At 65.8% G+C, this 98,854-nt stretch carries 87 protein-coding genes, 5 tRNA genes and 2 pseudogenes; 59 read left to right on the plus strand and 35 right to left on the minus strand.

All coding sequences use genetic code 11. The features are described from left to right. Positions 1 to 315, plus strand: a pseudogene (locus BFE01S_RS44020) (hypothetical protein); the annotation flags it as partial. Continuing rightward, positions 312 to 794, plus strand: a complete 483-nt coding sequence (locus tag BFE01S_RS44025; protein WP_156966920.1) for a hypothetical protein — start codon at positions 312 to 314, stop codon at positions 792 to 794. The pseudogene BFE01S_RS44020 and the gene BFE01S_RS44025, both read left to right, overlap by 4 nt. Positions 795 to 1,538: 744 nt before the next feature. Here BFE01S_RS44025 and BFE01S_RS45680 read toward each other — a convergent pair. Next, a complete protein-coding gene (locus BFE01S_RS45680; protein ID WP_245621038.1) occupies positions 1,539 to 2,054 on the minus strand; it encodes a hypothetical protein in 516 nt (171 codons plus the stop codon). Positions 2,055 to 2,434: 380 nt separating this feature from the next. Between BFE01S_RS45680 and BFE01S_RS05640 the strand changes: the two genes are divergently transcribed. Both BFE01S_RS05640 and BFE01S_RS42755 read left to right on the plus strand, forming a co-directional pair. Beyond that, positions 2,435 to 3,334 (plus strand): LysR family transcriptional regulator, encoded by a 900-nt coding sequence (locus tag BFE01S_RS05640; protein ID WP_028224633.1) that lies wholly within the window; start codon positions 2,435 to 2,437, stop codon positions 3,332 to 3,334. Positions 3,335 to 3,707: 373 nt separating this feature from the next. Then, complete coding sequence (locus BFE01S_RS42755) at positions 3,708 to 3,950, plus strand: helix-turn-helix domain-containing protein (RefSeq protein WP_084169562.1); 243 nt, start codon at positions 3,708 to 3,710, stop codon at positions 3,948 to 3,950. A 65-nt stretch (positions 3,951 to 4,015) separates the two neighbouring features. Here BFE01S_RS42755 and BFE01S_RS05645 read toward each other — a convergent pair whose 3' ends face one another. Then, complete coding sequence (locus BFE01S_RS05645; RefSeq protein WP_028224634.1) at positions 4,016 to 4,429, minus strand: acyl-CoA thioesterase; 414 nt, start codon at positions 4,427 to 4,429, stop codon at positions 4,016 to 4,018. After that, complete coding sequence (locus BFE01S_RS44035; RefSeq protein ID WP_156966921.1) at positions 4,410 to 4,592, minus strand: hypothetical protein; 183 nt, start codon at positions 4,590 to 4,592, stop codon at positions 4,410 to 4,412. Before BFE01S_RS44035 ends, BFE01S_RS05645 begins: the two co-directional genes overlap by 20 nt. A 79-nt stretch (positions 4,593 to 4,671) precedes the next feature. On the opposite strand from BFE01S_RS44035, the gene BFE01S_RS37585 reads away from it, so the two are divergent. The 7 genes from BFE01S_RS37585 to BFE01S_RS37595 all read left to right on the plus strand — a co-directional run bounded on the left by BFE01S_RS37585 (position 4,672) and on the right by BFE01S_RS37595 (position 10,104). Further along, the gene (locus BFE01S_RS37585) at positions 4,672 to 5,847 is read left to right on the plus strand and encodes a 3-deoxy-7-phosphoheptulonate synthase (protein ID WP_063834400.1); all 1,176 of its coding nucleotides are present in this window, start codon (positions 4,672 to 4,674) and stop codon (positions 5,845 to 5,847) included. Positions 5,848 to 5,952: 105 nt separating this feature from the next. Next, on the plus strand, positions 5,953 to 7,212 hold the full coding sequence (locus BFE01S_RS05655) for an SRPBCC family protein (RefSeq protein ID WP_028224635.1): 1,260 nt from the start codon (positions 5,953 to 5,955) through the stop codon (positions 7,210 to 7,212). 1 nt (position 7,213) lies between these two features. Then, positions 7,214 to 7,780 carry an aromatic-ring-hydroxylating dioxygenase subunit beta gene (locus BFE01S_RS05660; protein ID WP_084169564.1) on the plus strand — a complete coding sequence of 189 codons (567 nt, stop codon included), beginning with the start codon at positions 7,214 to 7,216 and terminating at the stop codon, positions 7,778 to 7,780. A gap of 13 nt (positions 7,781 to 7,793) precedes the next feature. After that, a complete protein-coding gene (locus tag BFE01S_RS37590; protein WP_042337260.1) occupies positions 7,794 to 8,162 on the plus strand; it encodes a non-heme iron oxygenase ferredoxin subunit in 369 nt (122 codons plus the stop codon). 2 nt (positions 8,163 to 8,164) lie between these two features. Beyond that, positions 8,165 to 8,458: a DUF1330 domain-containing protein gene (locus BFE01S_RS05670; RefSeq protein ID WP_028224637.1), complete on the plus strand. Its 294-nt coding sequence runs from the start codon at positions 8,165 to 8,167 to the stop codon at positions 8,456 to 8,458. 112 nt (positions 8,459 to 8,570) lie between these two features. Continuing rightward, positions 8,571 to 8,858 (plus strand): DUF1330 domain-containing protein, encoded by a 288-nt coding sequence (locus BFE01S_RS05675; RefSeq protein ID WP_028224638.1) that lies wholly within the window; start codon positions 8,571 to 8,573, stop codon positions 8,856 to 8,858. A gap of 25 nt (positions 8,859 to 8,883) precedes the next feature. Continuing rightward, entirely contained in the window at positions 8,884 to 10,104 is a 1,221-nt protein-coding gene (locus BFE01S_RS37595) for an FAD-dependent monooxygenase (protein ID WP_084169566.1), read from the plus strand. Positions 10,105 to 10,185: 81 nt separating this feature from the next. Here BFE01S_RS37595 and BFE01S_RS05685 read toward each other — a convergent pair whose 3' ends face one another. From BFE01S_RS05685 to BFE01S_RS37615, 10 genes are all read right to left on the minus strand, one after another. Beyond that, the gene (locus tag BFE01S_RS05685; protein ID WP_028224639.1) at positions 10,186 to 11,397 is read right to left on the minus strand and encodes an arabinose transporter; all 1,212 of its coding nucleotides are present in this window, start codon (positions 11,395 to 11,397) and stop codon (positions 10,186 to 10,188) included. Positions 11,398 to 11,437: 40 nt separating this feature from the next. Beyond that, positions 11,438 to 13,012 (minus strand): DHA2 family efflux MFS transporter permease subunit, encoded by a 1,575-nt coding sequence (locus BFE01S_RS37600; protein WP_042337261.1) that lies wholly within the window; start codon positions 13,010 to 13,012, stop codon positions 11,438 to 11,440. Between the two features lie 2 nt (positions 13,013 to 13,014). Beyond that, positions 13,015 to 14,289, minus strand: a complete 1,275-nt coding sequence (locus BFE01S_RS05695; protein WP_028224640.1) for an HlyD family secretion protein — start codon at positions 14,287 to 14,289, stop codon at positions 13,015 to 13,017. Continuing rightward, a complete protein-coding gene (locus tag BFE01S_RS37605) occupies positions 14,276 to 15,685 on the minus strand; it encodes an efflux transporter outer membrane subunit (protein WP_169742600.1) in 1,410 nt (469 codons plus the stop codon). Before BFE01S_RS37605 ends, BFE01S_RS05695 begins: the two co-directional genes overlap by 14 nt. 341 nt (positions 15,686 to 16,026) lie before the next feature. Further along, positions 16,027 to 16,635: a shikimate kinase gene (locus tag BFE01S_RS05705; protein WP_245621039.1), complete on the minus strand. Its 609-nt coding sequence runs from the start codon at positions 16,633 to 16,635 to the stop codon at positions 16,027 to 16,029. A 7-nt stretch (positions 16,636 to 16,642) separates the two neighbouring features. Further along, positions 16,643 to 17,476 carry a hypothetical protein gene (locus BFE01S_RS05710; RefSeq protein WP_042337264.1) on the minus strand — a complete coding sequence of 278 codons (834 nt, stop codon included), beginning with the start codon at positions 17,474 to 17,476 and terminating at the stop codon, positions 16,643 to 16,645. Between the two features lie 5 nt (positions 17,477 to 17,481). Beyond that, positions 17,482 to 18,762, minus strand: coding sequence for a prephenate dehydratase (pheA, locus tag BFE01S_RS37610; protein WP_084169572.1), 1,281 nt, complete (start codon positions 18,760 to 18,762; stop codon positions 17,482 to 17,484). Between the two features lie 8 nt (positions 18,763 to 18,770). Next, positions 18,771 to 19,727: an NAD(P)H-dependent flavin oxidoreductase gene (locus BFE01S_RS05720; protein ID WP_028224643.1), complete on the minus strand. Its 957-nt coding sequence runs from the start codon at positions 19,725 to 19,727 to the stop codon at positions 18,771 to 18,773. 30 nt (positions 19,728 to 19,757) lie between these two features. Next, entirely contained in the window at positions 19,758 to 20,162 is a 405-nt protein-coding gene (locus BFE01S_RS05725) for a thioesterase family protein (protein WP_028224644.1), read from the minus strand. A 66-nt stretch (positions 20,163 to 20,228) separates the two neighbouring features. After that, complete coding sequence (locus BFE01S_RS37615) at positions 20,229 to 21,431, minus strand: acyl-CoA dehydrogenase family protein (RefSeq protein ID WP_052420794.1); 1,203 nt, start codon at positions 21,429 to 21,431, stop codon at positions 20,229 to 20,231. An 81-nt stretch (positions 21,432 to 21,512) separates the two neighbouring features. Between BFE01S_RS37615 and BFE01S_RS37620 the strand changes: the two genes are divergently transcribed. Next, positions 21,513 to 21,767, plus strand: a complete 255-nt coding sequence (locus BFE01S_RS37620; protein ID WP_156966922.1) for a hypothetical protein — start codon at positions 21,513 to 21,515, stop codon at positions 21,765 to 21,767. 13 nt (positions 21,768 to 21,780) lie between these two features. Here BFE01S_RS37620 and BFE01S_RS37625 read toward each other — a convergent pair whose 3' ends face one another. Then, positions 21,781 to 22,692 (minus strand): amidohydrolase family protein, encoded by a 912-nt coding sequence (locus BFE01S_RS37625; protein WP_042337266.1) that lies wholly within the window; start codon positions 22,690 to 22,692, stop codon positions 21,781 to 21,783. Positions 22,693 to 22,755: 63 nt separating this feature from the next. After that, positions 22,756 to 24,039 (minus strand): MFS transporter, encoded by a 1,284-nt coding sequence (locus BFE01S_RS05745; RefSeq protein ID WP_028224645.1) that lies wholly within the window; start codon positions 24,037 to 24,039, stop codon positions 22,756 to 22,758. Between the two features lie 145 nt (positions 24,040 to 24,184). On the opposite strand from BFE01S_RS05745, the gene BFE01S_RS05750 reads away from it, so the two are divergent. Next, the gene (locus BFE01S_RS05750; protein ID WP_028224646.1) at positions 24,185 to 25,072 is read left to right on the plus strand and encodes a LysR family transcriptional regulator; all 888 of its coding nucleotides are present in this window, start codon (positions 24,185 to 24,187) and stop codon (positions 25,070 to 25,072) included. A 233-nt stretch (positions 25,073 to 25,305) separates the two neighbouring features. Here BFE01S_RS05750 and BFE01S_RS05755 read toward each other — a convergent pair whose 3' ends face one another. Then, positions 25,306 to 26,256 (minus strand): LysR substrate-binding domain-containing protein, encoded by a 951-nt coding sequence (locus BFE01S_RS05755; RefSeq protein WP_028224647.1) that lies wholly within the window; start codon positions 26,254 to 26,256, stop codon positions 25,306 to 25,308. Positions 26,257 to 26,377: 121 nt separating this feature from the next. On the opposite strand from BFE01S_RS05755, the gene BFE01S_RS05760 reads away from it, so the two are divergent. The 16 genes and pseudogenes from BFE01S_RS05760 to BFE01S_RS05835 all read left to right on the plus strand — a co-directional run bounded on the left by BFE01S_RS05760 (position 26,378) and on the right by BFE01S_RS05835 (position 45,451). After that, on the plus strand, positions 26,378 to 28,129 hold the full coding sequence (locus BFE01S_RS05760) for an IlvD/Edd family dehydratase (protein ID WP_028224648.1): 1,752 nt from the start codon (positions 26,378 to 26,380) through the stop codon (positions 28,127 to 28,129). Positions 28,130 to 28,151: 22 nt separating this feature from the next. Further along, the gene (locus BFE01S_RS05765; RefSeq protein ID WP_042337267.1) at positions 28,152 to 29,732 is read left to right on the plus strand and encodes an aldehyde dehydrogenase (NADP(+)); all 1,581 of its coding nucleotides are present in this window, start codon (positions 28,152 to 28,154) and stop codon (positions 29,730 to 29,732) included. A 117-nt stretch (positions 29,733 to 29,849) separates the two neighbouring features. Continuing rightward, positions 29,850 to 30,169 (plus strand): annotated as a pseudogene (locus BFE01S_RS05770) (hypothetical protein); the annotation flags it as partial. Then, positions 30,166 to 31,095 (plus strand): dihydrodipicolinate synthase family protein, encoded by a 930-nt coding sequence (locus tag BFE01S_RS05775; protein ID WP_028224651.1) that lies wholly within the window; start codon positions 30,166 to 30,168, stop codon positions 31,093 to 31,095. The pseudogene BFE01S_RS05770 and the gene BFE01S_RS05775, both read left to right, overlap by 4 nt. A gap of 44 nt (positions 31,096 to 31,139) precedes the next feature. Continuing rightward, a complete protein-coding gene (locus tag BFE01S_RS05780) occupies positions 31,140 to 32,069 on the plus strand; it encodes a Gfo/Idh/MocA family protein (protein WP_028224652.1) in 930 nt (309 codons plus the stop codon). Between the two features lie 63 nt (positions 32,070 to 32,132). Beyond that, positions 32,133 to 33,137: an arabinose ABC transporter substrate-binding protein gene (locus tag BFE01S_RS05785; RefSeq protein WP_028224653.1), complete on the plus strand. Its 1,005-nt coding sequence runs from the start codon at positions 32,133 to 32,135 to the stop codon at positions 33,135 to 33,137. 44 nt (positions 33,138 to 33,181) lie between these two features. Beyond that, positions 33,182 to 34,741, plus strand: a complete 1,560-nt coding sequence (araG, locus tag BFE01S_RS05790) for an L-arabinose ABC transporter ATP-binding protein AraG (RefSeq protein ID WP_028224654.1) — start codon at positions 33,182 to 33,184, stop codon at positions 34,739 to 34,741. Positions 34,742 to 34,818: 77 nt separating this feature from the next. Next, positions 34,819 to 35,829 (plus strand): L-arabinose ABC transporter permease AraH, encoded by a 1,011-nt coding sequence (araH, locus tag BFE01S_RS05795; RefSeq protein WP_028224655.1) that lies wholly within the window; start codon positions 34,819 to 34,821, stop codon positions 35,827 to 35,829. Between the two features lie 257 nt (positions 35,830 to 36,086). Then, positions 36,087 to 37,055: an ABC transporter substrate-binding protein gene (locus BFE01S_RS05800; protein ID WP_028224656.1), complete on the plus strand. Its 969-nt coding sequence runs from the start codon at positions 36,087 to 36,089 to the stop codon at positions 37,053 to 37,055. A gap of 111 nt (positions 37,056 to 37,166) precedes the next feature. Further along, positions 37,167 to 38,681, plus strand: a complete 1,515-nt coding sequence (locus tag BFE01S_RS05805) for a sugar ABC transporter ATP-binding protein (protein ID WP_028224657.1) — start codon at positions 37,167 to 37,169, stop codon at positions 38,679 to 38,681. Next, on the plus strand, positions 38,678 to 39,718 hold the full coding sequence (locus BFE01S_RS05810) for an ABC transporter permease (protein ID WP_028224658.1): 1,041 nt from the start codon (positions 38,678 to 38,680) through the stop codon (positions 39,716 to 39,718). Before BFE01S_RS05805 ends, BFE01S_RS05810 begins: the two co-directional genes overlap by 4 nt. Next, the gene (gene yjfF / locus BFE01S_RS37630) at positions 39,715 to 40,794 is read left to right on the plus strand and encodes a galactofuranose ABC transporter, permease protein YjfF (RefSeq protein WP_042337269.1); all 1,080 of its coding nucleotides are present in this window, start codon (positions 39,715 to 39,717) and stop codon (positions 40,792 to 40,794) included. Before BFE01S_RS05810 ends, yjfF begins: the two co-directional genes overlap by 4 nt. A 30-nt stretch (positions 40,795 to 40,824) precedes the next feature. Beyond that, positions 40,825 to 41,835, plus strand: coding sequence for an aldose epimerase family protein (locus BFE01S_RS05820; protein ID WP_028224659.1), 1,011 nt, complete (start codon positions 40,825 to 40,827; stop codon positions 41,833 to 41,835). A gap of 155 nt (positions 41,836 to 41,990) precedes the next feature. Continuing rightward, positions 41,991 to 43,076 (plus strand): aldose epimerase family protein, encoded by a 1,086-nt coding sequence (locus BFE01S_RS05825; RefSeq protein WP_028224660.1) that lies wholly within the window; start codon positions 41,991 to 41,993, stop codon positions 43,074 to 43,076. Between the two features lie 103 nt (positions 43,077 to 43,179). Further along, complete coding sequence (locus BFE01S_RS05830) at positions 43,180 to 44,739, plus strand: methyl-accepting chemotaxis protein (protein ID WP_028224661.1); 1,560 nt, start codon at positions 43,180 to 43,182, stop codon at positions 44,737 to 44,739. Positions 44,740 to 45,109: 370 nt separating this feature from the next. Continuing rightward, the gene (locus BFE01S_RS05835; protein WP_028224662.1) at positions 45,110 to 45,451 is read left to right on the plus strand and encodes a hypothetical protein; all 342 of its coding nucleotides are present in this window, start codon (positions 45,110 to 45,112) and stop codon (positions 45,449 to 45,451) included. A 170-nt stretch (positions 45,452 to 45,621) separates the two neighbouring features. Here BFE01S_RS05835 and fabI read toward each other — a convergent pair whose 3' ends face one another. Continuing rightward, positions 45,622 to 46,413, minus strand: a complete 792-nt coding sequence (gene fabI / locus BFE01S_RS05840) for an enoyl-ACP reductase FabI (protein ID WP_028224663.1) — start codon at positions 46,411 to 46,413, stop codon at positions 45,622 to 45,624. 111 nt (positions 46,414 to 46,524) lie between these two features. Between fabI and BFE01S_RS05845 the strand changes: the two genes are divergently transcribed. The 5 genes from BFE01S_RS05845 to BFE01S_RS05865 all read left to right on the plus strand — a co-directional run bounded on the left by BFE01S_RS05845 (position 46,525) and on the right by BFE01S_RS05865 (position 53,163). Beyond that, positions 46,525 to 48,459 carry an extracellular solute-binding protein gene (locus BFE01S_RS05845; protein ID WP_084169568.1) on the plus strand — a complete coding sequence of 645 codons (1,935 nt, stop codon included), beginning with the start codon at positions 46,525 to 46,527 and terminating at the stop codon, positions 48,457 to 48,459. Between the two features lie 58 nt (positions 48,460 to 48,517). Next, a complete protein-coding gene (locus tag BFE01S_RS05850; RefSeq protein WP_028224665.1) occupies positions 48,518 to 49,555 on the plus strand; it encodes a microcin C ABC transporter permease YejB in 1,038 nt (345 codons plus the stop codon). Position 49,556: 1 nt separating this feature from the next. After that, positions 49,557 to 50,666 (plus strand): ABC transporter permease, encoded by a 1,110-nt coding sequence (locus BFE01S_RS05855; protein WP_042337271.1) that lies wholly within the window; start codon positions 49,557 to 49,559, stop codon positions 50,664 to 50,666. Next, positions 50,663 to 52,288: an ABC transporter ATP-binding protein gene (locus BFE01S_RS05860; RefSeq protein ID WP_028224667.1), complete on the plus strand. Its 1,626-nt coding sequence runs from the start codon at positions 50,663 to 50,665 to the stop codon at positions 52,286 to 52,288. Before BFE01S_RS05855 ends, BFE01S_RS05860 begins: the two co-directional genes overlap by 4 nt. Positions 52,289 to 52,425: 137 nt before the next feature. Beyond that, entirely contained in the window at positions 52,426 to 53,163 is a 738-nt protein-coding gene (locus tag BFE01S_RS05865; RefSeq protein WP_028224668.1) for a C40 family peptidase, read from the plus strand. Positions 53,164 to 53,295: 132 nt separating this feature from the next. Here BFE01S_RS05865 and BFE01S_RS05870 read toward each other — a convergent pair whose 3' ends face one another. After that, on the minus strand, positions 53,296 to 54,270 hold the full coding sequence (locus BFE01S_RS05870) for a patatin-like phospholipase family protein (RefSeq protein ID WP_028224669.1): 975 nt from the start codon (positions 54,268 to 54,270) through the stop codon (positions 53,296 to 53,298). Between the two features lie 528 nt (positions 54,271 to 54,798). Between BFE01S_RS05870 and gltX the strand changes: the two genes are divergently transcribed. From gltX to BFE01S_RS05905, 7 genes are all read left to right on the plus strand, one after another. Further along, the gene (gene gltX, locus BFE01S_RS05875) at positions 54,799 to 56,220 is read left to right on the plus strand and encodes a glutamate--tRNA ligase (protein ID WP_028224670.1); all 1,422 of its coding nucleotides are present in this window, start codon (positions 54,799 to 54,801) and stop codon (positions 56,218 to 56,220) included. Positions 56,221 to 56,434: 214 nt separating this feature from the next. After that, a tRNA-Ala gene (locus tag BFE01S_RS05880) sits at positions 56,435 to 56,510 on the plus strand. Positions 56,511 to 56,689: 179 nt separating this feature from the next. Then, positions 56,690 to 56,765 (plus strand) — tRNA-Glu (locus BFE01S_RS05885). An 86-nt stretch (positions 56,766 to 56,851) separates the two neighbouring features. Beyond that, positions 56,852 to 56,928 (plus strand) — tRNA-Asp (locus BFE01S_RS05890). A gap of 70 nt (positions 56,929 to 56,998) precedes the next feature. Next, positions 56,999 to 57,074: transfer RNA gene (locus tag BFE01S_RS05895), tRNA-Glu, on the plus strand. Between the two features lie 79 nt (positions 57,075 to 57,153). Beyond that, positions 57,154 to 57,230, plus strand: a tRNA-Asp gene (locus BFE01S_RS05900). 153 nt (positions 57,231 to 57,383) lie between these two features. Beyond that, entirely contained in the window at positions 57,384 to 57,848 is a 465-nt protein-coding gene (locus BFE01S_RS05905) for a GNAT family N-acetyltransferase (protein WP_028224671.1), read from the plus strand. 73 nt (positions 57,849 to 57,921) lie between these two features. On the opposite strand, the gene BFE01S_RS37635 is transcribed toward BFE01S_RS05905, so the two are convergent. After that, positions 57,922 to 58,797, minus strand: a complete 876-nt coding sequence (locus BFE01S_RS37635) for an AraC family transcriptional regulator (RefSeq protein WP_042337272.1) — start codon at positions 58,795 to 58,797, stop codon at positions 57,922 to 57,924. A 194-nt stretch (positions 58,798 to 58,991) separates the two neighbouring features. Here BFE01S_RS37635 and rraA point away from each other — a divergent pair, with 194 nt between their 5' ends. Then, a complete protein-coding gene (gene rraA, locus BFE01S_RS05915) occupies positions 58,992 to 59,489 on the plus strand; it encodes a ribonuclease E activity regulator RraA (RefSeq protein ID WP_028224672.1) in 498 nt (165 codons plus the stop codon). Between the two features lie 29 nt (positions 59,490 to 59,518). Beyond that, positions 59,519 to 59,920, plus strand: a complete 402-nt coding sequence (locus BFE01S_RS05920; RefSeq protein ID WP_028224673.1) for a gamma-glutamylcyclotransferase family protein — start codon at positions 59,519 to 59,521, stop codon at positions 59,918 to 59,920. A gap of 89 nt (positions 59,921 to 60,009) precedes the next feature. Here the strand turns inward: BFE01S_RS05920 and aceB are convergent, their stop codons facing one another. After that, the gene (gene aceB / locus BFE01S_RS05925; RefSeq protein ID WP_028224674.1) at positions 60,010 to 61,602 is read right to left on the minus strand and encodes a malate synthase A; all 1,593 of its coding nucleotides are present in this window, start codon (positions 61,600 to 61,602) and stop codon (positions 60,010 to 60,012) included. A 59-nt stretch (positions 61,603 to 61,661) separates the two neighbouring features. Beyond that, positions 61,662 to 62,474 carry a haloacid dehalogenase type II gene (locus tag BFE01S_RS05930; protein WP_028224675.1) on the minus strand — a complete coding sequence of 271 codons (813 nt, stop codon included), beginning with the start codon at positions 62,472 to 62,474 and terminating at the stop codon, positions 61,662 to 61,664. A gap of 42 nt (positions 62,475 to 62,516) precedes the next feature. On the opposite strand from BFE01S_RS05930, the gene BFE01S_RS46220 reads away from it, so the two are divergent. From BFE01S_RS46220 to BFE01S_RS05940, 3 genes are all read left to right on the plus strand, one after another. Then, positions 62,517 to 62,639 (plus strand): hypothetical protein, encoded by a 123-nt coding sequence (locus BFE01S_RS46220; RefSeq protein WP_281177390.1) that lies wholly within the window; start codon positions 62,517 to 62,519, stop codon positions 62,637 to 62,639. Further along, a complete protein-coding gene (locus tag BFE01S_RS05935) occupies positions 62,640 to 63,551 on the plus strand; it encodes a LysR family transcriptional regulator (protein ID WP_028224676.1) in 912 nt (303 codons plus the stop codon). It abuts the gene before it with no gap. Positions 63,552 to 63,687: 136 nt separating this feature from the next. Continuing rightward, a complete protein-coding gene (locus BFE01S_RS05940; protein ID WP_028224677.1) occupies positions 63,688 to 64,122 on the plus strand; it encodes a universal stress protein in 435 nt (144 codons plus the stop codon). Between the two features lie 360 nt (positions 64,123 to 64,482). Here the strand turns inward: BFE01S_RS05940 and aceA are convergent, their stop codons facing one another. The 3 genes from aceA to BFE01S_RS05955 all read right to left on the minus strand — a co-directional run bounded on the left by aceA (position 64,483) and on the right by BFE01S_RS05955 (position 68,642). Continuing rightward, positions 64,483 to 65,790 carry an isocitrate lyase gene (gene aceA / locus BFE01S_RS05945; RefSeq protein ID WP_028224678.1) on the minus strand — a complete coding sequence of 436 codons (1,308 nt, stop codon included), beginning with the start codon at positions 65,788 to 65,790 and terminating at the stop codon, positions 64,483 to 64,485. Positions 65,791 to 66,229: 439 nt separating this feature from the next. Then, positions 66,230 to 67,921: a DEAD/DEAH box helicase gene (locus tag BFE01S_RS05950; protein WP_028224679.1), complete on the minus strand. Its 1,692-nt coding sequence runs from the start codon at positions 67,919 to 67,921 to the stop codon at positions 66,230 to 66,232. A 451-nt stretch (positions 67,922 to 68,372) separates the two neighbouring features. Beyond that, positions 68,373 to 68,642, minus strand: a complete 270-nt coding sequence (locus tag BFE01S_RS05955) for an acyl-CoA-binding protein (RefSeq protein WP_028224680.1) — start codon at positions 68,640 to 68,642, stop codon at positions 68,373 to 68,375. 234 nt (positions 68,643 to 68,876) lie between these two features. On the opposite strand from BFE01S_RS05955, the gene tsaB reads away from it, so the two are divergent. Genes tsaB through BFE01S_RS05975 form a run of 4 tightly spaced genes read left to right on the plus strand, consistent with a single transcriptional unit; the run spans position 68,877 to position 72,250 of the window. After that, positions 68,877 to 69,677, plus strand: a complete 801-nt coding sequence (gene tsaB, locus BFE01S_RS37640; protein ID WP_042337273.1) for a tRNA (adenosine(37)-N6)-threonylcarbamoyltransferase complex dimerization subunit type 1 TsaB — start codon at positions 68,877 to 68,879, stop codon at positions 69,675 to 69,677. Then, on the plus strand, positions 69,674 to 70,168 hold the full coding sequence (gene rimI / locus BFE01S_RS05965) for a ribosomal protein S18-alanine N-acetyltransferase (RefSeq protein WP_028224681.1): 495 nt from the start codon (positions 69,674 to 69,676) through the stop codon (positions 70,166 to 70,168). Before tsaB ends, rimI begins: the two co-directional genes overlap by 4 nt. Beyond that, positions 70,155 to 71,186 (plus strand): uracil-DNA glycosylase, encoded by a 1,032-nt coding sequence (locus BFE01S_RS05970; protein WP_028224682.1) that lies wholly within the window; start codon positions 70,155 to 70,157, stop codon positions 71,184 to 71,186. The genes rimI and BFE01S_RS05970 overlap by 14 nt, the downstream gene beginning before the upstream one ends. Beyond that, positions 71,183 to 72,250: a DUF1853 family protein gene (locus BFE01S_RS05975; protein ID WP_028224683.1), complete on the plus strand. Its 1,068-nt coding sequence runs from the start codon at positions 71,183 to 71,185 to the stop codon at positions 72,248 to 72,250. The genes BFE01S_RS05970 and BFE01S_RS05975 overlap by 4 nt, the downstream gene beginning before the upstream one ends. Before the next feature lie 34 nt (positions 72,251 to 72,284). On the opposite strand, the gene thiD is transcribed toward BFE01S_RS05975, so the two are convergent. Both thiD and lplT read right to left on the minus strand, forming a co-directional pair. Continuing rightward, positions 72,285 to 73,091: a bifunctional hydroxymethylpyrimidine kinase/phosphomethylpyrimidine kinase gene (thiD, locus tag BFE01S_RS05980; protein WP_028224684.1), complete on the minus strand. Its 807-nt coding sequence runs from the start codon at positions 73,089 to 73,091 to the stop codon at positions 72,285 to 72,287. An 88-nt stretch (positions 73,092 to 73,179) separates the two neighbouring features. Next, entirely contained in the window at positions 73,180 to 74,487 is a 1,308-nt protein-coding gene (gene lplT / locus BFE01S_RS05985) for a lysophospholipid transporter LplT (RefSeq protein ID WP_028224685.1), read from the minus strand. Positions 74,488 to 74,705: 218 nt separating this feature from the next. On the opposite strand from lplT, the gene alr reads away from it, so the two are divergent. From alr to BFE01S_RS06000, 3 genes are all read left to right on the plus strand, one after another. Next, positions 74,706 to 75,776: an alanine racemase gene (gene alr, locus BFE01S_RS05990; protein ID WP_028224686.1), complete on the plus strand. Its 1,071-nt coding sequence runs from the start codon at positions 74,706 to 74,708 to the stop codon at positions 75,774 to 75,776. 18 nt (positions 75,777 to 75,794) lie between these two features. Continuing rightward, entirely contained in the window at positions 75,795 to 77,171 is a 1,377-nt protein-coding gene (radA, locus tag BFE01S_RS05995) for a DNA repair protein RadA (protein WP_028224687.1), read from the plus strand. A 148-nt stretch (positions 77,172 to 77,319) separates the two neighbouring features. After that, positions 77,320 to 77,568, plus strand: a complete 249-nt coding sequence (locus tag BFE01S_RS06000) for a DUF2866 domain-containing protein (RefSeq protein WP_042337274.1) — start codon at positions 77,320 to 77,322, stop codon at positions 77,566 to 77,568. A gap of 63 nt (positions 77,569 to 77,631) precedes the next feature. On the opposite strand, the gene BFE01S_RS37645 is transcribed toward BFE01S_RS06000, so the two are convergent. Further along, positions 77,632 to 78,882, minus strand: coding sequence for a CaiB/BaiF CoA transferase family protein (locus BFE01S_RS37645; RefSeq protein ID WP_245621040.1), 1,251 nt, complete (start codon positions 78,880 to 78,882; stop codon positions 77,632 to 77,634). A gap of 37 nt (positions 78,883 to 78,919) precedes the next feature. Further along, positions 78,920 to 80,851: an ATP-binding cassette domain-containing protein gene (locus BFE01S_RS06010; protein ID WP_028224689.1), complete on the minus strand. Its 1,932-nt coding sequence runs from the start codon at positions 80,849 to 80,851 to the stop codon at positions 78,920 to 78,922. A gap of 130 nt (positions 80,852 to 80,981) precedes the next feature. Between BFE01S_RS06010 and BFE01S_RS06015 the strand changes: the two genes are divergently transcribed. Further along, on the plus strand, positions 80,982 to 81,464 hold the full coding sequence (locus BFE01S_RS06015) for a glutathione peroxidase (RefSeq protein ID WP_028224690.1): 483 nt from the start codon (positions 80,982 to 80,984) through the stop codon (positions 81,462 to 81,464). Between the two features lie 55 nt (positions 81,465 to 81,519). Here BFE01S_RS06015 and cls read toward each other — a convergent pair whose 3' ends face one another. The 6 genes from cls to dapC all read right to left on the minus strand — a co-directional run bounded on the left by cls (position 81,520) and on the right by dapC (position 87,942). Beyond that, complete coding sequence (gene cls, locus BFE01S_RS06020; RefSeq protein ID WP_028224691.1) at positions 81,520 to 82,959, minus strand: cardiolipin synthase; 1,440 nt, start codon at positions 82,957 to 82,959, stop codon at positions 81,520 to 81,522. Positions 82,960 to 83,231: 272 nt separating this feature from the next. Next, positions 83,232 to 84,128, minus strand: coding sequence for a 50S ribosomal protein L3 N(5)-glutamine methyltransferase (gene prmB, locus BFE01S_RS06025; protein WP_028224692.1), 897 nt, complete (start codon positions 84,126 to 84,128; stop codon positions 83,232 to 83,234). Positions 84,129 to 84,152: 24 nt separating this feature from the next. Further along, on the minus strand, positions 84,153 to 85,292 hold the full coding sequence (gene dapE, locus BFE01S_RS06030; RefSeq protein ID WP_028224693.1) for a succinyl-diaminopimelate desuccinylase: 1,140 nt from the start codon (positions 85,290 to 85,292) through the stop codon (positions 84,153 to 84,155). Between the two features lie 158 nt (positions 85,293 to 85,450). Then, positions 85,451 to 85,816: an ArsC family reductase gene (locus tag BFE01S_RS06035; protein WP_028224694.1), complete on the minus strand. Its 366-nt coding sequence runs from the start codon at positions 85,814 to 85,816 to the stop codon at positions 85,451 to 85,453. Then, positions 85,816 to 86,643, minus strand: coding sequence for a 2,3,4,5-tetrahydropyridine-2,6-dicarboxylate N-succinyltransferase (gene dapD / locus BFE01S_RS06040; protein ID WP_028224695.1), 828 nt, complete (start codon positions 86,641 to 86,643; stop codon positions 85,816 to 85,818). Before dapD ends, BFE01S_RS06035 begins: the two co-directional genes overlap by 1 nt. Before the next feature lie 75 nt (positions 86,644 to 86,718). After that, positions 86,719 to 87,942: a succinyldiaminopimelate transaminase gene (gene dapC / locus BFE01S_RS06045; RefSeq protein WP_028224696.1), complete on the minus strand. Its 1,224-nt coding sequence runs from the start codon at positions 87,940 to 87,942 to the stop codon at positions 86,719 to 86,721. Positions 87,943 to 88,299: 357 nt separating this feature from the next. On the opposite strand from dapC, the gene BFE01S_RS06050 reads away from it, so the two are divergent. From BFE01S_RS06050 to def, 5 genes are all read left to right on the plus strand, one after another. Then, positions 88,300 to 89,292, plus strand: a complete 993-nt coding sequence (locus BFE01S_RS06050) for a DMT family transporter (RefSeq protein WP_028224697.1) — start codon at positions 88,300 to 88,302, stop codon at positions 89,290 to 89,292. A gap of 168 nt (positions 89,293 to 89,460) precedes the next feature. Then, positions 89,461 to 92,979 carry a chromosome segregation protein SMC gene (gene smc, locus BFE01S_RS06055; protein WP_028224698.1) on the plus strand — a complete coding sequence of 1,173 codons (3,519 nt, stop codon included), beginning with the start codon at positions 89,461 to 89,463 and terminating at the stop codon, positions 92,977 to 92,979. A gap of 126 nt (positions 92,980 to 93,105) precedes the next feature. After that, positions 93,106 to 94,365, plus strand: a complete 1,260-nt coding sequence (locus tag BFE01S_RS06065) for a cell division protein ZipA C-terminal FtsZ-binding domain-containing protein (protein ID WP_028224699.1) — start codon at positions 93,106 to 93,108, stop codon at positions 94,363 to 94,365. A 312-nt stretch (positions 94,366 to 94,677) separates the two neighbouring features. After that, entirely contained in the window at positions 94,678 to 96,729 is a 2,052-nt protein-coding gene (gene ligA / locus BFE01S_RS06070; RefSeq protein WP_028224700.1) for an NAD-dependent DNA ligase LigA, read from the plus strand. Then, complete coding sequence (gene def, locus BFE01S_RS06075; RefSeq protein ID WP_028224701.1) at positions 96,726 to 97,259, plus strand: peptide deformylase; 534 nt, start codon at positions 96,726 to 96,728, stop codon at positions 97,257 to 97,259. The genes ligA and def overlap by 4 nt, the downstream gene beginning before the upstream one ends. An 85-nt stretch (positions 97,260 to 97,344) precedes the next feature. Here def and BFE01S_RS42760 read toward each other — a convergent pair. Further along, on the minus strand, positions 97,345 to 98,854 hold a 1,510-nt coding region (locus tag BFE01S_RS42760; protein WP_084169570.1), incomplete at its 5' end, for a pseudouridine synthase.

Raw genomic sequence — 98,854 nt, forward strand, 5'->3', positions numbered from 1 at the left:
AGGAGCCGACCGGCGGACGTGGCAAAGGTGCTCCATGACAACAGTCCGCGCGCGCCGCAGCCCCTCAGCAATGCCCAGCCGTTCGAATACACGCCGGACGCGCCCAATGATGACGTTGAGCACATGGCGGGTGGCGATGGCCGCCCTGGAAATAACCAGGCACAAAACAAACAATTTAAGGCGGTAGTGAGGGCAGTCGGTTTAAGTCAGGACCAGGCAAGGCAGCTTCACGATTTCATACAAGATGATGAGCCGTTGAATTATCACGGTTTGCTAGATCGAGCACAGAGTCTATTTGGAGGTCAAGACGAATGAATGAGCGGAACTACATCGGGCAGCGACTCTCAGCTTTGGTAGGGCTTGATTTGAGTGGGGTAAGTTATGCGGCGGACATGCTTACTCTTCAATTTGGTCCAATCAGAGAAGCGCCGTCGCGACGCGGAACTATCAGGCACATTGGCCTTTGGGCGTTGCACGTTCAATGTCATTGGAGGTTTGAGAAGGACGGTCGCGTACTGGCGTCCTATGCCAATTTCGCCATATCAGAGGACAGCATTCGCGAAACGACGCAACGGATGAGCGAATGGATTATATCGAGCGGACCAACGAGGGTTGAAAGTGTTGCTGTCGATGAGCGCGCGGATATGGCGCTTTCGCTGTCTCGAGGCTTTCGCCTTATCGTTGTGCCCGATTGCGTGGAGGGTGATGAAGATTGGCGATTTTTTGCACCTGGCACGAATGGCCCGCATCTTGTGATTGAGGGTGGAAAAATTGAACCTTCATCCCTGTCGTGACCGTGAATCGAAAGCGCGTGCGCCTGGCTGGCGAGCTTGGGTGCTTCGTACAGAAGTACGCACGCAAGGCGCACGCGGGCCACAACTCGAACGACCGCAAATATGACCGGAAGATCGAGAAGACGACAACGAGGTAAAGGACGGCAACCTGCTCTTTGTGCCCGAGCTGGGCCACATTCGCAAGTGTGTGGAGGCCATACCGAAGCAGCGGGAAAAAGGTACCCGACAGGCTCCTGCGGACGCGCAAGAGCCGACCGGCGCGGACGTGGCAAAGGTGCTCCATGACAACAGTCCGCGCGCGCCGCAGAACCTCAGCAATGCCCAACCGTTCGAATACATGCCGGACGCGCCCAATGGTGACGTTGAGCACATGGCTGGCTATGTTTGGAGGCGGTGATGATTGACACCAAGGCAGAAATTACGAAGCGGCTCACCGTACTTATTGGACTGGAGGTCAGTTGGGTTAGCCACGGGGGGGACATGCTCACTATGCAGTTCGGTCCACAACGTCGGTACATGCTCAGGGGCAAAGAGCGCGAGGATGGGGCCTGGGCGCTCCATGTGCAATGTAACTGGCGGATTGAGTGCGCGGGGGATATCGTCGCAACACGTGAGAATCTGCGCAGTTCCGATGAAGAAGCGCACGTTATAACCGCTCGTTTGTACACAATGTTGGTCAAGCATGGCCCTGTCAGGTGCGAAAGTTTATCGGTGTCCAATGCAGGCGAGATGGTCATCTTTTTTTCACGCGGATACAGGCTGGCGGTGGTCCCTGATGGAATTGAGGATGATGAGGACTGGCGTTTTTTCGCCCCTGACATGAATGGCCGAGACCTTGTGATTGAGGGCGGAAAAATTGATCCCTGGTCCCTGTCTTGACGAGCTTCTAAAGCCGTGCGCGGTCGCTACGCGGCCCGGCGTCTTGCTTTTCGCCTTCACCCGGCGCAGTAGCGCCGTCAATGTCATATCACTCAGGACCTTGCTGCGCAGCGACGGAAACACCAACGTCTCGTGTCGTTTCTGTTCCTTCAGCGTCTTGACGATATCAAGCGCCGCCGCCGACTCGGCAGCACGTGCGCTCGAATTGCTTGTGCGGACCGTCGCAGCCAGGAACACCCAACTCTGTATCGGTGGCGCAACTGCATGAGGAGCCGTTCGTCCCGTTTCCGCGCTGTGGGCGTGGCGGCTCTGGCTAACGCATAGCTGAACTGTGTATGCGTAATGGTTTTTTTGGTCGCGCTGGCGGCCGATCGTCTGCAACGAGGGCCTCTATAGGCATCTGACTGTAAGATACCTCGGTGATCGACCACGCGACATCCAGAAGCGCAACTGGCCGCGCGGTTCTTCCCCAGCGGACCGTCGGCCAGCTACTGGTTGCCGGTGAGCCGGCACTCGCGCGAGTTTGATCGTCTTGCCACTGGATGCTTCGAGGGCCGCCATCGTTGGTCACGAGGTACCGTTCGAGCCTGTCCTGGGTAATCGGGGCAGTCAGCCGGTCGTTGTCGCGATCGGGGCACGCTTCGTCGTAATCTGCAGGAATCACGTGGTCGCCTTGATGCGATGAATGTCCCGGCAACGCGAGCACTTGCGGCTCGATCGTGCGTTGCTCACTCCGCATGCCCGGAACGTCATAAGAAGATATGAATACTATCGACCTCAATCTGCTTCTCGTGCTGGACGTGTTGCTCACCGAAAACAGTGTGGCGCGCGCGGCGCGCCGCCTCGGTCTCACGCCGTCGGCGCTGAGCCGGTCGCTGGCGCGGTTGCGCGCCAGTACCGGCGACCCGCTGCTGGTACGCGCGGGTCGCGATCTCGTACCGACACCGCTCGCGCTCGAATTGCGTCCGAAGGTGAGGGCGCTCGTCGAGGAAGCGCATTGCGTGCTGGTGCCGTCCACCACGCTCGATCTGCTGTCGCTGGAACGGACCTTCACCATTCGCGCCAACGACGGTTTTCTCGATACCTTTGGCGCCCGCGTGATTCAGCGCATCGGAGAGGCCGCGCCGAACGTGAAGCTGCGTTTCGCGCCGAAGTCGGACAAAAACGTGGCGTGGCTGCGCGACGGCCTGATCGATCTGGATATCGGCGTGGTTGGCAATACCGCGCCGGAGCTGCGAATCCAGGCACTGTTCCAGGATCATTTCATCGGTGTCGTGCGAAAGGATCATCCGCTGGTGCAATGCCCGATCACGCCGGAAAGCTATGCCGCATACCGTCACATCAGCGTCTCGCGGCGCGGCGAACGCGCCGGTCCTATCGACGAAGCGCTGGCGCGTCACGAGATCCAGCGCAATGTGAGTGTCACCGTACCGGGGTTCCTTGCGGCACTCAGTCTTGCCGCCCATTCGGATCTGATCGCGAACGTACCGGCGTTTCAGACCAGACGGTTGCGCGAGGGCATGCACAGCTTCAAGCTGCCCGTCGCGACGCCAAAACTGACGGTATCGCAGATCTGGCATCCTCGTCTGGAGAACGATCTATCGCATCGCTGGCTGCGTTCGTGCCTGCGTTCGGTGTGCTCGAAAGACGAGGTCCTCTGACAAAGGGGGCGCCTCGCAATGCGCGCTGCGAGGGCTGTCAGGCGGTGCATCAGAGTCACGCATATATTGATTCCAGTGCATCTTCCGCTCTGCAACAGGACTGAGTATTCTTGCCTCATGTCGCCGCCGCTATGCGACATCCGGGTCAGTACAACTATGCCCGATCCTATCCGGACCATCGGTCTTCACGGCTTTGCTGAAAGGTAAGCTGTCAGGTCCCCCAACGCCCGCCATCCCGTCTGCGGAGGCGGGCGTGGCCTGTCGCCGCCAGCCCAGCGCGGTCGATACGCATACAGATTCCATGGTCCGGCACGCCGCCTCGTCATCAGCAAATCGGTCAGGAACATTACCTTTGCGTTAAGGAGCCTTTAAAATGACTCAATTAACCTTGCCTTCCCCCTCGCCGGATAATATTTGCCCACTGAGTCCACGTGAACGGGAAGTCATGCGCTGGGCCGCTGAAGGAAAGACCTCATATGAAATTGGAATTATTCTGGGTCTCGCAGAGCGAACCATTAATTTCCATGTCGCGAAAGCCATTGAAAAATTGAATGCGTCGAACAAAACGCACGCTGCGGTAAAGGCCGTTTTGTTGGGCCTGGTGGCTTTTGCCTGAAAATGCATACGGCACGGCTGCCAGGCCGTGCCGTGCCCGCCACCTTGACTATTCGCGGATCTTCATCAGGCGCCCTGAAACTTTGCCACTTGCCGTTTGAACGAATCGGGCACCGGCATCGTGGCGTTCTCCGCGTAATCGAACATGACGTGGGTTGAAAACGCCTTTGCGACCACGCTTTGCGCGTCGTCCGCCTTCACCATCAGGTGTTCCAGGTCAAAACTCTTTGATCCGAAGCGCGTCACGCTACTGCGCACCGTGATGCGGTCGCCGTACTGCGCCGGCTGCACGTATTCGCATGCCGTCTTCACCATGATGTGCGGCAGCTTCTCCGACAGCGGCAGATCCAGTAGCCGGTGCATGAACGTCAGGTAGGCATGCTGCAGATAATCATAATAAACCGCACTGCTCACGTGTCCGGCTGAATCGGTATCCCGATATTTCACTTCGATCGGCGTTTCAAAATATCCTTTCTGCATAATATTCCTCCGGAAATATTGACGGCTGGCACCTGATCTCAGGGCAATCCCAGTTAACCGCAACGATAAGGCCGTGAATAGCGGCAAAAATATCAGCCGCGCCGCCCCGGTCAAAATAGCCGGTATTTTTATCAGTTTCTGCTGTGAATTCGTTCTGTTTCAATGCTTCAAACCCGATTTTGAATCCGGATTTAAAAATCCATTTACAACGGGTTTGCAACGGCAATCAACTGGAGCGATCAATGGAAGTGAGCGTGCAATGGCGAACCCCGGCTCGCCGCAAAAGCGTGATGCCCATCGTGACCGCCGCGCAATTGCGCGCCGCGCTGCCTTGCACTACCCACGTCTCGCAACTGGTGCACCAGACCCAGGCTTCGTTGTCGCGGATTCTGCGCGGCCAGCAGGACCGGCTGGCGGTGATCGTCGGTCCCTGCTCGATTCATGAGCGCGAGTCCGCGCTCGACTTCGCGCGGCGGCTCGCCGCGCTGCGCATCCGCTATGCCGATACGCTGGAAATCGTCATGCGGGTCTATTTCGAAAAGCCGCGTACGACGCTTGGCTGGAAAGGCTGGATCAACGACCCCGACCTCGACGGCACGTTTCGCGTCGAAGAAGGCTTGCGCGGCGCGCGGCGTCTGCTGCTCGACATCGGTGAAGCGGGGCTGCCGGCGGCGACCGAGTTTCTCGATCTGATGACCGTGGCTTACCTGGAGGATCTGGTCGCGTGGGGCGCGATTGGAGCGCGCACAACGGAGTCGCAGATACATCGACAGATCGCTTCGGGGCTCGCTGCGCCGATAGGCTTCAAGAACGGCACGGACGGCAACGTGCGGGTCGCCATCGACGCGGTGCGCACCGCCCGCGCGCCGCACCATTTTCTGGCGCCGTCCGATACCGGTCCGCTGGAAGTTCACGAAACATTTGGCAATCCTGATGGACACGTGGTGCTGCGCGGCGGCAAGGCGACCAACTACGACTCGCACAGCGTCGACGACGCCTGCCGCCAGTTGCGCGAGGCGGGCTTGCCGCCGTGTGTCGTCGTCGATGCGAGTCACGGTAACAGCGGCAAACAGGCCAGAGGGCAGATACTTGCGTGCGAGGACATCGGGCGGCAGATTCGCAACGGGCGGCGGGAGATTGCCGGCGTGATGCTCGAATCGCATCTCGTGGAGGGGCGTCAGGATGTACAGACGGGCCGCTCGCTGATCTATGGACAAAGCATTACCGACGCATGCCTCGGCTGGACCGACACCGTCGATCTGATTGATTACCTCGCGGCCTGCGTCACCACGCGCCGGCAGCGGGACAACGCAACCGTTCACACGACCGTTTCCGCGCTCGACGCCGCGTTGCGCGGGGTACCCGCCTCGAGCATGCCGCATGCGCAGGCCGCCGCGCGGCAATCCGCGCTCTCCTGATCCTTGCGGGATCAGCCGCGATCTTTTCATGTCACCGGACGTCGCTGCCGCGACGTCGCATTTTTCAGCCGCCGCCGCAACACCGTCAACTCACAGGAGTCTGTCTTGAATGCACCTCACGATATCGCCCGCACGCTCGACTGGAAAGGCGAGGGGGCCAGCAGGACGCCGTTCGAGGCGTACACCAGCGAAGCGCTCTACCAGCGCGAACTGGAACGGCTCTTCTACGCCGGCCACTGGTGCTACATCGGCCTCGAGGCCGAAATTCCGGCACCCGGAGATTTTCAACGCACGGAGGTGGGCGAGCGTTCGGTCGTGATGACTCGCACCCACGAAGGCGAAGTCGCCGTGTTCGAAAACGCCTGCGCCCATCGCGGCATGCAGTTCTGCCGCGAGCGTTCGGGTAACGCGCAGGATTTTCACTGCCCCTATCATCAATGGAACTACGACCTCAAGGGCAACCTGATCGGCGTGCCGTTCCGGCGGGGCGTGCGCCAGGACGGCCGCATCAACGGCGGCATGCCGGCCGATTTCGATCCGAAGGATCACGGCTTGCGCCGCTTGCGCGTATCGACGCGCGGCGGCGTGGTGTTCGCTTCGTTCGATCACGGCGTGGAATCGTTCGAGGACTTCCTCGGGCCCGACATCCTGGCCTATTACGACCGCCTCTTCCACGGACCGAAGCTCACGGTGCTCGGCTATACGCGGCAACGTGTGCCGAGCAACTGGAAGCTGATGGTGGAGAACATCAAGGACCCGTACCACGCCGGATTGCTGCACACCTGGTTCGTCAACTTCGGCTTGTGGCGCGCGGACAATCCGGCGCAACTGGTGACCGACGCACATCACCGGCATGGCGCGATGATCTCGATCCGTAGCGGTGGAGGGGGCGGCGAAGTCACGCAGAACGTGACGAGCTTCAAGGAGCGCATGACGCTCAACGACGATCGCTTCCTCGATGTCGTGCACGAACCCTGGTGGGGCGATCCGACCGTGGTGATGCTTACCTTGATGCCGAGCGTGATCATCCAGCAGCAGGTCAATGCATTGTCGACGCGGCGTATCCGCCCGGTCAGCCCCGGCGTGTTCGACTACGTGTGGACCCATTTCGGCTTCGAAACCGATACGCAGGAGATGACCCGCCGCCGCCTGCGCCAGGCCAATCTGTTCGGCCCCGCCGGCTTCGTATCGGCCGACGACGGCGAAGTGATCGAGTGCGTGCAGCAGAGCTTCGAACAGGTCCAGCGCGGGAACGTATACAACGAACTCGGCGGCCGCGAGGTAGACGACCGCACCGATCATATGGTCAGCGAAACACTGGTGCGCGGTATGTATCAGTACTGGCGCCAGGTAATGGAGGCATGACATGTCGACCGTACTGAATACCGTATCCGCTTCTTCTGCCGAGGCTTCGCGCCGTTCGAACCGAGCCGCTGCGCATGGCCCGCGCGCGTTCGCCGACGTGAGCTTTGCCGACTTCCATGCGCTGGTCGACCTGAATGCGCGCTACGCATCGGTGCTCGATTCCGGAGACTGGGACGCGTGGCCCGAGTTTTTCGTCGACGAGTGCGTGTATCAGATCCTGCCGCGCGAGAATCACGAACGCGGACTGCCGCTCGCCGCCTTGTGGTTCGAAAGCAAGGGCATGCTGAAGGACCGCGTATACGGCATCAAGGAAACGCTGTTCTTCGACCCGTATTATCAGCGTCATCTGATCGGCATGCCGCTGATCCTGTCGCTCGACGACGAGATCATCGAAGCCGAGACGAACTACGCGGTGTTGCGGACCAAGACCGAGCAGATCGGCGACATCTACAATACCGGCCGCTATCTGGACCGCATCAGACGCACGCCGCAGGGCTTGCGCTTCGAGTCGCGCATCTGCGTATACGACAGCGAGATGATCCCGAATTCGATCATCTATCCGATCTAAGCAGGGGGATGCGATGACAACGGAATGGCAATTCGCACTCGATGCCGCAACGCTGCGCGAGCAGACCCTGGCAGGCGTGGTGATCGACGGTCGCGACGTGGCGCTTTACGCGGTCGACGACGAGATCTTCGCGACCCACAATCAGTGCACCCATGGCAATGCGCGTCTGAGTGACGGCTTTCTGCTCGGCGACGAGATCGAATGTCCGCTGCACCAGGGACGCTTCAGCGTGCGCGACGGCGCGGCCTTGTGCGCGCCGCTGCAGCACTGCGTGCAGACCTATCCCGTGAAGATCGAAGCGGGGCGTGTCTATGTTTCGTTCGACGAGGCGCCGGTCGCGGCAGGCGTCGCGGCCGGACCTGCAACGCTGACGAGGGAGTGACGATGGCTGCTTATGTACTGGTGGATGTGGAAGTATTCGACGCCGAAGCCTTTGCGAAATACCGCAAGCTTGGTGTGCCGACCATCGCCGCGCATGGCGGTCGCGTGCTGGCCCGCAGCGACGAGGTCGTCGTGCTGGAAGGCGAGTGGTCGCCCAGCCGGATGGTGGTGCTCGAGTTCGACGATCTGGAGGCGGCGCGGCGCTGGCATGGGTCCGCCGAATACCAGGCCGCGCGGCGTCTGCGCATCGACGCGGCGGACACCCGCAGCATCGCGCTTGCCAGCTTGGCCACATAGCTCGAAAGGCGGCCGGCGGCTGTGGAGCCGGCGCCGCCTGCTCTCTGACGTGCGGGCCGCGTCCGGTTTCGGGTTTTGCCCGACGCGTGCCCGCCATTCGAAGGAAACCCTCATGGCCTGTTTCATTGTTTTCGATATCGACGTTCACGATCCCGCCGGCTACGAGGAATATCGCCGGCTCGGTGCGCCTACGGTCGCCGACTACGGCGGGCGCTTCGTCGTGCGCGGCGGCGTGGCGGAAAACCTCGAAGGCAACTGGTCGCCCAGCCGCGTCGTCGTGCTCGAGTTCGACTCGGCAGAGCGGGCGCGCGCATGGTACGCCTCGACCGAATATCAGACTGCAAAGGCCGTGCGCGATCGGACCGCGCATAGCATCGGCATCATCGTTCAGGGTATCTAACCATGAACGTACCGGAGAAATATCGATGACCCCGAACACAATCGGTGCGCGCGTGGCGATCGTCGGCGCGGGAATCGGCGGGTGCGCACTCGGTGCGATGTTGCAGCGCGCCGGCGCCGACGTGACGCTGTACGAACAGGCCCCGGCGTTCGCACGGATAGGCGCAGGAATCCATCTGAGTCCCAATCTGATGCGCGTACTGCGGCTGCTCGACGTGCACCGGCATGTGCTGGTCGCGGGCCAGGAACCGGCGGCCTTCGTCAACCGGGACGGGATCGACGGCGCCCTGCTGTATCGCCTGGAACTCGGCGATGCGGCGAACCGCCGGTTCGGCGCTACCTTCGTCACGCTCAAGCGCGCCGATTTGCATGCGGCGCTGTTGTCGGCGCTGGCGCCCGGTTCGATCAGCTGGAACCGCCGGCTCGCCGGCCTGGACTGGCGCGGCGAGCGGGTCGCGCTGCGTTTCGAAGACGGCAGCGAGGCGCAGGCCGACGTGGTGATCGGCGCGGACGGACTGCGCTCGCGCACCCGCGAAGCATTGCGCGGTTTCGAAAAGCCGGTGTATTCCGGGCAAGTGGCGTTTCGCGGCTCGTATCCCCGCGCGTTGCTCGGATCGCTGGCGCCTGACGATCTCACGAAATGGTGGACCGACCGGCGGTTCGTGCTTTCCTATTGGCTGGACCGCGCGCGCCGGGATTTTTACTTCGCCGCCATGACGCCGCAAGCCGAATGGCCGACCGACGCGTCGTCGATGCCGGCCGACGTGGACGAAATGCGCCAGCTGTTCAGGACGTTTCATCCGGACGTGCGTCATATGCTGGCCTGCGCACCGGCTCGGGCCGTCACGAAATGGGCGCTGTACGAGCGCTCGCCGCAATTCGAGTTCGGCAACGAGCGGCTCGCGCTGATCGGCGATGCGTGTCATCCGATGCGGCCGTTCATGTCGCAAGGTGCGGCGATGGCGCTGGAGGATGCGACCGTTCTGATGCGCGCGCTCGCTGGCGCAGGCGATTTCGCAAGCGCCTTTGCGGTCTACGCGAAGCAGCGCACCGAACGCTTGACCGAGGTGCACCGGGTCTCGTCGGCGAACACGTTCATGCGCGGGCCGACCGAACCCGACTGGGTGTTCGGTTACGATCCACTCAGCGCCGCTGCGTCGGCTGAACTGCCGGCGCTCTCGCCGGACGCATGGCGCCGCCGGGCCCGCGTGTCCGGACTGCACCCGATGAGCGCCGTGGCGGCCTGAAAGCGGAGCCCGGCCGTGAGGTTCTGTAGCCGGATCAGCGCCATCGGCAGGGCAGGGCCGCCGCTTCGCGTTCATGCGCGATTAGCCGCGTGCCCGATGCAGCGTCCCCGCCGCGCGGACCTTCAGCACAATCGTGACGACGATACCGAGCGCGGCGGCGGCGGCTCCGGCTGCGAACGCCGCGTGATAGCCGAAGCTCGGCACCAGCAGGCCGGCAAGCGGCCCCGTCGCACCGTAAGCCACGTCCTGAAACGCGGTGAAGCCGCCGAGCGCCGTCCCACGGCTTTGCGGCGGCACATGCTTGAGGGTCGCCGCGCCGAGTGCCGGATACACGAGCGAGCACCCGAGCCCGCTGATTGCAGCGCCGGCCAGCGCCGCAGCCGGCCCGGCCGCGTGCCACAGCAATAGCTGGCCGGCCAGCTCGACGCCGAGCGCACCCAGCGCGATCGTGTAGCCATCCATGTGGTCCGGCAGTCCGGCGAACAGCACGCGCATCAATACGAACGCCGCGCCGAAACCGCTCAACGCAAAGCCCGCATCGGGCCAGCCGTGGGCGGCGAAATGCAGGGTCACGAAGGTGCCGATCGCGGCAAAGCCGACCCCTTGCAAGGCCAGCGCACAACCGGGCCACGCGATGATGCGCAGCACCTGCGTCAGCGTTGCGCGCCGGCCGCCGTGCGGCGCGACAGGCCCAAGTCGCAGCGCGAGCGCCACCGCCGGGATCGGCAGCGCGATCGTGACGCCGGCCACGAGACCGAAGCCGCCCACCCTCGCGAGCAGCATGCCGCATGGCGCGCCGATCGCCAGCGCGCCATACAGGGCCATGCCGGTCCATGCGAGCACCCGGCCAGCGTTCGGCGCGCCTACCGTGCCGATCCCCCAGGCAAGCGCGCCGGTCACGAGTTGGCTTTCACCCAAACCTGACAGAATGCGCCCGCCCAACAGCAAGCCGAGCTGCGCGCCCGCAGACAGCGGCAGCAGCACGCTGGCCGCGTACAGGCCGCCGGCCAGCGTGCAGGACAGCAATCCCTGCAAGACCGTGCGGCGCGCGCCGCGCTGATCCGCGCGCCGCCCTGCCATGCCGCGCGTCAGCACCGTGGCGACGAACTGCATGCCGATCACCACACCGACGATCACCGGCCCGAAATGCAGACGTTGATGGACGTGCAGCGCGAGCACCGGCAGCAGCATGCCGAAGGTCAGCGCGCCGGTGAAGACGCACAGGGCGATTAGCCGCGCGGTGCGCAATGCCGTGTCCGGGCCGGCCAGCGAGGTCGATGAAGGTGCGTTCATGTGCGTCCCGTGTAGAGGAGTAGCGAGGGCATGGTGTGGTTCAACTGCGCCGATAGCGAATCATCCAGACGGTGGCGAGCGTGGCGCCGAACAGCAGCAGACAGGCGAACGAAAAGTCGTTGAGCGCCAGCATATGGGCCTGGATATCGACGCTGCGGTTCACCGATTCGAGCGCCGCCTGCGCCGACATGCCACGGCGTTCGAGGGTGTTCAGCCAATCGGCGGTGGCCGGGTTGAACGGGGTGATGCGATCCACCAGCCAGGTGTTGTGCGCACGGGCGCGGCGCTCGAAATAAGTCGGCGCAACCGAGGTCGCGATACTCGTGCCGAGTCGCCGCAAGGCATTCTGCAGACCGGAGGCGGCCGGCAGGCGCTCGCGCGGCAGCCCCGCGATCGATAGCGATACCAGCGGCGTGATGAAGAACGCCGTCGCCGCGCCCATCAGCAACGAGTTCGCGGCGATGTCGCCGAGCGTGACGTCGGTATTGAAGCCCGCCCGCCAGAACGACGCCGTGCCCCAGCCGAGCAGCGCGACGGTCGCGAGCTTGCGCGGGTCCACCTTCCCCTGGATGCGTCCGATCAGCGGCGCGATGACGATGCCCGCGAGGCCGAGCGGGGCGGTGGCCACCCCCGCCCAGGTGGCGGTGTAACCCTGCTGGGTTTGCAGCCACAGCGGCACCAGCACAAGCGCGCCGTAGTACACGGCGAAACCCACGGTGACCGCGATCGTTCCCGCCGTGAAATCGCGCCGGGCGAAAAGCCGCAGATCGACGATCGGATGAGCGTCCGTCAGCTCCCACAGGATCAGCGCCACGAACGCAACGGCCGCGATCACGGCCAGCACGCGGATCGGCGTGGCGCTGAACCAGTCGAGGTTCTGGCCGCGGTCGAGCAGCAATTGCAGGGAGCCGAACGTGGCGGCAAGCAGTACCAGCCCGACCACGTCGACGGGGAGCCGCCGGGTGGGGTTGTCGCGGCCGCGCAGAAACCGGCCGAGGATCAGCATTACGATCACGCCGGTCGGCGCGTTCACGTAGAAGATGCATGGCCAGCTCAGGTTGTCGGTGATCCAGCCGCCCGCGATCGGCCCCAGTACCGGGGCGACGAAGGTGGTCGTCTGCCAGACCGAGAGCGCGACGTTGCGCCGGGCAGCCGGAAACACCGCAACCAGCAGCGCCTGCGAAAGCGCGGTGATCGGTCCCGAGACGGCGCCCTGCACGGCGCGGAAAATCAGCAGCGACTCGAAGTTGGGCGCGAGGCCGCACAGTATCGACGTGAGCACGAAGAGGGCGACCGAAACGCGAAACAGGCGCACCTGGCCGAAGCGCTGGGCGAGCCAGCCGGTCAGCGGCAGCGTGATGGCGAGCGGCGTGGCGAACGAGGTCAGCATCCACGTGCCCATGTCGGGCGCCACGCCGAGATCGCCGGCGATCGTCGGCACGGCCACATTGGCGATGGTCAAATCGAGCGTCTGCATGAAATTCGCCACGCTGATGGCGATCGCCACGAAGATCAGCGGCACGCCGCTCATCGGTTCGAGCGGGCGCTTCGGCTCGTCGGGGGCGGCCGGTCCTGCGGGCGCGCGCCGGTGGGTCCAGCGGGACAGGAGCGTCATCGTCAGGCTCCCGGCGCAGGCACGGCGACCGGCGAGCCGGCGCTGTTGGCCTGAATGGTCTGCTCCACCAGGGCGTCGCCGACCCCGTCCTCGTCGTGGAAGATCGTGGTGGTCTCCACCGGATGCGCGTCCGGAGCGGGGGCCGGACGCGGCATTGCAACGGCCGCGCCGCGATGAGCCGCGCTGTCGTCGACGGTGACGCTGGCGTTCATCGACAGTCCCACACGCAACGGATGGGCGCGCAGTTCGTCGGGGTCCAGCGCGATCCGCACGGGCACGCGCTGCACCACCTTGATCCAGTTGCCCGTGGCGTTCTGCGCCGGCACGGCGGCGAAGGCCGCGCCCGTTCCCGCCTCGAAGCCGACGACGCGGCCGTGATAGACCACGTCGTCGCCGTACAGGTCGGCGCGCAGTTCGACCGGCTGCCCGGCGCGCATGTGCCGTAGTTGGGACTCCTTGAAGTTGGCTTCCACCCAGACCCGGTCGAGCGGCACCATCGACATCACAGGCGTGCCGGGATTGACGTGCTGGCCGACCTGCACGATGCGGCGCGTCACGAGGCCGTCGAGCGGGGCGCGGATTTCCGTGCGATGCAATGCGAGCGCCGCGCTGCGCACCTGCGCGGCGGCGGCCAGCACGAGCGGGTTGGCCGCCAGGGTCGTGCCGTCGATGCGCGATACGCTCGCGGTATACGCGGCGCGCTGCGCGTCGAGCTGGGCCAGTGCGCCGCGCGCCGCGTCGCGTGCGTGGCGGACATCCTCGAGCGCCACGCCGCCGTCTCCCGCGAGACTCAGGCGTCGTTGCAGGTCGTCGGCTGCGCGTGCGGCGTCGCTCTCGCGCAGCTGGATCTGCGCGCGCTCGCGTTCGGCGTCCGCATGCGCGGCGCGGTACTCCCGGACCGCGTGCGCAAGCTGTTCGGTGGCGGCGTCGAGCGCGAGGCGCGCGTCGGTGCGGTCCAGTTGCAGCAGTGGCGTGCCCGCGCGTACCCAGTCCGTGTCGCGCACCATCACCGTGACGGCGGTGCCGGCGATCTGCGGCGAGATCTGCACGACGTCGCCGTCGACGTAGGCATCGTCGGTGGTCTCGACACCCCGGCCATCGAGCCACCAAAGCGCGGTGCCGGCGATCACGCCCAGCATCAGCACGCCGCCGAACCAGCGGAAGTAGATCCGTCTGCGGCCAGGCGCGCCGGACTCCGGGGCGCCTCCCGCCGCTGCCGGAGGGGGCGGAGAAGCCGGATGGGATGAGGTGGCGGCCGGCGTATCAGTTTTGTTCATGTGAAGCTCCATCGGTGGCGGGACCGCCCAGCGCCGCAATCAGCTGCACGTGCTCCATGAGCACTGCCGCGGCCGCCTCGGCATGGGCGGCGCGATCATCGTAAAGACGGCCCTGCGCCAGCAGGACATCCAGATAGCCGGAGATGCCGTTGCCGTAGCGTCGCGTTTCGAGTTGATAGCTTTGTTGCGCCCGCTCGAGCGCGGTCCCGGTGAGATCGCGCTGCTGCGCGAGTGAGTCGATTTGCACCAGCGCGTCGCTGACCTGTTGCAGCGCCTCGACCAGCGTGTTGTCGTAATCGTCTACGGCTGCGTTGTAGGCGGCGGTCTGCGCACGCAGCCCGGCGCGCAGCCGGCCGCCCTCGAAGATCGGCAGTGTCAGTGCCGGACCCGCGCCGAGCGAACTGCTGTTGCCGCTCAGCAGCGCGTGGAAGCCGAGACTTTGCAGGCCGGCGAAGGCAAGCAGGTTGATGTCCGGATAGAACGCCGCGCGGGCCGCGTCGATGCCGGCCGACTCGGCTTCGACGCGATAGCGCGCCGCGCGGATGTCGGGACGGCGGCCGACCAGCGCGGCCGGCAGCGTCGCGGGGACGGCGGTGCGCACATCGAGCACGCCGGGGGCGGGCGTCAGCGCGTCGGCATAACCCGGCCCGCGGCCCGCCAGTGCGGCGAGGCGGTGGCGCAGCAATTCGACTTCGCCTTTGCGCCGCGCGACGTCGGCCTGTGCCAGCGGCAGCGGCTCGCTGGCGCGCAGCGCGGCCATGCGCATGTCGAGCCCCGCGCTCACGCGCCGCTCGGTGAGGTGCAGCAAGTCCTCTCGCTGTTCGAGCGTGTCCTGCGAGATTTGCAGCAGGCGGCACGCCAGGGCGAGCTGAAGGTAAGTCGTGACGACGCTGCGCTGAAGCTCGAGCCGAGCCGCTGCCTCCAGGGCCTGCTGCTGATCCGCGCGCAACGTGGCCGAACGGGTCAGGGCTTTGGCCCGACCGGCGAGATCGAGGTCGAACGACGCATAGAGCAGCGCCTGAGCGTCGACCTGCCAGTGCCCCGCAGCCGGCGGCGGCACGGTGTAGCTGGCCGGGAAGCGGGTGGGCGTCGCACTGACGGCGCCGCTCAGTTGTGGCAGCGTATCGGCACGGCGCACATCGGCGAGCGCAAGCGCTTCGGCAACGCGCGCCTGGGCGGTTTTGAGCGACGGCGCGCCGTCGAGCGCGTCCGCCACCAGCCAGTCGAGGGCCGGGTCGCCAAATGCTTGCCACCATTGGGCGCCGATCTCGGGGCCGGCGTGCGCGGCGCGCAGGCGCTGGCCGGCGTCCAGTTCAGCGGTGGTGGTGAGGGTGGCGCGCGGGGCGGACGGCCCGAAGTCCGCGCACCCGGCGATTATCGTCACGCTTTGCAGCAAGGTCGCGGTCGCAACGATGCAGCGGGTTCGCAAGGCCGCCTGGCGTCGTATCTTGCACATGGACTCTCCAGTGGAGCGGTGGTTAAGATTCGGTAACGCTTGTGTCTTACGATATATTTTTAGATATTAATGGGGCTGCTTCAACCGTCAGAAATGGCAGTTGCGCGTATCCGCCGGCCCGCGTAGCGACGCGCGAGCGGCGGCTCGATGCAGAAAGGAGGAGCGGCAGGACCTCGGGGGCCGGGCGGCGGCGTGGCGGGCTGTGATGCGGGCTGTGATCCGCGCTGTGATGGGGGCTCTGATGCAGGCTGTGATGCGCGCCGCGCAGCGATCGACCGCGCTTACGCCGGCGCGATGCGGGCGTGAGCGGCGCTCGCGGGCTGCGACGCAATGGGCCGCGCGAGCGCATCGCACACCGCATCGAGCACGGCTTCGGGGGCGAGGCCGCCGGCCTGAACCACAACGTGAGCGCACGCCTGATACAGCGGAGCGCGCTCGTGATGAAGTTGCCGGAGCGCGCCTAGGGGATCGGCGACTTGCAGCAGCGGACGCGACCGGTCCGAGTGAAGGCGCCGCCAGAGTTCTTCTGGAGCGGCCGACAGATAGACGACGCGGCAGCGGCTGCGCAGCCGCGCGCGCGATTCGGCGCACAGCACCGCGCCGCCGCCGGTCGCGAGCACGAGCGAAGGGCCGCGCGTCAGTTCGTCGATGACAGCCGCTTCGTCGGCGCGGAAGTGCGGCGAGCCGAATAACTCGCTGACCGGTTGTCCCGCACGCCGCTCCATTTCGCGGTCCGAATCGGCGAACGGGCAGCCGAGGCGGCGCGCGAGCGCAGCGCCGAGCGTCGTCTTGCCGGCGCCGGGCATGCCGATAAGCGCAAGCCGGGGCGGGTCGGCGGATGGCCGGGCCGTCGGCTTCGAATGGGGCGCAGCCGCCCGTCCCTGGCTCACAATCGGCTCACAACCGGCTCCACAACGAATGGGGGCGACGCGTCGCCCGCGCAAGGCGGCGGTGTTCCACCGCATTGGCGAGCAGGTCGAGCGTGGGCGCGACATCCGCGCGGCTCGTTTGCGGCGTCGCATTGAATTGATCCAGGCCGCCGATGATCACACCGGCAATGCGGCCGTCGCCGCTTTCCGCGAGCGCGTCGGCTAACGACGCGATTCGGCGAAGCCGGTCCGCCAATCCTCCTTCGGCGGCTGGGCCGAAGTCGACGAGGCATGGGGTGTTCAGCAGCCGGTTCGGTCTGTCGGGCCGATAAAAGTCGCTTCGCACGACAATGCCGCTCACCGGTGCGTCGGCGGGGCGACGCCCGGAGGCGAGGGCGGTGGCCTGCAACAGGGTCCATCGGCTGAAGCTGCGGTATCCGGCAAAAGCGGCGTCGGCCACAGGTCCGTGGCGAGACTCGAGCAATACGCCGGCCGGTAGCCGCAGGCGTCGCAAGCGGCGCAACAGCGCGTCGTGGCGCGGCGCATTGGGCAGCGCCGGAATGGGGGCGCCCGCGAAGCGTGCCGTGCCGTAGCGCTCCATGAGCGGCGTCCCGGCGGCCAGGCCCGCAGTCGAATCGAAGGTAAGAGCAATGGCCGCACCGGTTGTAACGAGAGGCTGAGCGCGCACAAAAATGCGCAATGCCAACTGGTCTTCATAAACCGTACTCAGCCGACGCAGCCAGCGCCCCGCATCGAGTGACAGCCTCCACGGCGGGCTCAGACCGAACAACACGGACAAGCGGTCGTCTTGCGGTGGGCCGGACGTCACGCCTCCGAAGTCGGGAAAGGAGCGGGCGGGCATGGCGTTCAGCGGCTGCCGTGCACATCGGGGCGCACGTCGGGGCCATCTGGCGTCGCGGGCGCGGTGCGCGTCTCCGTCTCCTGAGGCGGTGCGTCCGAGGAAACTTCCTGCGAATCCGCCGACGAGACCTGTGCGGCGTTCGTCGCGCACGGGTAGGAGCCGAGCAGAGCGACCCGCGCGGCGGATTGCCCGATCTGGACGAGCGCCGCTGCGAGGTTCGTGTCGCGGCTGTGGCCGAGGACGTCGATCAGGAAGAGGTAGGTCCACGGACCGTTGTGTTGCGGCCGGGGTTCGAGCCAGAGGATCGACACCCGATGACGCGCGAACGCCTCGAATACGCTGGCCAGCGCGCCGACGGCATTCGGCAGTTCGACCACGATGCTGGTGCGGTCATGTCCGGTCGCCTGCGGTTCAGGGCCGCCGAGCACCACGAAACGGGTGCGGTTGTCCGCCCGGTCCTGAATCGCCCGCGCGGCGACAGCGATGCCGTAGTGCCGCGCCGCTGCCTCGCCGGCGATTGCCGCACAATCCGTCGACCCTGCCACGCGTTGCGCGGCCTGTGCATTGCTTGCCACCGCCTCGCGGCGCACGCCCGGCATGTGCGCGTCGAGCCAAAGGCGGCACTGCGCCAGCGCCTGCGGATGCGCGGCGACACATTCGATGCCGTCCAGCGCGCCGTCTCGCGTCAGCAGGCAGTGCGTGACCGGCAGTACGATCTCGCCCGTGATTCGCGCGTGGGCGTGGACCAGGCAGTCGACAGTCTGGGTGACGGCACCTTCGGTCGAATTCTCGATCGGCACGACCGCGCGCCCGGCGTCGCCGCAAGCCAGCGCGGCGAACACGGAGTCGATCGATTCGCGGGCTACGGCTTGCAGCCCCGTGCCGAAGTAGCGGTGCATGGCTTCTTCGGTATACGTGCCCTGCGGGCCCAGAAAGGCGACGCGATGCGTTTGCTGGAGCGAGCGGCTCACGCGAAAGAGGGTGTGCCAGATTTCGGCGATCTGCTGGTCGCGTACCGGTTCGTGCGGCTGTGCGCAGAGCACGCGGATAATCGCCTCTTCGCGAAACGGCTGATAGACCTGCTGGCCCACACTGCGTTTGAATTGGCCGATTTCGAGCGCGTACTGCGAACGCAGCGCAATGAGTTCGAGCAGACGGCGGTCGATCGCATCGATCTGCGTGCGGCGTTGCTCGATCGCCTCCGGCGCAGCGGGCACGAGCGCCGCTGCGCCGTGCCCGTCGCGCGAATCGTGGGCGTGCGACAGTAAAGGTGCTGCTGCGGACATGGCGGGCGTCATAGCTGGGCGATTGCGGCGCGGTATTCGCGCTCGAGACGGGAGACGATCTGCGCGGCGTCCAGCACTTCGTCGATCGCGCCCACACCTTGCCCGGCGCCCCAGATGTCGCGCCATTCCTTCAAGCCGGCCCCGTCGGGCGAGACGGCGAAATCGATCGACGCGCCCGACTGCCGCACGAGGGCGCGCGGGTCCATACCGGCTGCCTCGATGCTTTGACGCAGGTAGTTGGCGTGAACGCCGCTGAATGCATCGGTGTACACGATATCGGCGGCGTGCGCATCGACGATCGCTTCCTTGTAGCGCTGCGTGACGTTGGCTTCCTTCGATGCCAGAAAACGCGTGCCCACATAGACGCAGTCGGCGCCGAGCGCGCGGGCCGCGGCGATCGACGCGCCGCTCGCAATGGCGCCCGACAACGCAATGAAACCGTTGTAGAACGCACGGACCTCGGAGACGAACGCGAACGGCGACAGCGTTCCGGCATAGCCGCCGGCGCCGGCCGCGACAAGAATCAGTCCGTCGACGCCGGCTTCGAGCGCCTTTTGCGCATGACGTACGGTGGTGACGTCGTGCAAAATCAGGCCGCCGTAAGCGTGGACTTCTTCCACTACTTCGCGCGGCGGAGCCCGCAGGCTCGTGATGAAAACCGGCACTTTGTGATCGAGGCAGATGCGCAGGTCGTGGTCGAGCCGCGCGTTCGACGGGTGACCGATATGGTTGACCGCGTAGGGGCCGACAATCGCATCGGGATGCCGCTCGCGATGCGCGGCGAGCTCCGCCTCGATGGCGACGATCCATGCCTCGAGTTGCGTGTCGGGGCGCGCATTCAATGCCGGAAACGACCCGACGATGCCGGCCTTGCATTGCGCAAGCACCAGCTCGGGATAACTGGCGATCAACATTGGCGAGGCGATCACCGGCAGGCGCAGCGAGCTTAGCGCGGCAGGTAGCATGGTCTGGTTCCTCTTGCCTGGTCGCGCCGCTTATTGCGTTGCGCCGACACTGTCGCGCCGTAGCGCGAGGCGTTCGTGGAAGGCGTCGCGGCTCACCGCGCAGCGCGTATGCCGACCTTCGCCGACCACGCCCGCCGCATCGCGCACCGTGACCGCGTAGGTCATCATGCGGCCCTGAACCTCGGTCAGTTCTGCATGCACGACGACCTCCCATTCGGGAGGCGTCGGTGCGAGATGCTTGATGGCGAAGTCGTAACCCACGGTCATCTGATCGGCCGGCAGAAGATGATCGGTAGCCTGCATGCAGGTCTGCTCGATGAAGATGATCATGATCGGGCTGGCGAGCGCGTGAGCTTCGCCGCCCCATTGATCGGCGAGAGAAATCGTATCGATACGATGCGTCGCGGTGGCGCTCAGTCCGGCTTGAATGTTCAATTTCAACTCCTTTGGATAACGAATGAATTGACGGATCGATTTCCGCGTCGAACGGCAACGCCGATGTCAGGCGGGTTCGGGCGATCTGCTGATGAGGGGGTGTGCGGACGGGGCCGCTGGAACAGCGGGTTTCTCAAGGGTTGCTGCAGCCTGCCGTTGCATCTGGGCAAAGATGTTGCGGCGGTGCATTTCCTCGGTGCCGCCGGCCGAGGTCATCGCGAGGGCGTCCGCCACGAACGAGGCGAGCGGCCCGCGACGGTAGCCGTCGCTGCCGTGCAGCGCGAGCAGGTCCAGCGCGCTTCTCGCGAGTTCGCGCGCGCCGACCAGCTTGGCAACCGAGCAGTTCGCAAGGGCTGCGGGATCGCCGGCGACGAGTTGATCGAGTGCGGCGCGCGCGGTCCAGCGCGTCGATTCCGCGCCGATACGGATGTCGACGAGACGCCGCTGGACGTGCTGATGAGTGTCGATCGCGGCGTCGAGGGCTTTGCGTTCGCTGGCGTAACGCATGGCGTCGTCGAGAAAAGGCATCACCACGTTGGCGCACAGCAGGCCGAAATACGCGCGATTCATCGACGCGATATCCATCAGGCGATGCAATCCCTGCGCGGGCGGTCCCAGCAACTGGTTTGCTGCGATGGGTACGCCCTCGAACGCGAGATCGCCGATCGGCAGGTCGCGCACGCCGAGCGTGTCGCGCGGTGCGCTGCGGGTCACGCCGGGACGGCCGCCGTCGAGCAGCACGAGTGCGGTGGTCGCGCGCTCGCCGTCGATCAGCTGGGCGGCCACGAGGATGATCCCGGCGGTGGGCGCCTGGCTGATGTTGTATTTGTGGCCGTCGAGCAGGAAGCCCTCTTCGTGAACGCTCAAGGCGGTCTGCAGCGCGCGGATTTCGGTGCCGGTGTGCTTCTCCGAAATCGCCGTGGCGGCCGGTGTGCCGGCCAGCAGGCGTGGCAGGAACGAAGCGCGTTGCGCCGCGCTGCCGTGCTTGAGCAGTGCTCGAATCAGCGTAGCCTGATTGGCGACAACCATCGCAAAACCGATCGAACGCAGTGTCGCGACGATCGCCTCGAACGCCTCGGTGAATGCCGTCCATGTCAACCCGGCGCCCCCTTCTTCGCGCGGCACCGGCAACCGCCATAAGCCCGCTTCGGATAATGCGTGCCATGCCTCCCAGTGAAATGCGTCCGTCGGGACGGATCTGGCGTACTCCGCCGCGACTTCTCTCAACCGGTACACGGCAGCGTGATTCGAGCTGGGGGTGGCTGTCATTGGAGTACCTCGGTCAGGAGCGCAGTTGTCTGACGCCTAATCTACTGGGCCGGAATGCGGGGTGAAACTGACAGAAGTGACATGAGCGTGCAGCGGCCAGACGATCTACAACGGGCTGCGGCCGAGGTCAGGCGCCTGAAACAGTTGGAGCAGGAAAAGAAGCAGGAAAATGCCCGAGTCGAGAAGATGCTGGCCGAACGCGATCCCGAACTGGACGTGATGAAGGAGAGGGATGAGGTCGTCGCCTTCGGAGGAAGCGCGTCAAGAACTGGCCGTTCGCTGCAGCCTGTGCGCTGGGTGGCGCGCCGAGACGGTGAGTGCTTGCGCTTAACGTAGAGCGCTCTGGTGGTTACTTCTGCGACGGAACATCGAAGCGGAAGAGTTCCACCGCGGAGGTCGTCATGATTTTTTCTCTCGTTGCCCGCTCGGGAATCCAGTCTTTCAACGCTTCCATGGTCCCGTCGTAGTCGATGAGATGACGATGCTGCGTGTGCGGCCAGTCGCTACCCCATACGAGACGTTCCGGGCCAAACGATTCGAGTAAAGCGGCCGTGAGGGAGCGCCCGTGCCCAGTCCCGTTCGAGCGGTCGGCGCTGCGATAGGCCGCAGAGAGCTTGACCCAAACACGGCCGCCGGATGCCGTGGATTGCAGATAACGAAAGCCGGCATCGGCAGTGCCGAGATGCGCATCGGGCCGTCCGAAATGATCGACGACCACCGTGCAACCGCGGCTGAGCAGGGCATTGAGCACGACCGGCAAATCGACCGCATTCGCCTGAACTTCGACGTGCCAGCGCAGGGCGTTGAAGCGTGCGAGGAGCGCGGACCATCGGCGATCGTGAAAATCCGGTAGGGCAAGTCCAATCAGATTCAGTCGCGCACCTACAATGTGCGCGGCGTCCAGCGCTTCAAGTTCGGCATCCGAAATATCGGGCGCAACAACGGCCACACCGCGAAAGCGTCGCGGATAGCGCTCGCATACCGCACGCAGAAACGTATTGTCGGTGCCAAGAAAGCTCGGCTGCACCAGAACGCCTTGCGACTGGCCGTGCGCCGATAGTTGCGAGACGTACTGATCGAGCGTCGCGTCGTAGTCGGGCGCATGACGGCGTTCCGCGGCGAGCGGAAGGCCCTGCACAAAGATGTGCGCGTGCGTGTCGATGCCCGTGATGGGCGTCGTGGGCTCGTCTAGCCATGTCAGAGACGCCGGCGAAAGACCATCGAAGGGAGTGGCCGGGATTGCGGGCGGGAAGCGGTCCATCGTTTGAAGTGCCTGAAATTCGGTTGACGTTGGGCGATGCGTCGATGCGCGCGCGCCGCGGGCTCAGTTGCGCGACACCGCTGGCGCGTCGTTGCGCGCACCACCCTGATGCTGTGGCGGGACGAGCCGGCTCCGCGTGTCGGGCAGCATCAACGCGGCGACGACGACGAGGCCATAGGCGACGCCCGCATCGATGCCGAGCGCCGCACCCAGCGACATCGAGCCGCTCATATGGCCGACAAGCACCGGAAAGGCAGCCGATACGATGCGCCCGAAGTTGTAGCAAAAGCCGACGCCGGTGCCGCGCACGCCTTGCGGATACAACTCGTTGAACAGCGCGCCGAGCGTCGCGGGAATGCCCGCTGAAAAGAGGCCGAGCGGAAAGCTCAGGATCAGCATGGTCGTGTCGCTGATTGGCAGGAACGTGTAGATGTTGACCATCGCCGCGCAGCAGACGGCGAAGAGGATCACGTTCCAGCGGCGTCCGATGCGGTCCTGCAACCAGGCGCTCACGAAACAACCGACGATGAATGCCACGATGACGACCGCGAGATAACCGCCGGTGCCCAGCACCGAGAGATGGCGCTCGGTCTTGAGATACGTCGGCAGCCAGGTGGTGATCGCATGGTAGCCGCCATGCGCGCCCAGTCCGATCAGGCCTCCGACGATGGTGGTGCGGATCACGGCGGGATCGAAGATGCCGGCGGCGATGCTGAATACGCCGCGCTGCGCGGAATCGTCGCGCGCAATCTGCGGCTCTCGCGGCGGCTCGACCACATTGCGGCGCATGTAGAGAACGAGGAGGGCCGGGACGAGGCCGATTGCGAACAGAACGCGCCAGGCCCATTGTGGCGAAACGAAGGAGAAGACCGCCATATAGAGCAGCACGGCGGCGCCCCAGCCGAATCCCCACGCGCTCTGCACGATGCCCATGGCCTTGCCGCGATGCTTGGGGTTCATCGTTTCGCTGAGCAGGACGGCCCCGGCCGTCCATTCGCCGCCGAAGCCGATGCCTTGCAGCGCCTTCAGCACAAGCAGTTGCTCGAAGCTTTGGGCGAACGCACTCAGGAACGTGAAGAGCGAGAACCAGATCACGGTGATCTGCAACGCGCGCACCCGGCCGACGCGGTCGGACAGGATGCCCGCGAGCAATCCGCCGAGCGCGCCGGCCACGAGCGTGGCGCCGCCGATCAATCCCGCCTGGCCTTTGCTGATGCTCCATGTGGCGAGAAGCGACGGAATGACAAGGGAAAAGACTTGCGTATCGACGGCGTCGAGCGCCCACCCGCCGAAGCAGCTCCACAATGTCCGTTTCTCGATGGGCGTGATGTCGTGATACCAGCGCATGGTCGTCGTCTCCTGAGGTCTGCCGCGCGCGAAGTTCGACGGGCAGCCGCTGTTAATCGGTTTGACGCCATTCTAGGAAAGCCATGAGCGCGTGCATACTATGGAAATGTTGTTCATTCATAACACATTGATATGGAAGGCGATCATGGAGTCGATCCGCACGCTGAAGTATTTTCTCGCCATCGTCGATGCGGGAAGCGTCACCGGCGCGGCCGCCCAGCTCGGGATGGCCCAGCCGGCGCTCAGCCAGGCGATTACCCGGCTGGAGAAGGATCTGGGCGTGAAGCTGCTGGCGCGCACCCGCCGCGGCGCCGCCCTCACGCCTGCGGGCGAAGCGATCGCCGAGGATATTCGCCTGAGCGTTTCGCAGATCGAAGCGGCGGAAAAGCGGGCGCGCGATATCGGCGCGCAACGGGGCGGGAGGCTGGCCATCGGTTTCGCATCGGCGGCGCTGTTCGAGGTCATGCCCCGAGCGATCGCGGCGTTGCGCGCGGCGGTCCCCAATGTCGAGCTGACATTGCGCGAAATGAGCAACGCGGAACAGGCCAGCGCGCTCGAATCCGGCGAAATCGACATTGGGCTGCTGCATACGCCGGTTGCGGTACGCGGCCGGATGCGCGAGAAGCTGATCGTGCGCGAGCGCCTGCAGGCGGTCGTGCCGGCGTCGCATCCGCTGGCGGAGGACGGCAAGCTCGGCCTCGCGGAACTGGCGCGCATGGGTCTGGTGTGGTTTCCGCACGGACAACTGCCGGTCGTGCGGGCCGGCATCCTCAGCGCGTTTCGCAAGTTCGGTTGCGAAGCCAATATTGTTCAGGATGCCAATCGATCGCTGACGGTCCTCGCTTGCGTTGCCGCCGGTTGCGGCGCTTCGCTGTTGCCGCAATCCGTCAAGGCGATCCAGTTCGAAGGCGTACGCGTGTGCGAGGTGAGGGAAGGCGACGCGCTGCCGCTATTCGAACTCAGCGCGATCTGGCCGCATCGTTCGCGCCCGACATTGGCCGACAAGTTTGCAGCGCTGTTGAGCACGTGTTGACTCGTGCGTCGGGTGGCGAGCCGGATTGGGCGTACGGCCGGGGGGTTTTTGCTGACTCTTCGATTCGATGGATGTGAACGCCCCCACTGAGCCGCAGGCTTCGCGCAATCGGCTCGATGCTGCAGCAAAAAGCCGTCGATCCGGGATTGCCGTGGCTGCATGATCGTTCTTCATCCACTCCCGAAGCCGCCGCTCAATCCGACCGGGCGGCTTGTCGATTGTTGCGACCGCATTCAGGCCGCCAGACTATAGGTCTCGCGGCTCGCTGTCCGCAGCGCATCGATCATCAGGTCTGCCGCGGGCGAGAGCAGTTTTTCGGTAGGGGTAATGAGCCCGAAATCGTCCATCCTGCATTCCATTTGAAGGGGAAGGATCTCGACGAGCCCGTGCTCGGCGTAGTAGCTTGCAACGTCTTCGGCAAGCACGGCAATCATTTCGCTTTTCTCGATGGCGCGCGTGATGAAGAGAAGTGCCGCCGTCTCCACCACGTTGGAGGGCGGCGCAAGGCTTGCGCGCTGGAACATGAGTTCGAACCGGTGACGCAGTACGCTGCCCGCCGGCGGTACGATCCATGCGCTGCGCTGGACGTCGGGCAGCGCGACCTCGCCTTTTCCCAGCAGAGGGTGTCCTCGCCGCACAACCGCCCTGACCGGCTCACCGGCCAGGGGTTCGTAGCGCAACTGCAGCTTGTCGTGCTCTGCCGACAGCCGTCCGACCACCACGTCGAGCTTGTCCTGCGCCAGCCGTTCGATGAGTGCATTGCTCGTGTCGATTTCGACCGTGATACGCACGTTCGCATGCATGCGCTTGACGGCGGCGATGGCAGCGGGAAGCAGCCGGACGCCCGGGGAGGTGATCGCCCCCACGGCCACGTGGCCGAGCCGGCCGGCCTTCAGTGCAATCAGTTCTTCCTGCGCCTGATCCAGGCTGCCGAGCACGGTGCGCGCGTGGCGCACCAGGGCGTCACCGTAGAACGTAGGCCGCACGCCGCGCGGCAGACGTTCGAAAAGGATCACCTCCAGCATGTCCTCCAGCTCGCGCAGCATCTTGGATGCCGCGGGTTGCGTCATGTTGAGCGCTGCCGCGGCGCGGTGAATGTTGCCTTCCTCTGCGAGGGCGACGGCGAGCAAAAGCTGCCGGGTTCGCAGGCGTGTGCGGAGGTACCCGGGGGTCGTGTCCAGCATGGCGGGGATAAGTATTTATACCAATGCGAAAATATGTATGGAATACGGCCAATATTTCATTGGAAGGTTATCAGGTTTGTCCATAGACTGCACGGAAACTTGACTCACCTGAAGACAGGCAATGTCGGATACCCAACCTAAATTGCGTTCCCAACAGTGGTTCGGCACCACGGACAAAAACGGCTTCATGTACCGAAGCTGGATGAAAAACCAGGGCATTCCCGATCACGAATTCGATGGCCGTCCGATCATCGGCATCTGCAATACGTGGTCCGAGCTCACGCCCTGCAATGCGCACTTCCGCAAGCTCGCCGAGCACGTGAAGCGCGGCATTTACGAGGCGGGCGGTTTTCCCGTCGAGTTTCCGGTGTTCTCGAACGGCGAATCGAACCTGCGCCCGTCCGCGATGCTCACGCGCAATCTCGCGTCGATGGATGTCGAGGAAGCGATTCGCGGCAATCCCATCGATGCGGTCGTGCTGCTATGCGGCTGCGACAAGACCACGCCCGCGCTGCTGATGGGCGCGGCAAGCGTGGACGTGCCCGCCATCGTCGTGACCGGCGGCCCGATGCTCAACGGCAAGCTCGAAGGCAAGGACATCGGCTCGGGCACGGCCGTGTGGCGTCTGCACGAATCGCTCAAGGCGGGCGAGATCGACCTGCATCATTTCCTCTCGGCCGAAGCCGGCATGTCGCGCTCGGCGGGCACCTGCAACACCATGGGCACGGCTTCGACGATGGCCTGCATGGCCGAGTCGCTGGGCGTCTCGCTGCCGCACAACGCCGCGATTCCCGCCGTGGACGCGCGCCGCTACGTGCTCGCGCACATGTCCGGCATCCGCATCGTGCAGATGGCGCTCGAAGACCTGAAGCTCTCGAAGGTGCTCACGCGCGAAGCGTTCGAGAACGCGATCCGCATCAACGCGGCCATCGGCGGGTCGACCAACGCGGTGATCCACCTGAAGGCGATCGCGGGCCGCATCGGCGTGCCGCTCGAACTCGAAGACTGGCAGCGCATCGGCCGCGACACGCCGACCATTGTCGACCTGCAGCCCTCGGGCCGCTTCCTGATGGAGGAGTTCTATTACGCGGGCGGTTTGCCGGCGGTGCTGCGCCGTCTGGGCGAAGCGAACTTGCTGCCGCATCCGGACGCGCTCACCGTGAACGGCAAGTCGATGTGGGACAACGTGCGCGACGCGCCGAACTACAACGACGAAGTGATCCGCCGGATCGACAATCCGCTGATCGCGGACGGCGGCATCTGTATCCTGCGCGGCAATCTTGCGCCGCGCGGCGCGGTGCTCAAGCCTTCGGCGGCCACGCCCGAGCTGCTCAAGCATCGCGGCCGCGCTGTGGTGTTCGAGAATTTCGATCACTACAAGGCGACCATCGCCGACGAATCGCTCGACGTCGACAAGGACTCCGTCCTCGTCATGAAGAACTGCGGCCCGCGCGGCTATCCCGGCATGGCCGAGGTCGGCAACATGGGTCTGCCGCCGAGGCTCCTGCGCCAGGGCGTGAAGGACATGGTGCGCATCTCGGACGCGCGCATGAGCGGCACGGCCTACGGCACGGTGGTGCTGCACGTCGCGCCGGAAGCGGCGGCGGGCGGCCCGCTCGCGGCGGTGCGCAACGGCGACTGGATCGAGCTCGACTGCGAGAACGGCCGCCTGCATCTGGATATCAGCGACGAGGAACTGCAACGCCGCCTGAGCGACGTCGATCCGGCCGCCGCGCCGGGCGTCGCCGAGCAGCTGGGCAAGGGCGGCTATGCGCGCCTCTATGTCGATCACGTTCTGCAGGCCGACGAAGGCTGCGACCTCGACTTCCTCGTGGGCAAGCGCGGCTCGGCCGTGCCGCGCCACTCGCACTGACGCACACGCAAGGACTGCCATCATGACGACGACTCTCACCGGCGAACTGCTGATCGGCACGCTCGCGAAACGCGGCGAAGGCGCGGCGTTCCAGGCGATCGACGCCGCGAGCGGCACGCCCATCGCGCAGCCGGTTTTCCACGGCGCGCTGCAAGCCGACGTCGAACAAGCCTGCGAACTCGCGGACGAAGCGTTCGATGCCTATCGCACGCTGTCCGCCGAAAAACGCGCGCAATTCCTCGACGATTGCGCGGCGCGCATCGAAGCGCTCGGCGAGCAACTGATCGAACGCGCGATGGCCGAAAGCGGCCTGCCGCGCGCGCGCCTCGAAGGCGAACGCGCGCGCACCGCGAATCAGTTGCGCATGTTCGCCACGCTCGTGCGCAGCGGCGACGCGCTCGACGTGCGTATCGAACCGGCGCTGCCCGAACGTCAGCCGCCGCGCACCGACCTGCGCTTCTGGCGCATCGGCGTGGGCCCGGTCGCGGTGTTCGGCGCGAGCAACTTCCCGCTGGCGTTTTCGGTGGCGGGCGGCGACACGGCGTCGGCGCTGGCTGCCGGCTGCCCCGTGGTCGTGAAGGCGCATCCGGCGCATCCGGGCACCTCGGAGCTCGTCGGCCGCGCGATCCAGCAGGCGGTCGCGGCGGCGGGGCTGCCCGAAGGCGTGTTCTCGCTGCTGTTCGACGCGGGCCACGAAGTCGGCAGCGCGCTCGTGCAGCATCCGGCGATTCGTGCGGTCGGTTTCACCGGCTCGCGCGCGGGCGGCCTCGCGCTCGTGAAGCTCGCGGCCGGGCGTACCGAGCCGATTCCCGTCTACGCCGAAATGAGCAGCGTGAATCCGAATCTGCTGCTGCCGGGCGCGCTCGCTGCGCGCGGCGAGACGCTGGCGCGCGACTACGCGGCGTCGACGACGCTCGGCTGCGGCCAGTTCTGCACCAACCCGGGCCTGATGCTCGGCCTCGCGGGCGCGGACCTGGAGGTCTTCGCCACGAACGCCGCGCGCGAGTTCAGCGCGGCAGCGGCGGGCGTGATGCTCACGCCCGGCATCCTGCGCGCCTACGAACGCGGCATCGGCCGTCTGATCGCGCATCCGAAGGTTACGACGCTGGCACGCGGCGCGGCGGCACCCGGCCGTGCGCAGGCGGCACTGCTGCGCGTGAGCGCGAGCGATCTGCTGGCGGACGCGTCGCTCGGCGAGGAAGTGTTCGGCCCGAGCAGCGTGCTGGTCGAATGCGCGGACGAAGCCGAATTGCGCCGCGTACTGCGCCATCTCGAAGGCCAGTTGACGATCACGCTGCACGCGGACGCCGCCGACGCCGATCTCGTGCGCGCGCTGTTGCCGCTCATCGAGCGCAAGGCGGGCCGCCTGCTGGCCAACGGCTTCCCGACCGGCGTCGAGGTTTGCGACGCGATGGTGCACGGCGGCCCGTTCCCGTCGACCTCGGATGGCCGCAGCACCTCGGTGGGCACGGCCGCGATCGAGCGTTTCCTGCGCCCGGTCTGCTACCAGAATCTCGCCGACGGCTGGTTGCCCGACGCGTTGCGCGACGCGAATCCGCTGCACGTGAAGCGGCGTTTCGCGGGCAGGCCCGAAGCCGTGTGATGCGCACCCGAACCGCACCGCCGCCAAAAAGAATCGAGGAGACAGGATGACGAATGCGCAGGCGCTGAATGCCAGCTACACCGGGGCGCACGCGAGTGGCCCGAGCGAGGAAGAAAAGCGTTCTCGATCTACTCGATCCAGGCCGTGGCGTGGGCGCTGCCCGGCGAGTTTCTGACCGGCGCGAGCGCCGCCGTGTCGCGAATTTCGGCGGCTGTCTCGGCCCCAATGGCATCGGCATCGTCAAAGACGCGACCGCCGCCGGTCTGTATTTTCTCGCGGCGCCGCTGCTGTTCGCGGTGCTCATGACCTTCGCGGCGTGCGCCGCGCTGCGTCCGCCGCCGCCGGCCGCAGGCGCGCTCGCGCGCGAATCGCAAACGTATGGAGCAAGCGTGTCCGCGCGGCACGCCGCAATTTTCGAGGCAGGACAGACACCATGACTACGAGCCGTACATCCCGTTACACGGGCATTTTCCCCGTCGTGCCGACCACCTTCACCGCAACCGGCGAGCTGGATCTGGTGAGCCAGAAGCGCGCCGTCGATTTCATGATCGACGCGGGCTCGGACGGCCTGTGCATTCTGGCGAACTTCTCCGAGCAGTTCTCGGTCACCGACGAAGAGCGCGAGCTGGTCACGCGTACCGTGCTCGAACACGTGGCGGCCCGCGTGCCCGTGATCGTGACGACCACGCACTACGGCACCGTCGCCTGCGCGGCGCGCAGCAGGCGCGCGCAGGAGCTGGGCGCGGCGATGGTGATGGTGATGCCGCCGTATCACGGCGCGACGTTCCGCGTGCCCGAACAGCAGATCTACGAGTTCTACGCGCGCGTCTCGGACGCCATCGACATCCCGATCATGATTCAGGACGCGCCCGCGAGCGGCACGCTGCTGTCCGCGCCGTTCCTCGCGCGTATGGCGTGCGAAATCGAGCAGGTCTCGTACTTCAAGATCGAAACGCCGGGCGCGGCCAACAAGCTGCGCGAAGTGATCCGCCTCGGCGGCGACGCGGTCGAAGGTCCGTGGGACGGCGAGGAAGGCATCACGCTGCTGGCCGACCTGCATGCGGGCGCGACCGGGGCGATGACGGGCGGCGGTTTCCCGGACGGCATTCGCCCGATCATCGTGGCGCACCGCGAAGGCCGTCTCGACGACGCCTTCTCGCTCTACCAGAAGTGGCTGCCGCTCATCAATCACGAAAACCGCCAGGCGGGCCTGCTCGCCTGCAAGGCGCTGATGAAGGAGGGCGGCGTGATCGACTGCGAACTGCCGCGCCATCCGCTGCCCGCGATGCATCCCGAGACACGCAAGGAGCTGGTCGCCCTCGCGCGGCGTCTCGATCCGCTGGTGCTGCGCTGGGGCAAGTGATCCATCGATTCGTGATGCGAAATAAACAGGGTTTGGAGATGGGTATGAATGCTTCGTACAAGCTGGGTATCGTGGGCGTGGGCAAGATCGCGCGCGACCAGCATCTGCCTGCCATCGCCGGTAACGCGGGCTTCGAGCTCGTGGCTGCCGCGAGTCGCAACGCACAGGTGGACGGCGTGCGCAATTACGCCGATATCGGCGCGCTGCTGGCCGCCGAGCGCGACCTCGACGCCGTGTCGCTGTGCGCGCCGCCGCAGGTGCGCTACGAACAGGCGCGCGCCGCGCTGGAAGCGGGCAAGCACGTGATGCTCGAAAAGCCGCCAGGCGCGAGCGTGAGCGAAGTGGAAGCGCTGCGCGAACTCGCGAAGCGGCATCGGCGCACGCTGTTCGCCACGTGGCATTCGCGCTGCGCGAGCGCTGTCGAACCGGCGCGCGCATGGCTCGCCGGGCGCGCAATCCGCGCCGTGCAGGTGCGCTGGAAGGAAGACGTGCGCCGCTGGCATCCGGGCCAGCAATGGATCTGGGAACCGGGCGGCCTCGGCGTGTTCGATCCGGGCATCAACGCGCTTTCGATCGTCACGCGCATTCTGCCGCGCGAGGTGCTGCTGCGCAGCGCGGCGCTGCATGTGCCGTCCGACTGTTCGACGCCCATCGCCGCCGAACTCGATTGCATCGACACCGACGGTGTGCCGGTGCGTGCCGAATTCGACTGGCGCCACGGCCCGGTCGAGCAATGGGAAATCGACGTGGAGACCAGCGAGGGCCTGCTCTCGATCTCCGAAGGCGGCAAGCGCCTCGTCATCGCGGGCGAGCCGGTCGAATCCGGCGCCGAACGGGAATATCCGGCGCTCTACGAGCGCTTTCACTGGCTGATCGCGCATGGCGCCGACGACGTGGACGTGCGTCCGCTGCGCCTCGTGGCCGACGCGTTCCTGCTCGGGCGCCCTATCGAAGTCGAGGCGTTCGGCCGTTGAGCATTCCGCCACGGAGAGTCACTGTTTCACCCCACGCAAAAGCGTCATCAGAGGAGACCTAGCATGACCAGCAACATCCGCCGGTTCACCCTTCGCGCCGTGTTCGCGGCCCTGTGCGTTGCACCGCTCGGCATGAGTATGGCGGCACACGCCGACTCGCCCACCAAGATCGGATTTCTCGTGAAGATGCCCGAGCAGGCGTGGTTCATCAACGAGCAGAAGGCTGCCACGGCGCTCGGCCAGAAGGAGAACTTCTCGGTGGTGAACATCGGCACGCCGGACGGCGAGAAGGTGCTGGCCGCGATCGACAATCTCGGTGCGCAAGGCGCGCAGGGCTTCGTGATCTGCGCACCCGACGTGCGTCTTGGACCGGCCATTCAGGCGCGCGCCAAACGTTACAACATGAAGTTCGTGACGGTGGACGACCAACTGGTCGACTCGTCGGGCAAGCCGCTCGCGGGTGTGCCGCATCTGGGCATGTCGGCTTTCAAGATCGGCAACCAGGTGGGGCAGGCCATCAGCGACGAGATGAAGAAGCGGGGCTGGAATCCGGAGGAAGTGGGCGCGCTGCGTATCACCGACTATGAACTGCCCACGGCGAAGTTGCGCACGGACGGCGCAACCCAGACGCTGCTGGCCGGTGGCTTCAAGAAGGAAAACATCTTCGATGCCCCGCAAAAAACCACGGACGACGAAGGCGGTTTCAACGCGGCCTCCCCGGTGCTCGCACAACATCCGAACATCAAGAAGTGGGTGATATTCGCACTCAACGAGGAAAGCGTGCTGGGTGCGGTGCGCGCAACGGAACAACTGCACATTCCGGCCGCCGATGTAATCGGCGTGGGCATTAATGGCGCGGGCGAAGCGTTCGCCGAATTCCAGAAGAAGGAGCCCACCGGCTTTTACGGCACGATCGCCGTGAGCTCGACGAACCACGGCAAGGACAGCGCGCAGAATCTTGTCGACTGGATCCGCACCGGCAAAGCACCGCCCGCCGACACGCAGACTACCGGCAAGCTGATGACGCGCGACAACTGGACGGCTGTGCGCAGCGAACTGGGTATCTAAGGAATCCGTAGCAATACGGAGGTGACGGCAAGGGCAGGGATGCAATGACTGAAACCATGACACATGCAGATGCAGCGAACGCCGCAGATATGCGCCACGCGGGAACTCAACAGGGGCCGTGCGCGTATCTGGAGCTCGACGGCATCACCGTGAGCTTCCCGGGCGTGAAGGCGCTCGACCGCGTCGCGCTCGACGTGCGCGCTGGCGAGGTGCACGGCCTGATGGGCGAGAACGGCGCGGGCAAGTCCACGCTGCTCAAGGTGCTCTCGGGCGTGAACCAGCCGCAGGCCGGCACGTTGAGCCTGAACGGCGTGGAGCAGCGCTTCACGACCACGCGGGCGGCGCTCGACGCAGGCATCGCGATCATCTATCAGGAGTTGCATCTCGTGCCCGAGCTGACCGTGGCGGACAACCTGATGCTCGGGCAGTTGCCGAACCGCCTCGGCGTGCTCGACGAGCAGACGCTCGTCAAACGCGCGACGGACGAATTGCAGCGGCTGGGCGAGCGTATCGATCCGCGCACGCCGGTGAAGAATCTCTCCATTGGCCAGCGTCAGATGATCGAGATCGGCAAGGCGCTGATGCGTGACGCGCGCGTGATCGCCTTCGACGAACCGACGAGTTCGCTTTCGGCACGCGAGACCGAGAACCTCTTTCGCATCATCGACGCACTGCGCGCCGACGGTCGCGCAATCATCTACGTCACGCATCGCATGGCCGAAGTCTATGAGCTTTGCGACCGCGTGACGGTGTTCCGCGACGGCAAGCGTATCGAAACGTTCGATTCGGTGGCCGACCTCGACCGCAACCGCCTGATTGCAGCGATGGTGGGTCGATCGATCGAGGACGTGTATGGCTATCGCGCGCGCGAAGCCGGTCCCGTGCTGCTCGAAGCGAAAGGGCTGCTCGGGCCGGGCCTTGCCGAACCCGTGTCGTTCCAGGCGCGGCGCGGCGAGATCGTCGGCTTTTTCGGGCTGGTAGGCGCGGGTCGGTCGGAACTCATGAAGCTGATTTACGGCGCGACGCGCCCGAGTGCAGGTTATGTCGAACTGGACGGCAAGCGCGTGAATTTCGCGAGCCCACGCGACGCCGTGCGCGCGGGTCTCGCGCTATGCCCCGAGGACCGCAAGCAGGAAGGCATCGTGGCAATCGCGTCGGTGGCCGACAACCTCAATATCAGCGCGCGCCGCCATTTCAGTCCCGCGCGTTTCCTGCTGAATGCGAAGCGCGAACGCGCGCTTACGCAGGATTACATCAGGAAGCTCGCGATCAAGACGCGCAACGGCGACACGGCCATCGGCACGCTGTCGGGCGGCAACCAGCAGAAGGTGATTCTTTCGCGCTGGCTCGCCGAACGCATCGAGGTGTTCCTGATGGACGAGCCCACGCGCGGCATCGACGTGGGCGCGCGCGCCGAGATCTACAACCTGCTGTACGAGCTCGCGGAAGCGGGCAAGACCGTGATCATGGTGTCGAGCGATCTCGCGGAAGTGATCGGCGTGGCGGACCGCATCATCGTCATGCGCGAAGGACGCATTGCCGGCAGCGTACCGAAAGCCGAAGCTTCGCCGGACGAACTGATCAAGATGGCGCTGCCGCGCTAGATGTTTTTGCCTTACCGGTCGAGCGCACAGCGAGCTCGAGCCCAAGGGCGCCGCCGATTCGTAACGATGAACCAGAGATGAGTGAAGCCATGCAACCACAAGGCACCCCTACCGTCAATGAGGCCGCCGCGCCCATTACGCCCCAGCGCGCGCGCGCGTGGGACATGATCAACAAGTCGGGCATCGTCGTGGTGTTCGTGGTGCTGTTCGCATTGCTCTCTGCGACGGTGCCCGACTTTCTCACGACCCGCAACATTCAGGGGCTGCTGCTCTCCGTCACGCTGATCGGCTCGATTGCCGTCACGATGATGTTCGTGCTCGCCCTCGGCGAGGTCGATTTGTCCGTGGCGTCCATCGTGGCGTTTTCGGGCGTGGTGGCTTCTACCGTCATCACGCAGTCGCATAGCGTGCTGCTCGGCATTATCGCGGGCGTGCTCGCGGGCGGCGCGGTGGGACTCGTGAATGGCGTGCTCATCGCGCGCTTCAAGATCAATTCGCTGATCGCCACGCTCGCGATGATGGAAGCGGTGCGCGGCCTCGCGTTCCTCGCTTCGAACGGCGACGCCGTGATGATCTCGGAGGAGCGCTTCTTCGACCTGGGGGGCGGCTCGTTCCTCGGCATCTCGTTCCCGATCTGGAGCAACATCATCGGCTTCGTGGTGTTCGGCTTCCTGCTCAAGAAAACCGTGTTCGGCAAGAACGTGCTTGCGGTGGGCGGCAATAGCGAAGCCGCGCGGCTTGCCGGCCTGCCGGTCACGCGCATCAAGATCACGGTGTTCGTGCTGCAAGGGCTCATTACGGGCTTTGCGGGCGTGATGCTGGCCTCGCGTATGAGCCTCGGCGACCCGAAGACCTCGGTGGGTCTCGAACTCGGCGTGATTTCGGCCTGCGTGCTGGGCGGCGTGTCGCTCACGGGCGGCGTGGCGACGATTTCGGGCGTGCTGGTTGGCGTGCTCATCATGGGCTCGGTGCAGGACGCCATGAGCCTCATGAACGTGCCGACGTTCTATCAGTACCTGATTCGCGGCGGCATCCTGCTGCTCGCGGTGCTGTTCGACCAGTTCCGCCGCAGCAGGCGAGCGGTCTGATTCTTTTGACGGCGCCCGGGCACACCTGGTTATTCAGGGTAATCAAAATATAACGACAAAAGGAGAATGCGAAGAACGTGTACTTTGGCTGAAAGATGCATTCAGGCGGGGATTCGAACGGAGTCAGATTTGACGGACGGGAGAGGAACCGGAAGCTGCCTGGGCCTGGTGACTGCTGAGGAAAGCATAACAATCACCGTCAGTCCGGGTTGTCGCGAGCAATAGCAACGAGAAATTCAGCACATCGGAGACAGAAAATGAAGCTGGTCAGAAAGATCGCACTCGGTACGGTGGTTGGCGCAACGCTTGCGCTGGCCGCAGGGGCAAGCGCCTATGCACAGGATAAGCAGATCACGCTCGGGTTCTCGCAGGTCGGTGCCGAGAGCGCCTGGCGGACGGCCAACACCGTATCGGTGAAGACTGCGGCAAAGGATGCCGGTATCAACCTGAAGTTCTCGGACGCGCAACAGAAGCAGGAGAACCAGATTCGGGCGATTCGCTCGTTTATCGCGCAGAAGGTTGACGTCATCGCGTTTTCGCCGGTCGTCGAATCGGGTTGGGAACCGGTGCTTGAAGAGGCAAAGCGCGCAAAGATTCCGGTCGTTCTCACGGACCGCGCAATCGACGTGAAGGACCCGTCGCTGTACGTGACGATGATCGGCTCTGACTTTATGGAAGAGGGGCGGCGTGCCGGACACTGGCTCGAGGAGCGCTACAAGAACGATCCGGGTCCCATCAACATCGCCGAACTGCAGGGGACCGTGGGTTCCGCGCCCGCCAACGACCGCCATGCCGGTCTGATGGAAGTGATCAAGAGCGATCCCAAGTTCAGGATCATCGCGTCGCAGAGCGGCGACTTCACGCTTGCAGGCGGAAAGCAGGTGATGGAGGCGTTCGCGAAAACGTATGGCAAGAAGATCAATGTGGTCTATGCCCACAACGACGACATGGCGCTCGGCGCAATCCAGGCCATGGAAGAAGCGGGCATCAAGCCGGGCAAGGACGTCACGGTGATCTCCTTCGATGCGACCCGGGGTGGCTTTCAGGCCATGGTGGACGGAAAGATCAACGTGGATGTCGAATGCAGCCCGCTCCTCGGTCCCCAGTTGATGGCGGCGGTCAAGGATATCGTGGCAGGCAAGCAGGTGCCGCGGCGCATTGTGACCGACGAGGGCATCTTCCCCATGAATGTCGCAGCGCAGGTCATGCCTAGCCGCAAGTACTGACCCGCGCGTCTTACCCGCCTCTGACGGGCATACGGTCCGGCGTGTCGTGCCGGACCGTGTGCACCGTTCCTGACAATTCTGGCGAGGCCGCCTGCGGGTCTCGTGAAGACCATGAACGATCTACCCATTCTCGAAATGACCGGCATCGACAAGACGTTCCCGGGCGTCAAGGCGTTGCAGCAGGTCGATTTCCGGCTGTTCCCCGGCGAGATTCACACCTTGATGGGCCAGAACGGCGCGGGCAAATCAACGCTCATCAACGTTCTCACCGGCGTTCTTGCGCACGATCGCGGCGAAATCCGCCTGGGCGGCCAACAGGTTCGCTTCGCCGCGCCGCTGGAGGCTGAAGCCGCCGGAATCCAGACGCTCTACCAGGAAGTGAATCTTTGTCCGAATCTCTCGGTAGCCGAGAACATTTTTGCCGGCAGGCACCCAAAGAAACGCGGAGCCATCGACTGGAAGGCGATCAATGCGCGGGCTCGGGCCGCGCTGGCCGCTCTCGATCTTTCCATTGACGTGACGCGGTCGCTGGATGCCTGTCCGATTGCTGTCCAGCAGATGGTGGCGATCGCGCGCGCCGTCTCGGTTGACGCGACGGTGCTCATTCTCGATGAGCCGACCTCGAGTCTCGATGACGGCGAAGTCGCGCGGCTTTTCGCCGTGCTGCGGCGATTGAAGGCGTCCGGTATGGCGATCCTTTTCGTGACGCACTTTCTCGAGCAGACCTACGCCGTATCGGATCGTATTACCGTCATGCGCAACGGGACGCGGGAAGGCGAATACCTTGCAAAGGATTTGCCGGTTGACGTCCTGGTAGCAAAGATGACCGGCCGTGAAGGCATGAATGAGGCGATGAAGGAAGACTCATCCGGCGCAAAACTCGCGGGCGCAGCGGGTGCCCCTTTTCTTTCCATGCAGGGCGTGGGCCGACGCGGACTGATGAGTCCCGTCGATCTGGACGTGTGTCCCGGCCAGATAGTCGGGCTTGCCGGACTGCTCGGCTCCGGCCGAACGGAGACGGCACGGCTGGTATTCGGCGCCGAGCGGGCCGATACGGGGTCCATGCTGATCGACGGAAGCAGCGTGAAGCTCGCTTCGCCGCGTGACGCGGTTCGGCACGGTATCGCCTATTGCCCGGAAGACCGGAAAAAGGAAGGAATCGTGGCGGCACTGTCGATTCGCGAGAACATCGTTCTTGCATTGCAGGCACGGCGGGGATGGTGGCGCATGCTCAGCTATGCGCGCCAGAGGGAAATGGCGGATCGATACATCGCGCAGCTCGGCATCAAGGCGCGTGATGCCGAGCAGCCCATCGGGCTGCTGTCGGGCGGCAACCAGCAGAAGGTACTGCTTGCCCGCTGGCTCGCCACCGAGCCAAAACTGCTGATCATGGACGAGCCGACACGCGGTATCGACGTTGCCGCGAAGTTCGAGATCATGGACCGCGTGCGCGCCCTATGTGCGAAAGGCCTGGCCATTCTCTTCATCTCTTCCGAGATGAGCGAGGTGATCCGCGTCAGTCACAAGGTTGCGGTCCTGCGCGACCGGCGCAAGGTTGCCGAGATTTCGGGTGAAGGTCTCTCGGAAGACGACGTGTATCAACTCATTGCAGGAGGTCAGTCATGAAGCGGTTTCACGCACTGGTGCGGCACCCGCTGATCTGGCCCGCCCTTACGCTCCTGTTGCTGATCCTTCTGGACGTTGTGCATCGCGCCAGCTTCCTTTCGATCACGGTTCTCGAAGGTCATCTTTTCGGGGCTCCAATTGACATCCTGAATCGCGCTGCGCCGCTCGTGATCGTTTCCCTCGGGATGACGCTGGTCATCGCGACGCGAGGCATCGACATCTCGGTCGGCGCGACGGTGGCCATAGCCGGCGCGGCAGCGGCAATCATCCTCGCGGCGGACCCGTCGCGCGTCGGCATGGCGCTGGGCGCGGCCGTTGCCGTGGGGCTGCTGGCCGGGATGTGGAATGGTCTGCTTGTCGCATTCGTTGGAATGCAACCGATCATTGCGACGCTCATCCTGATGGTCGCGGGGCGAGGCGTCGCACAACTGTTGACCGGCGGCCAGATCATTCCCATCGGCGCACCGGGCTACCTGAGACTGGGTGACGGATACCTGGCGATGATCCCATGCTCCGTATGGATCGCAGTCGTCGTCACGCTGGTGCTCGCGCTGCTCGTGAACCGCACGGCACTTGGACTTTTCGTCCGCTCCATCGGCGTCAATCCTGTCGCGACGCGACTGGTCGGGCTGCGCTCCAGTGCGATCGTATTCGGCGTATACGTCATTTGCGGGTTGATGGCGGCGTTCGCGGGGATCATCGCGAGTTCAAACGTACGGAGTGCTGATGGAAACAACGCAGGGTTGCTGCTTGAACTCGATGCCATTCTGGCCGTGACGCTCGGTGGCACGTCGCTGCTGGGTGGCCGCTTCAGTCTCGGCGGCACGGTGCTGGGTGCCTTGATCATTCAGACCTTGACCTATACGACCTATTCGATCGGCGTTCCACCGGAGGCAACACTCGTCGTCAAGGCGGTCGTGGTGATCATCGTCAGTGTGATCCAGTCGGAAGTGGCGCGTGCGCTGTTTTTCAGGCAGGTGAAGCATCTCCTTTCCCGGTCGGGCCAACGCGCGTCCACCGGAGCGAGCACATCATGAAAAAGTTGACTGGCCGGCTGGCCGATCCAAGAACGCTGCCCATCGTTGCAACCATTGTGCTGTTCGCAGCGCTGTTCGGTTTCGGCTCATTCATGTATACGGGCTTTTGTTCGATGCAGGTACTCACGGGCCTGTTCGTCGATAACGCGTTCCTGCTGGTCGTGTCTATCGGCATGACATTCGTGATCCTTTCGGGAGGCATCGACCTGTCGGTGGGAGCCGTGGTTGCGTTGACCACGATCCTGTGTGCCGTGGGCGCGCAATGGCTGCACTGGCCCATCTGGATCGTCGTGCCGATCGTGCTGGTGTTCGGCACCCTGTATGGGGCGGCGATGGGCGCACTGATTCACTTCTTCCGCCTGCAGCCGTTCATTATCACGCTCGCAGGAATGTTCCTGGCGCGCGGCGCGTGTTTCCTCATCACGACGGAGTCCATCGCGATCGACGAACCGTCGTTCCATGCGGTTGCGTCATTGAACATTCCTGTGGGCAGCGGATCCCTGAATGCGGGAGCGCTGATTGGCATTGCGGCACTCATCGTCGCGATTTTCGTCGCGCACTTCACGCGCTTCGGCCGCAACGTCTATGCCATCGGCGGCAATGAACGCTCTGCACTGCTGATGGGCTTGCCGGTCGCGCGCACGAAGATCGCTGTCTACGCGTTGAGCGGGTTCTGCTCGTCGCTGGGCGGAGTGATTTTTACGTTGTACGTGCTCTCCGGGTACGGCCTGCAGGCGCAGGGAATGGAACTCGACGCCATCGCTGCAACGGTGATTGGCGGGACGCTGTTGACGGGCGGGGTGGGCTACGTGCTGGGTTCGCTGTTCGGCGTGGGTATTCTCGGCACGATCCAGACCTTGATCACTTTCGACGGAACGCTGAGTTCGTGGTGGACGCGCATCGTAATTGGAGCGCTGCTGTGCATATTCTGTCTGCTTCAGCGGGTCATCGAGCGGCATGCCGGACGCCGCCGTACCGGCGACGCGGGATTGGGACCGAAAACCGGGAAGCCGTCGCATGACGGCCAGCGCGGGCACGACGGGCGCGGCGGCGGCGAGTTCGTCACGACGACCTGAACCATCCCGGGTTGCCATCCAGACTGTCTGATGGGGGAGAAGGACGTGCTCGATACACGGGAAGCGGATTCACGAAAGCCGGTCTTCGCGAAGGCGCGTCGATCCGGCGAGCCTGAATGCGGCGAAGCGGAGAGAGCGCTTCGCCAAACGACGTTGACGCTGTCCAATGCGTATCTGAGGCTCGATGTCAGGGCTGGAACGCATGGCGGGATTGTACGGATGGACTGGAATGACCGCGGTATGTGGACGCCCGTCTTTCGCCGGCCGGATAGACAGAGCCATCTTCCGGTTTCCCGTGAACTCTCGTGCGAGCCCGTGATCCGGATTCCCGATGTGGCGCAGGTCGTCCAGATTCGGGCAATGTCGTCCGGGGTGTGGGCAACTGGTGCAGGTAGACCGCTTCCGGTGTCCGGTGCGGCACTCGTGGACGACTGGGAAATCGACTTTGCCACAGAGACATCGCTTCGCCTGCGCGCCGGCGTTGCGGAATGCTGTCGGGCGGTCCAGACCTACGAACTTGACGGTCCCACGCTCGCAATGACTGTCGAGCTCGAGAATTGCGGCTGTACGCCGTTACGGTGCGGAATCGATATTGAGGCTGTCCTGGTGCGGGACCCGCATGCACGCATCAGCGCACCCGCTGGCGGCATCTGGATTGCAGGAAGGGCAGGCAGCGCTCCGCGACTCGTTCCCACGCCATTCGCCTGGCAGTTCGGGGTGGCCCACCGTCTGCCGGCGACGAAAATCGACCATGTCTTCACTCGCTGGGGCAGAAAGGCGCTGATCGAATGGCCGGCGCGGCAGTTTTCCCTCGCGATTGTGGGGAATACCGACTGCTACAGACTCCGCGCTCATCCCGAAGACGACTCGTTTTCGTTTCAGGTCGTGACCGGGCAATCCGGGCACGGCTGTATCGGGCAGGGGGAGGAGGTGCGTGGGCTGACGGTTCTCGCCGCAGGAAAGACACTCAGTCGCGGCGTCAGTTTCACAGTCGAACGGCTTGCGTCTTTGACCAAAACCACACGCCAGCCGTCGGAGTAGGCGCCAGGTTCCATGGCGCGGGGCGGACGCCGCAAAGCGGCCGGTCGATGCCGGTTCATGTGACGGAGCTTGCCGGCAGGGCAAGCGCTTACCGGGTCGGCAGGACGGGTCATAAAGTATGAGCAGTACTTATTGTTTGGGGAGGCCGGAGAAAAATGAACAAGGTTGCTTTCTGGGGAATGCTGCCTGACGGGAGAGGCGTGCGAACGCACGTCCTCACGAACTCACACGGTGGCTGCGTGAGAATCAGTGAACTGGGTGCGGCACTCGTATCGTGGACCACGCCGGATCAAGCCGGAACATGCGCGGATATCCTGCTCGGGCACGATACGCCGGAGGAATATCTTGCATCAGGCGCCTACATGGGGGCTCTTGTTGGACGTTGGGCGAACAGGATCGCGGGCGCCCGATTCGTACTCGACGGTACTGACTACACCCTTGTACCCAATGAAGGGCGAAATCTGCTCCATGGCGGAGCGGCCGGGTTTCATCGTCGGTTGTGGAAAGCCGAACCCGATGGGAATGCTTTGGTCATGCGACTGGAGTCCCGCGAGGGGGAGGGGGGATTCCCGGGAAATGTGCAGGTCGAAGTGCGCTACGCGTTGAGTGAAGATCATGCGCTCACGATTGAGTATCTGGCGAGCGCCGATCGCACAACGCCCATCAACCTGACCAGCCATCCCTACTTCAACTTGTCGGGGCAGCGCGATTGCGACATTCGCAACCATCACCTGACAATCGATTCCGGCGCATATTTCGAGATTGACGAGGAACTCATCCCGCAACGCCAGGTGCCGGTCGCCGGAGAACCGTTCGACTTCCGCGAAGGAGCGACGATCGGTTCGAGGCTCAGTGCGTTTCATCGGCAACTTGAACTGGGCTATGGCTTTGACCACTGTTACGTGATCGACCGCGTAGCGAACGAAGACCCAGCCGCAGCGGATATGGGCAGGCCCTGGCGGACGCGTACGGTTGCGACGGTGACGGAACCCGGGAGCGGGCGCGTACTCTCGGTCGAAACCGACCAACCGGGACTTCAGTTCTACAGCGGAAACCGGCTTGAAGGCGTGCGGGGGCGAGGGGGCTCGGCATACAGACGGCATGCCGGACTTTGCCTCGAAGCGGGCGGGTTCCCGAATCAGATCAATATGCCAGACCATGAGCCATCCATTGCGAGCGCCGGGAAACCGTACAGGCAAGTGACGGTCTACCGTGCCGGCATCGCGGAGCAGGACGCATGAACCGGACGCATGAACCGGGAAGCACGCCATCCGGAACACAGCATGACGATGGATACAACGACTCCTGTGCTGCCGGTCTAACAGATCATAATTCGGGGACTCTATGCTCAAGGCGTTCAGTATAAAAAGCGGGCTGACCTGTGTGATTGCGGTATTTGTCGTCATCCTCGGCATCTTGAGCGCCGTGGGGGGTGTCGCATTGAAGCAGAATAACGACGATCTGCGCTCGATGTACGAAGTCGATACCCGTTCGCTGGTCGCGCTGAAGACCAGCGATGCCCTGCTTCAGCGCGCGCGTGTTTCGCTTGACAGCTATCTTTCATTGTATGGTTTGGGCGACCCGGAACCGACGTTGTTATCAGGCGCCCGGCAGGATTTGAAGGATTCTGAAACGGAGTTCTCGCAGTATCTGTCGCTACAAAAAAGCACGGACTCGGAGGCGATACGACAGTTGGCCGCCAGTCGGCGGCTGGTGCTGGACAAATCGGTCCTGCCGGCAGCCGACGCGCTGGGCCACATGGATTTCGGCGGCTTCAAGGAGCTGCAGGGCAAGGCTACGCAGGATGCGGTGGCGTCTTATCAGCGTGCGATGAAGGACCGGGAAAATGCCGTCGTCGACTCCCAGCGCGAGCGCTATGCGCAGGCACAGTCGCGCTTCCATTTGACGATTGCCGCGCTCGTCGGGACGGCGATAATCGCGCTCGCCGTGGGCGTGATCGCGAGGCTTGCCCTGGTGGGAATCGTGGTGCGTCCGGTAGCCGAAATCAAATCTCATCTTGCGCGCATAGCGTCGGGCAATCTTCAGGGCGACGTGCTCGTCGAGTACCGCAACGAAATGGGAACGCTCCTTGCCGACGTCCGGACAATGCAGGACGCACTTGTCCGGACGGTGCGCAGCGTTCGGAGCGGTACGGAAACGATCAATCTCGGTGCGCAGGAGATCGCATCCGGCAACACCGATCTTTCCCGCCGGACCGAGCAGCAGGCTGCGTCACTTGAGCTTGCAGCGGCGAACATGGCGCAACTGACGCGGGCGGTGAAAAGCAACGCGGAGACAGCCGATGCAGTGAGCCGACAGGCATTGACTGCTTCGCAAACGGCTTCGGCCGGCGGCGAGGTGGTTCACGAGGTGGTCAGGACGATGCAGGGCATATCGGAGCATTCCGGCAAGATTGTCGAGATCGTCGTCCTTATCGAGAGCATCGCGTTCCAGACAAACATACTGGCTCTGAATGCGGCCGTCGAGGCGGCGCGAGCGGGAGAGCTCGGGCGAGGCTTTGCGGTGGTTGCCGGCGAAGTTCGAAGTCTCGCGCAGCGAAGCGCCCAGGCAGCCAAGGAGATCAAGCATCTGATTGACGCCACTGTCGGCAAGATCGCGGAAGGATCGCAGCTCGCGGAGAGCGCCGGAGCGATCATGACCGACGTCGTATCGTCGGTGACCACGGTGAGCGGCCTGATGTGCGACGTGCAACGAGCCACGCAGGAGCAAAGCCGGGACATCGGGCAGGTGAGCGATGCGGTCCTGCTAATGGACAAAGCAACGCAACAGAATGCGGCGCTCGTGGAAGAGGCCGCTGCGGCCGCAGAATCACTGAAGCAGCAGGCAGCCTTGCTGGACGAGGTCGTTTCGGAATTCAAGATTGCGGCGCCTGTGGAGCGATAGCGTTGGCGACGGCCGGTGCCCGAGGGGACGGTTCCGGAGCGAGAGCACCGACTGCTTGCCGCGGATGGCAGGGACTTTCAGATCTTGTTGTCATGCAAAACGCTGTAAGATCGGGCACCTGTGCGGCGTCTGCGGTGCTATGCTGCCTCGCGTTGTCATCGGGTGCGGCTCGTGTCTCGTCGCTTGATCGTGTGCGGCACGTTGCGATTCCGGTGCGAACAGGCTGTCTACGCGGGTCTCAGTGTAACGAGACGTAACGAGGGTACGCGCGAAGGCGGTTTGTGCATCAGTTATTACAAACGTGAAATATGCGGTGCGCGAGGCTGCGCTATATTGCATCCAACAAAATCAATCGCAAAAAGGTGAGTCCATGAAGTTCGCTCGTGTTCTTGCAATGCTCGTCGGGGGCCTGGCCATTGGTGCATCGAGCGCCGCGATGGCGGGCGTGAGCGTTGGCGTCAACATCGGCATTCCGGCCCCGGTTTATGTCGCGCCGGCCCCGGTCTATGCCCCGCCGCCGCCTCCGGTGGTCTATCAGCCCGCACCGGTCTATGCCGCGCCGGCGATCTACATCGGCTGGCATGGCGACCGCTACTGGGACGGCCGTCGCTACTGGAACCGTGGCGACTGGAACCGCTATCACGGTGGCCCCGGCTGGCACGGCGGCGGCCCGGGCTGGCACGGTGGCCCGCCCCCGGGACACTGGCACTAAGCTGCCGCGAAGCCGGTATCGCGCACGCGCTGCGTGCGTAGCCGCAAAAGAAAAGCCGCTCCATGGAGCGGCTTTTTCGTGTCTGCCGTTGCACGCACAATGAGGCGCGTGCTGCGCAGGCGGTGCGCGCGAGTCGTCGCGTCGTTAATCGCGCGCGCCGGTAATCGTCCTTATTCGCCGATGCCGGCCATGCCGCCCACCACGGCGTTGAAGCCCGAATCCACGTGCACGATTTCGGCGGTCACGCCGCCCGCGAGGTCGGAGAGCAGGAACGCGGCCGTGTTGCCGACCTGCTCGATCGTGACGTTGCGATGCAGCGGCGCGTTCTGCTCGACGAAGTCGAGAATCTTGCCGAAGCTCTTGATGCCGCTTGCCGCAAGCGTCTTGATCGGGCCGGCCGAAATGCCGTTCACGCGCACGCCCTTGCCGCCGAGCGAGACCGCGAGATAGCGCACGCTCGCTTCGAGCGAGGCTTTCGCGAGGCCCATCGTGTTGTAGTTCGGAATCGCGCGCTCGGCACCGAGGTAGGTGAGGGTGAGGAGCGAGGCGTTATCGGATAGCATCGGCTGGGCCGCCTTTGCGAGCGCCGGAAAGCTGTAGGCCGAAATGTCGTGCGCGATGCGGAAGTTCTCGCGCGTCATGCCGTCGAGGAAGTCGCCGGCAATCGCCTCGCGCGGCGCGAAGCCGATCGAGTGGACGAGGCCGTCGAGCGTGCCCCAGTGCTGCTTGAGGTCGGCGAAGAGGGCTTCGATCTGCGCGTCGTCGGCCACGTCGCAGGGGAACACGAGGTTGCTGCCGAATTCGGTCGCGAACTCGGTGATGCGGTCCTTGAAGCGGTCGCCGACGTACGTGAACGCCAGCTCCGCGCCTTCGCGTTTGCAGGCCTGCGCAATGCCGTATGCGATCGAACGGTTCGACAGCAGGCCGGTCAGCAGGATGCGTTTGCCAGCGAGGAAGCCCATGGATTCTCCTAATCAGGTCAATGCGTCGCGCACCGCCAAATGCGGCGCGGCGTGGTTTGTTGGGTAGAATTCTCTCACAATTGATACGGCTCACCGGACAAATCCCTCTACATGACGACAGGAACGCCTGGCAGGGCAGCACGCGCGGGGCGCACGCAGACGGTTGCGGCGCGGCTTTTTGCGTGGATGCGCCAGCGGGCGCGGCATGGCGCGATCCAGGGCGCGGCGTGCGCGCTGATGCTGGCGGCCATGCCCTCGGCGCATGCGGTGTACGCGATCGCGCAGTACGGCGAGCCGAAGTACCCCGCCGACTTCCGGCATTTCGACTACGTGAATCCGGATGCGCCCAGGGGCGGCACGCTGGTGCTGGCCAATCCCAACCGGCTCACGAGCTTCGACAAGTTCAATCCGTTCACGCTGCGCGGCAATGCGGCGCCCGGGCTCGGCATGATCTTCGAGAGCCTGACGACGGGCAGCATGGACGAAGTGGCCTCGGCCTACGGGCTGCTCGCCGACGATATCCGCATCGCGCCCGACGGCAAGTCGGTGACGTTCCATCTGAATCCGCGCGCGCGTTTCTCGAACGGCGACACCGTGACCGCCGCCGACGTCAAGTTCTCGCTCGACACATTGAAGAGCCCGCAGTCCGCGCCTTCGATGCAGGCCTACTTCAGCGACATCGTGCGCGCGGTGGTGGTCGATGCCGCGACGATCCGCTTCGAGTTCCGCACGAACAACCGCGAGCTGCCGTTCATCGCGGGCGGCATGCCGGTGTTCTCGCACAAGTGGGGGCTGCGCGCGGACGGCAGCCGCATTCCCTTCGATCAGCTCGCCTTCGAGCAGCCCATCGGCAGCGGTCCCTACCTGATCGAAAGCTATTCGAACGGCCGCACGATCTCCTACCGGCTCGACCCGAACTACTGGGGCAAAGACTTGCCGGTGCGCGTGGGTACCAACAATTTCGCGCGCATCACCTACAAGCTTTATTCCGACGATGTTGCGCGCCTCGAAGCGTTCAAGGCCGGCGAGTACGACGCGCTCGTCGAAAACGTCGCGCGTAACTGGGTGCGGCGCGACGTGGGCAAGCGCTTCGACAGCGGCGAGCTCGTCAAGCGCGAGTTCCCCCAGCACAACGGCACGGGCATGCAGGGCTTCGTGCTGAACGTGCGCAAGCCGATGTTCCAGGACGTGCGCGTGCGCGAGGCGCTCGACCTCGCGCTCGACTTCCAGTGGCTCAACCGCATGCTGTTCTATAGCCAGTACACGCGGCTCGACAGCTGGTTCGCGAACACCGTGTTTCAGGCGAAGGGCCTGCCCTCGCCGGGCGAACTCGCGCTGCTCGATCCGTGGCGCAAAGAGCTCGACCCCGCCGTGTTCGGGCCGCCGCCGGTGCAGCCCGATACCGACCCGCCCGATTCGCTGCGCGCGAACCTGCTCAAGGCGCGCGCGCTGCTTGCCGAGGCGGGCTGGACCTACCGCGACGGCGCGCTGCGCAACGCTCAAGGGCAGCCCTTCGCGTTCGAGGTGCTCGACGACTCGGGCGGCGCTTCGCAATGGGCGCCGATCATGGCGCAGTACACGCGCGCGCTCGCGCGCCTCGGGATCCGCGTGGACTATCGCACGGTCGATTTCGCGCTCTATCAGAAGCGCCTCGACGCCTTCGACTTCGACGTGACGACGATCCGCTTTCCCGACGTGCAGGTGCCGGGCACGGAAGAGCTCGACCGCTTCAGCAGCAAGGCCGCCGACGAGTCCGGCTCGGGCAACCTGATCGGCCTGAAGTCGCCGGCCGTCGATGCGATCCTCAAGGCCCTCGTGCAGGCGCAGACGCTCCAGCAGCTGCTCGACGCCTCGCATGCGCTCGACCGGGTGCTGATGCATGGCTACTATGTGGTGCCCCAGTGGTACAGCTCGACGCACCGCGTGGCCTACCGCAACACCCTGGCTTATCCGGCGAAGCTGCCGCTGTACTATGACGCGACGGACTGGATCCTTTCGGCGTGGTGGTTCAAGCCGCAGCCGGCCACCCCGAACCCGCAGCATTGACGGGATGCGCGCCGGCGCCGCCTGGGCCGCGCGCTCCCCACTCACGGACGCATAGATCATGTGGAGCTACATCGCCAAACGCCTGCTGCTGATGATCCCGACGCTGCTCGGCGTGCTCACGCTCACCTTCGCCGTGATCCAGTTCGTGCCGGGCGGCCCCGTGGAGCAGGCCGTGCGCGAGATGCGCCGCGGCTCGGAGCAGGGCATGCCGTTCGGCATGCGCGCGCATACGGGCGTGGACGCGCAGCAGATCGCGCAACTGAAGGCGCTCTACGGCTTCGACAAGCCGCCGCTGCAGCGCTACTTCCTCATGCTCGACCGCTTCGCGCACTTCGACCTCGGGCAGAGCTACTTCCACCACCAGAGCGTATGGTCGCTGATCGTCTCGAAGCTGCCGGTGTCGATCAGCATCGGTCTCTGGACCTTCTTTCTCACCTATCTGATATCGGTGCCGCTGGGCATTGCGAAAGCGGTGCGCAACGGCTCGAACTTCGACCTCGTGAGCAGCCTGATCGTGCTGTTCGGCTATGCGATTCCCGGCTTCGTGCTGGGCGTGCTGCTGCTCGTGCTGTTCGGCGGCGGCACCTTTCTGCAGATCTTCCCGCTGCGCAACCTCACGTCCGACGACTGGGACACGCTCTCGTGGGGCCGCAAGATTCTCGACTACCTGTGGCACATCACGCTGCCTGTGACGGCTTCGGTGGTGGGCAGCTTCGCGGTGACGACGATGCTCACGAAGAACGCGTTCCTCGACGAGATCCGCAAGCAGTATGTGATGACCGCGCGCGCGAAAGGGCTCTCCGAGCGCACCGTGCTCTGGAAGCACGTGTTCCGCAATGCCATGCTGCCGCTCGTGGTGGGCTTTCCGGCCGCCTTCATCGGCGCGTTCTTCACGGGCAGCCTGCTGATCGAGACGCTCTTTTCGCTCGACGGCCTGGGGCTGCTTTCCTACGAGTCGGTCGTACGGCGCGACTATCCCGTCGTGCTCGGCACGCTCTATCTCTTCACATTGATCGGACTGCTGACGAAACTGATTTCCGATCTGTGCTACGTGTGGGTCGATCCCCGCATTCAATTCGAACAACTGGAGCGCTGAGTTGAACCGAGCCCGTGCCGGCCTCGAGCCCGAACTGCGCACCGAGTCCGTTGCCGCCTTCAAGTCGCCCACGCCCGCGCGGCGCGTGTGGGCGCGTTTCAGGCAGCAGCGGCTCGGCTACTGGAGCCTGATCGTGTTTGTCGTCGCCTTCGCGGCGAGCCTCGCGGGGCCGCTCTGGTGCAACGACAAGCCGCTCGTCGTACGCTACGACGGGCATCTGTATTTCCCGCTCTTCAAGGCGTATCCGGAGACGACCTTCGGCGGCGACTTCCCGACGCCCGCCGACTATCTCGACCCGTATATCCGCCATCGCTTCGATGCTCCCGGCAACTTCGCGATCTATCCGCCGAACCCGTACTACTACGACACGCTCAACTACTTCTCGAAGGTGCCGAACCCGGCGCCGCCTTCGCGCCAGAACTGGCTCGGCACCGACGCGAGCGGGCGCGACCTGTTCGCGCGGCTGCTCTACGGCTTTCGCGTGTCGGTGGAGTTCGCGCTGGTGCTGACCGCGATCGGCACGCTGCTCGGGGTGCTGGCGGGCGCGGTGCAGGGTTACTTCGGCGGCAAGACCGATATCGTGGGGCAGCGGCTCATCGAGATCTGGAGCGCGATGCCGGAACTCTATCTGCTCATCATTTTCGCTTCGATCTTCGAGCCGGGCTTCATCCTGCTGATCGTGCTGCTCTCGCTGTTCGGCTGGATCGGCCTGTCCGACTACGTGCGCGCGGAGTGCCTGCGCAACCGCAACCAGGACTACGTGCTCGCCGCGCGCGCGATGGGCCTCTCGAACTGGCAGATCATCTGGCGCCACGTGCTGCCCAACAGCCTCACGCCCGTCATCACTTTCCTGCCGTTTCGCATGAGCGGGTCGATTCTCGCGCTCACGAGCCTCGATTTTCTCGGCCTGGGCGTGCCGCCGCCCACGCCGAGCCTCGGCGAGCTGCTCGCGCAGGGCAAGGCGAATCTCGACGCATGGTGGATCGCCATGTCCACGTTCAGCGTGCTGGTGCTCACGCTGCTCCTGCTCACGTTCATGGGCGATGCGCTGCGCAACGCGCTCGACACGCGCATTGCCGATGCCATGAAGGCAGGAGGCAACCAGCAATGAGCGCACTGCCGGAAACCTTCGAAACGCCGCTGCTCGCCATCGAGCGCTTGTCGGTGCGTTTTGGCGAGACGCTCGCGGTGGACGACGTATCGCTCGCGATCGGGCGCGGCGAGCGCGTGGCGCTCGTGGGCGAGTCGGGCTCGGGCAAGACCGTGACGGCGCTCGCGGTGCTGCGCCTGTTGCGCGACGCCGAACTGTCGGGCGCGATCCGCTTCAATGGCGACGATCTGCTCGCGAAGAGCGAGCGTGCGATGCGCGGCCTGCGCGGCAGCGACATCGGCATGATCTTCCAGGAGCCGATGACGGCGCTCAATCCGCTCTATACGATTGGCGAGCAGATTGCCGAGACCATCATGGTCCACGACCGGGTGACGAAGAAGGAGGCCTACGCGCGCGCCGTCGGGCTGCTCGAGCGCACGGGCATACCGGAGCCGCAGCGGCGCATCGCCAGCTATCCGCACCAGCTTTCGGGCGGGCAGCGGCAGCGCGTGATGATCGCCATGGCGCTCGCGTGCCGGCCGCGCCTCTTGCTCGCCGACGAGCCCACCACGGCGCTCGACGTGACGATCCGCGGCCAGATCGTCGATCTGCTGCTCGAACTGCAGCGCGACGAAGCGCGCAAGCCCGGCGGCGGCATGGCGGTGCTGCTCATCACGCACGACCTGAATCTCGTGCGCCGCTTCGCGCAGCGGGTCGCGGTGATGGAGAAGGGCAAGCTCGTCGAAGCCGGCACCGTCGAGCAGATTTTCGAGGCGCCGCAGCACCCCTACACGCAGCGGCTCATCGCGAGCCGGCCGGAGCGCCACGTGCTGCCGGTGCTGCCGCTGGCCCCCGTGCTGCTGGAGGCGAAGGCGGTCATGGTCGATTTCGCCACGAAGCTGCCGGGCTTCACCGGCTGGTGGCGCAAGGGGCGCTTTCGGGCCGTGAACGATGCGAACGTTTCGGTGCGGCAGGGCGAGACGCTCGGGATCGTCGGCGAATCCGGATCGGGAAAGACGACGCTCGCGATGGCCATGCTGGGCCTGCAACGGATCGCGGGCGGCCAGATCGAGTTCCAGGGGCGGCCGCTCGGGAGCTATCAGGGGCACGGCAAGCTCGAATTGCGCTCGCATCTGCAGGTGGTCTTTCAGGACCCCTTCAGCTCGCTTTCGCCGCGGCAGACCATCGAGCGCATTGTCGGGGAAGGGCTCGCGCTGCACCGGCCGGACCTGAGCGCCGAGGAGCGCAGAAAGCGCATCGTTGCCACCCTGCGCGAAGTCGGGCTCGACCGCACGGTGCTGCAGCGCTATCCGCACGAGTTCTCGGGTGGCCAGCGCCAGCGCATTGCGATTGCCCGCACGCTCGTACTGGAGCCGCGCGTCCTTGTCCTCGATGAACCCACCAGCGCGCTCGACGTCTCGATCCAGCAACAAGTGTTGCGCCTGCTCACGGAACTGCAACGCAAATACAACCTGGCCTACGTCTTCATCAGCCACGACCTCGAAGTGATCGGCGCGATGGCGCACCGGGTCGCGGTGATGCAGAACGGGGCGATCGTCGAAGCCGGCGACGTCGCGAAAATATTCGATGATCCCACGCACCCTTACACACGTAAGCTATTGAAAGCGGCGTTGACTTCATGACATTCACCAAACATTCACCAATGATGTGCGTATCGCGATTGTATTTTTCTATTTGTTTTGACACACAAATACTTACTGGCTAGTATCGTCCAAACTTTTCACTAACCCCCTGATTCGCGGGCAATTTCTACCGACCAATGCAGCACCGATACTTGACCCAGGCTTGCACGCGCGTCGTTGCCGGGATGTTCATCGGCGTACTGATGGCCGCGGCTCCCGGCGCGTTCGCCGACGAAGTAAGCAGCTTTAACCAGAATGCCTCATTTTCGCCGAATAGCACGACTAATTCGGCGAACTCGCAACTTCCCCAGGCTTCCCAGATTCCGCAGGCAACTTCCGCCACGGCTCAGGCCGCGACCACCCAGGCGACCCCGGCTGCGGCCGACGGCGGCGCCCGGTCGTTCCTCTCGGGCATGGCCGGCAAGGCCGGCGACGTGGTGGTGGGCGCCCTCAACATGATCGGCGTGCGTTACCGCTGGGGCGGCAACACGCCCGATTCCGGCCTCGACTGCAGCGGCTTCGTGCGCTACGTGTTCCAGGACACGCTGGGCCTCTCGCTGCCGCGCCGCGCCGAGGAAATGAGCCGTGTGGGCGAGAAGGTCAGCATGAGCAACCTGAAGCCGGGCGACCTCGTGTTCTTCAACACGATGCGCCGCACGTTCTCGCACGTGGGTATCTATATTGGCGACAACAAGTTCGTGCACTCGCCGTCCACCGGCAGCACGATCCGTGTCGACGACCTGGACGACGGCTACTGGGAAAAGCGCTTCACGGGCGCCCGCCGTGTCGAAACCTCGTTCACGCCGCAACAGCAGCAGGACCTCAAGCAGCGCGTGAGCGTTCAGCTTAACGGCAACACCGGCGACGACAACTGATCGCGCCGCCCAGGTCTTCAAGGAAAGCCTGCTTCGTCTGAAGCGGGCTTTTTCGTTTTCGGCTTTCCTTGTTGTTCGTGACTTGCTTGCAGGTGCGTTTGCCTTCGCGGGCCAGACTCGGCCCGCACTGTCTCAAACCGTCGCCATGCGCGCGGCCGCCAGCTTGCGCTCCAGCTCCGGCATCATCTTCGCCACCGCTTCCTCGCCCGCGAGGATCGCCGCGTTGCGCTGACCGAAATCGCTGCCCGACATGGCGTTCAGGTTCGGGCGGATCACGACGTCGGCGTACTTCTCCAGTTCGTAGGTCTTGATCGTCTGACCCATGATCGTGAAGGTCTGCATCAGCACGTCGAACTGGCTCAGCGTCGAAGCGCTTTCCGGGCGCGCGGAAATATCCACGGCGATCACGAAGTCGGCGCCCATCTTGCGCGCGAAGGAAGCCGGCACCGGGCTGACCAGGCCGCCGTCCACGTACTCGTGACCCGCGATCTTCACCGGGTCGAAAATCGACGGCAGGCTGCACGACGCGCGCACGGCAATGCCCGTGTTGCCGCGCTGGAACAGGATGGGCTGTCCGCTATGCAGGTCTGTGGCGACGATGCCGAGCGGCCTGGCCATCTTCTCGATCGGCCGGTCGTGCAGCGTGGTGTTCAGGTAGTTCTGCAGCGCGACACCGTGCAGGAAGCCGCGCGTGGCGAAGGGCATGGCCCAGTCGCTGATGGAGGCCTCGTCCATCGTCAGCGCGAGCTTGTTGATGGCGAAACCGTTCATGCCCGAGGCGTAGAGCGCGGCGACAACCGAACCGGCGCTCGTGCCCGCGACGAGATCGACCTGGATATTGCGGGCTTCGAGCGCCTTGATCACGCCGATGTGCGAGAAGCCGCGCGCGGCGCCGCCGCCGAGGGCGAGGCCCACGCGGATCGGCCGCTGAGGCTTGGCCACGGGCGGCGGTGCGGTGTTCGCGGTGACGGGCGGGGCCACTTGCGCGGTCTGCGTGCCTGCGCTCGTGCAGGCCGCAAGAACGGTGGAAGCGGCGGCGAGCGAAAAGCTGCGCCGGCTCAGCGAGGGCGATGACGGCTTCGAATCGGGATTCAGGCGGGACTTCAAACAGGTTCTCCATCCGGCGCCGCGCGGCTACCACGTTGCGAGGCGCGATCCCGGGATCGCACGCTGCAAGGCAGCCCGCGTGCCGCAGTCTTCTAGCGCCGGCGTTGCCTCGCAGCCTTGGCCGGCGTTCCCGGTTTGCAACCCCGGTTCGCCGACTCAGCAGGCAACCCCACGCTGCGCCGGGCGACGGATGCGGCGCGCCGACATCATAAGACAAAGCCGCTCGGGAATTCGAAACGCGCTTGTAACGCGATGTGTCGGCGGATTTCCGGTGCGAACGCGATCCGGGCCGCGCCGAATCTCGACTCGCCCCGGGCCCGCACCCACCACGACCGGGCCGGGCCGAACGCGCCGTCGGCGGGTATAATCCGGTCTCTATTTTCCCGGTTTTTCCGTTCGCGCCGCGCCGTGTTCCGCAGCATTGCGCACTGTGCGCCCGCTGCGCCTCACGCCACACTCGCGCCGCGAACGCCGCCTGTGCGGCGCGCACTTGAACCGCGCGCCGGCATCGATTTCGAGTAATCGCCCATGACCACGACTCCCGTCCGTACCCGCTTTGCGCCGAGCCCGACCGGCTTCATCCACCTCGGCAATATCCGCTCCGCGCTGTATCCCTGGGCGTTCGCGCGCCACAACAAAGGCGCCTTCGTGCTGCGGATCGAGGACACCGACGTCGAACGTTCGACGGCCGCATCGGTCGATGCGATCCTCGAAGGCATGGCGTGGCTCGAACTCGATTTCGACGAAGGTCCGTTCTATCAGATGCAGCGCATGGACCGCTATCGCGAAGTGCTCGCGCAGATGCGCGAGCAGGGGCTCGTGTACCCGTGCTACATGTCCACCGAGGAACTCGACGCGCTGCGCGAGCGCCAGCGCGCCGCCGGCGAAAAGCCGCGCTACGACGGCACGTGGCGCCCGGAACCGGGCAAGGTGCTGCCCACGCCGCCTGCCGGCGTCGAGCCGGTGCTGCGCTTTCGCAACCCCCTCACGGGCGTAGTGGCGTGGGACGATGCCGTGAAAGGCCGCATCGAGATCTCGAACGAAGAACTCGACGACCTCGTCATCGCGCGCCCCGACGGTACGCCGACCTACAACTTCTGCGTCGTGGTGGACGACCTCGACATGAAGATCACGCACGTGATCCGCGGCGACGACCACGTGAACAACACGCCGCGCCAGATCAACATCCTGCGCGCCCTCGGCGGCGAGCCGCCGGTGTACGCGCACCTGCCGACCGTGCTCAACGAGCAGGGCGAAAAGATGAGCAAGCGCCATGGCGCGATGAGCGTGATGGGGTATCGCGACGCGGGCTATCTGCCCGAAGCGGTGCTGAACTATCTCGCGCGGCTCGGCTGGTCGCATGGCGATGCGGAAGTGTTTTCGCGCGAGCAGTTCGTCGAATGGTTCGACCTGGACCATCTCGGCAAATCGCCGGCGCAATACGACCAGAGCAAGCTCGACTGGCTCAACAACCACTACCTGAAGGAAGTGGACAACGCGCGTCTCGCCGAACTCTCGAAGCCGTTCTTCGCGGCCCTCGGCATCGACGAGGCGGCGCTTGCCGGCGGCCCGGCGCTCGACGGCGCGGTCGCCCTCTTCAAGGATCGCGCAACGACGATCAAGAGCATTGCCGAGAGCGCGCAGATGTTCTACCGCGAGCCGCAGCCGGAAGCCGAGGCGCTCGCGCAGCACGTGACCGAAGCCGTGCGTCCCGCGCTCGCGGAACTGGCCGCGGCGCTCAAGGGTGCGGAGTGGACGAAGGAGGGCATCTCCGCCGCGCTCAAGGCGACGCTTGCCGCACACAAATTGAAGATGCCTCAGCTTGCCATGCCCGTTCGCCTCTTCGTGGCGGGCACGACGCATACGCCGGCCATCGATGCGGTGCTCGCGCTGTTCGGCCGCGACGTGGTGGTCAATCGCATCGAGCAGGGTCTCGCGAAAACGGCGTGATCTTTTTTGAAGATTTTTTGCTCCGGCTCTAGCGCCGGGGCAGGAGATCTTGTAGTATTCGGGCTCCGTTGAAAACGGTGTGCGAGAAAGTAGTCAGGCTCGTGCAGGAGCCGAGGGATCCCGCAACGAAGTTTCAAAGAAGTTGCGAAAAACGATCCAGAAGCTCTTTACATAAGCGAAATTGCTGTTTATAATCTCGCTTCTGTTCTGCAAGGGGGGTATAGCTCAGCTGGGAGAGCGCTTGCATGGCATGCAAGAGGTCAGCGGTTCGATCCCGCTTACCTCCACCAACAGAGCAGAGTAGGAAATTCTTCGCGAAAGCGAGGGTGAAGAAAAAAATTCTTCACAAAATGCAGTAAAGAAGTTACAATATCGGACTTCGCAGTTGAGTAAATGCAATTAGCAAATTCAGCGGCGAGTGCGGTAAAAGCGCAGTAAAGTGTAGCAAGGCATTATCTGAAAAGATTATGTCCCCTTCGTCTAGAGGCCTAGGACATCACCCTTTCACGGTGAGTACAGGGGTTCGAATCCCCTAGGGGACGCCAGACATGAGCGTCGTCGATAAAATCGTCATGATTTCGACGAGGCGCCAGGTGGGAATCAGCCGACGCCCATCTGTGTATGTCGAACTGGAGCGGTAGTTCAGTTGGTTAGAATACCGGCCTGTCACGCCGGGGGTCGCGGGTTCGAGTCCCGTCCGCTCCGCCAGATGAAGCCCGTTCAGGCTATAACTTGAGCGGGCTTTTTAGTTAAAGCAGTAAAGGCGTAAGCCTGTGTTGTCCCCTTCGTCTAGAGGCCTAGGACATCACCCTTTCACGGTGAGTACAGGGGTTCGAATCCCCTAGGGGACGCCAAAGACAACAGCGGCGCCAAAAGTAATCTGGCGACGCCGCCAGCGGGAATCGACCGACGCCCGCCGGTGCAAGCAGGACTGGAGCGGTAGTTCAGTCGGTTAGAATACCGGCCTGTCACGCCGGGGGTCGCGGGTTCGAGTCCCGTCCGCTCCGCCAGAAGTACGAAGCCCGCTGGAATGTCCAGCGGGCTTTTTTCATTTCTCCCCCTGCGGCCGCTGCGGCCTTTGGCCGTACGGACAAACTGCCATTGCCGGCGCGCGCGCAGTATCGTAGCGTAGTCGAAACCCGGTTCCTGGCTCGCTGCCTCTCATGTTCGCCCCGAACGACATCCCTTCGCGTTTTCAGTTGCGTCACGCCTCCATGGACGACTTCGAGTTTGCCGAGGCGCTCACGCGCAAGAACATGGGCGGCTACTACCAGCGGCATCATCTGGTCTGGCGCGGCGATCTTTTTCTCGCCAGCTACCGGGAGTCGGAGAATTTCATTCTCGAACTCGACAGTCAGGCGATAGGCGTGCTGCGCGTGACCGAAGAGAGCGATTCGCTGCACATTCGCGACGTGCAGATCGCCGAAGGCTATCGCGGCCACGGCGCCGGGACCTTTCTGCTCGACATGTCGCATCGCTGGGCGCGCGAGCGCGGCCTGCGCGAACTGCAACTGCGAGTGTTCGTCGATAACCCCGCGGCGCGGCTCTATCTGCGCATGGGCTACCGGGTGGCCGGGCCGAGACTGGCGCGGCTCGGGTCGATACGCCATATGACGCGCGCGGTCTGAGCGGCGCGTATTCGTTCGCCGTACTGTCTCACCAGGCTGGCCTGATCGGCTGGCCGGCTTCGGTGCGCGCGTCTCAGGCGTCGTTCGGACCGGTCCCGCTGGTCGAATCCAGCACCGCGTCTTCCTCCGCATCGTCGAAGCGATCGCCGCCGCGCGCGATGAACGCGCGCGGGCTCTCGCCGAACGCGCGCCGGAACATTGCCGAAAACGCACTCTGGCTCTGATAGCCCAGCTCCTGCGCGACGATGGCAATCGGCCGTCCCTGATTGAGCAGCGGAATCGCGCGCGCGAGTATCGCCTGCTGACGCCACTGCGAGAAGCTCACGCCCAGTTCCTGGCGGAACAGCCGCGCGATCGTGCGCGTGCTCGCACCCACGTGCGCGGCCCAGTATTCGAGCGAGCCCGGACCGGCGGGATCGGCGAGCAGCGCTTCGCAGAGCGAGCGCAGGCGTTTTTCCTGCGGCATCGGCACGGCGAGCGGCAGCGGCGCGGAGCGCGTGATCTCGTCGAGCGCGAGCGAGGCCAGCAGACGCTCGCGCGGGGCGCCGATGCCGCGCTCGTCGAGCGCCGCGATCGTCTCGCGCAACAGACCCGAGACTTCCACCACGCGGCAGTCGCCGAGTCCGGGCGGGATCACCGACTGGTCCACGTAGAGCGTGCGCAGAAAGGCATCTTCGACGATCGCCACTTCGTGCGTCACATGAGGCGGAATCCAGATCGCGCGCGAAGGCGGCACCATCCAGGTCGTGCCCGGCGTCGTCATGCGCAGCACGCCGCGCGACGTGTACGCAAGCTGCGCCCAGGCATGCGTGTGCAGCGCGATCCGTACGCCCGCCGCCATCGGGCGCGAGCGCACGCGCACGGGGTGCGCGTCGGTGGGCTCGAACTCGGGCGGGATGTCGGCGAATTCCGCAGCGGGCAGCGGCAATGCGGGAACGGAGTAGGGCATGGCAGTGGCTCGTGTGCGACGTTGACGGCTCGCGAATATTTTAGGCGCAATCCGTGTGCGTCAGCCGCGCTGTCGCGGCGGCTGGCGAAGAGCGCACCGGACCCGCTCCCGTTTGCCTCGGCGACCCGCCTGCCCGTCGCGGCTGATGGACGGGCATAATGCTTCCGGTTCGTTATCGCATGAGGAAAACCATCATGACCTTCGCCACCGCCGACCTGTGCGATGCGCACGAAGACCGGCTCGCCGCCGGTACGCTGCGCGTGCTCGACCCGGTGTTTCGCTGGTTCGGCCGCGCGCCGTGTTTCAGCGGCCCTGCGCTGACGCTCAAGGTCTTCGAAGACAACTCGCTCGTGCGCGCCACGCTCGAGACGCCGGGCGAAGGCCGCGTGCTCGTCGTCGATGGCGGCGGCAGCCTGCGCTGCGCGCTCGTGGGCGGCAATCTCGGCCAGTTCGCGCAGAACAATGGCTGGGCGGGCGTGGTGGTCAATGGCTGCGTGCGCGACTCGCTCGAACTCAATGCGCTCGACGTGGGGATCGCGGCGCTCGCGACGCATCCCCAGCGCAGCTTGCGGCGCGGCATCGGCGAGCGCGACGTGCCCGTGCGCATGCCGGGCGCGACCGTGCGCACGGGCGACTGGATCTATGCGGATATCGACGGCGTGCTCGTGGCAGACGCGCCGCTCGCGGTTTGAACCGGGAACCCAGGCAGGAGCAGGCAACGATGAAATACGTGTTCGTGTACGGGACGCTGCGCGCCGGCGAGATCAACGACATCCACGCCGCGGCCGAGCGCTATGCGATCGCCCGGCCGCGCCTCGTGGGCCGCGCGACGGTGGCGGGGCGCCTGTTCGATTTCGGCCGCTATCCGGGCATGGTGGCCGACGCCGGGGCGTCGGGCGTGGTGGGCGAAGTCTATGAGATCGACGACGCGCTCGTGGCCGTGCTCGACGAGATCGAGCAGGTTTATCCGGGCGTGGACGGGCTTTTCATGGCGAAGCAGGTGAGCGTCGAGGTGGACGGGCAGCATGTGGCCTGCCTCTTCTATCCGGTCGCGCACGAGGCGGTTCACGGCCGTCCCGAGATTCGCGGCGGCGACTGGATCGCGCATCGTCTCTCGCGCTGAGCGCCACGCAGCCATCCGGAAAATAACGAGGCCCGGCGGATTCGCATCCGCCGGGCCTTCGCCGTTATGAAGAGGCGCTCAGACGCGCATCAGATCTCTTCGTAGAGCGGCAGCGTGAGGAAGTCCACGAAGTTCTCCGACGTGGACATCTGTTCGAAGATCTGCGCTGCGCGGTCGTACGGCTTCGTGTCGCCGCCCACCACGGCCTTCACCTTGTCCAGTTCCTGCGGGATCAGTTCGCGCACGAGTTCCGCCGTGACCTTGCGGCCGTCATCGAGCTTGCCCTTCGGCGAGCGGATCCACTGCCACACCTGCGAGCGCGAGATTTCGGCGGTCGCGGCGTCTTCCATCAGGTTGTGGATCGGCACGCAGCCATTGCCGGCGAGCCACGAGCCCAGGTAGTGGATGCCCACGTTGATGTTGTTGCGCAGGCCCGCCTCGGTGATCGGCGCTTCCGGACGGAAGTCGAGCAGATCCTTGCCCGTCACGGCCACGTCGGCGCGCTGCTTGCCGATCTGGTTCGGCTTGTCGCCGAGCACCTTCACGAACTCTTCCATGGCGATGGGCACGAGGCCCGGGTGGGCCACCCAGCCGCCGTCGTAGCCGTCGCCGGCGTCGCGCGCCTTGTCCGAGCGCACGCCGGCCATGGCCTTGTCGTTCGCGGCTGCGTCGTTCTTGATCGGAATGAGCGCGCTCATGCCGCCGATGGCCGGTGCGTTGCGGCGATGGCAGGTCTTGAGCAGTTGCAGCGCGTAGGCGCGCATGAACGGCACGGTCATCGTGATCTGCGAGCGGTCCGCGAGGCAGAAGTCCTTGTCGTTCTTGAACTTCTTGATCGCCGAGAAGATGTAGTCCCAGCGGCCGGCGTTCAGGCCCGAGCTGTGCTCGCGCAGTTCATGGAGGATCTCGTCCATTTCGAACGCGGCGAGGATCGTTTCGACCAGCACCGTCGCGCGGATCGTGCCGCGGGGGATGCCCACGGCTTCCTGGGCGGCGACGAAGATGTCGTTCCACAGGCGCGCTTCGAGATGGCTTTCCATCTTCGGCAGATAGAAGTAGGGGCCGCTGCCGCGTGCGATCAGTTCCTTCGCGTTGTGGAATAGGAAGAGCGCGAAGTCGAAAATGCCGCCCGAAACGCGCTTGCCGTCGACGGTCACGTGCTTTTCGTCGAGGTGCCAGCCGCGCGGACGCACGATCAGCGTGGCGACCTTGTCGTTGAGCTGATAGCGCTTGCCGTTCTGCTCCAGCGAGATCGTGCGGCGCACGGCGTCCTTGAGGTTGATCTGGCCGGTGATCTGGTTTTCCCAGCTCGGCGCGTTCGAATCCTCGAAGTCGGTCATGTAGGAGTCCGCACCGGAATTCAGCGCGTTGATGATCATCTTGCGCTCGACCGGGCCCGTGATTTCCACGCGGCGGCACTCGAGATCCTTCGGCAGCGGCGCGATCGTCCAGTCGGCCTCGCGGATCGACTTCGTGCTTTCGAGGAAGTCCGGGCGCTCGCCGGCGTCGAGGCGCTTCGTGCGCTCGGCGCGCGCGGCCAGCAGTTCCTGGCGGCGCGGCTCGAATGCGCGGTGCAGCTTCGCCACGAGTTCGAGGGCCTCGGGCGTGAGGATCGTTTCGAAGCCCGGTTCGATGTGAGCCGAGATCGCCATGCCTTGCGGCAGTTGCAACGTGTTCGCCATGATTGCTCCTTGGTCGGTCAGTTCGTGTAGGTGTGGGTAGTGCGGCGTCTGCCGGTTCGTTACGCGCCGGGGCTGGGGCGGGCTCGGGCAGGGGTCCGTTCAGGCGGCGCTGCGGTTTCGAGAAAGGCGGCGAGTTCTGCCATGCCGCCGCCGGTGCCGTTGGGTGCCACGCCGAGCTCTTCGGCGGGCAGCCGCTGGCGGTTGATCCAGAAAGTGGTATAGCCGAACCAGCCGGCGCCTGCTGCGTCCCAGCCGTTCGACGAAACGAAGACGATGTCGCGCGGCGCCGCATCGAACGCGGCCGTGCCGAGCGCGTAGGCGGCGGCGGCGGGCTTGTAGGCGCGCACCGCATCGACGGACAGCACGTGATCGAAGAGGCCCGTCATGCCGGCGCTTTTCACGGCGATGTCGAGCATCTGCGGATTGCCGTTCGAGAGTATCGCAAGGCCCGGGCGCGTGCCGCTTTGCTGGGTTTTTTCCTGGTTTTCGTGCAGCGTGCGCAGGCGGCGCAGCACCGGCAGCACGTCGGGAAACGCCGAGAGGCAGGCGTATTCGTCCATCAGGCGTTTTTCGCCCGCGCCCGTGAGGGCGAGGTTCAGGCGCCGCGCGGCATAGCGCAGGGCGTCGAGCGTGACGTCCCAGAACGGGCGGTAGCGTGCGCCCGCCGGGTCCGAGAGCGTGCGCAACTGGGTATATTCGATCTGCTTGAGCCGCCAGAGCTGCGAGAGCGCTTCGCCCTGGCCGGGGAACATCTGCTCGGCAGCGGCTACGACGGAATGCACGTCGAACAACGTGCCGTACGCGTCGAAAATCACTGCCTTCGGGAATCGTGGTGCGCTTTGTGCCGCGCTTTGTGCCGTTGTGGCCGACATAGCCTTGCACTCCATCTTCAGAGGTCGGTATGGATTGTATTCATGAGTTACATCACTGAAAAAGGACGCATTGATCACTTGATCTTTTACTTTTACCCACCTAATCTGACGCTTCAGGCGATTTTTGCCGGCCTTTTTCGTTGTCATTGCTCCGCAGCCCGTTGAATGGACCGCTTCAGACAGATCGAAACCTTCGCCGCCGTGGCGGCCAAAGGCAGCCTTTCGGCGGCCGCCCAGGCGGAAGGGGTCGCGCCCGCCATCATCGGCCGCCGCATCGACGCGCTCGAAGAACGGCTCGGAGTGAAGCTCTTCGTGCGGACCACGCGCCGCATCACGCTGACCTTCGAAGGCTCGGCCTTCCTCGAAGACTGCCAGCGCATCATCCACGACATGCAGAACGCCGAGGCGAGCGTTTCGGCAGGCGGGGTGAAGGCGAGCGGGCATCTGCGCGTGTCCGCGCCGGCGGGCTTTGGCCGCCGGCACGTCGCGCCGCTCGTGCCGGCGTTCACGGTGGCGCACCCGGACGTCTCGATCACGCTCGACTTGTCCGATCGCCTCGTCGATCTCGTCAACGAGGGCTTCGACTGCGCCGTGCGTCTGGGCGAATTGCCCGACTCGTCGCTCGTCTCGCTCAAGCTCGGCGAGAACCGCCGCGTGTGCGTGGCGTCGCCCGATTACCTCTCGCGCCGCGGCGCGCCCGAAACGCTCGCCGATCTCGCGCGCCACAACTGCCTCGCTCTCGGGGCCAGCAGTGCGAACCAGCAGCGCGGCTGGACCTTCCAGCAGGACGACAAGGTGGTGTCGATCCGCGTGGCGGGCACGATGGAATGTTCGGACGGCGCGGTGCTCCATGAATGGTGCCTCGAAGGCCACGGGCTTGCCTGGCGTTCGTGGTGGGAAGTCGGCGAGGACATCGCGGCCGGGCGGCTCGTGAGCGTGCTCGACGCCTTCGCGGCGCCGCCCATCGGCATCCATGCCGTGTTTCCGCAGCGCCGCCATCTGCCGCTGCGCGTGCGCCTCTTTCTCGACTTTCTCAAGCATACGTACGGTCATCCGGGGTACTGGGGCCAGGATTGACGGGGCGGGCCCATGCGCGTTTCCGATATGGGGAGAGACCCGCATGCGTGCCTTGCGCCGGTTTTTCGCGCACTACAATCGACTTGACGGCGCCGCAGCGCCGTCCTGCCGCTGCCGGCAACGAACGGAGAGCGCCATGTTCAAGCACATCCTCGTCCCGACCGATGGCTCGGATCTCTCGAAGAAGGCGATCGACGGCGCGATCGACCTCGCACGCACGGTCGGGGCGCGCGTCACGGCCTACGCGTGCCTGCCGCAATACCCGTACTCGCCGTTCTCCGATGCGGTGATCGAGCCGCCCGGCGACTTCCAGACGCGCAGTGAGCGAGAGGCGCGCACGCATCTGCAGGAAGTCGAGGCGGCGGCGCGCAGCGCCGGCGTGAGCTGCGAGAGCCGCACGAGCGTGCATCCTTCGCCGTATCTCGGCATTATCGAAGCCGCCGAAAAAGGCGGCTGCGACGTGATTTTCATGGCTTCGCACGGGCGGCGCGGGCTGGGCAGCCTGCTCATCGGCAGCGAGACGCAGCGCGTGCTCACGCATACGAAAATTCCGGTGATCGTGTACCGCTAGAGCGGCCGCGCCTTCTTCCGCGCCGGGCGCTGTCGTTGATCGCTGTGGTTGATCGCTGTGGTTCACCCCAGTCGGCGCATGAGCACGCACGGCGAATGCCCATGCGCCTTCCGTGGCTGCGTCCTCGCTAGCTTGTTGTCTCCTCCGGTCCAGAGAGCGGGCGTCCGGCGTGTGACCCGACGATGCCGCGAGCCCGATCGTGTCCGGCCCGGCGCGCTCCCTGAACTGTCCTCCTGATTGACTGCGCCTGTCGTGGACGCCTGCGGCGCGTGCCGGACGAAACCGGCGGCCGGCGAACCCCGCCAGGGACGCGCATACCGGCCGCGGCGCCGTCCGGCGGCGCCGATGCTGCGGGTGGTCTTACGCCACCTTCTTGTCGAAGAACTGTTCGTCTTCGGTCGAACCGTGCAGGGCGGTCGTCGACGCTTCGCGCTCGACCGTCTGCGTGACGGCGTCGAAGTAGCCGGTGCCCACTTCGCGCTGGTGCTTGACGGCGGTGAAGCCCTTTTCCGCCGCGGCGAACTCGGCCTGCTGCAGCTCGACGAACGCGCTCATGTTCTGGCGCGCATAGCCGTGCGCGAGGTTGAACATCGAGTAGTTGAGCGAGTGGAAGCCCGCGAGCGTGATGAACTGGAACTTGTAGCCCATCGCGCCCAGCTCGCGCTGGAACCTGGCGATCGTCGCGTCGTCCAGGTTCTTCTTCCAGTTGAACGACGGCGAGCAGTTGTACGAGAGCAGCTTGCCCGGGAATTCCTTGTGGATCGCTTCGGCGAACTTCTTCGCGAACTCCAGATCCGGCTTGCCGGTTTCGCACCAGATCATGTCGGCGTACGGCGCGTAGGCGAGACCGCGCGAGATCGACTGCTCGAGGCCGTTGCGCGTGCGGAAGAAGCCTTCCACCGTGCGCTCGCCCGTGAGGAACGGACGGTCGTTGTCGTCGATGTCCGAGGTCACGAGGTCGGCGGCTTCGGCGTCGGTGCGCGCGAGCAGCACGGTCGGCACGCCGCAGACGTCGGCGGCCAGACGCGCGGCCGTCAGCTTCGCGACGTTCTCGCGCGTCGGCACGAGCACCTTGCCGCCCATGTGGCCGCACTTCTTCACCGAAGCGAGCTGGTCTTCGAAGTGCACGCCGGCGGCGCCCGCCTCGATCATTGCCTTCATCAGCTCGAACGCGTTGAGCACGCCGCCGAAGCCGGCTTCGGCATCCGCCACGATCGGCTGGAAGAAGTCCACGTAGCCTTCGTCGCCCGGGTTCTTGCCTTCGGACCACTGGATCTGGTCGGCGCGCGTGAGCGTGTTGTTGATGCGCTTGACCACCTGCGGCACCGAGTTGGCCGGGTAGAGCGACTGGTCGGGGTACATTTCGCCCGCCAGGTTGGCGTCGCCCGCCACCTGCCAGCCCGACAGATAGATCGCCTTGAGACCCGCCTTCACCTGCTGCATGGCCTGGTTGCCCGTGAGCGCGCCGAGTGCGTTGATGAACGGCTCGGTGTTCACGCCCTTCCAGAGCTTTTCCGCGCCGTGCTTCGCGAGCGTGTGTTCGGGCTGGATCGAGCCGCGCAGGCGCACCACGTCTTCAGCCGTGTAGTTGCGCTTGATGCCTTTCCAGCGCGGATCGGTTTCCCATTGCTGTTGGAGTTGCCTTGCCTGTTCCTGACGCGTCGACATGATGTGCTCCTTCGCTTGCCTGATTGGTAGAACCTGATAGAACCTGGTAGAACCGCCGAAAGTCGATGACTTCGCTGCGACGAGCGCCTCGGGCATGCCGGGCCTGCTACGGGGCGTTTCGTTTCGCGAAGTCTTATATAAGAGTCTAGGCAAATCGATTTAGGCGGGACAGGCGTCCAAGCGTCTTTTTGTGTGATTTTTAACGTATAAAAATCAATTAGTTGTGATATTTATCTCATGATGAGAAACGCCGTTTTCCCTATTGCAATAGGGACTGTTGTGCCACGCAGCACGATTTTTTACGAAGCAAAAAAATTTTTCATATCGTGAAATGCGCGCGGAAACAAAAAAAGACCGGCGACGATGCACCGGTCTTTCGTGTCTTGCAGCGAATGCTAACCGGGTGCGCGCACTGCGCACACCCGGTCGCGGGCCGCGATCAGCCTTCGCGACGTACGCGCGGGCCGTCGTTGCGGCGCGCGCCGAAGCCTTCGCGCGAACGGCCGTAACCGTCGCCGCGCGGCTGGCCGTAGCCGCCGCGGTTGCCGCCTTCGCCGCGCGAGGCGCCGTAGCCCTCGCGCGAACCGTAGCCGCCGTCACGCGACTGGCCGCCGTAGCCGCTGCGCGCGCCTTCCGGCTTGCCCTGGTAGCCGTTGCCGCCATTGCCACCGCTACCGCCGTTACCACTGCGGTTGCCGTAGCCACCCGGCTTGCCGCCGCCGTTGCCAAAGCGCCGGCCGTTGCCGCCGCCGTTGCCGCCGCCCGGACGGCCGCGGCCGCCGAAGCCACGATTCGCGGGCGGTGCCTTGCGCGGCTCGAAGCCTTCGACGACGTTGACCGGCAGCGGCGAGCGCACGAAGCGCTCGATGCGCTTGAGCGCGCCTTGCTCCGCGTGGTGCACGAGGCTCACGGCGGTACCCGAGCGGCCCGCACGGCCGGTACGGCCGATACGGTGCACGTAGTCTTCGGCGAACTTCGGCAGGTCGTAGTTGAACACGTGCGTGATGCCGGGGATGTCGATGCCGCGCGCCGCGACGTCGGTCGCAACCAGCACGCGCACGCGGCGCTCGCGCAGCGCACGGATCGTGCGGTTGCGCGCGCCTTGCGGCAGGTCGCCGTGCAGCGCGGCGGTTTCGAAGCCCGCGTCCGCCAGCTTGCCGGCCAGCTGGTCGGCGTCCATCTTGGTGGCCGTGAACACCACGGCCTGGTCGAGGCTCTCGTCGCGCAGCAGGTGGTCGAGCAGGCGATCCTTGTGGTCGCGGTCATCCACGTAATGCACGGTCTGCGCGATGTTCGAGTTCGCCTCGATCTTGCGCGTGATCTCGATACGCTCCGGATCCTTCAGCAGGCGCCCGGTGATCGAAGCGATCTTGCCGTCGAGCGTGGCCGAGAACAGCATGGTCTGGCGCGACTCGGGCGTGGCGGCGACGATGGTTTCGATGTCGTCGATGAAGCCCATGTCCAGCATGCGGTCGGCTTCGTCGAGCACGAGCATCTTGAGTTCCGAGAGGTCGATGCGGCCGCGCTCGAGGTGATCGAGCAGACGGCCCGGCGTGGCAACCAGGATCTCGGGGTTCTTGGCGAGCAGCATCAGCTGCTGGCCGTAGGCCACGCCGCCGAGGATGCTGACCGTGCGCAGGCGGCGCAGGTGCTTGCCGTAGGTCGACGCGGCGGTGGTCACCTGCATGGCGAGTTCGCGCGTCGGCGTGAGGACGAGGAGGCCCGGGCGTGCGACCGGTTGCGGACGGCGCTGGCGACGGTCGCCCTGAGCCGCTTGCTGACCCTGCGGACGCGGTTCGCGCGGCTGCGCGGCTTGCGTCTTCTGGATCTGCGCGAAGCGCTCGATCGCGGGCAGCATGAAGGCGGCGGTCTTGCCCGAACCGGTCGGGCTGGAAACGAGGAGGTCGCGGCCGGCGATGGCCGCGGGGATGGCGCGTTGCTGCACCGGCGTGGGCGCCTTGTAGCCCGCAGCCGTCAGCGCGGAGACGATCTCCGGCGACAGGCCGAGCGACTCGAACGACGGGCCCTCGGGCGTGCCGGTGTCCTGCGCGGGTGCGTCAGGTGCGGCATCGAGACCGAGTGCTTCGTTGGCGATCGCGTCGAGGGGGCTTTGGGTAATGCTCGAAGTCATGAAAATCCTTGGAAACAGGAAATAGAACGTCGGCGCCAATCGGCATACCCAAGTCGTCGGATTTTGCGAACAAATCGAAAAACGGGGGCAACCCGCCACAGCGGCGGATTTTCGTTAGAAGCTGTTTCGGATGCGGCGCACCGGAATTGGCTTTGCCGCCAGCCTGATACATGACGGCCCGGAGGGCCAAGGCAGGAGGGGACAGGTTCTAAACTGGATTGGAGCTTAACGCTGCGAGGCGCCTGGCCGACCCGGCTCAGCAGGGCTGAGGGGCGCAGACCACAAGCGCAGCGCGTATTGTAGCGCAATTTGTTGCGCTGCGCCAGAACTGTATGTCAGATTCATTTCACGGCGGGATCTGGCCGGGTTTGGGGCCGCTTTCCCTCGTTTCCGGCGCCGCGGCAGCGCTGCCGGCGGCCCGGTGCAAAGGCGCGCCCGGGCCGTGAGGTCTTCAGCTTGCCGCGCCGCTCTTGAGCGACTCGACCAGCTCGACGTACTGCGTCCTGGCAGTGTCCTGCGCCGTGCCCTGCAGTGCTGCCCAGGCGTCGTACTTGTACTTGCCGACGATATCGGTGAAGCCCGGCTTGTCGCCGTGCACGTCGCCTTCGGTCGCCTGCTTGAAGAGGGCGTAGAGGCGCAGCAGCGTCAGGTTGCCGGGGCGCTCGGCGAGTTGCTGCACATCGGTTTGGGCTTGTTCGAACTGGGCGTTGATGTCGCTCATTGTTTTTTCCTCCACTGGTTGCGTCGGGAACTGCGTCGGGAACTGCCTCGGAAACCACATCTCGGAAACCGAGCGCCGATGGTAGCAGCGCACTCCGGCCTGCGGCTGGAGCGATTCCTCCAGAGCGGGCGGGAACGGGAGGGAGCGGCGCGAAGTGCACGGCGCAGGCGATGCGGCTTGCACGGACCGTGCCCGGCATGGGAGGAGAGGAGGCGCCGCATTACAATAGCGGTCATGACCGACACCGTGCTGCTTGCCCTCGATACCTCGACCGAATTCTGCTCGGTCGCGCTGCTGCGTGCCGTCGCTTCCGGCGGCGGCGCCCCCGACTCCCAACCGTACGACGAAGTGGCCGTGTGGGTGCGCCACGAAGCCACCGGCGCCGTGTCCAGCACGCGGCTCTTGCCGGCGATCGGCGAACTGTTCGACGAAGCCGGACTCGCGCTCGCCGACTGCCAGGCGATCGCGTTCGGCTCGGGCCCGGGCTCTTTCACGGGGCTGCGCACGGCAACCGGCGCGGCGCAGGGGCTCGCGTTCGGGCTCGATATTCCGGTGGTGCCCGTGGGCACGCTGCTCGTTTGCGCCGAGAGCGCGCGGCTGCGCGACCCCGCCGCGACGCGCGTGCTCGCGGCGCTCGACGCGCGCATGGACGAGGCCTACTGGGCCGAATACGCATGGGACGCGGCGGCCAGCGACTGGCGCACGGTGCATCCGGCCGCACTCGATGCACCGGAGCAGATCGCGGCGCCGGCCGGCCCCTTCACGCTGGCGGGCAATGCGGCTGCCGCGTTCGGCGCGCGCCTCGCGGCAGCGGCAACGGCCCGCTCGATCGATGCAGAGGCGCTGCCGCATGCGCTGCCGCTCGCGCACGCCGCGCTGCGAGCGTTCCGCGCGGGCCGCACGCTGCGCGCCGACGAGGCCGCGCCCGAGTACGTACGCAACAAGGTCGCGCAGACCACGGCCGAGCGGCTGGCGGCGAAGGCTGCGGCGGGCGGCGGGGCGGGGGGCGACGCAGCCGGCGGGGAGCGTCGATGAGCGGCGTGCTGATGACCGACCGCTATCTGTCGCCGATGACCGAGAGCGACCTCGACGAGGTCGCCGTCGTCGAAAAAACCGCCTACGAATTTCCGTGGTCGCGCGGCAATTTCGAAGACTCGCTGCGCAACGGCTACTACGGCATCTGCATGCGCCACGTGACGGGCACGCTGATCGGTTATTGCGTGCTGATGCCCGTGGTGGACGAAATGCACCTGCTGAATCTGTGCGTGGCGCCCGCCGCGCAAGGGGTGGGGGCGGGGCTCGCCTTGCTGCGCGAAGCCGTGCGCGTCGCCCACGCGCAACGGCTTGAGGGGCTGCTGCTCGAAGTGCGGCCGACCAACCACCGGGCGATACGCCTTTATGAGCAATTTGGCTTCGTGACGATCGGGCGCCGCAAGAACTACTATCCGGCCCGGCATCACACGCGCGAAGACGCGATTGTGATGCGTTTTTCTTTTGCAGAGGAGGCCGCCAATGGCGCTCGATGAACTCGCGCTGGAAGAACTGGGACTCGCGCCGCGCTGGGTGAGCCGGGGTACGCAGGCCCTGGCGGGCGTAGAGACGGCGCCTGCCGTAGCGGCGCGCGAGGCGGCTGTGCCTGATACGTCCAGCAGCCCCGCGGTTGAGCGCGATCGCGCGGAGGCGGCCACTCCGGCGCCTGTTACGCGTCCGGTGGCGCGCGCCGCGAGCGACGATCTCCCGGTTTCGACTTCGGCTAAAGATGCTGTCCCGTCGCCGGCTGGGGATGATGCTGGCGTCACGCTGCCCGCACTGGCTGCCCAGTCCGCACAAGCGGACACCGGCCGCACGCCATCCGCACCCGACGAACCGCCGCCGCTCGCCGAAGACGACTTCGCCTGGTTCGACGCCGTTTCGTCCGCCTCCGCCGGTGCGCCGGAAATCGCGGCTGCTCCGGCCGAGCCCCGCAACGACGTGGCAACGCTCGACTGGGACGCGCTCGCCGAACGCGTCGCGAGCTGCACACGCTGCCGCCTGTGCGAAAAGCGCACCAACACCGTATTCGGCGTGGGCGACCGCGAGGCCGACTGGATGGTGATCGGCGAAGCGCCGGGCGAAAACGAAGACCGCCAGGGCGAGCCCTTCGTCGGTCAGGCGGGCAAGTTGCTCGACAACATGCTGCGCGCGCTGACGCTCTCGCGCGTCGAGAACGTCTATATCGCGAACGTGCTCAAGTGCCGGCCGCCCGGCAACCGTAATCCCGAACCGGACGAAGTCGCGCGCTGCGAGCCCTACCTCAAGCGCCAGGTGGCGCTCGTCAAGCCGAAGATCATCGTCGCGATGGGGCGCTTCGCCGCGCAAAGCCTGCTGAAGTCCGACGGCAGCATCGCTTCGATGCGGGGTCGTGTGCACGAGTACGAGGGGGTGCCGGTGATTGTGACGTACCACCCTGCCTATCTGCTGCGCAGTCTGCAGGACAAGTCGAAGGCGTGGGCAGACCTCTGTCTCGCGCGCGATACCTTGCGCGCGGCCGGTGGCGGCCAGTGAGCGCTGCGCCGCCCGCGGACGACGCCGGTTTATGGACGTCAGGGGCGTCATGCACGCCCGGCAGTCTCGACGGGCTGACCGATCCGGCCGTGCGCGATCTCGCGTGGCTGCTCGCGAGTCCTTCCCTGCTGCGCGCGCAGCCGCCGCTCGCGCCGCTTGCCACGCCGTGGGCCACGACTGGCGAGCTGCACGCTACCACGCAGTGGCTTCGCGAACTTGACCGCGATCCGGCGCGTCTGCATGAAGTGCTCGATTCCGGCCGTCCGCGGCGGCTCGGACGCTATGCCGAACGCTTGCTCGCCTGGTTTCTCGAACACGGTCCGGCGGGGCGGCTCGTCGCGGCCAACGTGCCATTGCGGCGGGCCGGCGTGACGCTCGGCGAATGCGACTTTCTCGTCGAAGTATCCGACGGGCGGCGCCTGCACTGGGAGCTCGCGGTGAAGTGCTATCTGCACGCGGGTGGCGCCCAGGGGCGGCTGGCGGACTTCGTCGGCCCCAATCTGCGCGACCGCTTTGACCGCAAGCGCGCGCATCTGCTCAATCATCAGTTGCGGCTTGGCGAGCGCGAGGAGTTTCTGGCGCTCGGCCATGCGGGGCCGTGGCTCCCGCAGATGTTCGTCAAGGGCTGGCTGTTCTATCAGGCCGGGGCGCTCGCGCAAAGCGGGCAGGGCAAACCGCCCGAGCCGCCCGAACTGGCACCGGACCACGGGCGCGGCTGGTGGGTGACGCAGGCAGACTGGCCCGCGTTCGCGGCGCACCACGGGGCGTCCGGCTGGAGCGTGCTGCCGCGTCTTGCGTGGCTGGCGCCGCGTCGGCTCGCCGGAGGGGAATCGGCGCCGATGGAAAGGGAGGCAGAGGCGAGGGAGGCCGGTACGGGTTATCGCGCAGCCGTGGCCGCTCCGGTCGATTCCCGCGCCCTGCTTGAGCGCTTGCCGCGTCCTGACGAGCCCGTCGTGGTCGCGGCTTTCGTCTCAGATGGAGCGGGCGGCTATCTTGAACGATCGCGTGGCTTCATCGTTCCCGACGACTGGCCCGCACGCGCCCAGGCTTTCGCGCGCGACTAGCGTATCGAACGGGGCGCCGGGCGCACCCAGCCGCTCACCACCAGCGATGGAAATGATGCACCGGCCCCACGCCGTGGCCGACATCCAGGCGCTCGCTCGCTTGCAGCGCGCCGGTGAGGTACTGCTTGGCATCCGCCACGGCGTCGGCGAGGTTCGCGCGCTGCGGCCAGAGCGCCGCGATGGCGGAGGACAGCGTGCAGCCGGTGCCGTGCGTGTTCGTGACCGGCACGCGCGCGCCGCCAAGGCGCAGCGTGCCGCCGGCCTCGATGAGCCAGTCGGGGCTCTCGGCGCCCCCCAGGTGGCCGCCCTTCATGAGCACCGCCTGCACGCCGAGCGCCCGCAGCGCTTCGCCTTGCTCGAGCATCGCGGCCTCGTCGCCGGCGGGTGCGACGCCGAGCAGCGCCGCCGCTTCGGGCAGGTTGGGCGTGACGACGCCGGCGAGCGGCAGCAATTCGTCGCGCAGCGCCGCCACGGCTTCGGGCGCGAGCAGCGCGTGGTTGCTCTTCGAGATCATGACCGTGTCGAGCACGATGCGCGCCGGCCGGTGGCGGCGCAGCGCATCGGCGACGGCGCGCACGATGGGCGCATTGGCGAGCATGCCGATCTTCACGGCGTCGATGCGGATGTCCTCGAACACGGCGTCGAGCTGCGCCGTGACGAATGCCGGATCGGGCGCATGGATCGCCGTGACGCCGCGCGTGTTCTGCGCGGTGAGCGCGGTGATCACGCTCGCGCCATAGGCGCCCAGCGCCGAGAACGCTTTCAGGTCGGCCTGGATGCCCGCGCCGCCGCCCGAATCGGAGCCGGCGATCGTGAGGACGTTGGAAATCGATGAGGTCATGGCAGCGTGAAAGGCGAAAGGGCGCGCGCCCGGCGGGTCGGGCGCCGTGTACAAGGCCAGGTGTGACGAAACGGCGACTGGAGTGGGATCAGTGGTGATTTTCGCCGATCAGCGCGACGGAGTCGAACGCGCGCTGATTGGCCTGATGGCGGCGCATCACGAGCCACATCATGAGGCACACGAACGTGCCGAACAGCACGATCACGATGGTCACCGGCACGTCGAGCCAGACGAGCACCGCATAGAGGCACAGCATCACGAGCACCGAGAGATTCTCGTTGAAGTTCTGCACGGCGATGGAGTGGCCGGCCGAAAGCAGCACGTGGCCGCGGTGCTGGAGGAGCGCGTTCATCGGCACGACGAAAAAGCCCGAGAGGGCGCCCACCACCATCAGGAAGACATAGGCCAGGAGGAGGTAGCCCGGCACGTGCATATGGCCGAGGCGCAGGCCCCAATGCGGCGGAAAGAGATTGCGCGTATAGAACGCCATCAGCATCACCGCGAGACCCATGATGATGCCCACCGGCAGCACCGAGAGCGACTTCTTGAGCGGTATGCGCGCGGCGGCGATAACCGCGCCCGCAGCCACGCCCACGGCGACCACGGCCTGCAGGATGGCGCCTTCCGAAAGCGACATGCCGAGCGACACTTCGGCCCACTTGAGCACGATGAACTGCAGCGTGGCGCCGGCGCCCCAGAAGAGCGTCGTGACCGCGAGCGAAATCTGGCCGAGCTTGTCGTGCCAGAGCGTCTGGAAGCAGTCGGCGAAATCGGTGATGAGACGGATGGGGCCGCGCTCCTGGCGCGGGTAGCGGGCGCCGGTGTCGGGAATGCGCAGATTGAAGAGGGCGGCGACGACATAGATGCCCATGATGACGAGCATCGCAGCTTCGGCGGGGGTGTGGATCGAGGCGGGGGTGTGGCGGATCACATGCGAGGCGATGTGCGGGCTGATGAGCGCGCCGCCTAAAACGGTGCCGAGGATAATCGAGCCGACTGTCGTGCCTTCGATCCAGCCATTCGCGGCGACGAGGCGCTCAGGCGGCAGCAGCTCGGTCAGAATGCCGTATTTGGCCGGCGAGTAGGCCGCGGCGCCGAAACCGACCACGCCATAGGCGAACAGGGGATGCGTGCCGAACAGCATGAGGCCGCAGCCCAGGACCTTGATCGTGTTCGTGATGAACATGACGCGGCCCTTGGGGCGGGAATCGGCAAAGGCGCCGACGAAGGCGGCCAGAACGACATAGGACAGAACGAAGAACAGCTTGAGCAGCGGCGTCATCCAGTTCGGAGCCTGGAGGTCTTTCAGCAGTGCAATTGCAGCGATCAGGAGCGCATTGTCGGCCAACGACGAAAAAAACTGCGCGGCCATGATGGTGTAAAAGCCTTTTTTCATCTGATGCGATGCTGTCCTCGCTGCGGTCCGTCCGCCCCGGACGGGTGGGAGGCATCCGGGCTTATTACGTTCGAAATGGGTTGTGCGCAGGGCTTTATATCATGAAAATAGCTGCATTCGGACTAGCAGATTCCTTGACCGCCCTGCGGGCCGGCCTTCCGGGGGCTGAAAACGCACTGTAAGCTCCTGATTCGAAAGCGCCTTTACGAAAATCTCCCATGCCTCGCCCCCTCTCCGCCACGATTCATACCGCCGCTCTCGCCAACAATCTCGCAGTCGTCCGCCGATACGCGCCGAAGTCCAAAATCTGGGCCGTGGTCAAGGCCAACGCCTACGGCCACGGGCTTGCCCGGGCGTTTCCGGGCCTGCGCGCCACGGACGGTTTCGGGCTGCTGGATCTCGAAGAAGCGGTGAAGCTGCGCGAGCTCGGCTGGGCCGGACCGATCCTGCTGCTGGAGGGCTTTTTCCGGCCCACCGACATTGACGTGATCGACCGCTACAGCCTCACCACGGTCGTGCATTCCGACGAGCAGATGCGCATGCTGGAAATGGCGCGTCTTTCGAAGCCGGTCAATATCCAGCTGAAAATGAACAGCGGCATGAACCGGCTCGGCTATACGCCCGAGAAGTACCGCGCCGCCTGGGAGCGGGCGCGCGCCTGCCCCGGCATCGGCCAGATCACGCTGATGACGCACTTCGCCGACGCCGACACGCCGCGCGGCGTCGGCGAGCAGATGGCCGCGTTCGAACGCGGCGCGCAAGGCATTGCCGGCACGCGCAGCCTCGCGAATTCGGCGGCCACGCTCTGGCACCCGGCCTCGCATTTCGACTGGGTGCGGCCCGGCATCATCCTGTATGGCGCTTCGCCCTCGGGTGCGGCGTCGGCGATCGACGGCGTGGGCCTGCAGCCCGCCATGACGCTCGCCTCCGAACTCATCGGCACGCAGAACATCGCGGAAGGGCAAACCGTCGGCTACGGCTCGACCTTTACGGCGCGCAAGCCCATGCGCATCGGCGTGGTGGCGTGCGGGTACGCGGACGGCTATCCGCGCATCGCTCCCGAGGGCACGCCCGTGTTCGTGGAGGGCGTGCGTACCCGCGTGGTCGGCCGCGTGTCGATGGACATGCTCACCGTCGATCTGACGCCGGTGGCGGGCGCGGGCGTGGGCGCGCGCGTCGAGCTCTGGGGAACCAACCTGCCGATCGACGACGTGGCCGAGGCGTGCGGCACGATCGGCTACGAGCTGATGTGCGCAGTGGCGCCGCGCGTGCCGGTGCGGGCGGAATAAGCGGTGGCCACGCGCAACATGGCAAAGGTCAAGACGCTGTATACGTGTACCGAATGCGGCGGCCAGGCACCCAAGTGGCAGGGGCAGTGCCCCGCCTGCGGCGCCTGGAACACGCTCGTGGAAAGCCTCGCCGAACCGGCGGGCGGACACCGCTTCCAGTCGCTCGCGAAGAGTGCGCCGGTGCGGCGCCTCGCCGACATCGAAGCCTCCGACGTGCCGCGTTTCACCACCGGTGTCGGCGAGTTCGATCGCGTGCTGGGCGGCGGCCTCGTGGCGGGCGGCGTGGTGCTGATCGGCGGCGATCCGGGCATCGGCAAATCGACGCTGCTCCTGCAATCGCTCGCGCAGATCGCGGCCGAGCGCCGTGCGCTCTATGTGAGCGGCGAGGAGTCGGCGGCGCAGATTGCCTTGCGGGCGCAACGCCTTGCGCTGCTCGATCCCGGCTCGAAGGCGAGCGAGCTGCAACTGCTGGCCGAAATCCAGCTCGAAAAGATCCAGGCGACCATCGAGGCCGAAAGACCCGATGTCGCCGTGATCGACTCGATCCAGACCATCTATTCCGAGGCGCTGACCTCGGCGCCCGGTTCCGTCGCCCAGGTGCGCGAGTGCGCGGCGCAGCTCACGCGCATCGCTAAGCAGTTGGGCACGGCGATCATCATGGTCGGGCACGTGACGAAGGAGGGCAATCTCGCGGGCCCGCGCGTGCTGGAGCATATCGTCGATACCGTGCTGTACTTCGAGGGCGACACGCATTCGTCGTTCCGCCTCGTGCGCGCGTTCAAGAACCGCTTTGGCGCCGTGAACGAGCTCGGCGTGTTCGCCATGACCGAGCGCGGGCTGCGCGGCGTGGCCAATCCGTCGGCGCTCTTTCTCTCGCAGCACGAGCAGAGCGTGCCGGGCTCGTGCGTGCTCGTGACCCAGGAGGGCTCGCGGCCGCTCCTCGTGGAAGTGCAGGCGCTGGTGGATACCGCTCAGGTGCCCAACCCGCGGCGCCTCGCGGTGGGTCTCGAGCAGAACCGGCTGGCGCTGCTGCTGGCCGTCCTGCACCGGCACGCGGGCATCGCCTGCTTCGATCAGGACGTGTTCCTCAACGCCGTCGGCGGCGTGAAGATCACCGAACCGGCCGCCGACCTCGCCGTGCTGCTCGCAATCCATTCGTCGATGCGTAACAAGCCGTTGCCGAAGGGTCTGATCGTTTTCGGGGAAGTCGGCCTTGCCGGCGAGATCCGACCCTCGCCGCGCGGGCAGGAACGTCTGAAGGAAGCGGCGAAGCTGGGGTTCTCGTGCGCGCTGATTCCGCGTGCGAATGCGCCCAAACAACCCGTGGAAGGACTCACGGTGGTCGCCGTCGAGCGCATCGAAGAAGCCATCGACAAGGTCCGCACGCTGGAGTGAAGCCGGGTCATCTCGCGTGAACTGGCGCGTAATGATTAGTAACAACCCTGGTACACACTGTAACCTGGTCGATTTGCGATTTGCCTATCCTTGGCCGCATGTTCAACCCGCGTCCAGCGGAAAGGATGGCGTCTTGAGACAGACTGATATGTCCGCCGGCGATCGTTCGATCGTCGTACGCGGCTGCCGGGTTTCCGAGCCGCTCGTGCAACCTTGGGGCAGCAGTTGCCGCATCGTCGAGTGGATCGACAGCGATGGGCGCATATCGCGCCGTGTGGTGGCCGGAAACGTTACCGCTGCGCAGGTGCGCAGCACCATCGCGCACCACGTGGAAGGCCGCAAACACGTGCTTTACGACGATGAGCGCTCGCCACGGCAAACCTTGCCGCGGCGTTAGCGAAAAAATGGGCGCACCGGGCGCCCATTTTCATTTGCGGGGCCGCCGGGGCGCGTTGCCCGATCAGCCCCAGGGACCGTAGGTGAAGGGCTTGTTGCCGTCGGGGGAGCTGCCAGGTGCGCCCGGTGTACCGCCTGCTCCCGCTGTGCCCGCTGTGCCCGCTGTGCCCGCTGTGCGGGCTTGCGGGCCGGCTGCGCCGCCGGGTCTTTGCATGCCCGTACCCATGCCTGGCTGCGGCTTGAGCGCTGCCTGGCGCGCAGCGGCGCTCGCGGCCAGACTCTGCTGGAGTACCTCGGGGTTGAAGAGCGGATGCCTTGCTGCCTCGCCAGGCGTGAGAACCGGCGTGGCGCAGCAGTCGATGGGTTCGAGCCGGTCGATCCACGTTTGCAGCGGCTCCGCTTCGATAATGGCCGCGAGTTCGCGCGCGAGTGTCACCGCGTCCGCGCCGCCGATCGCCTGGCCGAGGCTCCAGTGCCGCTCCATCCAGTCTTCGCGCCCGAGCGCGCGGCACAGCGCCTGCCAGAATTTCAGTTCGAGCGCGCCCACCGCAAGCCATCGCCCGTCCTGGGTGCGGTAGAGGTTGTAGCAGGGCACCCCGCCGTTGAGGAGGCCGCCGCCGGGCTGAAGGGCGGCCGCGTCGTCGTTGGCGAGCGCCACCTGGGCGACCACGTTGTTCGCATAGCTCGCGTGGGCCATCGAGATATCGATGAAGCGTCCCTCGCCGCCGCGCCCGACTTGCCATAGCGCGGCGAGGATCTGCGTGACGGCCGTCAGCGCGCCGCCCAGCAGGTCCGCAATCTGGAAGTTGGGCAGCACGGGCGCGCCGTCGCGTCCGGCCAGTTGGTCGAGCACGCCCGCATAGCCGATGTAGTTGAGATCGTGGCCGGCCCGCTCGGCAAACGGGCTGTCTGCGCCATAGCCGCTGATCGCGCAGTACACGAGTTTGGGATTGATCGCGCGCAGCGCCTCGTAGCCCACGCCCAGCCGGTCCATCACGCCCGGCCGGAAGCTTTCCACGAGCACGTCCGCGTCGCGGGCGAGCGCGAGCAGCACGGCGCGCCCGCCTTCGGACTTCAGATCGAGCCGCGTTTCGCGCTTGCCGCGATTGACGAGGCGGTAGAACGCGCCGGGCCGTGCGGCGACTTCGTCGGCGGCGCTCTGCATCATCATGCGGGCGGCGTCGCCGGTGCCGGGCGGCTCGATCTTCAGCACGTCCGCGCCCATTTCGGCGAGTCGCAGCGTGGCGACCGGGCCGGGCAGCAGCATGGTCAGATCAAGAACGCGTAGGCCCTGCAGTGCGGCGGGTGACGACACTCATCTCTCCTTGACGGGCGCAGCGCGTGCGGCGCGGCTAACCGATCTGCTCCAGTTCCTCGTGCGCATCGAGCCATTCGGCTTCCAGCGTTTCGAGTCGCGACTGCACTTCGGCCTGGCGGCGGATCGCCTCGGTCAGGCGGGTTTTCTGCTCGGGCTCGTAGCTGGCGGGATCGGCAACGAACGTATCCAGCGTTCCTTTTTCGGCATTGAGCGTGTCCATTTCCTTCTCGATCTTGCTGATCTTCGCCTGCAGCGGCTTTTTCAGGTGCGCGAGCTTCTGGCGCGTTTCCGCTTCCTGGCGGCGCTGCTCCTTGCGGTTGATGCCCGCGTCCGCTGCGCCGGCGCCCGCGCTGTCCTGCTTGAGCGCCGCGCGCTGCTCCGCGGCGTGCTGGAGGAGCCAGTCGCGGTAGTCGTCCAGATCGCCGTCGAACGGCTGCAGCCGGTGCTTCGCAACCAGCATGAACTGGTCCGTGGTCGCGCGCAACAGGTGCCGGTCGTGCGACACGAGGATCAGCGTGCCTTCGAACTGCGCAAGCGCCATGGTGAGCGCATGGCGGGTTTCGAGGTCGAGGTGGTTGGTCGGTTCGTCGAGCAGCAGCAGGTTCGGTTTCTGCCAGATGATGAGCGCCAGCGCGAGCCGGGCTTTTTCGCCGCCCGAGAACGGCGCGATGGGCGCCGTCGCCATCTCGCCCGGGAAGTTGAAGCCGCCGAGGAAGTCGCGCAGTTCCTGCTCGCGCGTATCCGGCGCGAGGCGCGCAAGATGCTGCAGCGGCGAGTCGTCGGGGCGCAAGGTTTCGAGCTGGTGCTGCGCGAAATAGCCGATCTGCAGCCCCTTGCCCGTGCGCAGTTCGCCCGAGAGCGGCGCGAGCGTGTTGGCGAGCGTCTTGATCAGCGTGGATTTGCCCTGACCGTTGGCGCCCAGCAGGCCGATGCGCTGGCCGTTCTGGATCGAGAGCGCAACCCGCTCGACGATGGGCGTTTCGCTGCCGTCTTCGGCGCGGTAGCCGCAGCGCACGTCTTCCATCACGAGCATGGGGTTCGGCGCCGAATCGGGGACGCGGAATTCGAACGTGAACGGCGAGCTCGCATGCGCGGGCGCGATCAACTCCATCCTCTCCAGCGCCTTCACGCGGCTTTGCGCCTGGCGCGCCTTGGTGGCCTTCGCCTTGAAGCGGTCGATGAAGCTTTGCAGGTGCGCGACCGTCTTCTGCTGCTTCTCGTAGGCACTCTGCTGGAGGGCCAGTTGTTGCGCGCGCAGGATTTCGAACTGCGAGTAGTTGCCGCCGTACCGTTTGACCTGCTGGTTCTCCAGATGCAGCGTGACGTTGCAGACCGAATCGAGGAATTCGCGGTCGTGCGAGATCACGACGAGCGTGCCCGGATAGCGATGCAGCCAGTCTTCGAGCCAGACGATGGCGTCGAGGTCGAGGTGGTTCGTGGGTTCGTCGAGCAGCAGCAGGTCGGAGCGGCACATCAGCGCCTGGGCGAGGTTCAGGCGCATGCGCCAGCCGCCCGAGAAGCTCGCGACCGGCGCGCGCGTTTGTTCGAGCGTGAAGCCCAGGCCGAGCAGCAGGGCTTCGGCGCGTGCCGGGGCCGTGTAGCCGTTGGCGTCGGCAAAGGCGGCGTGAGCCTCGGCTTCGGCGGCACCGTCGTGCGCGGCCGAGGCGGCGGCGATGCGCGCTTCGATCTCGCGCAGCGCGGCGTCGCCGTCGAGCGTGTAGTCGAGCGCGCTGCGATCGACCGCCGGCGTTTCCTGCGCGACGTGCGCGATGCGCCAGGACGGCGGCAGCGAGAAGTCGCCCGCGTCCGCATGGAGTTCGCCGCGCAGCACGGAGAACAGCGTGGATTTGCCCGCGCCGTTCGCGCCGACGAGGCCAGCCTTTTCGCCGGGGTTCAGCGTGAACGAGGTCTGGTCGAAAAGCGGCTTGGTGCCGCGGGCAAGACTGAATTGATTGAAGCGGATCACAGCAGCGCCAGCAGGGGAGAAAGCGCTATTTTAACTGTGCGGCCCCGCGGGCGGCATCGACCGTTCGGCCAGGTGCGTTGCGCCGGTTTTCTCACGTAGACTGGCGCTTTGCCACGGGAGACCACCACAGATGCCTTCGATCTATTCGTTTTCTGCCGAACCGCTGGGCGGCGGCGCGCCGGTGAGCCTCGAAAGCTACGCGGGCAAGGTCCTGCTCATCGTGAATACGGCGAGCGAATGCGGATTCACGCCGCAGTACGCGGGGCTGCAGAAGCTCTACGACGAATACGCCGCGCGCGGGCTCGCGGTACTGGGTTTTCCATGCAACCAGTTCGGCAAGCAGGAGCCGGGCGAGGCGGCGCAGATCGGCAGCTTTTGCGAAAAGAACTACGGCGTGACGTTTCCGATGTTCGACAAGATCGACGTGAACGGCGCCGGCGCGCATCCGCTTTACCGCTGGCTGACGAGCGAGGCGCCGGGCCTGCTCGGCCTCGAGTCCGTCAAGTGGAACTTCACGAAGTTTCTGGTGGATCGCAACGGCAACGTGGTGAAGCGCTACGCGCCGGTCACGAAGCCCGAGGCGATTGCGCCCGATATCCAGAAGCTGCTTTAGAAAGCCGGACGCGGGAGCGGCCAGGCGCCGCCATGAAGCCACTATCGGCGTGCGGCTAGAGTATCGGCGCGAAGAGGCGCGCCAGATGCATCGTGATCTTGCGCCAGGCCGGTGCATTGCGGTATTCGCTGCGGTCGATCTCGAAGGTCTCCTCGAAGTCGCGCAGCAGCATCGTCTCGACTTCGGCGGCGAAGCCGCGATGCACCGTGAGCACCATGATCTCGAAGTTCAGGCGGAACGAGCGGTTGTCCAGATTCGCGCTGCCGATGGCGGCGGCCACGTCGTCGATCAGGACGACCTTCTGATGCAGGAAGCCCGGCTTGTAGCGGAAGATGCGGATGCCCGCGCGCATCGCGTCGTAGGCATAGAGTGTCGAAGCCTCGAACACCACGTAGTGGTCGCGGCGGCTCGGAATCATGATGCGAACGTCCACGCCGCGCAGCACGGCAAGCCGCAGCGCCGAGAAGACCGCTTCGTCGGGCACGAGGTAGGGCGTGGTGATCCAGAGGCGCCGCCGCGCGGCGTTGATCGCTTCGACGAAGAAGAGCGAGCAGGTTTCCTGGCGGTCGGCGGGGCCGGTCGGCATCACGAGGCAGAACATGTCGTCGTGACGCGGTGCGAGCGCCGGCGGCTCGCAGCCGGGCAGCTCCTGGGTGGCCCAGTACCAGTCTTCGGTGAAGACGAACTGGATGTTGGCTACCGCTGGGCCGCGCACTTCGATGTGCGTGTCGCGCCACGGCGAAAGCGGCGGCTTCGCGCCGAGATATTCCACGCCCACGTTGTGGCCGCCCACGAAGGCGCGCTCGCCGTCCACGACGACGATCTTGCGGTGATTGCGGAAGTTGAGCTGGAAGCGGTTGACGAAGTGGCGCCTGGTCGAGAACGGATGCACCACCACGCCGCCCGCGCGCAGTTCGTGCACGTAGCTCGCGGGCAGGTCGAAGCTGCCGATGCTGTCGTACAGGAAGAAGGCGCGCACGCCGCGCGCCGCGCACTGGAGCAGCGCGTCCTTGAGCATGTCGCCGAGGGCGTCGTCGTGCACGATGAAGAACTGCACCAGCACGTAGTGCTTCGCTTCTTCGATGGCGTCGAAGATCGCGCCGAAGGTGGTTTCGCCGTTGACGAGCGTGCGTACCGAATTGCCCGGCACGAGCGGCATGCCGCCCAGTTGCGCCATCGTGCGGATTACGCGCGCGCCCAGCTCTTCAGCCGCCCATTCGCCCGCCGAGACCTGTTTGTCCCATTCCGGCGCGTGCGCGCGCTCGCGCAGGTTTTCGTTGCGCAGCCGCCGTGCATCGACGTAGCCCTCGAACTTGCTGCGGCCGAGGAACAGATACGGGATCAGCGTGAGATAAGGCATCGTCGCGAGCGAGACCGCCCACGCGATCGCACCTTGCGAGGTGCGCGTGTTCATGATGGCGTGACAGGCCGCGGCGAGTCCGAACAGATGGATGATCGCGAGCAGGGTGCCAAGATGTAGCCAGTCGAAATGCATAGTGGCGCGGGACGCTCCTGAGGCCGGAAAGCGCGGTGACGCGAGAGCCGGGAAACGCCCATCTTACCGAACCCGCGCGGGTGGAGGCTATCGGACTGGCCCTGTGTTCGAGGCGTATCGGCGGCCGGCCGGGCGCCGTTGCTGTTCGACACCCGGCGCGCGGCCCCGGGGGCCGCGTTGTCGTGCGTCGCAGGCGTCGAAGAGCTTCATGCCGGCTTCCGGCCGGCATGAAGCCGATATCAGGCCAACTTCATTCCAGCTTCAGTCCAACCTCAAACCGGCAGGTCGGCCGCCTGGATCAGGAACACCTGGTCGTCGCCGGCGCTCGTGGAGAGCCAGACGAGGTCGAGGCCGCCGAACGCCGCTTCCACGTTGGCCCGTTCGTTGCCGATCTCGACCACGAGCACGCCCTGGTCGGTCAGCCAGTTGCGTGCGTCCGAAATGATGCGGCGCACGATGTCCATCCCGTCCGCGCCGCCGGCCAGCGCCATTTCGGGCTCGTGGCGATATTCGGGCGGCAGCGCCTGCATCGAATCGGCGTTCACGTAGGGCGGATTCGTGATGATCACGTCGTAGCGGCGCTCGGGCAGCGGTGCGTACAGGTCGCCTTCGAAGAGCGCAATGCGCTCGTCGAGCCCGTGCTCGCGCACGTTGCGCTGCGCGACTTCGAGCGCGGGCGCCGAGAGATCGACGGCGTCGATATCGGCGTTCGGGAACGCATGCGCGGCGAGGATCGCGAGGCTGGCCGAGCCGGTGCACAGTTCGAGCACCGCGCCCACCTCTTCGGGGTCCTCGACATAAGGCTGCAGGCCGTCTGCCAGCAGCTCGCCGATGAACGAGCGCGGCACGATCACGCGCTCGTCCACGTAGAAGCGCAGACCGTGCATCCACGCTTCGTTCGTGATGTAGGCGGCGGGCACGCGCTCGCGCGCGCGGCGCTCGATCACCGCGAGCACGGTGTCGACTTCGTCGGTCGCGAGGCGCGCGTCGAGGAACGGATCGAGCAGGTCGAGCGGCAGATGCAGCGTATGCAGGATCAGATAGGCCGCTTCGTCGTAGGCGTTGGAAGAGCCGTGGCCGAAGGCGAGCTGGGCGCCGGTGAAGCGCGTCACCGCGTAGCGCAGCAGGTCGCGCACGGTGGAGAAGGTCGATGAGAGCGGGTGCGTCATGGCGTAAGACTCCGGCGGGCGGTTTCAGGCGATCAGTTGTTCGAGCACGCGGCGGTACACGTTCTTGAGCGGTTCGACGTACTTTACTTCGATATGCTCATCGATCTTGTGGATGCTGCCGTTGGGCGGCCCGAACTCCACCACCTGCGGGCAGATGCGTGCGATGAAGCGGCCGTCGGAGGTGCCGCCCGTCGTCGAGAGGTCGGTCGTGACGCCGGTCTCGTCGAGGATCGCCTTTTCCAGCGCATTCGACAGGTCGCCGCGCGGCGTGAGGAACGGCAGGCCGCTCACGCTCCAGTGCAGGTCGTATTCGAGGCCGTGCTTGTCGAGGATCGCATGCACGCGCTGCTGCAGACCGTCCACCGTGCTCGCGGTCGAGAAGCGGAAGTTGAACTGCACCTCGACGTGGCCGGGAATCACGTTGCTCGCACCGGTGCCGCTGTGCAGGTTCGAGACCTGCCAGGTGGTGGGCGGGAAGTATTCGTTGCCGTCGTCCCATTTCTCGGCGACGAGTTCGGCGAGTGCGGGCGCCAGCAGATGCACGGGGTTCTTCGCGAGATGCGGATAGGCGATATGCCCCTGCACGCCCTTGACGATCAGCTTGCCCGACATCGAGCCGCGGCGGCCGTTTTTCACGCAGTCGCCGAGCACGTGGGTCGAGGTCGGCTCGCCGACGATACAGTAGTCGAGCTTTTCGCCGCGCGCCTTGAGCGCTTCGACGACTTTCACGGTGCCGTCGGTAGCGGGACCCTCTTCGTCGCTCGTGATGAGAAAGGCGATGGCGCCGCGATGCTGCGGATGGGCCGCGAGGAACTCCTCGGCGGCCACGACGAACGCGGCGAGCGAGGTTTTCATGTCGGCGGCGCCGCGCCCGTAGAGCTTGCCGTCGCGATGCGTCGGCTCGAAGGGCGGGGAACTCCACTGTTCGAGGGGGCCGGTCGGCACCACGTCGGTATGGCCCGCGAACGCGAGCAGCGGACCGTTCGCGCCGGCGGCGCCGCGCTTCACGGCCCACAGGTTCGTCACGCCGTGCGACTCGATCGTCTCGCAGGTGAAGCCGAGGGGCGCGAGGCGTTCGGTCATGACGCGCTGGCAGTGCTGGTCGTCGGGCGTCACGGACGCGCGGGCGATCAGGGCTTCGGTAAGGGCAAGAGTACCGGACATGGAGGGGCCACTTTCAATAAAAATGCCGGCGCCGCTGGAAAGGCAGGGGCCGGCAACAGCTTGTCATTACAGTTGGCGCCTGGGCGCGCGCGCCATGTCTTGCGGCTCGCGCGCTCAGGCAAACGGCGCTTCCCGGTGCGCCGGGTTCAGCGTTGCGTTCAGGCGAACAGCGTCTCGTATTGCTCGGCCGAGAAACCGAGTGTCTTCACGCGGCCGTTCACCACGACGACAGGGCGCTTGATGATAGACGGCTTGTGGATCATCAGCGCGATCGCGCCGGAGGTGGTGTCGGCTTCGGCCTTGTGCACGTCGGAAAGGCCGCGCCACGTGGTGCCGCGCTTGTTGATGAGCTGCTCCAGCGGCACGTCCTTCAGCCAGTCCTGGACGAGCGCATTGGACACGCCCGCCTTCTTGAAGTCGTGGAATTCGAACTCGACGCCGTGCTCTTCCAGCCATACGCGGGCCTTCTTCACGGTATCGCAGTTCGGAATGCCGTAGATGACAGTCTTCGCGGCCTTCGCCATCAGTCGCCTCGCAGCAGTTCGTTCAGGCCGACCTTGGCGCGCGTCTTTGCGTCCACCTTCTTGACGATCACGGCGCAGTAGAGGCTGTGCGAGCCGTCCTTCGAAGGCAGGTTGCCCGCCACGACCACCGAGCCCGCCGGAATGCGGCCATACGAGATCTCGCCGGTTTCGCGGTCGTAGATCTTCGTGCTCTGGCCGAGGTACACGCCCATCGAGATGACCGAGTTCTCTTCGACGATCACGCCTTCCACGACTTCCGAGCGCGCGCCGATGAAGCAGTTGTCTTCGATGATGACGGGGTTGGCCTGCAGCGGCTCCAGCACGCCGCCGATACCCACGCCGCCCGAGAGGTGGACGTTCTTGCCGATCTGCGCGCACGAGCCGACCGTCGCCCAGGTATCGACCATCGTGCCTTCGTCCACGTACGCGCCGATGTTGGTGTACGAGGGCATCAGCACGACGTTCTTCGCGATGAACGAGCCGCGGCGCGCGATGGCGGGCGGCACGACGCGAAAGCCACCCGCGGCGAAGTCTTCGGCCGTGTAGTTCGCGAACTTCGAGGGCACCTTGTCGTAGAACTGGCTGTAGCCGCCCGCGGGCATCGGCACGTTGTCTTCGAGGCGGAACGACAGCAGCACGGCCTTCTTGACCCACTGGTTGACGACCCAGTCGCCGTCCTTCTTCTCGGCGCAGCGCAGGGCGCCGCGGTCCAGTTCGGCGATCACGTGAGCGACGGCTTCGCGCACGTCGTTCGGGGCGGACTTTGCCGAGAAGTCGGCGCGGTTTTCCCAGGCGGTGTCGATGATCTGCTGAAGTTGTTGTGACATGGTGAAGGTAACGTAAGAGTTCGGTGAAGAGATGCGGCGGCACGCGCGGCGGCGCGCGTACCGCGATGACCTGGCTTACTGCCTGAGCGAGTGGCAGAAGTCGACGATGCGTTGTGCGCCCGCGATGCACTCCTCGACGTCGGCGACGAGCGCCATGCGGACGAAGTTCTGTCCCGGATTCGCGCCGTGCGCGGTGCGGGCCAGATACGAGCCCGGCAGGACCGTCACATTATAGTCGGCGTAGAGGCGCTGGGCGAACGCGGTATCCGTGAGGCCGGTGCGCGCGACGTTGGCCCAGAGGTAGAAGGCGGCGTCCGGCAGGCGCACGTCGAGCACGTCGGACAGCATGGGCGTGACCGTGGCGAACTTCTGCACGTACTTCGCGCGGTTTTCGCGCACGTGGTGCTCGTCGCTCCAGGCGGCAATGCTCGCGGCCTGCCAGACGGGCGACAGCGCCGCGCCGTGGTAGGTGCGGTAGAGCAGGAACCGCTTGAGGATCGCGGCATCCCCGGCGACGAAACCCGAGCGCATGCCCGGCACGTTCGAGCGCTTCGAGAGGCTCGAGAGCATGACGAGGCGCTCGAAGCCGCGGCCGAGCTTGTGCGCGGCTTCGAGGCCGCCGAGCGGCGGCTTCGCTTCGTCGAAATAGATCTCGGAGTAGCACTCGTCGGAGGCGATCACGAAGCCGTAGCGGTCGGAGAGCGCGAAGAGTTCGCGCCAGTCGTCGAGCGTGAGCACGGCGCCGGTGGGATTGCCCGGCGAGCAGACGTACAGCAGTTGGGTGCGCGCCCAGACGTCTTCCGGCACCTGCGAATAGTCGCAGGCGTAGTTGCGGGCCGGGTCGCTGTTCACGAAGTACGGCTCGCCGCCGCCGAGCAGCGCGGCGCCTTCGTAGATCTGGTAGAACGGGTTCGGGCAGAGTACGATCGGCCGTTTTGCGGGGTCCTGTGCGCCTGCGGTCGGGTCGACGATGGTCTGCGCCAGCGCGAACAGCGCTTCGCGCGAGCCGGAAACGGGCAGCACCTCGGTGTTCGCGTCGACGGCGGGCAGCGCGTAGCGCTTCTTCACCCAGTTCGCGATAGTTTCGCGCAGCGCCGGGCTGCCGGCCGTCGCGGGATACACCGCGAGCCCGTCTAGCGAGGCCACGACGGCGTCGCGGATCAGCGCGGGCGTCGGATGTTTCGGCTCGCCTATCCCGAAGCTGATGGCGCGCAGGCCGGCTTTCGGCGTGACGTCCTTGAAGAGGGCGCGCAGCTTTTCGAAGGGATAGGGCTGAAGGGTGTCGAGTAGCGGATTCACTTGGCGTCGGACGGGCGTGGACGTGGGCGTAGGACGGGCAGGCAGGCTGCGCGCGGGCAGGGGAGGTCCGTGCCGGCGGCGCAGCGCCCGGGCGGGGCGCGGCAGGCCTGCTGCAAGGGCCCGATTATAGCGTGGCGCCGGCCCGCATGCGGCGCCGGGCCGGCGTGGCGGCGGCCATGCAGGCGGGCGGTCGGGCTGCTCGTTGCCCATGGCGGCCCGGTTGGGCTGGGCGCGCAATTCAGCAGGGGAAGAGAGGATGACGTATTCGATGTATGGGGCGAGGGCCGCGGCGATACGCGTGCCGTCTCCCGCCGGCGCCGCCGCCGCGGCAAGCCGGCCGGCGTGGCGGAGAGCGGGATGACGAATCGCGCCTTGCAAACCGGCTGGCCGACGCTCGCAATCATGATCGGCGCCTCGGTCTGGGGCATGGTCTGGTATCCGCTGCGCATGCTCGCGGCGCTGGGCTTGACCGGCACGGCCGCCAGTGCCGCAACGAGCGCGGCCGGCTGCGCCTTCGTGCTGCTCCTGCGCCGCCGCTCGCTGGCGAGCGTGCGCTGGCACTGGGTGCTGCCCCTGCTGGGCCTCGCGGCGAGCGTGACGAACCTCGGCTTCGTGTGGGGCGCGATCCATGGCCAGGTCATGCGCGTGCTGTTGCTCTTCTATCTGACCCCGGCCTGGACCGCGCTCTTCGCCCACTTCATCCTGGGCGAGCGCCTCACCTGGCCGGGCGCGGCGCTTTCCGCGCTCTCGCTTGGAGGGGCGATGCTGATGCTCTGGTCGCCCGCGCCCGGCGTGCCGCTGCTGGCCAATGCGGCCGAGTGGGCCGGGCTCGCGGGCGGCATTGGCTTCGCCATGAGCAACGTGCTCGTGCTCAAGACGAGCCGCGTGCTGCCGGACATGAAGCCGGAAATGCGCACCGCCGTGATCTTCGGCGGCTCGGCGCTCTTCAGCGCGGTGGCGGCCGGCTTCGAACCCATGGCGGCCCCGCCCGCCGGCGAGATGCTGGGGCACGCCGTGCTGCTCGCGCTTGCGCTCGGCTTCGCCCTCGCCTCGAACAACATGCTCGTGCAGTACGGGCTCGCGCGGGTGCCGGCCAATCGCGCCTCCATCATCATGCTGTTCGAACTGGTCGTGACGGCGCTCACTGCGTGGCTGTTCGCGGGCGAAACGCCGGGTCCGCGCGAATGGGCGGGCGGCGGCTGCATCGTACTGGCTTCGCTGCTTTCGAGCTGGCTGCATCGATCGGGTGCTGCGGAGGCAGCCGCATCTGACAAAGACGACGCGGACGACAGCGACGCCGACGGCGGTTCCCCCTCCGAGCGTCAGAATGGCGCCCGTGCGATGGTATGATGGCCGCTGATTCTCGCCGCACGGCGCGTGGAGGGCACGGCGCGCGGCGAGCCGTGGCGGCTGCCCTGTGCGCGTCCCGCCGTCGTGCCGTGCGACCTGTCGCGCTGGCGCGAGGCCCGCGGCACGAGCGGTCCCGTTCACTCTCCCTATTCCAACAGCGATATCGCCGTGCGTCTGACCTCGATTAAACTCGCTGGCTTCAAATCTTTCGTCGATCCCACGCATTTCCAGGTCCCGGGCCAGCTCGTTGGCGTGGTCGGGCCGAATGGCTGTGGCAAATCCAACATCATCGACGCCGTGCGCTGGGTGCTCGGCGAATCCCGCGCTTCCGAGCTGCGCGGCGAGTCGATGCAGGACGTCATCTTCAATGGCTCGACCGCGCGCAAGCCCGGCAGCCGCGCGAGCGTCGAACTCGTGTTCGACAACGCGGACGGCCGGGCGGCCGGACAGTGGGGCCAGTATGCGGAGATTGCCGTCAAGCGCGTGCTGACGCGCGACGGCACCTCCAGCTACTACATCAACAACCTGCCGGCGCGCCGCCGCGACATCCAGGACATCTTTCTCGGCACGGGCCTCGGGCCGCGCGCGTACGCGATCATCGGCCAGGGCATGATCGCGCGCATCATCGAAGCAAAACCCGAAGAGCTGCGCGTGTTCCTCGAAGAAGCAGCCGGCGTCTCGAAGTACAAGGAGCGCCGCCGCGAAACCGAGAACCGCCTGCACGACACGCGCGAAAACCTCACGCGCGTGGAGGACATCGTGCGCGAGCTTTCGACGAACCTCGAAAAGCTCGAAGGCCAGGCGATCGTCGCCACGAAGTTCCGCGAGCTGCAATCCGAAGGCGAAGAAAAGCAGCGCCTTCTGTGGCTGCTGCGCAAGAACGAAGCGGCGGGCGAGCAGGAACGCCAGCAGCGCGCGATCGAGCAGGCCCAGATCGATCTCGAAAGGCATACGGCGCAACTGCGCGAAGTCGAGGCGCAGCTCGAAACGCTGCGCGTCGCCCACTATTCGGCGAGCGACGCCATGCAGGGCGCGCAGGGCGCGCTCTACGAGGCGAACGCCGAGGTGAGCCGTCTCGAAGCCGAGATCAAGTTCATCGTGGAATCGCGCAATCGCGTACAGGCGCAGATCGCCGCGCTGGTCGCGCAGCGCGAGCAGTGGCAGTCGCAGGCGCAGAAGTCCCAGGGCGATCTCGAAGAGGCCGGGGAGCAACTGGCGATCGCCGAAGAAAAGGCGGCTGTGGCCGAAGAGGAGGCGGCGGCGAAGCAGGAGTCGCTGCCCGCACTCGAGGCGCGCTGGCGCGACGCCCAGGGCCAGTTGAACGACGAACGCGCGGGCATTGCGCGCACCGAGCAGGCGCTCAAGCTCGAAGCCGCGCATCAGCGCAACGCCGACCAGATGCTGCAGCAGCTTCAGCAGCGCCATGAGCGCCTGAAGAGCGAAGAGGGCGGCCTCGATGCGCCGGATGAAGCGCAGCTCGAAGAGCAGCGCATGCAACTGGCGGAACAGGAAGAGGTGCTGCGCGATGCCCAGGATCGCCTTGCCGACGCGCAGGAGGCGCTGCCCCGTTTCGATGGCGAGCGCCGTGCCGCGCAGGAACGCGTGCAGGCCGAGAGCGCGCAGATCCACCAGCTCGAAGCGCGTCTCGCAGCGCTCAAGCAACTGCAGGAAAACGTCCAGACCGAAGGCAAGATTCAGCCGTGGCTCGAACGCCACGAACTGGGCACGCTGCCGCGCCTGTGGAAAAAACTGCATGTCGAGGCCGGCTGGGAAACCGCGCTTGAAGCGGTGCTGCGCGAGCGGCTGGCCGCGCTCGAAGTGTCGAATCTCGACTGGGTGAAGGCTTTCGCGAGCGATGCGCCGCCCGCCAAGCTCGCGTTCTATACGCCGCCGGCCGCCGGCCAGAGCGCCGCGGCACCGGCGGGTTTCACGTCGCTGCTTTCGCTCGTGCGTATCGACGATGCCGGCATGCGCGCGGTGCTGACCGAATGGCTGGGCGCGACCTTCGTGGCGACCGATCTGGCCGAGGCGCTGGCGCAGCGCGCGCAACTGCCCGCAGGCGGTGCCTTCGTGGTCAAGTCCGGCCACATGGTGACGCGCGTGGGCGTTCAGCTCTATGCAGCCGACTCCGAGCAGGCCGGCATGCTGGCGCGCCAGCAGGAGATCGAGAACCTCACGCGCCAGGTGCGCGCGCAGGCACTGCTCGCCGATGAAGCGCGCACTGCCGCGATCCGTGCCGAAGCGGTGCACACGCAGGCCGCGCAGACGCTCACGGAACTGCGCCAGCAGGCCGAGCGGGCCACGCAGCGCGTGCACGCGCTGCAAATGGAAGTGCTCAAGCTCACTCAGGCGCACGAGCGCTATACGGCGCGCAGCACGCAGATTCGCGAAGAGCTGCAGGAGATCGCCGCGCAGATCGAGGAGCAGCGCGCGCTGCGTGCGGAGTCGGAGGCGAACTTCGAGCGCCACGATGGCGAACTGGCCGAACTGCAAGCCCGCTTCGAGGATAACCAGCTGGCTTTCGAAGCGCTCGACGAGGAACTGGGCACGGCGCGCAACCACGCGCGCGACCTCGAACGTGCCGCGGGCGATGCACGCTTTGCCGCGCGCAACATGGCCAATCGCATCGAAGAGCTGCGCCGCACGATCCAGGTCGCGCACGACCAGAGCGAGCGCGTGGCCGCGTCGCTCGAAGATGCGCGCGCGGAGCTCGAGACCATCAACGAACAGACGGCGCACACGGGGCTGCAGGATGCGCTCGAAATCCGCTCGGCGAAGGAAGAGCTGCTGCGCCTCGCGCGCGCCGAACTGGACGACCTGAGCGCGAAGCTGCGCCAGGCCGACGAAACGCGCCTCACTGCCGAGCGGGCATTGCAGCCGCTGCGCGACCGCATCACCGAGCTGCAGCTGAAGGAGCAGGCCGCGCGCATCAACGGCGAGCAGTTCGTGGAACAACTGCAGGCGGCCGGCGTGGACGAAGCGCAACTGCAGGCGAAGCTCACGGCCGACATGAAGCCTTCGTACCTGCAGGGCGAAGTCACGCGCATCAACAATGCGATCGCCGCGCTCGGCCCGGTGAACATGGCCGCGCTCGACGAACTGGCCGCGGCGAAGGAGCGCAAGACCTTCCTCGACGCGCAGTCCGCCGACCTCACGAGCGCCATCGAAACGCTCGAAGACGCGATCCGCAAGATCGACCAGGAAACGCGCACGCTGCTGCAGGGTACGTTCGACGAGGTGAACCGCCACTTCGGCGAACTGTTCCCGCGTCTCTTCGGCGGCGGCCAGGCGAAGCTCATCATGACGGGCGACGAGATTCTCGACGCCGGCGTGCAGGTGATGGCGCAGCCGCCCGGCAAGAAGAATTCGACGATTCATCTGCTCTCGGGCGGCGAGAAGGCGCTCACGGCGACTGCGCTCGTGTTCGCGATGTTCCAGCTGAATCCGGCGCCGTTCTGTCTGCTGGACGAAGTGGACGCGCCGCTCGACGACGCGAACACGGAACGCTTCGCGAACCTCGTGCGTGCGATGGCGGAAAAGACGCAGTTCCTGTTCATCTCGCACAACAAGATCGCGATGGAAATGGCGCAACAGTTGATCGGCGTGACCATGCAGGAGCAGGGTGTTTCGCGGATCGTCGCGGTGGACATGGAAACGGCCGCGGGATTCGCACAGAATACGGTTTGACGGATGGCGCGCGGTGCGCGGCCGGTGGCGCCGATCGAGGGGCAGCCGCCGCGGGCGCTGTGCGCAGAAGGCATGCGGGCCGCGTCCCTGGCGCGCCGCTGAATAAGAATTGCTGATGGAGCATGCATGGACGAGTTGACTCTCGGGTTGATCGGCGCGGGCGCCGTGGTGGTCGGGGGCGTGGTGGTCTATAACGCGTGGCAGGGCGCAAGAGTGCGCCGGCGCATGCCGCGCCCGATGCCCGAGGAAGCGGCCGACCTGCCGCCGCGCGACGATCTCGCAGAGCAAAGCCCGTTCATCGAGCCGGCCCGGGCGCCATCGCGGCGCGAGCCGTCGCTCGCGGGCGGCATGGCGGAGGAGCGTGTCGAACCCGGGTTCGGCACGGTTGCGCCGCTCGATACGCCGGCCGATATCCAGGCGGAGACGACGACGCCCAACGGCTTTCCCGAGGCGGCGAGTGAGGGCGCCGCGCCGCAGGCCGAATCCGCAGCGGGAGCGGAGGCGGGTGTCGAGTCCGAACGCGTCGAGCCCGTGCTGCCTGCCGCCACGACCATTTCGGCGGCCCCGCCGGCGGTGGTCGATCGCCGCATCGACTGCATCGTGCCGATCCGGCTTGCCGCGCCGCTGGCCGGCGAGCGAGTCGTTCCGTTCGCGCAGCGCCTGCGCCGCGCGGGCAGCAAGCCCGTGCATATCGAAGGCAAACCCGAGAACGGTGACGGGTGGGAGCTGCTGCAAAACGGCGTGCGCTACGAGGAACTGCGCGCCGCGGCTCAACTGGCGAACCGCAGCGGCCCGCTCAACGAACTGGAGTTCTCCGAATTCGTGACGGGCGTGCAGCAGTTCGCCGATGCGATCGACGCCGCCCCCGAATTCCCTGACATGATGGAGACCGTGGCGATGGCGCGCGAGCTCGACGGCTTCGCTGCGCAATGCGACGCCCAGCTCTCGATCAACGTGATGTCCGACGGCGCGCCCTGGTCGGCGAACTACGTGCAGGCCGTGGCGGCGCAGGACGGCCTGCTGCTTTCGCGCGACGGCACGCGTTTCGTGAAGCTCGACGCGAAGCAGAGCCCGGTGTTCATGCTGCAGTTCGGCGACACCAACTTCCTGCGCGACGACCTCACCTACAAGGGCGGTCAGATCATCACGCTCATTCTCGACGTGCCGGTGGCCGACGAGGACATCCTGCCGTTCAGGCTCATGTGCGATTACGCGAAATCGCTGGCGGAGCGCATTGGCGGCCGGGTGGTGGACGACCAGCGGCGCCCGCTGCCGGAGTCGGTGCTGCAATCCATCGACAAGCAGCTCATGACGCTTTACGCAAAGCTCGAAGAGGCTGGCATTCCGGCCGGCTCCCCGGCCACGCGCCGGCTCTTCAGCCAATAACGCGTAACCGCGGTCCGCGGTGCCGCAACGGTGCCGCGGCGACCCGCGCTGGGTCGCGAGGCCGGCGGCCGCGCCGCTCGAAAATCGGGTTGAAAGTGGCATGGAGGGAACGCTTCGTGCGCAGTCCTGATGCCCTTACGGTCGCATCCCGCCGAGGCGGGCGTCAACGCTTGCTGCCCTACGTTGGCCGTTCGGACAAGAAGGTCGCGCGAGCCGTGCGGCGGCGTACGGATCTGGCCGTTCGGCCGATGTCAGGCGACGCGCTTCCTGCGATAATCTGTCTCCGAATATCACTCACGAAGCCGCTCCAGCATGGCCCGAACGTCTGTCCGACATCCCGATGAATCGCCTGCGTCGCAGCGCGCGGCATGGCTGCGCGCCGAACTCGAACGCGCGAATCATGCCTACTACGTGCTTGACCAGCCGGATTTGCCCGACGCGGAGTACGACAAGCTGTTCAAGGAGCTGCAGCAGCTCGAAGCCGGGCATCCGGAACTCGTCACGCCCGACTCGCCCACACAGCGCGTGGGCGGCGAAGTCGCGGGCGGCTTCGAGCCGGTGGTCCACGACGTGCCGATGCTCTCGCTCAACAACGGTTTTGCGGACGAGGACATCGTCGCGTTCGACAAACGCGTGGCCGACGCGCTGGGCAAGACCGATGTCGAGTACGCCTGCGAGCTCAAGTTCGACGGTCTCGCCATTTCGCTGCGCTACGTCGACGGCGTGTTCGTGCAGGCTTCCACGCGCGGCGACGGCACAACGGGCGAAAACGTCACGGAAAACGTCCGTACGATCCGCTCGCTGCCGCTGCGCCTGAAGGGCAGGCGTGTGCCCCGCGTGATCGACGTGCGCGGCGAGGTGCTGATGTTTCGCCGCGACTTCGAACGCATGAACGAGCGTCAGCGCGAAGCGGGGCACAAGGAGTTCGCCAACCCGCGCAATGCCGCGGCCGGCAGCCTGCGCCAGCTCGACCCGAAGATCACCGCGCAGCGACCGCTGTCGTTCTTTGCCTATGGCGTCGGCGTGCTGGAGGGCGAGCCCATGCCGGCCACCCACAGCGAACTGCTCGACTGGTACGCCGAACTCGGGCTGCCCGTGAACAGCGAGCGGGCCGTGGTGACGGGCGCCGAGGGCTTGCTTGCGTTCTTCCGTGCCGTGGGCGAGCAGCGCGACGGCTTGCCGTACGACATCGACGGCGTGGTGTACAAGGTCAACCGCCGCGACGAGCAGGATGCGCTCGGCTTCGTCTCGCGGGCGCCGCGCTTCGCGCTCGCGCACAAATTCCCGGCGCAGGAAGCGCTCACGAGGCTGCTCGCCATCGACGTTCAGGTCGGGCGCACCGGCGCGATTACGCCGGTCGCGCGTCTCGAACCCGTGTTCGTGGGCGGCGCCACCGTCACGAACGCCACGCTGCACAACGAGGACGAAGTGCGGCGCAAGGACATCCGCATCGGCGACACCGTAATCGTGCGCCGCGCGGGGGACGTGATTCCGGAAGTGGTGGGCGCGCTGATCGACCGGCGTCCCGCCGATGCGGCCGAATTCGTGATGCCCACGCAATGCCCGGTCTGCGGCTCGCGCATCGAACGGCTGCCCGACGAAGCCATTGCGCGCTGCACGGGCGGCCTCTTTTGCCCGGCCCAGCGCAAGCAGGCGCTCTGGCATTTCGCCCAGCGCCGCGCGCTCGATATCGACGGTCTCGGCGAAAAGATCATCGACCAGCTCGTCGACCAGAACCTGGTGCGCACGCCCGCCGATCTCTTCAATCTCGGCTTCGGCACGCTGGCCGACCTCGATCGCATGGCCGACAAGTCCGCGCAGAACCTGCTCGATGCGCTCGAAAAGGCCAAATCGACCACGCTCGCGCGCTTTATCTATGCGCTCGGCATTCGCCACGTCGGCGAGTCGACGGCGAAGGATCTCGCGAAGCATTTCGGCTCGCTCGACCCGATCATGGACGCTTCGCAGGAGGCGCTGCTCGAGGTGAACGACGTGGGCCCGATCGTGGCCGAATCGATACACCAGTTCTTTGCCGAGGCGCACAACCGCACGGTGATCGAGCAACTGCGCGCGCCCGGCAAGGTCACATGGCCGGAGGGGCCGCCTGCGCCGAAGGCGCCGCAGGGCGTGCTGGCCGGCAAGACGGTGGTGCTCACCGGCACGCTGCCCGCGCTCACGCGCGAAGAGGCGAAAGAGATGCTGGAAGCGGCCGGCGCGAAGGTGGCCGGCTCGGTTTCGAAGAAGACCGATTATGTGGTGGCGGGTGCCGATGCGGGCAGCAAGCTCGCGAAAGCCGAGGAACTCGGCGTGCCGGTGCTTGACGAAGAGGGATTGCGCAAGCTCGTGGAGGGGCAAACGACATGATTCGCGAAATTCTCAGAATGGGCGATCCGCGGCTGCTCAGCATCGCGCGGCCGGTCGATCACTTCGACACGCCCGAATTGCACGCCCTGATCGCCGACATGTTCGACACGATGCATGCGGCGAACGGCGCGGGGCTCGCCGCGCCGCAGATCGGCGTGGACCTGCAGGTCGTGATCTTCGGCTTCGAGCACAACGAGCGCTATCCCGAAGCGCCCGCCGTGCCGCAGACCGTGCTGATCAATCCGGTCATCCATCCGCTCTCGCACGACATGGAAGAGGGTTGGGAAGGCTGTCTTTCGGTGCCAGGCATGCGCGGCGCCGTGAGCCGCTATTCGATGATCCGCTACACCGGTTTCGACCAGTACGGTACGCCCATCGACCGCGTGGCGGAGGGTTTTCATGCGCGCGTGGTGCAGCACGAATGCGATCATTTGATCGGCAAGCTCTATCCCATGCGGATCACCGACTTCTCGAAGTTCGGTTTCACCGAAGTGCTCTTTCCCGAACTCGATCCGAACAGCGACGACTGAGGCGGTCGCCGCCCGCGCATGCGAAAACGGGAGCCAGCGGCTCCCGTTTTTCATTGACGCGGTGTGATCAGAACGATCAGAGCGATCAGAACGACTCGTCGGGCGTGAGATAGCGCCACTGGCCTTGCGGCAGCGCACCCAGCAGCACGCGGCCCATGCGCACGCGCTTCAGGCCCACGACCTTCAGGCCGACCAGTTCGCACATGCGGCGGATCTGCCGCTTCTTGCCTTCGCGCAGGATGAAGCGCAACTGCTCGCCGTTTTGCCAGCTCACCATCGCGGGCTTGAGCGGCACGTCGTCGAGCGAGAGACCGTGGCGCAGCTTCGCGAGCAGTTCGGCGGGGAACTGCTGGTCGATATCGGTTTCGTGCTCGCCGTAGGTCACGCGCACGAGGTACTCCTTGTCGATGTCCGATTGCTCGCCGATCAGTTGCTTGGCGACGCGGCCGTCTTGCGTCAGCACGAGCAGGCCCGTGGAGTCGATGTCGAGGCGGCCCGCCGGCGCGAGCGCGCGCAGGTGCAGCGGCGAGAAACGCAGGCCCGAGCGGTCGCCGTCCCACAGGTTTTCCGCCGTGACGAGCGTGGCTGCGGGCGCGTAGCCGTCTTCGGCCTGGCCCGACACGTAGCCCACGGGCTTGTGCAGCAGGATCGTCACCTGGCGCGCCTGGGCCGCGCGCGCGGCCGGGTCGATCTCGATGCGCTGGTCGGGGGTGACTTTCGCGCCGAGCGTGTCGATGCGCTCGCCATCGACGAAGACCCAGCCTTTCTCGATCCACTCGTCGGCCTCGCGGCGCGAGCACAGGCCCAGTTCGGACATGCGCTTCGAGAGGCGCAGAGAGCCGGCCGCGTCGTCCTCGTGGCGGCGCGGCGGCGCTTCGGCCGATGCCGGTTCGTGCGCGCGGGCGTCCTGCTTCACGCGCGTCGCGATCTTGCGCACGGGGGCGTCCCCTGCGCTGCGAGGCGAGCGGGGGCGCGGCGCGTCGCCATTGCGGGCGTCGGCGCTGCGGCGGCGTGCTGGAGCGGCATCGCGCTCGCCATAGGTGGCCTTTGCGGGCCGCGCGTAGCTGCGCTCGTCGCCTGCTGCCGCGCGCCGGGCCGGCCGGGCGTCGCTGCGCTCGCTTCGATTGCCGCGCTCACCACGCTCACCCTCGTAGCGCGAACGGCGCTCGTCGGTCTTGCCGAACTCCTTGCGCGGCCCTGTGCCGGTCGTCTTTCGATCGGCGTACGGGCGCTTGCGGTCATCGGAACCCTCGACGCGCGGGCGCTTGCGGTCGTCAGAACCCTCGACGCGCGGGCGAGCCGGGCGGCGCTCGTCGCCATAACCTTCCGCGCGGGGGCGGGCGGGGCGGCGTTCGCGGTCGTAGCCAGCCGGGCGGGCGCGTGCCGGGCCGCGGTCATCGCCGCTCGGGCTGCGTTCGCGCGGCGGGCGGCGCTCTTCGCGACCGCTTTCGGTGCGCGCACGCGGCGGACGTCGTTCGTCGTCGGCGCCTGTGGTGCGGGGGCGAGCCGGACGGCTGTCGTCGCCGTAGCTCTTGCGCGGGGCGCGTGCGGGCCGCTCGTCGTCGCGCGCCCACGTGCGGGTCTCGCGCGGCGCG

The organism is Paraburkholderia ferrariae NBRC 106233 (assembly GCF_000685035.1).
Classification (GTDB): domain Bacteria; phylum Pseudomonadota; class Gammaproteobacteria; order Burkholderiales; family Burkholderiaceae; genus Paraburkholderia; species Paraburkholderia ferrariae.

Coding starts and splice junctions, on each gene's coding strand:
- BFE01S_RS44025 (WP_156966920.1), top strand. CDS start 312: ATGAATGAGCGGAACTACATCGGGCAGCGACTCTCAGCTTTGGTAGGG.
- BFE01S_RS05640 (WP_028224633.1), top strand. CDS start 2,435: ATGAATACTATCGACCTCAATCTGCTTCTCGTGCTGGACGTGTTGCTC.
- BFE01S_RS42755 (WP_084169562.1), top strand. CDS start 3,708: ATGACTCAATTAACCTTGCCTTCCCCCTCGCCGGATAATATTTGCCCA.
- BFE01S_RS05645 (WP_028224634.1), bottom strand. CDS start 4,429: ATGCAGAAAGGATATTTTGAAACGCCGATCGAAGTGAAATATCGGGAT.
- BFE01S_RS37585 (WP_063834400.1), top strand. CDS start 4,672: ATGGAAGTGAGCGTGCAATGGCGAACCCCGGCTCGCCGCAAAAGCGTG.
- BFE01S_RS05660 (WP_084169564.1), top strand. CDS start 7,214: ATGTCGACCGTACTGAATACCGTATCCGCTTCTTCTGCCGAGGCTTCG.
- BFE01S_RS37590 (WP_042337260.1), top strand. CDS start 7,794: ATGACAACGGAATGGCAATTCGCACTCGATGCCGCAACGCTGCGCGAG.
- BFE01S_RS05670 (WP_028224637.1), top strand. CDS start 8,165: ATGGCTGCTTATGTACTGGTGGATGTGGAAGTATTCGACGCCGAAGCC.
- BFE01S_RS05675 (WP_028224638.1), top strand. CDS start 8,571: ATGGCCTGTTTCATTGTTTTCGATATCGACGTTCACGATCCCGCCGGC.
- BFE01S_RS37595 (WP_084169566.1), top strand. CDS start 8,884: ATGACCCCGAACACAATCGGTGCGCGCGTGGCGATCGTCGGCGCGGGA.
- BFE01S_RS05685 (WP_028224639.1), bottom strand. CDS start 11,397: ATGAACGCACCTTCATCGACCTCGCTGGCCGGCCCGGACACGGCATTG.
- BFE01S_RS37600 (WP_042337261.1), bottom strand. CDS start 13,012: ATGACGCTCCTGTCCCGCTGGACCCACCGGCGCGCGCCCGCAGGACCG.
- BFE01S_RS05695 (WP_028224640.1), bottom strand. CDS start 14,289: ATGAACAAAACTGATACGCCGGCCGCCACCTCATCCCATCCGGCTTCT.
- BFE01S_RS05710 (WP_042337264.1), bottom strand. CDS start 17,476: ATGCCCGCCCGCTCCTTTCCCGACTTCGGAGGCGTGACGTCCGGCCCA.
- pheA (WP_084169572.1), bottom strand. CDS start 18,762: ATGTCCGCAGCAGCACCTTTACTGTCGCACGCCCACGATTCGCGCGAC.
- BFE01S_RS05720 (WP_028224643.1), bottom strand. CDS start 19,727: ATGCTACCTGCCGCGCTAAGCTCGCTGCGCCTGCCGGTGATCGCCTCG.
- BFE01S_RS37615 (WP_052420794.1), bottom strand. CDS start 21,431: ATGACAGCCACCCCCAGCTCGAATCACGCTGCCGTGTACCGGTTGAGA.
- BFE01S_RS37620 (WP_156966922.1), top strand. CDS start 21,513: ATGAGCGTGCAGCGGCCAGACGATCTACAACGGGCTGCGGCCGAGGTC.
- BFE01S_RS37625 (WP_042337266.1), bottom strand. CDS start 22,692: ATGGACCGCTTCCCGCCCGCAATCCCGGCCACTCCCTTCGATGGTCTT.
- BFE01S_RS05745 (WP_028224645.1), bottom strand. CDS start 24,039: ATGCGCTGGTATCACGACATCACGCCCATCGAGAAACGGACATTGTGG.
- BFE01S_RS05750 (WP_028224646.1), top strand. CDS start 24,185: ATGGAGTCGATCCGCACGCTGAAGTATTTTCTCGCCATCGTCGATGCG.
- BFE01S_RS05755 (WP_028224647.1), bottom strand. CDS start 26,256: ATGCTGGACACGACCCCCGGGTACCTCCGCACACGCCTGCGAACCCGG.
- BFE01S_RS05760 (WP_028224648.1), top strand. CDS start 26,378: ATGTCGGATACCCAACCTAAATTGCGTTCCCAACAGTGGTTCGGCACC.
- BFE01S_RS05765 (WP_042337267.1), top strand. CDS start 28,152: ATGACGACGACTCTCACCGGCGAACTGCTGATCGGCACGCTCGCGAAA.
- BFE01S_RS05775 (WP_028224651.1), top strand. CDS start 30,166: ATGACTACGAGCCGTACATCCCGTTACACGGGCATTTTCCCCGTCGTG.
- BFE01S_RS05780 (WP_028224652.1), top strand. CDS start 31,140: ATGAATGCTTCGTACAAGCTGGGTATCGTGGGCGTGGGCAAGATCGCG.
- BFE01S_RS05785 (WP_028224653.1), top strand. CDS start 32,133: ATGACCAGCAACATCCGCCGGTTCACCCTTCGCGCCGTGTTCGCGGCC.
- araG (WP_028224654.1), top strand. CDS start 33,182: ATGACTGAAACCATGACACATGCAGATGCAGCGAACGCCGCAGATATG.
- araH (WP_028224655.1), top strand. CDS start 34,819: ATGAGTGAAGCCATGCAACCACAAGGCACCCCTACCGTCAATGAGGCC.
- BFE01S_RS05800 (WP_028224656.1), top strand. CDS start 36,087: ATGAAGCTGGTCAGAAAGATCGCACTCGGTACGGTGGTTGGCGCAACG.
- BFE01S_RS05805 (WP_028224657.1), top strand. CDS start 37,167: ATGAACGATCTACCCATTCTCGAAATGACCGGCATCGACAAGACGTTC.
- BFE01S_RS05810 (WP_028224658.1), top strand. CDS start 38,678: ATGAAGCGGTTTCACGCACTGGTGCGGCACCCGCTGATCTGGCCCGCC.
- yjfF (WP_042337269.1), top strand. CDS start 39,715: ATGAAAAAGTTGACTGGCCGGCTGGCCGATCCAAGAACGCTGCCCATC.
- BFE01S_RS05820 (WP_028224659.1), top strand. CDS start 40,825: ATGGGGGAGAAGGACGTGCTCGATACACGGGAAGCGGATTCACGAAAG.
- BFE01S_RS05825 (WP_028224660.1), top strand. CDS start 41,991: ATGAACAAGGTTGCTTTCTGGGGAATGCTGCCTGACGGGAGAGGCGTG.
- BFE01S_RS05830 (WP_028224661.1), top strand. CDS start 43,180: ATGCTCAAGGCGTTCAGTATAAAAAGCGGGCTGACCTGTGTGATTGCG.
- BFE01S_RS05835 (WP_028224662.1), top strand. CDS start 45,110: ATGAAGTTCGCTCGTGTTCTTGCAATGCTCGTCGGGGGCCTGGCCATT.
- fabI (WP_028224663.1), bottom strand. CDS start 46,413: ATGGGCTTCCTCGCTGGCAAACGCATCCTGCTGACCGGCCTGCTGTCG.
- BFE01S_RS05845 (WP_084169568.1), top strand. CDS start 46,525: ATGACGACAGGAACGCCTGGCAGGGCAGCACGCGCGGGGCGCACGCAG.
- BFE01S_RS05850 (WP_028224665.1), top strand. CDS start 48,518: ATGTGGAGCTACATCGCCAAACGCCTGCTGCTGATGATCCCGACGCTG.
- BFE01S_RS05860 (WP_028224667.1), top strand. CDS start 50,663: ATGAGCGCACTGCCGGAAACCTTCGAAACGCCGCTGCTCGCCATCGAG.
- BFE01S_RS05865 (WP_028224668.1), top strand. CDS start 52,426: ATGCAGCACCGATACTTGACCCAGGCTTGCACGCGCGTCGTTGCCGGG.
- gltX (WP_028224670.1), top strand. CDS start 54,799: ATGACCACGACTCCCGTCCGTACCCGCTTTGCGCCGAGCCCGACCGGC.
- BFE01S_RS05905 (WP_028224671.1), top strand. CDS start 57,384: ATGTTCGCCCCGAACGACATCCCTTCGCGTTTTCAGTTGCGTCACGCC.
- BFE01S_RS37635 (WP_042337272.1), bottom strand. CDS start 58,797: ATGCCCTACTCCGTTCCCGCATTGCCGCTGCCCGCTGCGGAATTCGCC.
- rraA (WP_028224672.1), top strand. CDS start 58,992: ATGACCTTCGCCACCGCCGACCTGTGCGATGCGCACGAAGACCGGCTC.
- BFE01S_RS05920 (WP_028224673.1), top strand. CDS start 59,519: ATGAAATACGTGTTCGTGTACGGGACGCTGCGCGCCGGCGAGATCAAC.
- aceB (WP_028224674.1), bottom strand. CDS start 61,602: ATGGCGAACACGTTGCAACTGCCGCAAGGCATGGCGATCTCGGCTCAC.
- BFE01S_RS05930 (WP_028224675.1), bottom strand. CDS start 62,474: ATGTCGGCCACAACGGCACAAAGCGCGGCACAAAGCGCACCACGATTC.
- BFE01S_RS46220 (WP_281177390.1), top strand. CDS start 62,517: ATGAGTTACATCACTGAAAAAGGACGCATTGATCACTTGATCTTTTAC.
- BFE01S_RS05935 (WP_028224676.1), top strand. CDS start 62,640: ATGGACCGCTTCAGACAGATCGAAACCTTCGCCGCCGTGGCGGCCAAA.
- BFE01S_RS05940 (WP_028224677.1), top strand. CDS start 63,688: ATGTTCAAGCACATCCTCGTCCCGACCGATGGCTCGGATCTCTCGAAG.
- aceA (WP_028224678.1), bottom strand. CDS start 65,790: ATGTCGACGCGTCAGGAACAGGCAAGGCAACTCCAACAGCAATGGGAA.
- BFE01S_RS05950 (WP_028224679.1), bottom strand. CDS start 67,921: ATGACTTCGAGCATTACCCAAAGCCCCCTCGACGCGATCGCCAACGAA.
- BFE01S_RS05955 (WP_028224680.1), bottom strand. CDS start 68,642: ATGAGCGACATCAACGCCCAGTTCGAACAAGCCCAAACCGATGTGCAG.
- tsaB (WP_042337273.1), top strand. CDS start 68,877: ATGACCGACACCGTGCTGCTTGCCCTCGATACCTCGACCGAATTCTGC.
- rimI (WP_028224681.1), top strand. CDS start 69,674: ATGAGCGGCGTGCTGATGACCGACCGCTATCTGTCGCCGATGACCGAG.
- BFE01S_RS05970 (WP_028224682.1), top strand. CDS start 70,155: ATGGCGCTCGATGAACTCGCGCTGGAAGAACTGGGACTCGCGCCGCGC.
- thiD (WP_028224684.1), bottom strand. CDS start 73,091: ATGACCTCATCGATTTCCAACGTCCTCACGATCGCCGGCTCCGATTCG.
- lplT (WP_028224685.1), bottom strand. CDS start 74,487: ATGAAAAAAGGCTTTTACACCATCATGGCCGCGCAGTTTTTTTCGTCG.
- alr (WP_028224686.1), top strand. CDS start 74,706: ATGCCTCGCCCCCTCTCCGCCACGATTCATACCGCCGCTCTCGCCAAC.
- radA (WP_028224687.1), top strand. CDS start 75,795: ATGGCAAAGGTCAAGACGCTGTATACGTGTACCGAATGCGGCGGCCAG.
- BFE01S_RS06000 (WP_042337274.1), top strand. CDS start 77,320: ATGTCCGCCGGCGATCGTTCGATCGTCGTACGCGGCTGCCGGGTTTCC.
- BFE01S_RS06015 (WP_028224690.1), top strand. CDS start 80,982: ATGCCTTCGATCTATTCGTTTTCTGCCGAACCGCTGGGCGGCGGCGCG.
- cls (WP_028224691.1), bottom strand. CDS start 82,959: ATGCATTTCGACTGGCTACATCTTGGCACCCTGCTCGCGATCATCCAT.
- prmB (WP_028224692.1), bottom strand. CDS start 84,128: ATGACGCACCCGCTCTCATCGACCTTCTCCACCGTGCGCGACCTGCTG.
- dapE (WP_028224693.1), bottom strand. CDS start 85,292: ATGTCCGGTACTCTTGCCCTTACCGAAGCCCTGATCGCCCGCGCGTCC.
- BFE01S_RS06035 (WP_028224694.1), bottom strand. CDS start 85,816: ATGGCGAAGGCCGCGAAGACTGTCATCTACGGCATTCCGAACTGCGAT.
- dapD (WP_028224695.1), bottom strand. CDS start 86,643: ATGTCACAACAACTTCAGCAGATCATCGACACCGCCTGGGAAAACCGC.
- BFE01S_RS06050 (WP_028224697.1), top strand. CDS start 88,300: ATGACGAATCGCGCCTTGCAAACCGGCTGGCCGACGCTCGCAATCATG.
- BFE01S_RS06065 (WP_028224699.1), top strand. CDS start 93,106: ATGGACGAGTTGACTCTCGGGTTGATCGGCGCGGGCGCCGTGGTGGTC.
- ligA (WP_028224700.1), top strand. CDS start 94,678: ATGGCCCGAACGTCTGTCCGACATCCCGATGAATCGCCTGCGTCGCAG.
- def (WP_028224701.1), top strand. CDS start 96,726: ATGATTCGCGAAATTCTCAGAATGGGCGATCCGCGGCTGCTCAGCATC.